We start from the raw sequence: 112,642 nt of genomic DNA, 5'->3' as shown, positions 1-112,642 counted from the left end.
GTCAGGGCTGCGCCAGATGCTCATAAAAAACAGCCCGGCCATAGGCCGGACTGCTGCTTGCACGTGGTTCTTTACGGAAGCATTTTCACATACTCGCCGTAAACGTAAGCTATGCTTCCTTTATAGGATACTTTCACCCAGCCATAGCTGCTGCCGAGCACATTCAGAATCGTACCTTTCGGTACGGCGGTAATAATTTTCGCGGTCGCGGAAGCCTTTGTCCGCACATTCAGGAAGTAGGACGTCACTTGCGCCTGCTTCTTAACGGCCGGCTGCGGTTTTGGTTTTGGTTCCGGTTTTGGTTCCGGTTTTGGTTCCGGTTTTGGTTCCGGTTTTGGTTCCGGTTTAGGCTGAGGTGCGGTCGGTTCACCGCTTCCGCCCGCTTTAACCGCCGCGTTCAGCTTGCGGTAAAATTCACCTTTTGTCTGAACACCGTCAAACAGGCTGCCGCTCACCTTGGCTTTTCCGGAGAGAGCCGCGATTTCTTCTGTAGTGACCGGGGCCAGAATGTTGACGGACTCCACGTTCGTGTACTTGCCGTCTTCCGTCTTCGGTACCTGCAGGATGCCCGAGTTGATCAGCTCCACCACATCGGCGCGCTCGGGAGAAGTCGTATCTACGCCGATAATTTTCCAGTTATCCTGGATTTTCGGCTCGTAAACCCCGTTCTTCACTTCTTTCAGGTAAGCGATCGCGCGGCTGCGGACCGTTCCGCCCATCTCACCGAATGCGGACGCGTCTTTCGATGACCAGAGCTGTTCGAACTTGCGGCCTTCCAGAGCGCCGCCTTTCGCTTTCAGCGCGTCCATCCGGTAAGCGTTCATGCCCAGCTTTAAGTTGTCTTCGGGCCGGATGGATGTGCCGTCCATTTTACGCAGGTTCGTAATGCGGCTGCCGTACGGCTTCGTCAAATCGATGTCATACTTGACCCCGCCGAAGAAATCGTTCGTGCTGTACTTGGACGCGCGGCGTTTTTTGTCGAAGCTAACGGTTACGTCGCCCGGACGGGTGGAATTGAAATATCCTACCGCCCATTCCATGTAATCTTTCACATCTTTGCCCGTTACTTTATAAACTGTAATTTCGCCGAGGGCGAACTGGTAGTTGTACGCGATATCTTTCTTCTTGATCGGTCCGATATCCAGACGCGCTTTGTCGTTGTCAATCTGGTGCGCGACTACGTCGGCCTTGCTGTAATGGAGCATCACTTCACTGAAAAAGTCCGATAAAGGCGTCTCCTGGATTTGTACGCTCGGAATGCCTTCAATCTCGTTCTTCGGAACGAGATTCATCCCTTTCAGCTGCGCCACTTCGATATTGGCATCCGCCCGCGCGAAGTCGTGAAAGGGCTTCAGCGTTTTCTCCAGCTCGGGATCGGAAACGGCTGTTACCCCGCTTGCGTCTTTAACAGGAAGAGCGGCCGCTTTCTTGTCCTTAAGGACCATTTTCCCGTCCTTCTCCGTAAAGGTCAGGTCGATCCGGGAAACATGAGTGCCGTACTTGTCCGGTTCGGCGATGAGCACCCCGTTGACGGTCTCCGATTTGACCAGCTTGTGCATATGTCCGGCAAAAATCGCGGCCAGTTCCGGGTTCGCATTGGCGACGTCCGCGACACCGGTTCCCGGCACGCCGTTCTCGTTCTCGATCCCCATGTGCATGAGGCCGATCATTACGTCGACTTTGCCTTCCAGCTCTTTTACGGCTTTCTTCGTCTCTTCCACCGGATTCTTGAACTGGATTCCGTCCAGATGGTCGGTTCCCTTCTCAAATTCGGCAGTCATAGGGGTGTCCATCCCGATAATGCCGATTTTCACGCCCGCTTTTTCGATAATGGTATACGCAGGGAGAAATCTGTCCCCGTTGTCTTTGTAAATATTGCCGCCGAGCATTTGCCCCTTGTACTGCGAAGTAATCTTTTTAAATACGTCCAGCCCGAAATTAAATTCGTGGTTGCCCATGACCCAGGCATCGTAATTCATTTCGTTCATGGCGACCATCATCGGAGACTTCGGCTGGTCGTTAAACAGCTCCGCGGAATTGTCCTGAATCATGTCCCCTGCATCCACAAGAACCGTATTCGGATTCTCCTGACGCACTTTTTTGATCATGGTAAAAAGCTGGGTCAGACTCCCGTTCGTGTTAGGCCCGTCCAGTGCATAATCCCACGGCATAAAACGTCCGTGAATGTCCGACGTTCCCAGGATGGAAATCTCGGTGTCGGGCTTAGCCTGTTCAACCGTTTGCGCCGCAGCCTGACCGCTTGTGAAAACGGTTCCGAATAACAGCATAGCGGATACAGCCAGACTTACTGCTTTCTTTGCCTTCATGATGTCTCTCCCCTTCTGTGGTGGTAAGTTGGCGGCCGCTTCCGATTTTACAACAGCCTCTGCTTCCCTTAAAAGGCTATGCCAAATTTTGCTGCCTTTTTGAAACATAGTTCCGATTTTACAACAGAAGCGTCGATTTGAATATGATTTTATTTACGAAACCTTTACAATTCTTTTCACCGTGTCCCAGGAACCTGAAATTTTCCGTCAAAAAAAACACAGAGCCCGTTAGCCCTGTGTTTTCCGTTGTGTAAATCGGCCCGGCTGTCAACTGCCGCCCGAAACCTTTATTTATGCCGGAACGCCCGCATGGCCATGCCGCTGACCGCACATACCGAACGTTTGAAACGTTATTGAAGCTCACTGCCAACCCGCATTTACAGGGCGTTCGTTTTTCCCCGGGAAAAAACATTTTCCAGCGCTAAAAATTGCTTGCCCGTGAAGAACAACCCAAGGGACATTCCGAGCAGCGCCAGCTCCAGCTCATAGCCTCCGGTGAATCCTAGGCTCAGCTTCGCCGTAAAGATCGCCACCAGCATGATAACGGCAAATGCCGCCGCAATCCAGCGCGTTCCAAGTCCGATCAGCATAAGGATGCCTCCCGCGAGCTCGATAACCGCCACCACGTACGCCATGAACCCGGGAAGCCCCAGACTGCCGAAAAAACCGGCAACGCCGCTCAGCCCGCCTTCAAACTTCTGATAACCGTGAACGAGAAAGATCAAGCCGAGAACAATCCGTAAAATAAACGCTCCATACTGCCATTTGTTCATTGAATTCATTTTTAATTTCCTCCTTGGTTTTACACTACAATGCGTAGTGTTTATAGTCGCAAGAACACTACGAATCGTAGTGTCTGTGCTTAAAAAAATTTTTCAGAACAATATCTGGACGAAAAGCCAAGTCAGCATGACCAGAACATAACCGGAGATCATGGTTGGCGTAAGCGGCGGCCGGAAAGAAATCGGGGATTCCGGATCGACAATTCTGCGGATTCTGTAATTGATCGAAGTATCCGCGAAGGATGCGTACGCGAACGGCATGGCAACCGTACCGCCTCTTCGGAGCAGTTTCAGCAGGGCGCTGCCGAGATCGCGGGAAGAGCCTTGGCGCGAAATCGCGTAATTGTCCGCAAGTATCTCCCGCGCGATTTTGTACTGGTGGTGGAACCATTTCAGTACGGGAAGATACCACAGCACCGAAGCCAATAACGAGAGGAAGAACATGCTGCGCGGATCTCCCGTCTGCTGATGGTGCAGTTCATGATGGATAACGGCCTCCGCCTCGCTCGCCTCCAGCATATTCAAGAGTCCGGTGGACAGGACGACCGCCGGCCTGCCGAATCCCATCGTCAGCGCGATCGGCTCGTCCGACACGACCACGACGATGTTACCCCGCGCTTCGGGATACATCCGGTTCAGCTCCGCAGACAGCTTCGTATGCCGGCATGCGTCCAGCTTGGCGAAGATTCTCCGCGACAAGACGAACTGCCGGAGGATTTGCCACAAACTGTACGCGAACGTGACGATCACAAAGGCATCCAGCAAATGAGCGATGGAGAGAATGCCTTTGGAACGCATCCATTCGGTGCAGACATCCAGCACGTTAAACCCGATTCTGAGGCCGAACAGGACATGCAGGGCATACATGGTCATCTGAAACAGGACAACGCCCGCAATCAGAACCGACGAACGGAAAATGAATCTGGACCGGGACTGCCACATGTTACTTGTCCTTCTGCAGATCCAGGATTTTCTGTTGCAGCTTCTCAATGAGCATGGGATCCACCTCTTCCAGGGCATCGAGCATATGGTTGACCACCAGAGACGATCCGAATTCCTCCATAAGCTCGTGGGTCAATTCTTTCGACTGGCATTCGAGAAACTCGTCTCTGGATTGGACCGGCCTGTAAAGCGACGTTCTTCGGTCCATTCTTTTCGACAAGATTCCTTTATCCAAAAGCCGGTTCATAACCGTCATAACGGTGTTGAAGTTCACTAGCTTCTCTCGTTCCAGCGCGTGCTGGACGTCCTTGATCGCCATCTCGGGCCCGTCCCACAAAATACTCATGATCTTGGCCTCCAGAGGGCCGAAAAACCGGTTAAGCCCGCTTTCGTTCGTTTTAAAATTATGAATTTTCACGAGACCGCCCCCTTCCACTACTCATTGTAGTGTTCGCGGCATAACGGTGTCAAGTGCACATCTATCCAGTCTTATATACAGGGCGCGAGGCAGTAGAAGCGCAGATATGCTATAGTAATAAAAAAGGTACCGTGAAAGGAGGCCGTCCCATGGAAATTATCCCCGAGCAGTGTAAAGTGGTCGTGGCTCTCGACATGATTGTCGGCAAATGGAAACCCTTAGTCATTCAACATTTAATCAGCAAAGATACGCTCCGGTTTAACGAGCTCAGAAGATTGATGCCCGATATTACCCAGCGTATGCTGACCCTGCATCTGCGCGAGCTTGAAGAGCAGGACATCGTCCGGCGGGTCGTTTATCCGCAGGTTCCCCCCAAGGTGGAATACTCCATTACGGCGTATGGCCGGACCCTGGAGCCGATCCTCCACTCCATGCACGTCTGGGGCGCGGCCCATGTCGAGCATATGAAGCACCGGAACGCCGAATCCGCCGCGAACGCGGAAGGCCAGGCGGCTTCGGCGCGGCCTTAACGCCCGGCCTGCGGACGCCTCGGCCCCGCAGGTAGGCGCGCGCCGCCCTGCGTGCAGTTCGCGCCTTGCGATGCGGCGTCTCATCAAGCGGCGGATACGACCCGCCGCGGACGCGGGCTGCCCCATTGCGCGAGCCGCAGAGCCCGCGCAGCAAAAAAACCTCCTTCCCTGACAGGGAAACGGAGGTTTTTTGCGCCGGCCGGGGAGTTCCCGGCGGGCAGCTCCGGCTCCAGGCCGGAGGATGTTTAGAAGCGTTTCGCCGCTTCTTTCGCTTTGGCGATCGCCGCTTCTTTGATGGCCGGAGCTTTATCCGGCATAGCCGCCACACCTTCCACGAAGATGCCTTCGAAAGAAGGTACGCCGTGGAACTGCATGATTTTGTTCAGGAAGCTGTGTCCGCTCTCGAAGCTCGCGGCAGGACCTTCGGAGTAGACGCCGCCGCTTGCTTGGATATGAATGGCTTTCTTGTCGGTCAGCAGTCCGACCGGGCCGTTTTCCGTGTATTTGAACGTTTTGCCGGCGATGCAGATAGCATCGATGTAGGCTTTAAGTACCGGAGGGAACGAGAAGTTCCACATCGGGGATACAAAAACATACTTGTCGGCTGCAATGTACTGCTCCACGATATCGTTCAGACGCTGAACTTTCGCCTGCTCGGAAGCGGAAAGCTGGTCAAACGAGGAACCGGAGCGCAGCTTGCCCCATCCGCTGAATACATCCGCGTCGATTTGCGGAATATCCGAGTTATAAAGATCGAGGGCGACGACTTCATCGGCCGGATTCGCTTCGCGATAAGCCTCGATAAATTCTTTACCTACCGCCATGCTGTAAGAAGTTTGGTGATCGTGCGGGTGAGCCGTAATGTATAGGACTGTTGCCATGATTGAATTCTTCCCTTCTCAACGAAAATATCTCGACTTACACGATTAATTATGTCTCATATTTTCCGTTCTGGGAAGTAGGCACATCCATGTGGGTTAGGATAAAAAAAGGTACTGTAAACGGCCAAGTAACAGAATAACCCCCGTTTCTGCAGGAGAAATGGGGGTTCCGACGCGGTCGCGCTGTTACGATTTAGCTACTTTGACCCGTTCATCGACCGGTTTGAATTCCTTGTCGCCCGCAGGCGCCGTCGGCTTGCCGAAAGGCATTTGGGCGATCAGCTTCCACGATTCCGGCAGGTTCCAGGTGCTTTTCACCTTCTCGTCGATCAAAGGGTTGTAATGCTGAAGCGTCGCACCCAGCCCTTCGCTCTCCAGCGCCGTCCAGATGACGTACTGCAGCATGCCGTTTGACTGCTGGGACCAGTTCGGGAAATGGTCTTGATAGCTCGGGAACTGCGCCTGCAGCGCCTCGATGACGGACATATCCTCAAAGAACACAACCGAGCCGTGGCCGCTGCGGAAACTGTTCAGCTTCTGCTCCGTGGCCGCAAACTGGTCTTCCTTGACGATCGTACGCAAAATATCTTTGACGATGTCCCACAGCTTATGATGCTGCTCACCCAGAAGCACGAGTACCCGTGCGCTTTGGGAGTTAAAGGAAGACGGCGTGTGTTTAACCGCTTCCCGCACGATTTCCACAATTTTGTCGTCCGAAACAGGAGATTCTCCGCTGATTCCATAAATGGAGCGTCTTTCCCGGACTGCTTGCAAAAATGGTTCCGATGCCATACGTAATCCCTCCGTTATTCGTAGAAGTGAACGGATAGTAATTTGCCGCTTTGTCCCCGTTCCTATGCAAAAGTTTAGCCATCGAAGGGGGTAAAAGGACACTCACTTCTTAATTACCCGCCGCGGAACGTCAGGAATCTGTCTGATCTTTCATCCAATAAAACGGTATCCGAGCCCAAACCATGCTTTCAAATTCTCGCTCCGCAGGAAGCCGATCCCAGCAACATATGGGGATTTCCGGCCCAGCACCAGCCCAGCTTCGGCTTGCCGCCGCCCTGTGCGAAAGGCTGAATGTGTCTTTTTCCCCCTTCCATAGAGAATAATGGCATTCCCGTTTGAACACATTATGGATATCGAATCCAAAGGTGTGTTTTGCATGAGTCTCTATCGCAAGCTTATCCGGGCGGCCCGGAGCTCAGGACCGGGTGAAAATCTCCCCGAACCGGAAAAAGCCCTCGGGGCTTCCGATTCCATTGCCATCAATATCGGTTACCTGAAGCATGCTCTCTGCTTTACGGAAGATTTAAAGCAGCAGCCCCTGCCTTTCGCCGGTACGGACGGGATGCTCGTTTACCTCGAATCCATGGTCGATCAGGATAAAATACAGCTTCATGTGGTCCAGCCTCTGCACGAAAATACCGGCCAAGAGCTGGATAACTTGTTTAACATTTTGGAAACGACCCGCGAAACTCCGCTGGATAACGCCGTCAAAGCCTTGATTCAGGGAAAATGCGTTTATTTTCTGGAGGGTCTTCAGGGGTTTTATATTTTGGCGACGGAAGCCGTTTACAAACGGACTGTGGAAGAACCCGAGAACGAAGGTGTCATCCGGGGCCCTCACTACGGTTTCATTGAAGTTCTGAACGTAAACTTGTTTCTGATCCGCAGGCTGATCTCAAGCCCTTATTTGACGGTCCGCTATTTTCTGGCCGGTACGCATACGCAAACCCGGATAGCCGTCGTTTATATGAAAAATATCGCCAATGCCGAGCTTGTTCAGGAAGTGGAGGAACGAATCCGGGCCATCTCCGCCGATGCCGTGCTGACTACAGGAATTGTTCAGGAGATTACGGAGGATCATCCGTTCTCCATGTTTCCGCAGCATTTGGCCACCGAGCGTCCGGACCGGACCGCTTCTAATTTATTGGAAGGACGCATCGCGATTCTTACGGAAGGAAGTCCGACCGTCCTTATCGCTCCCGTCACCTTCTTCGCCTTCTACCAGTCGCCGGACGATTATAACGGGCGCTGGATCGTCAGCTCTTTTGTCCGAATGATCCGGATGTTCAGCTTTCTGCTGGCGTTCACACTTCCCGCTCTTTACATCGGGACAGTTTCCTTTCATCCGGACATTTTACCGCTGGAGCTTGTCCATACGATCAAAAGCTCGCTGGAACGCGTCCCTTTTCCCGCTATCGTCGAAGCCATGCTGCTCGAACTCATCTTCGAGTTGCTCCGCGAAGCGGGTATCCGGCTGCCAAGCCGGGTCGGACAGACGATCGGCATCGTCGGCGGTTTGGTCATCGGGGATGCCATTGTACGGGCCGGACTCGTTTCCTATACGATGATTATCGTCGTTTCGCTGACGGCCATCGCCTCTTTTCTCGTCCCGTCCCATGAAATGAGCTCGGCCGTGCGGATTTTGCGCTTTCCGCTGATGATCGCGGCTTCTATTTTCGGATATGTGGGGATCGCTTTCGGTCTGATGCTCCTGACGATCCATCTGTGCAAGCTGGAATCTTTCGGCACGCCCTACTTCTCTCCTTTCGCACCGCTGAGAATAAAAGACATGAAGGACGTGTTTGTCCGTTTTCCTTCTTGGCTGCTCAACGCGCGTCCCCATGACGCCAACCCTAAAATCATAAAGCAAGAAGAGGCCACCTCAAGGAGCTGGAAACGGGATGAAGATTGAACCCAAAGACACCATTTCGCAAGGCCAGCTTTTTCTGCTCATTATTAAACTCCAGATCGGTGTCGGAATTCTTTCGCTGCCTTACCGGCTTCATCAGCTCGCCAAAGGGGGAGGCTGGATTTCGGTTCTGATCGCCGGCTTCTTCCTTCAGCTGATTCTGGTTATGATGTGGATGCTGATGAAGCGGTTCCCCTCCTACAGCGTGTTCGGGATCGCGTCGGCCGTAACGGGCCGGTATGCGGGCACTTTGATCGGAATTGCCTACGTCGCTTACTTTCTTCTGGTCGGCGGCGTTGTCATGATGGGCGCGTTCGATATCATCAACCGCTGGATTCTCCAGAACACTCCGCGCTGGGCGGTGCTGTTCCTGTTTTTGCTGACGGGCGTTTATTTGATCCGGGGCACGTTCCGTACGATTACCCGTATTTTTATTCTTTTCACGTTTCTCATCGGGCCTATGATGTTCCTGATCGGATACGGCGTGCACCGCGCTAATTTCCTGTACCTGCTTCCGCTTAACGAGGCGGGAATTTGGAATATCGTTCTCAGTTCGAAAGAAACGATTACCGCCATGTACGGCTTCGAGCTGATTCTCGTCATTTATCCGTTTGTCAAAGGAAACCATGCCGGCAAACTGAAAGCCGTTTCGGCCGGTACCTGGTTTGTCGTTTTGTTTTACGCCTTCACGGTGTTTACCTGCATGACCGTTTTCAGCCCCCTGCAGCTCAGCATGATTCCGGAGCCGGTCATGTATCTGCTCCGTTCGCTGCCCTTCGGGGCGTTGGACCGGGCAGATCTGCTGTTCCTCCCCATCTGGATGATTTCCATGGTCGCCTCCATGACGGGCTACTGCTATGCGGCCGCTTTCGGCATCGGCCATCTGCTGAAGCATAAGGATCATAAGAAAGCCGCGCCCTTCGCGGTGATTATTTCCTGTGTCATCGCCTATGTGCCGCAGACGAAGGAACAGTTCGAATTTTTTTCGTATATCGCCGACGCGTCGGCTTATTTTTTCCTGATCGGCTTCCCGCTTCTGCTCCTGCTGCTATCCTACGCCCTTAAGAAGAAAGGAGGTAATCCCGTATGAAACGGACCGGACGTATCGGGACCGTGCTGCTTCTGCTTGCCGTGCTGCCCGGCTGCTGGGACGAGGACAGCTTGAGAGATGCCCGCCTGGGATACGGGTCGGGGTATGATCTTACGCCCGACGGCAGGCTGATGCAGACGATCGAAGTCGTCGATGAGCCCCAACAGACCGAGCAGCAGGGTGCGGCGAAGAACGAAGTGGAGTCCGGAACCGGTTATTCCGTCCGGCAGACAAGCGATATTATCCGGACCAAGGTAACCGGCGATATCCGGTACTTTAAATACGGCTTTATGCTGCTTGGCCGAAATGTGGCGGAAAAGGATCTGTATCCGTACCTGGATGTTTTGTACCGCGATCCGCGCAATCCGACTTCCCGGGTTAAAGTCGCCGTCGTGGACGGGTCGGCGAACGAAATGCTCCGGTTGAAGAAGGTCGGCAGCATTCTCATCGGTGAATTTATTACGAGGAAAATCGAAAGCCTGGAGGAGATGAGCGTTTTTCCCGAATTGTCGCTGGAAACGATGCTCGCGATGCTGCTGGATCCCGGCCAGGATTTCGTGCTTCCCTACCTGAAGCAGGACGGGAAAAACGTCGCGGCCGCCGGGAACGTCCTGTTTCACGATCAGCGGATGACCGGCAGCCTGAACGTGGAAGAATCCATTCTGTATTCGCTTCTCATGGGCGCACATAAAAAAACCGCAAGATTTGTGCGGAAAATCAAAGAAGGAGACCGGAACAATCTGGAGAATTACATCACGTTCGATGCCGGGGGACAAAAAAGCAAGCGAAAATTGAAGGTCCAGGTCCGGGAGCGCGAAGTGGATGTTTATCTGGACCTGAACCTTCCGGTAAGAGTGATGGAGTTTGCCGAAGATCATCTGCATGAAAAGGATACGGTGAACCGGCTGAACAAGGACTTGTCCGATCTGCTGACCCGGGACGCCGAAGTCATCATTGGGAAGCTTCAGGAAAGCGGCTGCGATGCGTTCGGTATCGGGAGACAGCTCATTGCCCGCCATCCTAAATTATGGAAGTCCATGGACTGGGAGCAGGAGTATAAAAACGTCCGTTTCCACCCGAAGGTCAACGTGAAAATTGTGGGCTCGGGTGTTTTCAACTGACCTGTTCGCATTCCATATCCCGCGGAGGTTAGACGCCCGGATTCCAGGAGGCGCTGCCATCTTCGGGCATGCCCGGCAGGATCAAACCGCCGTCTACCCGTAGAGAGATGCCGGTCACGTACGACGCCTGCTTCGACGCCAGCCATACCGCAGCCCGGGCGATATCGTCCGGCAGACCTATCCGGCCCAGGGGGATCGTCTCGGCGAACATGTCCAGCTGAGGCTCCGGTTCCCGTACAAGTACGGCTCCGGGAGCCAGACAGTTGACGCGGATTCCGTAAGGCGCGAGATCAAGCGCGGCAGCTTCGGCGGCCCGTTTCAAGCCCGCTTTGAGTCCGCCGTAGGCGGCATCCTCCGGATAAGCCCGCTCGGCCCGCGAGGAGGTAATGTTCAGGATGCATCCCCGGATGCCGCGCTCAATCATGTGACGGGAGGCATCCCGCATCAGAAGCAGCGGAGCGCGGAAATTCAGCCCGTACAAGCTGTCCAGGTTTTCGGCGGGCAGCTCCTGTATGCGGCCGTACAGCCCGATGCCGGCGTTATTCACGAGAACGTCAAGGCGGCCGAGGAATTGCAGGGCCTCTCCTATGGTCGCTTCCGCAGTCTCAAGCTTCCTCAGGTCTCCAGCGATCACTACGCATGGGTCTCCCGACAAGCGTGAAATCTCCTCGGCCGCAGCAGCCGCAGCATCCCCATCCTCATAATGGGAAATCGCGACCCGGTAGCCTGCCGCAGCAAATTCAAGGGCAATGCCCCGTCCGATACCCGTGCTTGCTCCCGTTACGAGTACGGCGGGTTTTGGTCTGTTCTGTTTCTCGTGCATGCCATCCTCCTCAATTGTCAAGCGGCTTGCTTACAGGCCCGCTGTTCAGCGCCGCTTCCACGGCGCAGAGAATGAGCTCGTGATCTTCGATCATATGAGGCAGCTCCCCGGGTTCGACCCAGATGCGGGCCGTACACTCGTTCTCCCGGGTAAAGGCGTGGCAGGCGGCGATATCCATCCGGTAAAAAACCTGATAGCCGATGAGCAGATACTTCCCCGCCGGATCGAAATTCGGATTGTTCTCATGACTCACTTTGATCATCCCGACCGGACGGATCATTCCTTCTACACAGCCTTCCTCCAGGCATTCGCGGTGCAGGGCTTCCCCGGGTGTCTCGCCCGCCTCCACGTGCCCGCCCGGCAGGTTAAAACCGCGGGTTTTGACGCGGACGAGCACTATTTTGCCTTCATAAAAGCAGACACCGTGTACACTGGTGACATCACTTCCGGGAGGCGCTGCGGTAGTCATCCAGGTCAGTTTTACAAGATGGCCGCCCCAATCGGCCTCAATCGTCTTCGATTTCAACATATGATCGCCTCCGTTTGCTTTCGGCCTTCCGATTTTGTGGTCTTCTGCCGGCACCGGCGTCAAGTTCAGACAGGCTGCTTCTGATTTTGCGGCGGCACATAATCCAGCCATTTCTGCCAAGCCAGATCAAGCTGGCTCAGCACGATGCCGATATCGACGGGTTTCTTCATTCCGGTTCCCTCCGCTTCAAGGCTTTTCCTGAGGGAAGCGCCTTCATTTTAGGTCCTCTTTTAAATATAGCGGTTTCGGCCGAAAAAAAGAATCTGCCCGGGGTTAAACAAGTTCTCCTTCTATAAAAAAAGCTTTGTTCAGCCCAGCTCAAACAGCCCCAGTCTCTGAAAGAGAGAACTGAGGCAGCTTTTGCTTTGAAAAACCGGGGAGGCGGAAGACCGGATGAGTTTCCGCTCGATTGACGCTACCCTATTTAATTACGTGCCGCGTGCCGCTTTTCTTCTCGTAAAATAACTGCCGGTTGCGGTTGAACACACAGCGCAGGACGTGAATAGCGAACCAGGCATTAAAGAGGAACATGGCGAAAGTCGCGATGACCATCAGGATATCGGGAAGATTCTCGATCCCCGCCCGGATATACAGCTGATTCAATCCACCGACGAACAAATACAGCAGCCCGTAACGGACGAAAAGCTCGTACAGCGTTATTTTTTCGGATGTGCCTTTGAGACGGATGCGGACGATCCATTTGCCGAGCGTCTGGCCGTTCGTGAAATAAGGCAGCACGATAAAATACAGCACGACGCCCGCCGCATAAGGAATCGGAACATTCAGTACGGCCAGAATGGCAAGTACGGGGCTCATTACGAACCAGTCGAACAGGAACGCAAGCCCACGCCGGGTGTAAGTGACGCGTTTGACCGCCAGGTCCACTTTGTCATCGAGCGATTCGATCTTCGGCAGCAGGGAAGATAACCACTCCGCCGCGACATACCCGATCATCCCCCCCGCCGTATTCATCATAATGTCATCGACATCGAAGAGGCGGTACGGATAATCGTAGATGCCGTACAGGCCGGTTACCTGCGTGATCTCGAAAAACAAAGACAGCCCCATCGAGAACAACAAGCATTTGACCCAGTTTGTGCGGAAATAATACCGCAGGAAAATGCCGAACGGCACCGTAAGCAATACGTTAAAGAGCACTTGAAGGAACGCCCGTTCCTTCAGCAAATGCAGGTACGTGCGCGGTTGATCCGCCACCACGGCCGTTTCCCTTACGATGTCTTCCAGGAAGTGAAACGGAATCCACTGGGCATACGACTCCACCGCCGGGGGCGTATTATGGATGCTCGGAGGCAGCGGCAGAATAATCAGATACAGGGCATTCATCATATACAGAAGAAACAAGTACAGCAGCAATGCCCTGTAAAAGTGTACATACCCGTACTTGCGGTACTGGACGAGCAGAAAGGGGAGCGTGAACAGAACCGCCGCGATCGGAAACGTTAGAAATGCGTACGAAATCGGAAACAAATAGAAGCTGAACATAGAAACACCTGCTGTTAGTGATTTAGTAAAATCTGATTTTAGCACAAGCAACGCCGCTATGCACATCATGCCAAGAGCCGTCGATTCATATGCACCTAAAATTGCACGTTTATAACATTTCAGGAAAGCATCCCAAAAGGCCGGTCATCTTCCAAAACCCGAATGAAGAAATCTTTCATCTTTCTTCGGATACCAAATAAAATTCCTTATCGGATTGATACGAAAAACGTCGAATAAAGTCGAAATCGTCCAGAAAACCTTCGCCGGACAGAGCGGATATTCCTTTTAAAAACGACCCAAAAACGTCGAAAAAGCTTGTTTTTCGCCATTTTGTGTGATTTTTGTGACGTTTGAAGGAACTTTAAAATAACTGTTAACTTTATGTGTACCTTTGTCGATATAGGTCATACAACCTACAACGAAGAGGTGCGCGAACTTTGGAGAAATCTTCTATTATTGGTATCATTCTGGCTATTATAGCCGTAGGCGTCGGCATGGTTTTAAAAGGGGCCAGCCTGACTGCTCTGTTCAACCCTGCCGCTTTGCTTATTATTTTCGTCGGGACGGCGGCCACTCTTTTTATCGGATTTTCGGGCGAAGATCTTAAAAATTTCCCTAAACTGTTGAAAATCGTTTTCACTGAGCAAAAGCTTATGCCCAAAAAAGACCTCATTAATATGGTGGCGGACTGGACAGCTCTTACCCGCCGCGAAGGCCTGCTTTCTCTCGAAGAAAAAGTGAACGAAATTGACGATCCCTTCCTTAAAAGCGGAATGCGGATGATTATCGACGCCAATGATCAGGACTTCGTGCGCGAAGTGTTGATGGAAGATATTGCGGCTATGGAAGACCGGCACCGGAACGGCGCTCAAATCTTTACGCAGGCGGGAACGTACGCCCCTACTCTGGGGGTATTGGGAGCGGTTGTCGGCCTGATTGCGGCGCTGAGCAACCTGAACGAAATCGAGAAGCTCGGCCATCTCATCTCCGCGGCGTTCGTCGCGACTCTTCTCGGTATTTTCTCCGGTTACGTTCTGTGGCATCCCATTGCCAATAAACTGAAGCAGAAATCCAAAAAAGAAGTCACGCTGAAGCTGATGATGGTGGAAGGACTTTTGTCCATTCAGGCCGGCATTTCCTCTTCCGCGGTCAAACAGAAGCTGCTTGTTTTCGTACCAAGCTCCCAGCGTGAAGACGAGGACTCCTCGAAACAATCAGGTACGGACGATGAGTAAAAAGCACAGGAAGGAACATCATGAGGAGCATGTGGACGAGTCTTGGCTCATCCCCTACGCCGACCTTCTGACGCTGCTGCTGGCCTTGTTCATCATTTTGTTCGCTTCCAGTCAGGTGGACTCGAAAAAATACGACAGCATCATGAGAGCTTTGAACTCCGCTTTTACCGGGGGCACCGGGACTTTCGAGACTTCGGCCAAAATACCCTTGAACCGGGACACCAGTACCGCACTCAAGAAGCATGACAACCCGAACCCTTCGGAAAGCGAAGCGCTGCAAAAGCAGTACGAGGCCGAGCAGGCCGATCTGGAGCAGCTTAAGCAGAAGCTCGATCAATACATCACGGACAACAAGCTCGGCTCCGAGCTGGCAACGACCCTGACTGACGACCAGCTAATGATCACGATCCAGGACAAAGCTTTGTTCGCGTCCGGGTCTGCGGTGATTAAATCGGAATCGCGTCGTCTGGCCCAGGCGATGACCGATATGCTGAGCCAATATCCGAAATACCGGATCGAAGTGGCCGGACATGCGGACAATGTGCCGATCAATAACAAGGAGTTTGATTCGAACTGGGATCTAAGCTCCAGACGGGCCCTGAATTTCATGAAAATTTTGCTTGAAAATAACGCCATCGACCCGAGCCGCTTCCGCTCGATCGGATACGGCGAATATCGGCCGGTGGAACCAAACGATTCAGCCGATGGCAGGGCCAAAAACCGCCGCGTCGAGGTAAGCATCATGCGCGGCATCAAAGCGTCGGATGTGAAGAAAACCGCCGCGAATGAATAGTTCCATCCAATAAAGCAGGTTCCTGATTAATACGGGAACCTGCTTTATTTGCTGCCGGGGGCGGAGCGTGGAGGTTGGCCGTCTGCCGTGCAGGGCCGGATCACCCGTCCGGGATTGTAGTAAGCCGGAGACGAAGAGTACTCCTCCCGTTTTGGTCAGCTGATGCAAGCCGGATTGGATCTCTGCGCTGCTATTCTGCATTTTCCGACTTGTGGCTGTGCAGCTTGCTCCCCGCTTTTCGCTACACGCCGCCCGCTTCGTTTCTATGCATGAAAAGCGCTTGAAATCATTAGGGTCATAGAGCGGTTTCGATTAGGTTCATGCAGGACGGCTTAGGGCGGGGAAGTTATGTCCTCTTCCCTTCTTGCGGTGCCCAGTCCGTTATTCCGAATCGTGGCGATTCAGCCACCGTCACTTTGTAAGATTGCATGGCAGCCGGCACACCCTTGAACCTCAGCCGTCCATCGCTAATCAATGTCCACAGCCGGTATTCGATGAACTCCATCATAACGGCGCCGCCCCAGCTCTCCAGCGCTTCCATAATCACCCGGCTGGCCGGAACGAATTCATCTTCAACATCGCTTCCATCGCGCTGAAATTGTCCGACTAGTTCTAGGAGAGCATCGTCGTAACTGTCCTCCGCAGCCTGCACAATTTTCCCATCCGACCATATATGAAGCTTCGCATCGGAAGCCGACAGTTCTTCCCACTCCTTGATATAAGCTTGCCTTGCCTGCTCAGACAAAGGCTGCTTCCTCTCTTCATGCAGCCCTACGATTTCTTCAATCGCTTCCATAGAAAGAAAGCCGAATGCATGAGAATGCGGAGCCGGATCGAAACGGAAGGCTATCCCTTCATAAAGCTGCGAAATATGGCCGATATAGACGTTATTTGGAGCATCACGTAGGGCAGACAGCACAAGACGCATCCCGATCTGCTCATGGGCGTGATAGCCGGTCCAGATCGTAATGTCCTTACCGGCGGGTATGCCGCGCACAGTCTCCAGTATGGGTTCTAAACCGTGCCTGATCCCGGTAAACTGGGCGTACCCATACCCCTTGAAACGTTCGGACATCCATTGCAAGCGGAACTTACGCCCCTCTTCCGTCTCCAGCTCCCGGATCGGCCCTTCGGAAAAACAATCGCTGAATGCGAGGATCTCGCTTTCTTTCCTCCGTCCCAGATTGCTAAGCGCACACTTCAAAGCTCCCGCATTGGACAGTCCCATCACAATGTGAACATGGCCGGTTTTCCCTTCCGTTTCCGCCCGCTTTTGGGCCAAGTGTCCGTTCCATATCTCTAAAATCCGTTTATGAAGGGCATGTTCTTTCTCCAGCAGTTCGTCGTATTGTTGTGCTTGTTTCAGCATTTGCAGCAGCAGGCCCTTGGCTTCATTGGGATGCAGGGCGTAAATCTCGTCAAGTATATCCGGACGCTTCAATTTCGGTCCACCTCAATTTATCTGAATTATGTAAAATAATGGTATTCCACTTGTTTAGCATAGCATTCTTCCGGAAAATCGGCTATACTCCCCTGCACCTGCCCTGTGGTTCACTAACCTCCAAATCCTTCGCTCCCTACAAGGTGGAGTTCCGCTTTCGGTAAAAATGAAAAAAGACCGCCTATAAGGCAGTCTTTGTGACGCTTTGCAATTAAACGGTCGAAGCGTCGAGCTTCTCGTTGGCGCCGGACGCGGCGGCTTTACTTTCCGGGGTGCGACCCATAAACCACAGCGTGGACCAGATCAGAAGGAAGCCGACCAGTTGTCCGATTGTCAGGGCCTGATCGAATACGAGCCAGTTGATCAGGACACCTACGGCCGGGAAGGACAGTTCCGCGATCGTCGCGAGAAACGCCTTGGTCGAGGACAAACCTTTATAGTAGAGCAGCATGCTGATCAGCCCCGGAAAAAACGCCTGGAACAGCATGTTCACAATGATAAGCGTCCATTCACCCGTTCCTTTGTGAAGCTGCCAGGCATCCCCGCTCGCCATGAGAACGATAAACAGCAGCGGGATAGCCAGTAAAAAACGGAGCGAAGTTACGATCGGGAAATCGAGATTTTTTTGCAGCAAATATTTGCCCATGACCGTGGATCCGCCCCAGAGAATAGCGGCCAGAATCGATAGCAGACAGCTCATGGTGCCCAGATCTTTGAGGCCCAGCGACGGGGATTGAAATCCGAATGTCAGCAAATACGTGCCCGCAAGTGCAAAAAAGATGTATTTAAAAAATCGGGCGGGAAGAGCTTCTTTTAGCAGTACGCGTGCCAAAGTAATGGCGAATAAGGGCTGAAGCTTTTGTAAAAGCAGCACGGCATTCGCGCTTCCATGAGCAAACGCCGACGTGAACAAAATCGTGGCGATTGCCGATCCGCCCCACGAAATGAACAGCAGCGCGCCGATGACAGCCAGCGTCAGCTTTCCGGTCAGTTGTTCGCGGTACCGGATCAGGACCGGAAGCGCGTAGCAGGCGAGCAGCAGGTGTTCGATGAACACGATCTGCGCCGATGTTAGGCTTTTCAACAGCAGGATACGAAAAAGCGGATCGAGACCCCACAACGTGGCGCCCAGCGCGACATACCAGATGCCGTTGATCCCTTTACCCTTTGTTAAAGCGGACTTTCCGTTAAGACCTAAAGCATTTTCCAATTCAAAAACCCCCTGTGGAATGTTTTGAATTGAACCTTCCGAAAAGAGACGATGCCCCCGCTGGAAATTCAACGGGGGCATCGACAAACAGACTTCATTAAAATAAAAATTTTAATGAAGCTGCTTTTCACCTTCTCCCATCCGGACTTTACCGTCGGCCTTGGAGTCGCACCAAGTCAGTCCCGGCCGTAACAGCCGGGAGTCGCGGGCTTAGGGTACTTGCGTACCCATCACCGCCGGTTGGGACTTTCACCCTACCCCGAAGGTTCAATATTCAATTTCGTATGTCCTTTTGGTGACCTTTGATAGTCGTTTCGGTACTGAAACCCTTGATATTACTGGATTTTTTGGACTTTCCTGCATTAGCAAGTATCACTTGGAATCCTATGATTTCCTCAAGTTTCCTACCAAAATCCTACCAAAACCCTAAAATTCCTACCGAAATCCTACCAAAATCCTACCAAAATCGTACGCAAAAATGATTAACTGTAATTGGAATGTTAACACTATAAAACAAAAAAAGCAAGGGTTTTATGCCCTGCTTTCATTGTCTTCTAACCAATTGAAAACTGCATCTCTTGACGCTTTTATGATCCCTCTTTTTCCTACTCGTCTTACTGCAAAAGGCGGATTTTTTAAAAACTCATATCCGGCCCTTCTACCCAATCTCAATATTTTAATGATCTGTTCTCCATTTAAAACTAAGGGTAAATCTTCTTTATTGTTTACTGTTTTCATGTATACTCCTCCGCCATACTTCTTTTTTTACCGCTAATCCAAGCAACATCGCTAAAGCGTAAAAGGCTCTCCATCGTATTTCTCCGTATTTTGGATGGCTGATCGGTGGATCAAACCTATGGTTGTATACTGTTTGGTCGGTGATGTATTCACTTTCGTTACTCAGGTACCTTTCCTCTACAAGGAATCTTTCTAACCGTGGCAGACGCTTCACAGCCCGTTCAATGCGCTCACAGTATCTTCTCCTATGTTCCGGTTCGTCTACGTTATAAATCGCTATGTTCGCGGTCTGATCGCTTGTAACGTTTGTGGGGCCATGAAAGCGTTCTGTATAGCCAGCAGTAATTGATGCTTCCCTTTCTTCAAATGAAAGAAATTTATAAATCCTGTACTTTTCGAAAGCATCCTCAACCGCGGCCTTCGTAAGCTTCCTATCAAGCTCCGGCAGTTCGAAGCTAATTTGTTCCAATCTAACCGCCTCCGTTCAAGGCATCTTAAGTAACTATCGGAGCCCTTTTTGGGCTTTTTTTAGTACAAGCGTCACAAGTCAATCAACCCTCCTATATTGTACCTTCGAAAAGATAAAAATTAGGAGAGGAGTTGATAGTCTTGATGCACAAACTTGAAATAATCATCATTATTTTAGATCTGCTTGTGTCTATTCTAGGTCTTGTAGAGGTTATATCTCGATTTTTTGTTTAACTAATGGTTAATCATCAATGGGGAGGGGTTTCCTCCCCTAGTTGATGTTTAACCTGCTCATTTACCAATTTCAAGCGCGATACTTAGGGCTGAAATACTTCCGTCTTCTTCTTCCACCTTATCTATGCCAGAAATGAACACGTCCTCCGGTTGTACCCTCATGCCCGTTTTGGAAAAGATGTCAACGCAGAGAGCATATTTCACTTCTTCTAAACTCATAACGATCATCATATATAAACCCTCCCTTAGTTGATGTTTAGACTGCGTTTTTGCTTGCTTCACGCATCATATCGCCTACACAGCTGCATTCGTATCCGTCAGGATCATGCGGAAGTTTGTCCCAGAATTGTTTTGCTTCGTCCGTGCAATACCACCGCTGAAATTCCCCCTCATACACCCCTGTGAACTTCCAACATGCCGAGCCGATAGGTATTGATTCGCCAGTCACCTCGCATTTGTGCTGTTTTCGCGTTTTACTTATACGCTGCCAATCATTCCATGCAGTGTCCATTGTGTCCCTCCCATGTATTTCTGTTTTTGACCTGTCCGTTAGACTGCCGAGCAATCATTTACTGCTTTCCAACACCGCCACAATCACTACATACACCGTCATACCCGCCATATAGTGCCGACGAGAAACCTGATCCTCCGCAGGTTCTGCAGTCATCCTCGACAAATTCTAAAAATTCCTCTGGAGTCATCGCACGCACTCCTTTTCCCGCACAGTCATTACAGCGATATTGAGAGTGGATCGAGTATGGCACCTGTTTTCTTTCATTACAGTCAATGCAGACAATTTCAACGCATTTTGGAAGCAATTCCTCTTTCATGTCCTGTCCTCCCATGTATTTCTGTGTTAAAACTAACCGTGATAACCCGTAAACTTTCTGGCTGCTTCCAGGTCTTCTTCCGTAGGCGCATCGGCACTGTCCCAAAGCTCCGCCTCTAACATGGTAACGATAAATTCTTTCTGCATTTTAATAGGCATTTGTTTAAGCACGTTTTTGATTTCTGTAACCATTTCGGAGTAGTCACAAAATTGGAATATTCTAAGTAAAACTTCCGATATCTCTTCTTTTTTCACGTGGTATAAACCCTCCCATGTATTTCTGTGTTATTGAGTGACTTTGCCGAATCCGCTGACTAGAAACTTTGTCTCCGTTATTGGTTCGATTTTAGTTATCTTGGAAATGACAATGAACTTGTTTTGAAAAGTAACCACCAAGCCTACCTCCATCATTCTCGGGTATTCAATAACTACGCTAAACCCTTCTTTGTTAGCCACCAATCTACACCGTCCTTTATTTAGATGCCCTATAGGGGGATTAATCTGTGGTTCCTTTAGCCCAGCTTGCAAAGGACTTCAGCGATAAAATGTACACGCCGCCCTTGTTTGGTCCGGCTAGCTGCTCATATCTGATACCATCGGGTCTCATTAGTCTGCTAAATGGTTTATGCCAGCCGACACCAATATCCAACACCTTTCGCTCGCTATAGGACCGCGGCCCCGTTTTTCCGTTGTGGTAGGTCTTGCCGGGCATGATTTCATGTGGTGACATTGGCTTCCTCCACTTTCTCTAGATAATCAATCCGATAAACGCGCTTATGAACCAGGTTAATTTGGGATTATCCTTCGTATACCAGTCTACTTGTGCCCGAATCCCACTCTTCGCAATATTCCGTACAACTCCACGAACCAAATACTTATCCTTCTTGTGCTTTACAACGTCTCCCGGCTTCATCGTTTATCCCTCCAAAATTCTTATTAAGAAACGATCCAGTCTAGCCGATATAAATGGGATAATCATACAGATAAGGGGAAATGTTTTTGAATAGTACAAATATGATTGCTCTTTCGTCTCTTGTATTAATTGCTTTGGTAATAGTAGGTTTAGAAATTTCTTTTTACATTAATTTCAAGAAAAAATTATTAAGTTCGTTTAAACATCTAAATGTAGTTGATGTAATGTATGAAGAACATCGTCGAATTGAATCTTTATATAACTCATACAAGAAGATACCCAAGGCTAAATTTAAAATTGTTATGATGAGCATTAAGTCAGAGGAAAATTCAACCAACTATCTTAGTGTTATCATTGATCTTTTGGTAAAATTGATTTTTACGACAATCTTAGCAGCACTTAGTGCGTCAATAGCTGTATCTAGCACTAGCTTAAATGCCTTAAATGCTAATAAAGAGTACATCCAGAGCAATACAATCTCTTGGAGTAAAACTGTAGGAGAGATTTTAGAAGGATTGAAGTTAGGAATTGAAACTTATTTCTTTTTTTACTTGGTTGCCGCTTTAATTTTTATAGCAGCTTCAATTGATATCATTTTTACGTATAAGAAACAAAGACTACTAAAAATGCATCTAACAGTGATTGATCAAATTGAAAAAGAGTACAAATAGCTATCTTTAAGGCCCCGAAGGGCCGCATTTAAAAAGGAAGCTCTTCATCCGAAACCGTAGCTACTGGCTCAATTGCCTTGGCTACGGCGTTTTTGTGAGCTCTCAGCTTGCTATGCAGCGTGATTGCCGCTAAACCCAGACTCTTAGCGATATCGTCCATTTTCTCCCCGCGGTATTTGCGGCGTAGGACGGCATAGAAATTAATCTCATTGCCTTCTATCGCTGGAGCCTCGCCCAGAGCAATAAGCTTTTCTATCGGGTCAATATCGTCCGGCAGGATGGTAATTGTGGCTTCAATTGGGTCCGTTTCAGGCTGCTCTGCCTCTGATTCATCAGTCTCGACCGGCACATCATCTATGCTCAACTGCTCCGAATCAACCTCAGCCGTCCCGTCACTGTTGACCGTATATTCGATGCCTTCATGATCGTCTTCGTCTTCTGCGAAGTCGTCAATGTCAGTCTGAGCAGAATAAAGATCTACAAACCCGATACCTTGCTTTTTCAACTTGTAGAGAGTTAAAATCTGCTCATCCGATAAGTCGCCGCGCACAGTATGTTTGATAACTTGCTCATCCTTCTTGTTAGTATTGAGATCGGTAAAATTAATTTTCACAGTCGTTTTCATTAGGAATTCGCTCCTTCGGAATTTAAAATGGTATTAATAACATCGCGCCGATATTTCGGTAACAACTGCGATCCGGCTGGATTCTGCAAATGATAAGATATTTTTGCTAAAACAAAGGCATCGCGGACGTTATCGCTGCTATGTTGGAAACCCCATGATTTATAAATGGGAATAATTAAGTTATCTTTGCTGTCATTACCTTTACCGCTTGCGAACTTTTTTAGCTGGCCGGGAGAGACTTCAACATACTTCAGACCACGTCTGAATAATGCAGCTCGGATTAACCAACCTATTCCGTACTGTTGGCCTACAAACTTACCCTTAGATCCGTGGGAAAATCCCTCTATGCAAACCCGGTCATTCTGTCTTAGGTGCTCCATAACCTCATCTACAAGGAAAACCATACGTTTCGGGTCTTCCTTTCCAATGCCCGTTAACTCCTTGGTTCTCTGGACTTCTACTCCATCTGAACCTAGGGCAACAAAGCCGGTCATTGTGCTTGGGTCAATCCCCACGTAACGCATGGCCGCGCCTCCCCCAGATCGTTCTACTGAAAATACTTCTATATATAGGCCGTTTCTCATCAATGGATGTGCTTTTATAATTCGCCGACCGATAAAACTCCTCTGCTTCTCTTTGAAGCTTCTTCCGGCAGAGATCGCACACCGGAGCTTGAGCAAATCTCCGACCGCCCAATCTCAAGCAGTCAGGAACCGAACATTTCATAGCGCTTCTCTCCTATCACAGTATTGTTTAAGCCCCAAGGCTTTCGCTTGATAACTGACCATCTGAACTGTAGTACCAAGCCTTTCAGCAATTTCATCGGGGAACATTCGCGGATAAAGTCTGACCAAGTCCGTTACCATCAAAGGCGACCATCTTCGTCGCTGTAGCTCTCTTGCTGCTGCATATCGAGTTTGCAAGTCGTTGTCTGGATCTAGCGCAACGATAAGCAACTGTTCCTTCGTGGCCTCTTTAATGGCATTTTCAGTAACCATTTATTACCCTCCGACACTTTTAATAACATAAGGATTAAAAAAATATTCACTTGCTCAGACGGTAGCTCCTTGCCTCTTCGTACCAATCGTCGTACTTGGCAAGTAAAGGCGCTTTTTCATCCTCACTCATAAGAGGGTCTTCAAGCTCCTTCGCTTTGTTGACAAGCCATACACAGGTCTTTTCGTATTGATCGTTATTTTCGATTTTTTTTGCCACCTAGCACACCATCCCCGGATGCTCGCTCCAGTTCCTTGTATCGCTGATACCACCACTCAAACTTGTAGCGGAATCGGTTCTCCCCAACGTTTCGGCCCTTAGCAAAATAAGAGCGGACCACCTTACAGTTATCTTCTAAGTCGCCGCGCTTGTGCCAAAGGAACTCAACCACATCCGCATCTTGCTCGATGCTCCCTGATTCTTTAAGATCAGAAAGCTTCGGCTCTTCCCCGTTGTCGCTCTCCCGAGTCATCTGTGAAAGCATCACAAAACAGAAATTGTACTGTCGGGCCAGCGTCTTGGCGGTCGCTGTTACCTTGCCGATTGCCCGCGCGCGGTTCTCACTCTTACGATCAGGGATGTTGAGAATCTGGAGATAGTCCACAAACACCGCAGCTATTTTGCCGTATTTCTTTTTAAATCGCCGGACCGTTGCCCTTATCTCGTCAATCGTCACACCCGGTTTATCCTGAACAAAGATCGGGAGAGCGTCCAGTTTATCAAGCGCCGCATCTATCTTGCGGTGTTCCTCTTCGGTCAGTTCTTCCTTCTTCTGAGTCAGCCTGACATAATTGACGCCTGCGATGTTTGATACCCAGCGGTCCTTTAGCTCGTTCTCGCCCATTTCGAGAGAGAACACTAGGACCACACCGCCGTCAGGATTGTGCTTCGCGACTCCATACGCAAGCTGCAAAGCTTTAGCTGTCTTTCCCACACTAGGCCGACCAGCTAAGATATAAAGCCATCCGCGGTGAAGCTGCGCCCATTCGTCATACTGCTGGAACCCTGTCCGCAACCGTTCAGCTACGCTCGATAGGTGCTTCTTATATGCCTGCCGACTCTCTGACATACTCCGCATTTCCCCGGAATCTTTAGGACGGATATCAGCAACTAATTCCTCGACAGCAGAGAACATTTCTTCTTCTGTCTCGTAATCCCCACCGTCAGCTTCGTCACGGATCTGATCTGCTAAGCTTCGGATTCTTTTGCGGTTACCGTACTGCCGGACAATCTTGGCGTATGATTCAACGGCTGCCTTGGATGATGATGGACAACCGCTTGTGAGTTGGGATAAGTAACTGACCCCGCCCAAATCATCAAACTGCTTTTTACGATTTGCATCCCGCGTATAAATCTCCGTAACCGTCATGATGTCCACGGGTTTATCTAATCCATCCAAGTAGAGCATGACTTTCCATAGCAGCTCATGACTAGCCTGAAAGTCGCGAGGCTCTAAGAATCTAATCTCGTCAATACACTCGTTGTTCAGTAGAACAGCTCCGAGAACCGCCTGTTCGGCCATCATGTCGCTGTTAAGGGTTGTGAATGAATTTGTCTGGGTCATTGCCCTCCCTCACCCATTCTTCAAATGCTATTTGTTCCAGTGAAACGTCTGCCGTCCCAGCTTCCTCTGGCAAATAATCTTTCCAGCGCTCTTGTCGCAAAAATGTTGCCGGTAACTTGATATACTGCTTATCGCGCTTGGATCGTTTACAATCTTCGGCGTAATGCTTGGCTGCTGTAATCACATCATCAATTGATGTTGACTTAAGTGCGGTCCAAGCTTTTTCAGCATCTTTCTGCGCCGCTTTCTTAGGGTATAAGTTCCAAAACTCTTCGAATCGTATTAGTTTCTTTTCATTCTTATCATTCTTTTCATTCTTGTTAGTTGTTAGTTCTTTGTTAGTACTTTGTTGACTGTCTGTTAATGACTTTGTTGATTCATCTTCAATACCTTGATAAAAGCCCCAGTTTACAACGGTTATAAGCCGATTCCGCATTGTTGATTCATTTGTTAAAAATTCATGTTTTTCTAATTTCAACAAAGCAGTTCGAACACTCTGAATTGACACATCAGAAGCACAATTTTCCTGTAAATGATCTAAGGAAGTTATGAATTGTCCTGGCTTCACTGAGTAGATTTCTCCCCGGAATTCCCAGTGGTTTGACTCGTGATTCGCCAGAAGCAAAACGGTCCACATAACGTCCCGTTGCTTGCTGTTAAGCTGCTTATACATTGAACTGCGCAAAACTTTCCGGTGCAGTTTTATCCAACCTTGCAAGGGTCCTCACCTTCTTGAGAATGTTCACGGAATTCCTCCTTACACGACCAATCTACTAAAATGCGTGATTTTGTTTACTTTCTTTGTCTCCCGGCAATAGCGGCAACGTTCGCACCGTCCTTGACTGCGCCTTTCAACTTCTTTACGGACTTTATCTGTAATCCGTGTAAGATCGCCACGCTTTGGCTTAATCCGTCTATGCTTTGGTTTCGGAGCCGGATTCAGCCGGAACATCGCCTTCACCATCCTCTAACACGGTGTAATCCGTCACATCGACAATTTCGGACATGTCATCACTAACTTCTCTTTTGATAGTGCCGTCTTGAGCAATCATTTGTTGAAGTGCAGAACTCTTAGGAAGCTTCTTATCACTTAACGCAATCAATACTGTTTTTAGTGCCATGCTATCAAAATCATCTTTCCAAGGGCCGTATAGTTCTCCGCTCTTTTTATCTTTAGATTTTGTGAATTTATGTGCATGTTTTAAAATTTCTTTCTTTGACATCACCGTACAGACAAAGCCACCATCTCTGGTTACAGCATAAGCATAGTAGGCATAAGGCTCACCACGTTCACCATCAATAAGAGGGATATGCTTAAATGTCCCGTCTTTCCCTTTTTCGTAGACTATTTTGTCTCCTTCACAAATCATGTCGCAATCAATTTCAGAAACTATCCCCGATTGCCATACCAATTTCACCAATCCTCTGTAGCCAATTTGAAATTGAGCTTCATCCACCCAAACTTCCTTCCCATCAACAATTCTTTTATTTGATCTTGGAATAAGATGAGCTTCCTTTGTTGGGGTATTAGGCTCTAGTCCTAGCTGAGCAGACTGCATTAACGCGGCTATAATGCTCATAGCATCACATTTCATCAGCTTTGGGTTTGTCTTTACAATCGTTAAAGCTATGCGAACAAATCTTTCATGACCGATGTGTTCTGGTAAAGCACGCTTGAACCCGTTTTCCATCGACTTAATAAGATCAAAAACGGTCTTTGACTTTTCTGCAGGAGGGTTATTTACCTTAGTGGCAAGCTGCTTAGAAATATCACTTTGATCGACTTGTTTACTCATTCGCGCTACCTCCGATTACCTTGAATGTCCTGCCTCTCGCGGTAGTCTTCCAAGTAAAAGCGAGCTCACCTTGCCAATAAGCTTTTTCCGCGTCGCCCATCATAGCCTTAAGGCGGTTCTTTGCGGTTTCCTCTTGTTCTAAAACATTGGTTTTAATTCGTCGCGCTTCATATAGCTGCTGCATAATTGGGTAAGCTGATTCGTCTAGCTCGATAGTTGTGGGTTTCGATATAGGGTACATTTCGTTTAATCGTGAGGTATCTTGGTGAGAAAAATCTGGGGGAGTTTTCGTTAAAATCTTATTATTCCAGAAGTCATGCTCTATTGTGATGAGGTTTTCGATGAGGCTCTCGTCACGCTCCACTACACACCAGTGAAAATCCCATCCACCGATCAGGACGGCTAGGAACCATCTTTCCGCCCCCGTAACGGCCATATAGTGATTACATTGCAGGATATATTCAGTTGGAGCCTGTAAGCCTGACCAGTCGTCGCGGCTGTATTCTGAGGTGTTTTTACATTCAAGCCCAGCATTCAAACCAGGAATCCAACGGTCGATGTTTGCAAGCATGAAATCATGATTAGGATGTTGGAATATGCAGTTTTGCCGCCAGACCTTGTAACCAGTCTTTTCAGCGAACCAATCGGCAATAAGCGGTTCAAGCTTTCTCCCGGCCTCCATTTTTGCGTTATCTGCGATTGGGCCTATCTCGCCCGTTTTGTCCAAATAAACTTCCATCGGGGATCTATACCGGCTCATATTGCAAATAGGCGCTACGTCCGAACCGCCAATGCCTTTACGCCTCCAAGTTAGCCAGTCATCATGAGTCATATTAACTGTACTAACCAGGCGTTTAGCTAACACCACACCCACCATCCAATCAGGGCAACCCATCCGTAAATAGACAACACCCAAAGCATTCCGATAAATGGCCCGAATTCAGTTTCTTCGTTCATAGGTCACTGCTTCCCACAGTCACTAATTCAGCAATCCCTTTTGCTAAGCACCGATCAGAACACCATAGGGCCCCAGTTATTGTCCACGCCTTTTCGCCGTATCCAATAGTCTCATCGCACTCTTGGCAGTGATAAGGAGACTCAGGAGCGTCTTGCGGATCTCGACGGCCTACTCCAAAACGATCAAGGTTAGGCATTTAACTCAGCCTCCAATTCATATATTTCATTTCTTAGCCACTCTACTCCGGCTGGCAGAATGTCAGCATTTAGCAAGCGGTACAGTTCAATCAAACGCCTGTGGATTTCGAACGACTGATTTAATTGCCTCAGACTCGTCACTGTTATTTCTCCTTTCCGAATAGCAGCGGATCAATTCGAGAACGATGAGTAAGAAAAATTGTCGGTCGTCAGGATGAATGTGGCGAAGGTTACGAGATAAATCTATAAGGTCTAAGTTTTTATCCTCCGGCAGCATCCAGGCGATCACATATCCGAGCGAGTGCCGAATGTCTTCGATAATTTGTTGACTCATTTATTCACCTTCAATCGTAATAAATAGTTACGATAATGTTCATTTCATTCACCTCGAAGGCACAACAATATAAACCTAGCAGAAATACTACTAAATTACACTTGCGTAACCAATGGTTACGGTATATAATCAAATTGTTATCACACATAACGTACCATCGCAACTAATTACTTACATAACTTAATCAGTTTAAACATTGGATGATTTGGGAATACATCTTGAACGGGCTTTTTGAAGATTTCAGAAGCTTTTTGCATAATTTCCGGGCTAGTTCCCTTTCGACCACTTTCAATGTTTCTGACAGTGGTCTCGGTAACCCCAAGTTTTTCGGCAAGCTCTTTTTGAGTTAAGTCAAGCGAGGTTCGATACAAACGGAATGGATTTTCAAGATCGGTGTGCATTTTCAGCTTCACCTCCTCTCGCTGGGGTATGAGTGAATCATAGCACGTCACTTTTGGTTACGCAACCGTAATTTTCCATTACATCAAAATTTAGGAGTTGAGTCCTAGTGTACTCATTTGCAAAGCGTTTCGCCCAATTACGCGAAAAGCGGGGTTGGACACAAGATGAACTGGCCGAAAAGTTAGGTGTATCGCGGGTCAGTATTTCTAAATATGAAACAGATGGACCCAAAGGAGCTACGCCAAAATACGACACTCTTGTTAAAGCGGCAGACCTATTCAACGTAACTACTGATTACCTTTTAGGAAGAAGTGATTCACCGTATCGAGAAGAAAATTCAATCGAAGGTTTATCTGATGAAGAGCAGACAATGTACAAAAAGTTCATGTCTGAGACTGAAGAGTTATTCCGTGCGAAGGGTGTAACTGAAGAAAAGTTAAGACATGTCATGAGTTACATGAGATACACATTCCTGTCTGATCTAGAATATGAAAAAAAAGGAAGAAATTCTAAATAACGTGTGATATATTATTCTCATAAGCTATTTACATTGTGTTACAGATTTGTAATATTTATGAGGCTTGCTTTAGAGATGCTACTTTGTAAGCTATTTGGCTGACAGACTCCCCGGAAGAAAACCCTTAATCGGGATTCTTCTTAGGTGGTAGCCGCCTTTGACGAACAGAGGTATTGACTTGGATCAGCTCATACAGTCTTTCAGGTTCTACTTCTAGTGTATGTGCTACAGAAAATAATGTCGCCACATTCATTTTCTGTATACCTGCACACCATTTGTTAACCTGTTGTCGAGTTACCCCAAGTTTTTCGGCTAACTCCTGTTGAGTCCATCCCAGTTCTTTTAATAACTCCGGCAAAAGGCAGCGTCCGATGATATATTTCATCCGGAGCGCTCCATACAAAGTAATATTTTCCTCTCTATCGTAACAAAAATAATATAAGAATCAAAGCTTGGGGGAGTGTGTATTTATGTCAATCGAATCAGTTTTTGAGGAAATCTCAGTTAACTGTCCCTATAAAGCTGCACGTCATTTAGGGATAAGGATTAGCGGACCCGAGGATATGGGATGTGTGGCTGGAGCTTACATTGAGACCTTGCCGGGTATGTACCACATTATGCTTAATGCTAAGATGGATTTAGAAACGCAAGAGCGGGCTTGCTACGAGATGGTCATACGCCACATTTCCCACAAGGGAATGCCATTCGCTTTGAATGAAGAGGAACTAAGCACAGCAATTAAGATCAGACACCGCTCAATTTTCAAACTTTTTCGTCCAGTAGAAGATCAAGCATAATCTTCTTGACAAGAACAGCACATTTGGTATAATTTAACTAATCCGAAAGCATCGGTAAGAAAAGGCCATGGGAAAACATCCCTGGCCTTTTTTGATTTTCATTTTATTCACTTCAAGGAGAAAGAAGTCAAAATAAATTTTATTATAATATTTGTTCGGGATATAGTTTAAATTCATTTCTTTTCATAACCATTTGAAACACGTTAATTTGTTTTCCTCGAGCAATTTCTAAAATTTCTTCTCTATGCTTTGAATTTATTTTTGTTCCCAAATAAATTGCTTTAATGGGAGCAAATGAGGAATTAAAGCCGTCTTTTTCATAAGATCCATAAGGTATTATGATACGCCATTCTTTTTCATATGACCATTCCGTTGACTTATTCATTGCAGCATACTTAAATACATGACCATTAAACTTCTCTTGTTCTTGAAAAGAATATAGCAGGTATTTAGAGATATCAACAACTTGATTCGAATATATAACAGGTACTATAGAAAGTGGCCTTTCTAATACTGTTTGTCTAAAGTCATACTCTAAGCAGAACCCTTGATGATTGTGTGTATAATGACTCCACATTAAAATAGAATCGTTAATTTCACTAAAGCAACTTAAAAAGTTCCATTCTTGAGTGCTTTCTATGTAACTGGTTAAATAGTCACTTCCTTCTCTTTTCAATATTTCAACAACTATTTGAACAAATTTTTGGATTTCGTCAGGATTATTTGATAAATCATGATCAAAACTAAGCGCGAATTCCAGTACTTTCTCATACTCGAGATTATATAATTTTTTTAATTCTTCTTCTGGTAATTCTGGTTGATATGTTTTTAACATTATATCAATTGTCGATGCAACAATTCTCTTTTCTATAAGATTTGAGAAATCAAATGTCAATGAACAATCATAAGGATCATTTAAAGCACTTGATTTATTAAACCATATGGTATCATTTTTTAGATTTGTTATCGCGTAATCACTGTAAGCTCTATATTTATATAGTGATGAAGGAACATTTTTACTCAAAAGGGCACAAGCCTCGTCGTATTTCACTTCACGTCCATCTACGGGAAACAACTTTTCTACAAGCTCATCTATCCACATATTCTAACCCCCGTCTTAAATGTGAAATATGTAACGTTGAACTGAGTATAGAAAATAACATTCAAATATACAATAGGTATTAACAATACCTTTTTTCATGTGTTAGAATAGGGAGTGTAAGTAAAGTAAAGATAACTTTACTGCTGCTTTGCTAATGCCAAAGAAAGTACTGGTAAAAGAAAGTATCGGCAAAAGAAAAGAAACCAAAGATGCGTCACCATCAATGGTTCCTTCTTTACGGCTAGCTTCATTTTACGAAGATCAGGACTACTTCCTTTTGGGGGATTGGGTCCTTTTCTTTTTGCCCAGACGTATTTACCAGTGCAATAATCATAACTGCAAAAGTAATCATAAGCATTAAAGCGTCTTTAACCTCCACCGTTCTCACCTCCTCCCATTTGAGAAGGCTAACGGTTTCCGTGAGCCGTATGTCGATTATAACACGTTATTTCACAAATTTTGAATAGCTAACTTATTATGTACTAATTTTTATAATATCCCCCATCTTAATCCATTCCCAGTCATCCTCATAATCCAAACGTATTTGCTTAAGCTGTTGGTCGAGCTTTGTAATGATTCCAGTCTTTTCGACATTTTTGAACGGCTCGAACAAAACTAGCGTAATCTGCTGCTGCTCCGTATAGGAGTATGCCATAGATCGCGTAATGAGCTCCCATTCCTGCTCATCAAGCACTGGCTTGGTTCGCTTGTTAAGGTCTTTCAGTTGCCGCCGAATCGCCTCCTTGTGTTCCGGCAGCATCATTCTGCTGGACTCATACAAACCATTGCCTTCGAGTTTCTTTCCCATCCTGTTCCACCCTCTACTCCGTCCAAGGACTTATGTATGTTTTCGTTTCTTCTTGCTTTTCCCGTGGCCACGGTTCAATGATCTTTACCTCTGATAGCCTGTCACCAATGATATAGCCCTTTTCCCGAAGACCTGCTAAAGCCAGTTTAAGACTCTCTTGATTGCTCCCGGACTTCGTTTCCAACTCTGTCAGATCAGGCATTCTTCCGTGGTTATTTGCAAAATTGTAGAGGATGCGTAAAACCTTTCGTTCGATATCTGGTAACATTAATTTCCCTCCCTCAAATAAGAACATTTGTTCTTAATTATAATCCCTTTTGGGCAAGAGTAAACAAAAAAATCCCCGCCATTTTCAGGCAGGGACTCTTTATAAAAAATATTATTTGAATAGTTCTTCTGGAGCTTCTGCCCGGTGGCAGATCCATGAGCAGTTAGTGAGGACCAACTTTTTTGCTACAACAGTAAAAAATTTGTTTGCTGCGGATGCTACGGCTTGTTTCATGAGTACATTTCTCCTTTTAGCTAAAATTTATACCCATCAAGAACCTTTTGGAAGATTCCGAGAGTCGTGAGAGATTGAAGCAAAAAAACTTTTGCGAGAACATCCGAGTGAAAGAGGAAGTTTGACAAAACAATCCCGACCGCAATGATCTTAAGCACGGGATAGTACTTGGCCGGCAGTTTGCTTCTCTTCACGTTATTAGGGGCTGTGAATGCAAGTATAGTAGCCGCTAAGAGAACGAACCACCAATCCCATCCGATCGGAGTAAGAACAGCCAGAAGAACAAGCGCAGCCGATATAATATTGCATGCTGTAGCTGATTTAAGATGAAAGCCCCCACTAAAATACCGAAGAGCAGGAAATGCCATAGAAGCTATAAGGCCATCTATAAAATGGCCGGTTACGCTGCATATAAAGGTAACGATCAGAAAGAACACAAGGAAATTTAGAACGGCAGCTATCGCATATTTCAAAACCGCGACTGAAGAAGAATCTTTGGCGTTATTATGTATAGTCTCAGCAAAATGTATTGCTATTTTATCGACGACATCCATAGGCTATTCCTTCCCAAACCTGTCTTTGAGAACCTTAGCATTCTGACGATAGGCAATCAGTAAAATTATCACGATCACCGCAAATACAGAGATTAAGATAACACCTTGGAAGTCATAAAAAGGCTTAATGGTAAACTGGAGGATTAATATTCCGATAACCAACACAAGGGCCCAAATGAAATTGTTTTTGTTAATGGGTTGCTTACCGCTAAACCTTCTAACCACGAAGGAAAAGCCCGTTTTGGTTCTCACCAGACCGGTAGCTACGACAAGGAATAGAACTGATACAACAAGATGAATTCCAACAAAGTGAACTAAGTCGTTCCGCATCAAGTCTATTGTTGTGAGCTTTAACTTCATTGCTGCTGAGGACGCAAGTCCATCTGCAAGGGATGAGGTAATCAGACCAGTTGACGCTACGATGAATGAATAGAGCAATGGATATTTACGTAGTACCATTAAGCTCAGGATGAATACTAGTAAAATGATCAAGAAAAATATTGGTGTTTCGATAATGTCTTTGCAGTAATACAACGTTGATCCGACCACAAGGCCAATGATTGCGATTTGCTTGTCATTGTTTCGGACCGGGATCTTGAATATTGAGAAGGTAAGAATTACAAGCGTGGAGAAATAAATGACTGTGACTATTAATTCAACAAGAGTCCTCATTCTGAACTATCCTCGCTTCTTCGCGATTTTCTTTTTTCTTTGTAGGCTATAATATCGGATTGTAACCAGACAGGCCTGGTACCAATGTATGTTATGGGGTCTGGAAACCCTTTTGTTTTACGTGTATTTGGTACATTATATCGAGTAATCCCTAATATTTCAGCGACCTCCTTGGTGCCGCACAATGGCGGTATCTTAGGTCGTTTATTGCTCATCTACACCACCCATTCCATAAATTTCTATCTGACTGTAGTATAATACTTTGTATTAGATATATCTACTAGATTTTGTAATACATTGTATTAATTTCTCGCAAAGAAAGGAATTTGAATGCAACTCTTTCATTTCATTATTGCTGTCTATATTTGCGTAGTTATACCAGTGAGCGGATATTTCGAACAGCGTAGATTGAAGCTTGCAAATTCTGGAGCATCAAAAGAGCAGGCCTACTTTGTACTGCACGGAGTTTACTGGATAGCTGCTCTCCCTGCTGTTATAACAGATCCTTCTGTATTTTGGGTCCGGCACTCGCTAGAGTTAGGCTGGCTTTGGCACACTTTACTCGCCGTGGCACTTGCCTATTTGATCGTTGTCAATGTGGCTCCCCTTATTTTAATCAGGCATAATAACGAGCTTAAGGCAGAGGCACTTCGGAGTTATCAAAAGAGGCAACATACTTTCCCGACTACCAATCGGCAGCAACGCTTATTTGTATGGGTTTCGATCACGGTTGGAATAACCGAAGAGGTTTTGTATCGAGGATTTCTATACAACTACGGGATTGAGCTATGGGGGTTATCCGTACTTGCCAGCGCGGGTATCGTGGCTGTAATATTTGGTATCGTTCACTTTGCACAGGGGCCATCCGGCATAATATCATCATTTATATTTGGCGCGGTTATGACTTGGCTGTACTTTTTAACAGGCAGCCTGCTGCTTCCAATCATCTTGCACATACTCTACGATTTAAAGATCGTTGCTGTTCAGAGGGCATTAAAAGAGCCCATATCCACGAATGGGCCGGGCTCTGTCTGAATATAATAAAGTGTGGTAGTTCCTTAGTCGGTGCCCTTGTGGCCCGGCTTTTTCTTTGTCTCGGGGTACTGCAACGTTTCGATATCAAGGCAAATTTCGTGCTGCCAGTCGATGTCATTGGTCATGGACGCCAACAAGGAACAATTCTCCAGGTAGGCATTCTTGAAGCAAAGTCGGACGTTGACGCTTAAGCATTGGTTCATCTCCGCAAGCTCCGGCTCCGTGAGTGGCCGTTTTAAATTGACCTGCCACAGCTCCGCGAGGCGTTGATGCACAGGATGGATCATGCCCACAGCATCCACCATCCTTCCGCGGCCAAAATGCCCAGTATGATCACGAACCAATGCCCTAAGGTTTCTCCAGCACTTGGCCCCTTCATAAGCTCTCTTGACGCTCTGACGCTGCTTATACTGCCGCCGCTGTACTGGATGCGGTAAACTGTTTCTTTCTGCACTGAAACCATCTCCTTTGCTCTGATGGTTTAGTGTATGCATGGTATACCGTGATGATGCACCTTTTACCGTGCAATTATTTGATCCAGATATCTTCAACTGTCCATTTTAAATCCATTTGCCTTTCAATAGCCCAACGGTTAAGTGTATCTCTAATGTCATACGCCATTTCAAGGTTTGGCGAATATTCATTTTTTGCGAGACTTGATATCGTATTTCTGCTTACGCCAATAGCCTCGGCAAGATTGCCCATAGTTGGTGGTTTTGGACCGAGCCGCGCCAGTATGGATTTAATATGACAGATCACGTACAAGCACCTCCATGACCATTATATTCGTCAGACGGGCGTGTCGATTCCTTCGACGAATTATAGGAGGTTTTGCCGTTAAGAGGTATAGAATGTTAGTCCGTTTATAAAATTCAATAAGAACAAGATGACCGAAACGACCATTTCCTGTAAAATTTTTATCATTTTGTATCATTTAACTTGATAGTAGATACGCAGATGATATTCTTAATTTATAATGTCAGCTAATTGGCTGACGAAGTCACAAATTACATATAAAGGACTGATTCAATTGTTTTATGTACAACCTAAAGAACAAAGATTAACGGTACTGAACTTAATAGTAGTCTTGCTATCTTTCTCCGGTTTGTTCATCCTTTCGGAGAGCAGTTCATTAAAAAATGTGGGGCTTGTTTCTCTAGGTCTGGTACTCGTAGTTTTTTATCTTTCGATCCTTGGTTCACTTCAGATGAGCAATAACTTTTATAACGGCTTGCATCGGATCATTTTTTTATCTTTTGGGTTCGTCATACTCAGTATGGTCACAGGATACTTTAATGGCACCGGATTTTTTGGCCTTAAGCTTTTTAGTTTTGTATCGGTCATTAGCTTGTTTTGTTTGGCTTCTGCCGCTGAATGGAGCAGCCGGGGAATAGTTGTTATTGCTTGGATATCTATAATTCTCGGAGGGGTAACCTTCCTGCAGCTATCGGATGAAGGTTTTAAACACGGATTCGCAGGCTTTACCACAAATCCAAATGTACTCGGTGCATACTTTGCTTTTTTACTTTACTTCCCTCTCTCGAAGATTTTCTGCAAGGAAATCCCTGTGTTCTGGTCGATTTTCACCCTTCCCTTTCTCGTCATAATTTACTTCACCGATTCAAGGACGTTGATCTTGGCGTTGGCCGCGGCGATCTTTGTATACATTTTCTGGAGTGTAATTGCATCAAGCCAGCTTGGATACATCATGTTTTTCATTGGTATCATAGGACTTGTACTTGCAATCATTTTTATCTATCCCGAACTTAACAACTACTCTTTTATCGAAGGAGCGCGTGAAGCCTCAAAAACAGTTTCGGACAAAAACATCCTCTCTGGTCGGGAAAAGATTTGGCCGGCCCTTCTCAATATTATTTCTGAACGTCCATATTTTGGATACGGGACAGAAACGCCTCTGACTAGATTCGGTTTCAAGCTATCAGCGCATAATTTATTCTTACAGACGGCCTTACAAAGTGGTTGGGTCGGAGTCGGCTTTTTATTCACGATCCTCACAACGATTTGGGGAATCATGTGGCACGGCCGGAAAGATAAGCGCGTACGACTCGCTGCGGGGTTTATGGTGGCGATGATGATACATCAGTCGTTTGAGGTTTCACTGACGCAAAACAACATCGGAATAGGGATGATACAGTGGCTAATTATGGGGATTGGAGTAAGCATAAGTTTGAAGGTATGGAAACGTAAAATAAGCGAGAACTAAAAAAATCCCACCCGGCCAATAACGGCTCCAGGTGGGATTTTCGTTTCAGACGAATGTAAGTATAATGTCTTCAAGTTGGGCGTCAACAGAGCCTTTATTCACAACTCTGACTGCCGCGTATTTGTTCGGCAGTCCATAGGGAATGCTGTCCGGGGGAACTGTATGACTTCGGAAATAACCGGCTGCAAGGGCAGGCTGACCCGAAGCAAGCGCCCCAGCTCCTACTGAAAAGTTCGTTGTGCTAACCGGCAAGGCAATTACATATACGTCATAATTTTGCGTCATTCCTTTAATGGTGACTGAAAGCTTTTGTGCACCGCTGCCGAGTTGAATGGTCGCTGTTTGGTAGTAAGCTCCCGCCGCAATGGTCTCGGGAGCCGACAAATTTCCGGACTTAATCTGAACTTTGGTTCCCACATTCGTAACTGCCCGGCTTCCGTCTGCTTCAATTCCGTCTCCAAGGTTTGCTACAGAGCCATTAGATCGTACGATGCCGCCGCCGCTTGGTGCGTATTGATTAGGATCTGGCATGGTTATCTCCCTTCTATTCTGGCTGCTGCCCGGAAGCAATACGAAGTTCATTTGCCAACCAGTTCATGTAACCCTTGGCCTTTACGTCATTTGCTTTGTCTGCCTCATGCCAAGCCGGTTTAATCCATGTGTTGATGACTGTGTTCGCCACGCCTTTATCAAGCATGATCTCATCCTCCTTCACGTCTTTCCGGAACTCGTCCATGTTTATAACAGGGCACTTCTTCCACGAATAGCCCGGAAATTCCGAATGGCCTTTTACTTCTGTTGCACAGGGGATCTTATCTTGTAGCATCCTGACCAATTTGATTGCTGCTGCATATTGCTCGGGTGTTGGCTGCTGAGTCCGAAAATCTCCCACCAAACAAATACCCAGGGCATGGCGATTGCTGTCTCCTACATGATAGGAGATGACGTCCCAATCCCAGCACCAGTTAACCGTACCGTCTTTATCAATAACGTAGGTGTATGCGATCCCCGGCCAGTCATTTGTTCGAACGTGATAGTTTGCAAAAGCCGTAGCGCTCCCCGAAGTAGTAAGGGAATGATGGATGGCAATGGAGCGAATGTCGCTTAAGCTACGTTTTGCATATTTTTTACTTGAATGAACCGGCAACCTACCGCGCATATCGACCTGCCTCATGACTTGTCTACGCCCTTTTTAGCTTGCGTGACCAGTTCATATCCATGTACCGCTACAGAGCCACACAAGATACCCTGTAAGATACTTTGAGGACTCATCCCAAGTATAGCCACAGTGAAGATCACAGCAAAGGCTGTAACCGCATAGACAATGGACCAATTAGGCACCTTTGGCGTACCTTTTAAAATCGTTCCTAGTACCCAGCACGCCGCTAAGACAATCAGCAGCTTAGGGTTGATCAGATTAGCTACCATAGCCCAGTCCCATGTCATAAACATTCCCCCTCATTATTTAGGCAAATTAAAACCGCCACGGATGAGGTATCCCATAATTGCTAGGATAATCGCACCTATGACGGTCGTTGCTAACCATGTCGTTAATTTATCAATTTTATCAAGCCGGGTATGTGCATACCTGGCATTGTCCAACGCGGCCTTTGCTACTTCTTCCACCTCGTCGATTTTCCTCCATGCGGAGTCTTCGACTTCATCAATCTTCCGCGAGACATCCTTCAACCCATCTACCTTAGTAGACAGTTCACGCAGATCCAAACGGACATTTGTCATTGTGTCCTGGATATCTTTTAATCCCTCCATACTCGGCTCCCCTTCTCCAGACCGCTAATTTAAGTCTGTCATAACTTGAAACTGTACCGTGATGCTCATATCATTGGCGGTCTTGTTCCGCACATTCACAATGGTCCCGGCGTTGTCTCGGTATACACATAACTTGCCAATCATATTCACGTTGGATGTAATGGTATTTTCCGATCCGTACATCTTTATGACGCCTTGTGGTGTCACCAAGAAATGGATAAACTCGCCGGTAGATCCCACCACCGTACCATAGGCTGTTTTGGTGTTAACCGGGATTGGCAGGTGGATTTCAGATTCATTTTTTGCCAAGAAAGCAGATCCTTCAAGCGTGTAGATCATTTTGTTGCTGGCCGGTATCACCTTGGCGTTGTCATCCTTGTCAGCAAGTACTTTTATTGCACCACGGTATCGTCCATTCTGCGCGTTAAAATTCCGCTCGGGAATTGTTATCGTACTGTCTCCCGTAAGATTGACTGCCGCAGTTGGAAAGTCATTTTCAAGGTTCATTTTTTCATTGATGAAGACATTCCTGCTATTGGGGCCGACTATGACCCATCCATCTTTATTGGCGTATCCCTCCAGGCTATTTCGAGCAATAGTCAGACCGTCAACAAAGTCTAAATCAACAAGGCATTTCATAGGCGAGTTCTGGTAGTAACCCGAAGACTGAAAAGCGTTGCCGTTGCCGAGTACACTTTGCTTGGCCTTGATGTTGGTCAGCGTTAAGTTTCTAAGAGCCACTCCGGTTAAGGCGGGATCGTCTCGTACAATTTTCACGAGCGGATAAGCAAACTTGTTCGGATTCTGCAAATCCACATTGTCTATTGTTACATTGCGGATATCGGAGATAAAACCGTATTGGTTGCGGTTTAACGGGATACTGAACATATACGTCCGGAAGATCATTTCCAGCATGCCGCGGAGGATGTTCTTGCCGGTGACGTTGGTCATTCGGACGTTTCTGCACGTATTGGATAGCTGGATGATGGTATCCACCGGCCCGGCATCATCCAGCGTGCCGGTTACATCTAATCCATCAATGTTTATGTTCTGGACGTCATACAGCGTAATGGACGAGCTGCCCGATCCAGGTTTGCCGTACTCGATCCGCATGTTCTGGACAGAGAGTCCGTCCGCGATATTGTCGATCCCTTCCTCCGTGTTCTTTCGGCCGACAAACTTCCAGCCGCCGCCGTATTTAATGATAATATTGCTGCAAACTGCTCGTCGGCAACAGTTAAAATAGCCGGTTCGCTCAATCGCATATTCACCCAGAATATTTGTCATCGTGATGTCTTCCACTCGTTCGAACATATACAAGTCCGATCCATTTAGCTGGCTGTAATTGTTTTGCTGGCTAGGAGTGTTTTTATACCGGATGTCTTGAAAGCTCACGCCGGAAATATAATCACTCGGTCCTCCTGGCTTGCTGTTTACATATGCGGAAAGAAAAAAACCTGTCTGCACATTTTCAAGCTGGATGCCTGAAAAGGAGAGGTTTTTACATTTGTGTCCGTATAAATTGGTTATGCTTGCGAATGTCCTCGTACCCACCGCTTTTACATTTAGCATTGTAAGATCGGATGCAGCGAGCCGGATAAAGCCCATCCCTCTAACTGATCCGTCCGTTACGCCGTTGGTGTTTAAGTATTGCACGTTTTGAAAAACAACACCGGTGACCGCTGCGTCAGACGTAAACAGATACGACAAAGCAGAGTTCGTATTCGCGTAAACAAACGGTGTCTTGATCGTAATATCCTGCAATTTGAAGCCGCTCGAAATTTTGAATTTTACATCGTCCGCAAGCGTAATTCGTGACTTTTCCATCCCGGCGCCAATTAATTGGGCGATAGGGACCGGATTTACAGTCAACTTAGAAGCCGTAATCTGAAAATCACCTTCCGGAATAAAGACCGGTTTATTCGTGGCTGCGGCCCTAACCAAAGCAGCCGTGTGGTCCGTCTCGGCCGCCAGTTTGAACCAGTTGATATTAACGCCACGTTCGCCAAATTCGTTATCAATCTTGGCAAAGTCGGTGCTCATGGAGAAAATATTTACCCGGTCAGATCCCGCAAATTGGGTTAATTTCATGTTGGGCGTACTCATGACTCAACTCCTTCCTCGGCTATTTGTTTCCAAGTGAGTGGTGATATCTGATCCCATGTTAACCCCGAATCAGCCAACTCCCCCCAGGTGACACCCTCATACCGAATGGTCAGTTCCAAGTGAGCGCCGATAATAGATTCGATAAACTGTTCCATTTCACCGGTAATAACTTTAATGGATTTCATGTTCGGTCTATCATGTGTCAACCGGACCACCACTTCATAATTGCGGTTTTTACTTTCGACGGTTGAAGGGATGAACGAATTCGTGATCTGTTCGATCATAGGGCTTGTAACGATGCCGTATCCCGCAAGTCGCAGTTTAATGCGTTCCCTTCGCTGCTGGAGGGTCAAGGATGAATCGGCAGGCAACTTACAGATGCTTTCCCACCGATCTAAGCCCCACGTTGCCGTATCAGGGTAAAACTGATTCATGACATCAACGGAACGGGCGTAAAGCCGGGTGAATTCATTAGCTGTACTCCTGGTACGATCTTGGACAATTTTGCTTTCCTGGTAATCAGCGGCAAGGTAGGATAATAAATCAGTTGGGATATCTCGTTCAAAATGATAGGCGTCCACTCTGCTGCTACCCGCAAGTTTGGCCCGAACGATCTTGAACTTGTGGGCCTTTCCCACCTCCAAGGCGGTCCCGGTCATTCTTACAAAGGATTGAAGGAGAGTAATCACTTTGGGCTGCTGAGTGCGAACAGTAGCCTTACCACTTAAAGTACCGGTGAGCTTACCACGTATACGTGTCGCCTTTGTTGCAAATGCAGCTCCTGTCCCAGAAATGAAGCCATACCCTTTTTGAATGAGAATTGCCTTCGTCTGTACCTTAGAGCTGCCGATTGTACGCGCAACTCCACTATATATCACGGCAACTTTAGAGGACAGAACTCCCTCACCGGCCAGCACGCATTTTATGTTAATGTCGGGCAACGGAACACACCTCTTAAGCGAGTGTGACGGTAATGTCTCCCGCTGAAATTTTTAACTGATCGTTCGTTTGAATAGTTTTCGGCGCTTGCAAAGGACCGTGATACAAGAGGTTTCCGGCTGTTGCAGCATCGAAGATTCCAATGTGTGTCACTGTTCCCCAGTTGGCCGTAGCCACTTCAAAGAGGATGTCGTTACTGTTGCTCCCACCGCCATCTGTCGGGACACTAAAAGTAATCTCTTTGCGGGTGTAGGCCCCTCCTGTTACTTCCGTTCCTGTTGCCGCATCTGTTGGGTCAGAGGTAAATAAAGCCAAGAAAACTTTTGCCGGTGATGTGTATGCGACCCCTCTAAGCGTGGCATCAAACAACTTGTTTTCGAGATAATTCGATATAGCTGACATAATTGATTCCTCCTATGTTAAGGTTACACGCCCTAAGACCGCTACCGCGTCATCGGACACTTGTATGTTTGCCTGTCCTCCATTAATCCGCAGATTTTCCATGTCGATAACATCTTTGGCGTTTAAAATCGCCTCACTGATTTTAAAATAACGAACAACGGTGTCTTGGAAAGCAAGCTCTTTTAAGTAATCCGTAAATTTTGTCTGAATCTCCGCTCGAGTCTTTTCTAATTCGCCGCCATCTTTGATCGTCAGCTTTGCATCAATATCAATAGTAACTTCCGCAGCTCCCACAACCGTTACGACCGGATCAAAAGGCTTGACTTCATCAATGTGTGCCTGGACTTTTCGAACAAGTGCATCCGAAGGCGGCTTTTTATCCGATGCCAGAACAACAATTTTAATCGTGCCGTTTCCGTTCCATTTCGGGAAAACACGAGCATCGGAAATGCCTGGTATTTCCGTAGCGAGTAGATAGTAATAAGCGCGGTTGCCGACTGCAAATGGGTTTGACATTCGAACTGAATATCGTTTTAGCAAATCCTCATCGGATTCGCCTTCTTTCGGTATAACTCCCACACCTTTACTTAATTTTTCAAGGTTCTCCCTAACGGCTGTGTCTCCGAAAGCTTGATCTTTGACCCAATCCAGGTATGCATAGGCTTGCTGAAATTCAAGTGCATCGGCTGCGTACTGGTCAAAAATAAGGCCCCCTTCCAGTTTTGACGGAGCATCATTTTTGAAATTTTTAAGCAGTCGCTGTAAAACGGCTTCCTGAGACTCAGGCATCCACTCTCACCTCCCCGTAAATCGTCATCGCGTAGAAGTCAATTTTTAGTACGCTGTCTTCTTGGGAAACTTCAACATCCCGAACATCTTTGATGTAAGGATTCACAAGTAAGGCTTCTTTCACATACCGCTCGGCCTCACTCTTCTTTGCCCCGATAGATAGGCTGCTTGTCATCAATGTTTCAAGCTCATGACCGAAATTCCATGTATGTCCCAGATATCGGTAACGCGGCGTTCGGAGCGCCCGGTAAATCCATACTCGTATAGCGTCTAACCCGCTCAATAAGACAAAATCACCATCAGCGATAACCGGCTCGTTCATTTCAAAAGCCCATGCGTACTCACGAAATAAAGGCAGCTCAACTTCTGGGGTCGCTTCGAGTGCTTCTGACGGGATATCCAAGAAGGGAAACAAGGACATTACGGCTGCACCGCCTTACAAAGTACCATATAGGTTTGCCGGTCTTCGGATGGAAGAATTGCGACTGTATCCCCATCTTTCAGTGCATCAACGAGTGTCACCGTTTCGTATGTTCCAGGGCTACCCGACACACCTGTCCGGAGCAAGGATTCATTTACAAGCAGATTGTCCCGGTCCAGTTCCAGCCCGTTTACAGAGACAACAAAAGGCGTCACGGTCTTAACCGTCCCGAGCAAAATGGACGGCGGGTTAAACGCCTTACCCTGCTCCCGCATGATGTTTATGAGGGCAACAAAATCATTGCTTGCCATCGAATCACCTCAATCAAAAGTAAGCGTCGAAAAAGTCGTCTTTTCCTTCTTTTTCTTTTTGGGCTTCTTCGCTTTCTTTTCTGCCTCCAGGTCCGTATCTTGCAGATCCATGACAGCATCAAATTTAAGCTTAAGCTGCGTTTTGATTACACCATTTTCAAAGGTATGCGAATCGTTGTCGATGAAGAAAAGGCCGTACAAGCCGGTAAAGCTTTCCCGGACCGCGACGGCGTTCCCCGCAATCATATCCAGTTTGTCACGCCCGCCGATAAACTCCAGCGTGGCGTTACGATCTATCCCTTTCAGCATTTCCTCGGCCATTTCACGAGAGTCTTTGCCTTGCTCCACCCGGTAGATGTCCTGAAGCAGCCCGTAATTCTTGCGCCACTCATCCTGTTGAACGGAAGCAACAACCTTTCCCTTGGAGTCTTTAATCAGGACCTTATTGACGGCGTCCTCAATGCTCTCATCGTAGGAGGATTCAGTTAGTTCCTGCTCCAATGTCACCGCTGCTATGTCTGTTCCGATCTCGATCACGTTTAAAAGCCCCTTATCCATACGTGGCATATACTTAATGCCGTTTTGGCGAGAGGCTTCCGAATAAGCTGTCATGATCGTCTTATAGCCGCTGTCGTCGGAGATAAAGGACACCGGGATATTTGTTGGCGCAAGCCGTCCAACTGACACACCCAGCTCTGCACAAACAGACCGTGTCACGGCTTCCGGCGTCTGCTTTTTGATGTTACGGACAACCTTTGATTTAAGGATGTAAATGGCTCCATCGTATGCTGTAACCTCCAGTGCATTTCCGGTGTACGTCTTACTCTTGGTAAACGTGTAACCCCGGAAAATCTCTAAACCATCATCGGTTATCAGCATAATCATTTCGCCCATGTCGATGTATACTTTTGGCAAGAATTTATCATAAGGCGATACTGTGATTGTGATCTGGGCTTTTCGCGAACATTCTTCCCGGTCGCCACCCCAAACGATCCTTTGCACAAGCTCCGTTATATCCTTGCGTTCCCCGCTGCGGGAAATATGATAAACCCTCATGCTTCACCACCTACAAAGTCAAAACTTTGCCAATTTGCAGTTTACGCGGATCTTTGATGCCGTTTTTAGTTTGCAGAGCTTTAACCTTCGCCGGTGAACTGTCTCCATAAACACGTTTAGCAATCTGAGACAATGTGTCACCTTTTTTAATCGTGTAGGTCTTCGCTGTGCTTTTGGTCGGGCGTTTCTCACCAACGAGCGCTTTTAACTGCTGTTGTGGACTGCTTGTATCATCTTTAGGTGTGGGATCAACAGCCCTTACATCAATAAATCGGTACTCTTTTAAAGTCAGAGTAAAGTGAATGTCTTGTGGCCCATGCTTTACAACTGGTTCAAAACTTTCAATCGCCATCGCTTCGTTTACCTTTAGCGTCTCACCAACGATGATCAATCGGAGAGGTCTTCCGGAGTCCCGCCAACGCGCCAGCATATCCAGACATTGTGCCGGTGAAGGAAAATCGCTATATTGGCAAAGCCCGTCATCGGCTACCGGAAAGTATGTGGCAATCGTGATTTCCTTAAGCTTCCGCTTGCCGATTAGAAGGATCTCACCCAAATGGTGGATATTAACGACAGAGTTGTTCAATCCTGTTTTCATGCCAATTTCCGAGGGAGGAACAGGAAGCCGCAACACTTCCTCCCCGTTATTAAATTTCAACCAGAACTCAATCATACGCGGCCTCCTTTATGGGGTATTAAGTTGCGCTGCTTCAAGTTCCGCACGTAGCAGTGCGGCAATCCGGTACAAGTCCGATTCTTCTCGTACAATAGGATCACGGATGTTCACGATGATATCCCTGCCCCCGCCTCCTCTGCGGTCCTGTGCGGCCTCCTGTGCCGTTTGAACGCGTTCCCCTTGATGTAGGAGAGCCGGGTAGTTATCGCGCGGGATATAGCTTATTCCAGCAGCGTGTTTGGGATATAACCAGTCCGGAAGATTTTCTTGCATGATCTTATCGGACCAACGCATTACATCAGTAGTCTTTTGATAGAAAGAGGATTGTCTAAGAGCATCCATTCCTTTAGTCATAAAGCTCTGTCCGGCTACAGCAGCCCCAACTCCTAATTTCAGAGGAACGGGTCCAGGAGTGGCTACCCCTGCCACCGCACCGGATAAAAACGGATGATCTTTCACAACATCTTGCAAACCAGCCACAATACCAGAACCAATTGTGCGCCCGACAAACTTTGCCGCCTCAATTAAGGGTTCACTAATCATTTTGAGGCCAGATGCTAAAAGCTGTTTAATACTCTGAGCCATGTCGTCGATCTGCTTTTGACCGCCTTCTTTGTCTCGCCATTGAATAAAGGTCTTCATGAGGTCATCGACGATGAACTGGACTTTGCCCATAATGTTCGGAACTTGTTTAAACTTGGGGTTGTTCAGGAAATGCGTAGAGATGTAGTTTCCAGCCTTCTCGGTCCCATTTAAGACGGCCCGAAACATTCCAGCCATCATATTGCCGCCAGCTTCGAAAAGCTTGTCAGAGCCCCCCTTGGACATGTAATCCGACCATCTTTTAAGCTCAGGCTTAAGCACTTCAAGCGACTTTTTACCCATCGTGGTAATGCCACTCTGCATCGTGCCGGTAATCGTGGACCACATGCCTGTTGCCGATACCGAAAGCTTGTCGGCACCACCGGCGAACATATCCGTTACGGAAATGCCCTTGTCGTTTTTAAGGTTCGATATTTTTCCGTTAGCTGCCTTGATTTGGTCCTGGGAGATTTTAAAGCCAAACTCCTTCATCCGTTCCGTCTCACCGGCCACAAGGTCAGCAAGAGCCTCCATAGCATCTGAGAGTGTCTTTCCCGGTGTGAGCGACGCCATGTTCTCGGCAAGCATGAGCGACTTCATAGCGGCTACTGTGTCGCCTCCCGAGATACCAACAGCGCGAGTACCAGCAGAAATAACTTCCCCGGTTTCAAACGGCGTCTTATTTGCGTTGTCTTGCAGATCAGCGAGATACTTGGCCGCTTCCTTCTTCACCTTGTCTTGACTCATCTTCTTGTTGTTCACACCGATAAAGTGTTCCATTGAAATCATTTGCTGCTCTTGCATCGCCGCGCCTTTTAAAGACATGCCAACACCCGCACCAACAGCAGCTCCACCAACTATGGCAGCTCCGGCACCAATTTTGATCGCACTACCTGCGGTCCGAGCAATTCCACGTATCACAGGCGAAGCAAGATCCACTGCCTTCACAATAATTCGATACGGAACCCGCGTAATGGCGTGAATGCTTGAAACTACTTTCTTGATGCTAGCCAGCGCCATTTGCGTCCGGGCGGTGATATTAACGACTTGCCTGCGCAGCGGTTCTGCCCGCCTGATCATATCTCTGATTGCCCTGTTGAATGGGGATTGATTGACCCGGATGGTGTGTTGTCTTCTAGCTGCCGCTTCGAGGGCGCGCCGTGTGTTTTGCACGTCCCGGTTAAAACGTTGGGTTTCTCGGGCAGCATTACGCATAATGACACTGTAATTATCCCGTAAGCTCAACACCGCAGTTAATCTACTCAAATAACTCGCCCCTAAACAGAAAAGACCGGCATCACCTTCCCGGCTGCACCGATCTTTCTTCGTTCTTCCAGTTCATACTCGTAAAACGCCCTAACCAGAAATACTTCTCCAGGGGGCATGTTATGAATAACGCCCGGCCGGATTCCTTTCTTGCTCCAATAGTAGTAGAGCATTCCAAGGTATCCATCGGACGTTATTCGTTTTTTAGCTCCTGTACAGCTCCTTCACCGTATCCAGAAAGCACCGAAATGTTGTTGTACAAGGATTGAATCTCCCCCGGCAATAAGAAATTAGGCTTCTCGAGAAGTTCCTTCGGCGTTGCCGCATTATAATGTTTAAGTAGAGCATCATTCTTCAGATCTGGGTCTACAAGACCTTTAAGGACCGTAAAGGTCTGCGCTCGTGCGATATCAAAATCGTCATTGAGCATAGAATTTTCCTGCACATCCTGCTGTTCTTCCGGCGTCAAAGCTTGTACTGTAAAAACAACTTTCTCTCCGGCCAGCTCAGATAGCCGCTTAATTTCAAGCTTTTTCGTTGGACGCTTGATTTTCGACTTGTCGATAGAAAGCAGTAGATCAATTGAAGTTTTGGACATGATAACCCTCCTATTATTAGCCTACTAAATCTAAGTACTCGTAGTCAGTAAAAGTAAATGGAGCTTCAACTTCTCCTTTGACTGCGGCTTCCCAGTCCGCAAGAGTTAAGTCATTGAAACTTAAATCTTTAACTAACACACGCTCTGCACCAAAGGCGGCAGGATCGTTTAAAGAAGAAAGAGCCTGAAATGTGGGCAGAATTCCTTTTTTAATTTTTTCTGCGATTTTTTTAGCTATACGACTGTTGACTTTATAAAAACGAATTGAACCATTCCCCTTGTAACCCATAAATTTCGTAGGTGTTCCATACACCCCGACAATGGGTACTTCGTCCTTATTAAATTCCAACTTAGCTTGAAAACCTTTGATTTCAGCCATATATTCACCGTCAAACCACATTTCTCCGCTCGTACCATTCATAATACGGTTCGCATCTAATCTTTCCGTCATGATCGAACCTCCTTATAAGTAAATGTCCAATGAGATATCCTCCATTGCATCAAGAGGCCGAGCGCTAGATGTTAGAAACACCTTGTCTCCAGTATTGGCTTCTTTAATTTGCTGATCGTTCATCTTGGAAACTTCCTCTTCTCCCTTAATGGACTTAAGGTAAATTCGTTGTTTTTCAATATCAATTTCATTTCGGTTCGTCCCGGCTGCATCAAGTACACCGTCAATAGTGAGCTGCTCGTCGTAGGCATTCAAAGCTGAACACAATAAAAGCTTATTGATGTAGCTGTTCGACACCTTACCGACATACGAATCCTGTATTTCCCTTTTTTTGTCCTCGTACATTTTGTTCAGAACACGAACAATCTTGATTTTCTTCCAGTCCTCGCCGCGAGACTCAGAAACGGTAACAAAGGATGTGACACCCCGGCCAATCTTCACCTTTTCGCCATCGTGATAAAGGATCAGCTTGCCCGCGTCGATTAGTGCATCGGCCTCAGTCTTTTTCAACTTCGGCACGTCCGTAACCTCTGGCAACACGAGGAATGTAGGAGAAGCTGTTAGCGGCAATCCTGCAATTGCACCTGCGATGCGTGCCGTATACTGGGTTGCTGTATAGGTCTTCGCTCCGACCACAACATCATCCGTGTCAAAATTGATGATAGCAGGGTGGTCGGCGGTATTTTTCGGCAGCACGAAAAGTATCTTGCGGTCCTTCCCATCAAACATCCCCTTGGCCCAGGTTGAAACCGCCGCTACGTCTGCTGTCGCGATTCCCGGCACGGTCCCAATGTTCCACTTGATGGTTTCAAGGTAGGATAGACCGGCGTTATAGTCCGTTGCAGCGTTTGGCAGGACAACAGCTTTTACCATAGCCGGTGACCCCATCGGAGTACTCTCTAACGCACTCGAAATATACTCCTTGTTGGCTGCTGATAAGTTTGCCGGGATCGTGTCGCCTGGAACCAGTTTAATCTCAGTTAGAGCGGTAACTGCCGTATCTTTTAGCAGCAGGGCAACAATTCCGGATGCCCCCGGCTTAATGGCAGCAATGGCTTTCTTTTTGAAAGTAATCGTTATATTAGGCAATCCCATATGACCGGATCACTCCTTCTCCCTGATTTGAACGTCTTGCATCAGATCGTACTTCTCACGTTCTCTTCCATACTGGGCTTCTAGTGTGACAGAAATATAAACCTCCTGATCTCGCGGACCGCCGCTTACATCGGAGATATGATAAATCTCACCGTCTGGAGCCTTAAGCACTGGAGACTTCATCAATGCAGTCTTTACCTTGTCCGATATTCCGAGTTGGTCGAAGACGTCTGGATTTCCCGCGGCATCCTCTCGAGGGAAATAGACAATCTGCCAGGTTGATTTTGACTCGTACATGCTTAGATTTAGCGAGCGGTCTGAGCCGGAAACCATCTGCACGAAAAAGGACGGCTGTACAAAGCCGTCCGGAACATTGGAAACGTATATGGTGTTTACTTCCGGGCAAGAGGTATTAAGTAGCCTCCTGATAGCGTCAAGAGCGCTAAGAAACATCGAATCCGGCCTCCCTACCTACTTCTCGCAGAAAATCAGCGACCAAAGAAGGCAACGCCCGCTCCGTCCGATTCAGCGCCTTCTTGGCGTAGTGTTTTCCGGGCACGAACCCTTTTTTGATCTTTCTACCTTTTCGACCAGATCGTGTTTTTTTTCGTATAACTACTACATGACCGTTCTCAACCATGTTGGCGTAAAACACTTTGGTTCCCACTTCGATACTTTCCCGACCATCCAGAAAAAGAATCCACTCCTTTTGCCCCCTCCAGGAACGTTTGAGGTATGAGTCTTTGAGTCTTCCTGATTGCTCCGGGGTCTCCTCAGCGCAGTGCTTTAAGTGCAAGTTGGCGACTTTTAAACGCAATTCGTTATATTTGTTCCGGTTTCGAGAAGCGCGTTCAAGCTGTTGTATAAAGGCTTCAAGTCCCGGAATGTTAAAATCATTCAAGAACTCCCCTCCCATTCGACCTGTACCTCAATATGATCATTTCCGGGCTTATATGGTTGAGAAACACGATACTTCCCCGATCTGTGAACAAATGCAAGGTCTCCAGCCTGAACCTTTGCATATGGAGGCATATAAAGCATGTACACTTCGGTTACAACGGTGTCCGGCTGGCCCTGAACGGCTTGTATATTACGCCGGGACAAAAGGCATGGGTAAGAGCCGACGGGCTTCCAATCTTGCCCCCTCGGCGTACCGTATTCGTCTTTTATCTGAGTCAGCCTTTTAATAGTCACCCGCTGATCCATCAGATTTTGACACATTAGACCCACCGCCCAACATACGGATTAATCAGGGCTCGGATTGTGGACGGCATCTGGTTCGGGTCATCCGTTTGGTATGTCACTGATCGATCTCCAAATCTCTCGGAGACGATGCCTAGTTGCGATTTATACAGCATTGTTGCATACATGATGCATGCAAATTCCAAACTTGTCGGCAGCGTACTCGGGTTATCAGGCGTGGCCTCCGACGGAAGCACATAACCGCCTTCATACCGCACGATGATGTTGTCGGTTCCCTCTTCCCAGCCCCCGCGTAAGTAGAGCATATCGCTAGTGGCATGGACATAGTTAGTGACCGGCCCAGATGCAGAAGTCACGTCAAGAATGTCATGTACCGGTATGTTGCGAAGGGTTATTCGCTCACAACCCCCGCTGTGCCGCTCCGTGTAAATTTGTTTACGGAATGAGCGGCGACAGTATTTTTCAATTTGCTCGGATGACACGGCAAGAGAGATCAGCAAGCGCCCATCATCGAACGTGTCGTCCTCCGGAATACTGAGCTGCCCTTTGATCTTCGCCAATGTTGTAAGCATGGCGTATCACATCCAATCTACTTCATAAGTCCGGCAGCTTTCAGTTTGGCAATAAGGTCGTTAAGATCAGCAACAACCCCCGCCACATCTGTTGCTGTAGAATTGGCCTTGCTGTTTGCCGGACCAAATGCCTTGCCGTTTTGCTTGAAGGTGGCTCCAGAAAGAATCTCCAGTTCGCCGCCGATTACCCATCTGTCTCCATTACCTTCGGCGTAGTTCTTAGTTACATAAGGCATAAGGCACCTCCTTAAGCTTCTACTGGTACGTTTTCCAAGATGACAATTGCGTCTTCATTTGCTGGCTTGGCATCAAAACGTTGAATAACACGAGTAAGGGTCGTGTCATTGGTGAATGCGTCTCCGCCAACATTGGTTGTCATGGCTTCCAACACCTTTCGGTCAAAGAAGAAGTAACCCGATTCGAAGTTTCCGAAAGCGATCTTGGTCTTTTTCGCCGTTGTGCCCTCGCTCTTAATTTCGTCGAATACTTCTACCGGATTACCGAACAGAGTGTACACATCTTCCTTTGTCGGATCCGGGACGAGTACACTAACGCCGTTCGCATACTTGATTTCAGCCAGAGCTTCCGTCGCCGCTGTATTCATGATCCACTTAGCTCCCAGACGATATCTGCTATCTACAGAGTTTTTCAGCTTACGCAGCGTTTTAATGTCCAACGTTGTGCAGGATGTCTTCCGATATTTGTCGGTTACAAAAATACCCTCGCAGTCATCTTCACCGCCGGGACCATAGAAAACCTCGTCATTTTCTGTGTTCAGAGAAATTTCAGTGAACCATTCACGCAATTCATCCGCAATGTTTACTGCGCTGTCTGCAATAAGCTCGTTAGTGGCATCGAAAATTCCAGCATATTTATGGACCTTGAATTTCACATCTGCATAAGTAGGCGTAGCCATGCGGCCAATCGTCTTATTCTCGCCCACTTTAACCATTCGTGTATCGGTCCCGCGCCGTTTAGGGCGGCTACCGGAGAGCGTACCTACTGGTTTGACAGAGACCAGGTTACGGACAGAGTGTTTTGTCTTTTTCTGTTTGATGATATCGAAAGAAATATCTTCGGGAACGAGCTGCGCTCCTGCCGGTTTACTGCCCTCGTTCATCAAGCGAATTTCTTCTTCATTTTGTTTAAGCGCACGGCCTTCGTTCTCCGTATATTCAGCTTCTTTGCCATGCTTCAAATATTTTTCAAAGGCGCTCCGTTGTTCTTTTTTTGCATCATAAGCTCGTTCTTCATCGTTTAAGTTACCTGTAGACGGCGGGAATGGAAAAGGTTCGGACGATGGATTTAATGTCTCAAGAGTACGGAAAAATTCAAACTGCTCACTTAACTTCTTGGCTTCATCTAACATAGAGCGAGCCTCTTCCAACTTCCCTTCTTCGGCAAGCTTACGAGCCTCTTCTTTTTTTGCGTGCAATTGTTGGCGCAATTCTCTTTCCTTCGGGTCCATTCGGATTCCTCACTTTCGAATTTTGGGTATAAAAAAATCGTCCTCTTATATTCCCAAAAGGTCGATTTCAAGTAACAATTTTTCTTTTTCATGGCGGCGTTGCACTTTGGTTGTAATACCGAGTTCTTCCATGCTGCGGCTACTTACTTCGCTGTCTTGATATGCCGGAAAAGCAGTAGGCGAAATTTCAAACAGATTCACGTCAAGCAAAGTTCGCTCGTATACGTCGTCGTCTTTGATGTATTCCCAAGTGTCATTACGGACGTAAAAGCCGAAACTTACTCCGTCGGTGTCGCCCCGCTTAATGGACTCATAGGCATCCTTACCCCAGGAGTTATTCGGCATGTCCAGTTCGAACCTAAGACCGACGTCATCCTCTTGGAGTCGGAGCGTTGTATTTTTCGTCGATCCAAGCACGAAGTCAGTACGATGGTTCCAAAGAGCCTTGATTGTGTTTTTTTCTAGAGACCGGGCGAATGCCCCTTTGGCTACCCGTTCGTAAAATTCGCCCCAAATAAGCTGACTTCGTTGGTTGAATTTCACAACATAACCGGCTACCGTCATTCCGTTCCCGTCATCGCTACTTCGGACCTCAATCTGCTCCGGTATCAGGTACCGGGTCTCCTTTTTGTTCAGCGTTGTCACCTCCCTTCCCGCCTCCGGCTTTCGCCATCTGGTATTCTTCGAGTTTTTCTAAGGTAGTGTAATTCAAGCTTACAAAATGCTTGTCGCCCAGTTCACCGATGTTGTCCTTTTCTTCCATCTCGCGTACTTCATTGATGGTGTAAACGCCCATTTCGATCATCATCTTGTAAAATTCGGCCCGGCTCTTTGCATCACCGCGCAGTTCGGCAGCAAGATTGAACTTGACGTAATATTTACGTTGTTCGGCCACGGTGAACAGCTTGTAATTGATTTCCTGCTCCCAATTTGTCGTGATCGGCAGCAGTGTGTCTTTTACGTAACCTAAACTCTGGTGTTCAATATTGGAAAATGTCGCACGGTCGAGTTGGTTAAGCTTGTGAGGGGGGATCTTATAAATTTTTGCGACTTCCAAAATACCGAATTTTGATGTTTCGATAAATTGAGCATCCGCTAGTTTCATTCCGATTGGCTGATACTCCATGCCAGCGTCAAGGATAGCGATTCTGTGCGCGTTATTTAAGCCGCTGTTGGCTTTTTGCCACTCTTCCCTAGCTCGGTCCTTCGTGTCCGGCTGGGCCGCTCCTGGGAGCTTTAAAACACCCGATGAAGCCGTACCATTCGCGTAGAAAGAACCGAGAAACTTTTCAGACACTTGCTGGATTCCAAGCTGCTCCCGAATGACCGATATCGGAGTTATGCCTTTCAGCCCGTTCATTGAGAGCATCTTAAAGTGGAGTACGTCATACCAAGGGATTTTACGTTGCTCCCCATTTGGCAATTGCGTAACGTACCAGACTTCATGTGTGTTCTTATCGACGTGCACTTCTGTTAAAGCCGGGTTAAGCGGCCACAGAGCTTTCGGATAGCCAAAAGCGTCCCACTCGATGTTTGCATACCCATTTCCCCATGTTGCGCAATGTGTCATCATAAGCTCTTTGAACGTATAAGCGCTCATGTAAGGATTTGGCCGGACTCCAATCAAATAGGCTGCTATATGAGTGTCATCTTTCCCTACTCCACCGGGTCGTTTTTTGAACACTTGAATCGGCAATTTACCGATATCCCCGCCGAGTACATTCGCACAGGCATAGACATTGCTGTTATAGATCGCTTTTTCAGATGTTACCCGTTCACCGCTGAACGTTTTTGGCCCACCGAAGAAGTCAATTAACCACTGTTTCGGGTTCAGCAAATCAGATAATTCCTCGGTGCTTCTTTGTTCTAAAATGCGAGAGAAAAACAATCAATTCACCTCCTTCCCGAAGGTTCCCGCGGCCTGCGTGCGAGTTTAAGCCCAATCCCTACAAGTATGAGGCCAAGGACATACATTCCGGCCAGCGGATGCAGCAGATATGTGGCTCGGACGATGATAAAGAGTCCCATTAAAATAAAAAAATCCTCTGCCAGATTAGCGAGAATTCGGAGTAAAACTATGATTTTTTGCATAAAAAACCTCCTAAAAGGAGAATTTCGGGTTGTTAATGTGCTTGTTATAGTCGATGGATGTGTCGATCAGCATTGCGCGGGCATGAGCACATACAAGGGCTGCTGCTGGGTCGATACGTCTTGGTGATTTGGATTTGTCTAACATAATATTTCCCGCGGGATCTTTTCTGGTGACTGCATTCAGTATAGCTGAATCCAGTACCGGGTTATTATCATGATAAACCTTCCCTGAAAGAACACGACCGCGAATTTTCTTCGTTGGCTCCGAGAGTGACAACATACCTTGACGTATTTTTACCATCGTGTAACCGCGCAACTCCATGGCCTGTGCAAAGGGAGTAGCGTTCCAAGGATCATAACCAATCTCCTTAATAACCCAGCCTCGCCGGTCTTCCTCGTCCGCTATATATTGCTCGACGAATTTATTGTCAACTTCAGCCCCCGGTATAAGTGTAATCCATCCCTGTCGTACCCATAAATCGTATGGGACCTTATCTGTCTTCACTCTTTCCAGGTAAGTATCTTCAGGCATAAAGGAATGACTATAGAACGCATACGTTTCGTTCCCGAGAGGGACAACAAAGCTAACGCTGGTCAGGTCTGTTGTCATAGACAAATCCACGCCACCATAAACCGATAACCCACTCGTATCAGGCGCTTGCTTCCACTGACCGCAAGCTTTCCATTTTGCACTATTCATGTAAGAGTTGAAAGCAGCATTGACCCAGATGTTCATATTCTTCGTTAAGAAATTCGTCATCTTCTCCGGTTCTTTTAATGCCTTCGTCAGTTTGGAACGGATGTTGTTAAGACCTGCTTCGTATGTGCATACGATTGGGTTCGCTTTCTCCCAAACCTTTTCATCATGAATGTCATCAATCAAATTCCCTTCATGGTCACGGTCCAGCTCATTAACCATCGCGAAATAAGTGTCGTCTTCGAATGGATCGTCCGGATCAAGAAGACTAGATACAAGGTTGTACTCTGTCCGATAACATGGGCCGTTGAGGTTGAACCCTGCCGTTGTAATGATGACAATTAGCGGTTGCGTCCGGGCGATGGTTCCTGAGTCCAAAACGTCCAAAATCTCCGACGTGGCATGTGCGTGGTATTCATCTACGATCCCACATTGAGGGTTGAATCCGTCTCCAGACTTGCCGGCTTGTTTACTCAGCGCTTTGATAAAAGATTTGCTCTTAACATGATTTATGATGCTCTTGGAGCGCTGAACTTTGAATTTCCCCTTAAGCTCTGGGCATTTTTCGATCATAGCGTCGATTTCGTTCCAAATGATTTTCGCCTGTTCCGTTTCAGTCGCCCCGATATATACTTCGCTCATTTCCTCGCCCATTGCAGATGATTCGTATGAGCCGACACACCCCAAGCTTTGGGACTTTGCATTCTTTCGGGCAACCTGCCAATACATCATTTTGAACCGGCGTAAACCTGTGTCTTTGTGGACCCAACCGTATACATTCCCGAAGTTGAAATATTGGATTTCATGCGGCTCGATATTCTTCCCACGAAGAACACCTTTCGTATGCTTAAAGAGGTTCATCCATTTGAAGAACCGCATGGCCTTTTCCTCATCGAAAACGTAAGGAAACTTCTCGGTCCCTTCGCGTTCTATGTCGCGTAAGAACCTCATGCACGCCCATTTATGCTTTTGACAAGCCGTTACCTCGCCGTTAATTACATCATGGCTGTAGTCGATTAGAAACTGTTTAAGCACTAAACATCACCGAACGTTTTCTCAAAGTCTGATTGGGGCTTATCGTCTTTCTTCTTTGGTAACGTCAGCTTCGCACGTGCTGCTGGAGTGAAACCAAACTCACCGGCCAGCGCCTTCATTTGCTCGTGTAGCTGCTTCTTTTTTGCCAGAAGGGGATGAGGAACTTTGGTTGTCTCTGACGACTTATTCGTGTAATCGACCATTAAGCCGTCATCCTGGATTATCTCCGTGCAGTCGATATAGTTGGAATAAGCATCGCAATACACAGCCAGAGCATTGACGTCTACATTCGTCAGAATGTCCACTGACTTTAGTTCCTTGACGATCCGTTTAAACTCCTTCTTCGCCCTCTCGTCCAGCCAGGAAGGAGGTGTGATTCGGTTCGATGGTCCACGTATTCTTTGCTCAGCTTCCCGGCGTTCTTCAATTTCTTCCTTGGTCAAATGCTTGTTCCCTTGGATCAACAGCAAATCGACCGGATTGGCACGTCTTCCCATAATCCACCTCCCTTCCGAAAATTTTGAAAAAGGGAAAAAGTTTCGTACGCGACTACACACGCGGTCTACGCCACAAAAGGCCCAAAAAATCGACCCAGGGGGGCCATATTTTCATCACAAAAAGGCACAAACTGTTTAACCTTGCACCTGTTCACGTCTTTTCCATTGCTTTGCCTTTCGCTTTATACATTTCCTTCTTTCGTATCCACCCAGCATGTTAGAAAAGCAATCTCCTGCTCACTGAACCTGCCGATCAACCTATCTCTGGTTGTTCTTACTCCATCAGGTGAGGATGACCTACCTCTCGGATCCGATACGTAATGCCACTGGCTTCGCTTCAGTCTTCGCTCTTGTGCTATCCCCGCTGCTACGCTGTATGTTCGTGCGCTGATGATGTATGGATACAGTATGTCATTTCTTATTTTTTCAATTGGCCCTCTTACCACATCCCACAATGCTTGTTCAGCCTGCTCCATGTCTGCGTACTTCCCGCTAAAGACCATCAGTTCCGCAAGCTCTTTTATCCTTGCCTTAATCATTCTTGGTTCGCCTCCTTGTCCAAATAAAAAAGGCCATCCGTTTGGATGACTTGTATGTCCTGTATCTGCGGGTAGGGATTTGCACCCTACATGGTAAACTTCGTGGTATCTCGTTTGTGCCCGATATTGCTGGAGCTTCAGCACCCTATTACCGAGAGCCATTAGCTACACCACTACATCGCGTCTACCTATTCCGCCACCGCAGTATATAAAAAAGGCGTTAAATTGCCCACCACTTATCTATTTTTTATTACTAATCTAAATGTATTATTGTTTACGGAAGTATCCTGGGTTGCTACATACGTATTTAGTAATTTTTGAGCTTGAATTGTAGACGTTGGACTATCATAACCAGTTTCTCCAAGATACTTACGGAAATAGCTGTCGAGATTTTCAATTGAAACTTTATGAGTACTCAGCCCGACATAAGCTACTTGACCCAATGATGGCTTGAAGTGGTTAGTTTCCTCAATCCTTGAATTATAGGAATAAAATTCAGTTTCGTTCTTTTTATTGATTCCTCCAAAAGCGAACATGACAGTTATTCCCTCGTTTAAAGTTAAGCCTGCCGACCTCAAAGTAAGTTTTAAAATTTGCAGTATAGTTTCATACTCAATGCCCTCTTCAAGAGCTTCGCCGACTCTTTGGCTTATTAATTCGGAAAGTTCTTTTATTCCAGTGAAAGCAATGAAATGCCTATCTCCAATTTTTATGAATTTTTCGAAATCTTCTTGAATCACATTTCCGGTTTTTAGATTCTGAACTCGCCCATCACTCATTACAGTTATGAACTTGTCAGTAGCAACAATAGATACAAAACTCATCAACCAACCCCGCCTTATAGTTTTGAAACTATATTAACATAAGTTGGATACTAAAATGGAACAATGTTATAACCAAAGCCCCCATCCTCTCTCACCGTCTTAACGCTATGGCATGGTGCACATAGTGGTTGCCAATTACCCTGATCCCAAAACCGCCCCGTATCTCCTTTGTGCGGAATGATATGGTCAACGACAGTAGCCGGTTCAAGTCTACCCTTGTCCATGCAATGCTTGCATAGTGGATTCTGCTGGAGGAATTGTAACCTTGCTTGTCTCCACTTATGTCCGTATCCTCTCGCTGCTGCTGTTCCTCTTTGCAGATCCTGTAGCTTCTGTTTCTCTTTGGCGTGCTTCTGACAATATCGTTCTGTAGTGAGTTCTGGACAGTATGGAGAATTGCACGGTTTCCTCGCTTTTAATGGCATATCCTAACTCCCCTTCCAAGTATTCCCTTTAACGCATCATCTGACGAACAGAATGCCCTAAATTTGGCGTTTTCTATCTCTAAACGACCATTTACATGTTCAGCACATAGAACGCCTTAGAATCAATTTTAAAGGCATGACAAAAAGTCATGATCCGAGTGGTCATGACTATGTATGTTTTATTTAATTTAATTTCTTTTCTTTTGTGTAGTTAATGTATGCATTAAGGCCAGTTGAAGCGAGTTATTGTTGCAGAAACAATACAGAAACCTTTGTTGAAGTGTAGTTAATGTATGCAGAAACCCTAGTTAATGTTAGCAGAAACTAATACGATTTATGACTTCTCACTACTTCTATCACTAAAATTTGATTAACCAAAAAGAACATCTCAACATTTTCTGGTACAATATTCCTACAAAAAGTATAAGGGATGTGTTTACAGAAATGTCTGAAGAAAAAAACAATGTAATTACTGACTTGCTTGGAACAGTTAAAGTCCCTACAGAAATTGCAAAAAAAGTTCTTGAACCACCAGCAGAACAGATTGGGAAAGGACTTCACGATCTGTTTTATTTAATATTTGCCCCACTTGAAAAGGCAAAATATAAAATGGAGAAGTCAATAAAAGATTACAAAGATGAAATCGATAGTAAGACATCAAAAATTCCAAAAGAAGATTTAATTGAACCCCCATTAAACGTAGTTGGCCCTGCATTAGAAGCGTCTAAATATTATATTGAGGACAAAGAAATTCGTAATATGTTTGCCAATTTAATTGCTTCCTCTATGGATAGAAACGAAAACGATGAAGTTCATCCCGCATTTGTTGAGGTTATAAAACAGATGTCCCCACTCGATGCGGAAGTTTTGAGTTTTCTAGCAAAGAATCAGCATGCTGGAGTGGGTAATATTCGTACTGAAAATAGCGATGGTAAAGGGGGCAAAGCGTTATTGTACAATTTTTTTGCTTTCCCTAACATCAGTATATTTAATTACAATGCATATGCTGCTTCAGTAGATAATTTAATTCGCCTAGGCATAATAAAAATTACTATTGGAACAAAACGATATATAGACTCTGATGTCTATTTACCGTTAACAAGCTCAATGCTATACAAACAGTTAGAAGCTGAATGTCTTGCAGTGACTACAGGTACTCGCATAAGACTGGAAGAAGGTATATGGGACTTTACCAATTTTGGCACCTCATTTTATAAATGCTGTCTTTAATAAAAAAAGAGCCTGCCGGTGACCTAATGAATGGACATCGCAAGCTCTTTTTCTTTTCTTTATATTTCCTATGCTATAAATATAACACGTTCAAAGGCAATTGAATGAAAAGCCAATCGAGTAAATCAGAAAACATTTTGAACACAAAATTACATATTTTGAATGAAATATATTGAAATTGGATCACACATGGTTATACACTAAATTTAGGAGGGATTTTATGGAACGTAAGGCAGTGAATGTTTATAAAGATACAAGAGAACTATTGAACAAAGTGAAAGATGAGTTTCATTTCAAAAGCGATGACCAGGCTGTGAAATTCCTCTGCAAATTATTCCTTTCAGATGAGCGTCGTATTGATTTGTTAAAGATCTACATTGAAACTAAAGCGAAAGCTGGTGAATAGCTTGCCGATTTACGAGTATATGAAAGGTGGAAAAACACAGTATTACTATGCTTTTGAAGTTAAGGACAAGAATGGAGAACGAAAAACTATTAAACAACGTGGATTTACCGGAAAGAAAGAAGCACGTGCAGCGGAAACAGAAGCTAGAGTAAACTGGGAAAAGGGATCATTTGTTGACCCGAAGACTCTTACATATGGAGAATACATAACTGTTTGGCTTAAAAACAAACAAAATATATCTGACCAAACCCGAGAAACAAATGAAGGTCAGATAAAGAATCATATTGTTCCTGAACTTGGTAACATTTTGCTTCAGAAACTCACCGCTGATCACATAGAAAAACTGGTATCAGCGCTTCAAAATAAAGGGTTAGCTTCGGGTACAATTAAGAAAATTTTCAACTTAATAAACACTTCGTTAAAGGCCGCGGTAAAGAAAGAACTCATTGTTAAAAACCCCATTGATTTGATGGATTCTGGCGCTAAACCAATTGTTAAAAAAGGCAAAGTCGATTTTTGGACAAAAGAAGAGGTTAAAGAATTTCTTAACGGAGTTGAGCATCGTCATAGGATCATGTTCGTACTTGCAATCTATACTGGCATGAGACGTGGTGAAATCCTTGGACTGCGCTGGAGAGATATTGACTTAGAGAATGGTCAGATTAGGATCAGCCAAATATTAGCTTTTAAAGGTGAAATAAAGGATGGCACTAAAACAGAATCGGGCAACCGATCGATTTCTATCCCTCCGGTCGTAATAGCCGAATTACGAAAACATCGGACTCGAATTATCCAAGAAAAATGGGATGCGAAAGAGAGTTATTATGACCTTGATCTAGTTGTATGCCGCAAAAATGGACAGCCCGTAAGTTGGAGTAATTTCCATAAGTTCTGGATTAGGCAGCTCTCTAAAACTAACGTCCGTCCAATACGTTTTCATGATTTAAGACACACTTGTGCTTCTCTGCTCTTAAGTGCAGGTATACACCCTAAGATTGTACAGGAATTACTTGGACATTCATCCATTAAAATCACACTCGATATATATTCACATATGATGCCGAACATCCAAGCTGACGCTGTTAAAATACTTGAAAAAATGCTCAATTGAATTATTTAGTTCTTAACCGCATATAGTTATCTTTGATTTCCTACCAAAATCCCTACCAAAGCAAAAAACCTACCAACAAAAAAAGGCTGAAACCCTTGATAACACTGGGTTTCAGCCTTTAAGGTTTTATTTAGAAATCTTCCTACCCCGAAGGTTCAATATTCAATTTGCGTATGTCCTTTTGGTGAGTTGTGGTAGTCGTTTCGTTACTTGAAACCCGAAAACCTGCCAAAAATCCTACCAGCAACCCACCGTTAGGACACTTAACTGTAATTGAAATATTAACACTCTAAAATAAAAAAAGCAAGGGCTTTATGCCCCGCTTTCTTTGCTTTCTAACCAATTGAAAAGCGCATCTCTTGACGTTTTAATTGTTCCTCTTTTTCCCAATCGTCTTACTGGAAACGGTGGAGCCTTCAATAATTCGTAACCAGCCCTCCTACCAATGCCTAAAACCTGAATAATTTGTTCCGCTGTTAAAACTAGAGGCAGATCTGCTTTGTTGATATTAAATTTTGGATTTTTATTTTCCATATGTATTTCCTCTTTTATTACCGCTTGATCTAATCATTTTTTAGCATCTTGGCACAATATGTTAAATAAGTTATCGAACCATCCCATTATCATTTATCGCTTGATTTAACTGTTCACTTTCGTATCTTCTCATTATTATCTGCTGCAAATATCCACCTGCATTCTAATAATATACTTTTACTTCTTTATGAAACAACTTATGATTCATTCCTCGAATTGGTTCTCTATCTTAACCCATTTGCCATCAATTTTTTTACTCTTTTGCCTCATCTCTGTTAACGTGAACTTAATTAGGTTGCCAGCTTTTAAAACTTCCTCGCCACCAGTATAGAATTTTTTATCCATTTTTATAATTTTCTCAATACCTAACGACAGATCGTATACAGTCATTCTTGGAGCATACTTAGTATCTATATCAACTATGCAGTACCAACCATCTGCCCCCGGATACTTAAGGTCAGCGTATCCAATCATTTCTTTTTGATAAAGAATGGATTCGTGGATAAGATGTGTAAGTTGTGTACTTTTGTTACACTGCCTTCGATACATTTTTATAATCCTCTTTTTCCTCTACAGATAAAAGTAGTATTTCATCGCTAGAAACTACAACAAAAGCTCCACAGCTAATGAGACTGTGGAGCCGACTATAAACTTATCTTTCGTATCTAAAAGTAATTGAATCATTGTAGTCCCAGAGCCAGAATTCTGACCCTTGAGTAACTATTAACCTCGTAAACCATGTTGCGAAATCGTAATTAAGGTATACGGCATCGTTTAGATGGGACATTGCATCGATAAACAAAAGATAGGGACCATTTTTTTTCACATATGCCTCTGTATTTATACAGATGGCTCCGGCAGTATGCTCGGTCCAGGCTATCGGACACCATTTAGGTGGATATGAATATTCTGAGTGAATACGCTCGATTTCTTCGGTCGAAAGTAGTCTAACGCCTCCGCCGTAAGCCTTTGATGTAAAAAAAACACCACCATTGCAGTATTTTAAAAATGTTTGGTAATCATCTGGAAGCTGCCAACCGTTTTTATTAAAAAACCAGTTATAATCTTGGACTGGCAGATCAGGATTAAAAATACATGTCTTTAAAGAGACAGTATTATGAACCGTAAAAGATATGATTTCTCTATCCTTAAAAAAGCCCAACTGCTCATTAAGCGACTTTAGTGCTTCTTCCACTTGTTGAGAGGGATTCACTAATTTATCTCCTTAATAATTTGTCCACCAGTTATTCAAAACAGTATGACTAAGTATACCATTTTTAGGAGTAGTTCCGGGTTTCCAAAGAGGAATTAAAATTAGACACACTGTCTGATCCGTTATATTTTAACGGTTGCATATGGTGAACCTGTATATCGGACCATGTGAATCTTGTTGGCGCGCCATACGTATTATTATAATGCGTTATAAAATTATCTCTGTAGTCTCCACCAGTTCTTGGATTGCATTCAAAACAACACTATAAAAGCCGTACTTTTCGGTTGTGTTGGAGTCTTTAATTCCTCAAACTATTGATTTTATAATCCCTATTAACTAAGTCGGAATTATATGGTATTATTATCTTGAATCTTTTTAATCAGAAGGAGTGAGTAAAATAGCTACTACAACATTTAAGGCATCAGCACACTTGCAAGAAGGTGTGATTGTAAAAGTTAGTTCAAGAAATTTTGAGTTTACTATTGACGAACCTAAAAGTCTGGGAGGTACGGACACTGGGATGAATCCAGTTGAAGTGTTACTTGGTTCATTAGGTGCGTGTCAATCAATTGTAGCCAGAGTATATGCTAAAAAGTTTAATATAAATCTTGAAGACTTTCGAGTAGAAGTCGAAGGCGATTTGGATTTGGATGGATTCTTTAAGAAGGCAGATGTTCGTGCAGGATACTCTGATATTCGTTACACTTTTTATATCAAAACAGATGCGCCTAGAGAACGAGTTGAGGAATTCGTTAAGTTCGTAGAAGAAACTTGCCCCGTAGGAGATACAATTGCAAACTTGGTTAATCTCAAATTAAACGGTATTGTAATCGAAAATTAATCTTAAGATACATTTACTTAACACCCTGTTTGGGTGTTTTTGTTTCCTGTCCTCTCATCAGGTGAATCACACTACTATTGATTTTATGTACCTTTCCACCATTCCAAATTTCAACAGGATATTGTTCCAGTAAATCAAAGTTTTCATAATTCCCATCAATAAACAGAGTCGTAAAAGGCTTTTCTTTATCGAGCCACTTTAGCCAGTACTGGTCCTCTTTACTCCCATCCCATACTAAACCAAAGTCACCGGCAACGATTATGTATGTCTCCAGTTATATAAATCATGTGCTTCACACCTTATAACGATTGTTTATATTTTTGAAGCTTCTTTCTTCTGTCGGGATCGTCATGATGAATAAGCTCTTCTACCGTCCATTTGTTGGTTGGATTACTAATGCGGCCAGGTTTAATACAGCGATGCTCAATCACATCACTCAACTGATACCCTTGTCTGAGTTTAAACAGACCTAATTGTCTTCTACACTCAACTAATCCGCCTGTCCGCATCCCCTTTACTTCAAACTCAAAATCCCCATCTACCAGCCTATAGTTTCCCGGATCATTTTGCCCGGTTATTGTCGGTAGGCTCATAATTCACAACTCCCCATGAAAGAATTTTATCTACTTATCTAGGTCCACTTCCTAAGATGCTTTGATCGGCAATGTGTTTACTCTTCAAAGATTTCTAAACTTTCTTTTGAGTTTCAGCGTACATAATAATTCATCGGGGATCCAGATAATTCCTTTCTCTCTGGTGTTAATACTATAGTTCGCGCAGGAAATTTCACTTTTCTCTTGGTGTCTTCGGTCGTTGCTGCGCCAATGACAATAACACCAATCACCGCTAATGCTAACACACAAACAACTTCTGAAATTACGCCGGAATATTGCAACCCTTGTAGAGTTAAAAGCTATCAGTATCCTAGAAGTGAATACACCTCCTCTCTCCTAAATCACTTTTATAACAGAAAACTGTTAGCAGGGAAGAAAGTGCCTTGGCTATATTTCTTATAGATGCCAATAAACAGACAAGCGCCGTTAAAACGCTTAAGGCAGTCCGGCTCAATCACCTTTTTCTGACCGCTCACTGCAGGAGTCATATTTCTCCATATATCAACAATAAATGTGCGTCTAAATAAGACTAATTGATCATGACATAAATTACATATTATGGTAAATTATAAACATCAAATTAAAGGAGGAATTAATTTATGAATTTCAAAGCTTTAACTATCGGCTCACTAGTAGGAGTATCTTTAGTTTTTGGAAGTGTGGGGGCTTTCGCTGCGCCTGTAAATGCCAACGCCAACGCTGTATTACCTCACGCAGATCAAAATTTGATCCTGCGTGTAGGTGAAGTTTATAACACGAATGGATTGGCAACCATTCTTTATAACCCCCAGAATGCAGTCGTCGTAGAATATCAATCGTATATTAAGGGGTTGCAGCCGGGACAAGCTATCATCAGTGTATATAGAAATGGGCAAACAACTACTTACGACGTTTTCGTAAAGGCATTTTGAGCGGTGGGGAGGTATTTCCTCCCCTTAACGGTTTTTAAAAGGTTTTATTAGTGACAGATTATCCGGTTCGTATTGGATTGCTGTTCGCAGTCTTGAATCCTAAAATAAGCAAATCCTAAGAATTACACATAATTCATCCAGATTACACGCTCAGTCTTAGGGCATCCTCAAACTCATGGCGCGTTCTTTACCCCCATCTTTACTGCGTACTGGGCCCCCCGCCTCTCCAGGTTACGCGAGAACGACGCTTGGCGAAAAACCCGATGTGATGTACGCGATTATTCTGGGAAAAGGTGATTTCACTACCTATAAATCCGTGAAAGTCGAAGTCAGCGGTTGACCCCGCGCAGTTATTGCGAATAAATAAGCTAACCCCTTTATAATTAAGGGATTAGCTTTTTTGATTCTTCCGGCCCGATCATTAAAACATGAGGTGTTTCTATGAAAAAGATGACAGCTATAGCGGGAGTATTGATCATTTTAATAGCCGGTTATTTATACACTAACGGTTCTTACTCTTTTAAAATGTCTGAAGAAGGAATCCCGCTGCCGGTAAAAGCCGTTTTCAAAAATAAAATAACCCGATCCGAAGGGAGCATCTACCTGTACACATGGCCGGGTCTTCATCAGACGGACGGCCTGCCTGGCAGCTACAGAAGACACCTCGAAAAGCAGGGCTGGAAGTACGTAAGCGATCAGAGCGAAGGAGCCTCTTTCATCTTCGCAAAACCAGACGGTACCGTTTTAAACGTTTCGGTGTACGAGGAGGAATTCTCGATTTTTCAAAGCCGCTTATAAACGCCAATCGAAATAAAAGAAGCCCTTAACACTCCTGCCTCAGTCGCTCTCTCCCGTCCTGCTCCGCTCAGCCCCGCTGCCGCTTTCAATGTGTTCCCGGTGCATAAATCCCCAACCGCACATATCCGAGAGTACGGCGCTCAGCGTACGCCCGTGATCTGACATGGAATATTCCACTTTTGGCGGAATTTCCTGATAGATCTTGCGGATGATCAGTCCGTCGCGCTCGAGCTCGCGGAGATGATTGGTCAGCATCCCCTGGGTAACGGACGGAAGAAGTTTGCGGAGTTCTCCGAACCGTTTGGTGCCCTGATGAAGCAGAATAAACAAAATCAGCGGCTTCCACTTGCCACCGATCACTTCCAGCGTGGTCATAATTCCGTCGGTCGTCCCCGGCTGCCGTTCATTTAGCGGCATTCTATTTCCCTCCGATGTCTTTTTCATAATCTCTTCCTTTTTCTGCTACTTTACCAAATCAATCTGATGAATAAAAGTACTTTTCTTTTTCGGACTAAGTCTTATTTTTGGTACCAAGCGCCTCTGTTCAATGTACAATTTTACAGACTAAGTCCCGTTAAAAATCCTACTTCTCAAAAATAAGATTCTAAACAATAATGAGAAAGCAAACCTTTTTCACTGAATTTCCAATTTATTTTGAAAGGATGCTCGCTCATGAAAATAATGGTGATTACAGCTCATCCCGACTTGACGGCTTCCAGAGTTAACCGCGCTTTTGCCCTCAAAGCTTCTGCCGCTTCCGGCGTCTATGTACGCGACCTGTACCGGGAATATCCGGAGTGGTCGATTGACGTGGAGAAAGAGCAGCGTCTGCTCACTCAACATGACCGGATTGTTTTTCAGTTTCCTTTGTATTGGTACAGCTCGCCACCCCTGCTGAAAAAATGGTTTGACGATGTGTTTACTTACGGCTGGGCATTCGGAACGAACGGCGTCCACTTGGCGGGAAAAGAATTTATCATCGCCACGACAGTGGGCGGAACCGAAAATCAATACCGCTCGGGAGGTTCCAACTGGCATACGTTAAGCGAGTTTATGAAGCCGATTCAGAGCACGGTTCAGAAATGCAACGGCATTTTTCTCCCGATCTTTGCTGCCTATCATTTGTCGGATGCGCCTGAGGCGGAACTTGAGGTTGAAGCCGACCGATATGTGACGCACATCGTCAGCCCCCAAGCGGTTCTGACCGATTAACGTGACAAAAAGAAAGAGAACAAGTTTAGTGAACTTGTTCTCTTTCTTTTTGGCTGAATACGTTCAGCCGTGTTCGCGGCCGGTTCGGGCGGAACGGCTGCCTCGCGACTTCGCGCACGCGGCCCCGGCGCTGCAAATCTCATCGTATGAAAAGCATCTCCCCTTGCCCTTCAAGTATCCCGTCAACACTGCCGAACTTGTTGCTGCTTTACTGGTATAAAGTGACAAGTTCGGGGAAATCTACAGACAAGTTTGCGAGAAAGGAGTGAGGCATGTCCGTGAAGCTGTTCAAATATTTGTTCCACAAAAACAAAACAGCCGCTCCTGCGCCCGTTCAAACCGAATCCGAGCCTGTCACCATCAAGTCCTCCCTTGCCGAAAACGCACGGTATCTCGACCAGGCGCTTTTTCATACCGATGATCTGGTAAAGCTCTCGCTTACGTATCAAAATCAAGCGCTGCTGCTCTGTTATCTCGATCCGATGTGCGATGAGGTTAAAATCAGCCGCTTTATTCTCACCCCCCTTGCGGAGTCCGAGGAACCAAATCTGGCCGATGTGCTGACCGCTCCCAGGGTATACGCGCAAACTTCGCTGGATGAAGCCGCCGATACTTTGCTGCAGGGACAGGCCGTTCTTTTCAAGGAAGGCAGCACGGAGTGCTATTCGATTACGGTCAATGCGGAAGTCAAGCGGACAACGGAAGAGCCCCAGAACGAAAAAACGGTCCGCGGCCCTCATGAAGGCTTTGTGGAAAATATGACGGTTAATCTGCATCTGATCCGCAAACTGATCAAAAACCGCCATCTCGTTATCCGCCGTTATACGCTTGGAAAAGAAAGCCGCACCGAAGTCGCCGTCGCCTATCTGAGTCACGTCGCCAAGCCGGAGCTGATTCAGGAAATCGACCGGCGTCTTCGCACAATTGCGGGGGCCAATATCTTGTCGACCGATCTCATGGAAGAATATATCGAGGACAAGACGATCTCTCCTTTCCCCCAGCTTCTGACGACCGAACGCCCTGACAGGGCCGCCGCCAACCTGCTTGAAGGAAGAGCGGTCCTGCTGTCAAGCGGTTCTCCCAGCGCGTTCGTTATGCCAGTGACCTTCTTTACTTTCTACCAGTCTCCGGACGATTACTACAGCCGTACCCTTAGCGGTTCGTTCATCCGGTTCATCCGGCTGCTGAGCTTCGTCATTGCGATTACGCTGCCCGCTTTTTACATCGCGGTCATTACGTATCATTATGAGGTTATTCCCGCCGAGCTGCTGTTTCAAATTAAAGGCAGCGTGGAAATGGTGCCTTATCCCCCGCTTCTGGAAGCCATGTTCATGGAGCTGACGCTGGAGCTGCTGCGGGAGGCGGGAATTCGCCTGCCGGGTCCGATCGGACAGACGATCGGCATCGTCGGAGGTCTTGTGATCGGGGACGCGGTCGTACGGGTGGGGCTCGTGTCCTATCCGATGATTATCGTCGTCGCCCTTACCGCTATTTCCTCCTTCGTAGTCCCTTCACATGAAATGAGTGCTTCCGTGCGGCTGCTCCGGTTTGCCGTCATGATTCCGGCGGCTCTGCTCGGCTTTATCGGAATCGTGTTCAGCCTGATTTTCATTCTGATTCATCTGTGCAAGCTGGAATCGTTTGGCACGCCTTACCTGACACCGGCGGCCCCTTTCCGGCTGAAAGGCTGGAAAGATACTTTGTTCCGGTTCCCTATGTGGAAAATAGACAAACTTGTCTACACGGCTAAACCTAACGCGAAAAAGGATACCGGGGACTCAAGGGAGCTGCAGGAGAATGACACCCAATTCGAATAAAATCAGTCCGAAGCAGATGCTGTTCCTCATTCTCCAGACTCAGATCGGCGTCCAGGTGCTTTACCTGCCCTCCCGGGTGCAGGCGATCGCCAAAGGCGACGCATGGATGTCGGTCCTGCTCGCCGGACTAATCAGCCAACTGCTCATTCTGATCATGTGGGGCTTGAACAAACGTTTTCCGTCGGCTACCTTGTATGATTTTATGCCTCGTTTGACGGGCAAGGCCGTGGCCGCGTTCATCCAGGTGCTGTATATCGTTTATTTTACGGCCCAAAGCAGTCTCATTCTGATGTTCTTTTATGAGGTGATCCGCGATTGGGTTTTTCCCGAAACGCCGAAATGGCTTATTACCGGGCTCATGGTGTTCGTCTGCGTTTATTTGACGCAGGAAAATCTCAAGATCATGGCCCGTTTTTTTCTGCTGGTCAGCAGCCTGTTTCTCATCATGATCTTTATATCCGCGTATGCCTATACGCATTCCAATCTGCTCTATATTTTCCCGATCGGGCAGGCCGGGCTTTTTCCGGTCGTGCGGGCGGCGCATGAAGCGATGAATACACTGAGCGGCTATGAATGGATTCTTTTTTGCTACCCGTTCGTGGAAGGAACACCCCGGCAAAAACTGGCTGCGGTATCCGCCGCTAACGCTTTCTCCACCCTGCTGTATACGTTTCTCGTCTTTACGAGTCTCGTCGTATTCAGTCCTGCCGAGCTTCCCCTGCTGCCTCATCCGGTTCTGTATATGGTAAAGGCGCTGACGTTCGCCATCATTGAACGCCCCGATCTTTATTTTCTCTCCGCCTGGATCGTTGTTGTCGCCACTTCCATTATGGCTTATTTGTACTTGGCTTCGACCGGTATCGCCCAATTGTTCGGCAGAAGCAGCCACCGCAAGCCGGTACTGTATACGGCCATGTCGCTTATGGCGGCCGCGCTGCTGATCCGGGATCAGAACGTGATGAGGATTTTAGGGAAAATCGTCTCGCTGTCGAGCTACGCTTTCCTTGCGGCCATTCCTCTGCTTTTGCTTCTGATCTCGCTTGTTTTCCACATTCGCGAAGGCGGGAGGCGGGTGACTAAATGAACCGCATATACCTAACAGCGGCAAGCCTGCTGACCCTTCTCCTGCTAAGCGGATGCTGGGATCAGCAGCTTCTTAAAAACTCCCGTATCATACATATCGGGGCATTCGACAAGGGAGAAGACGGCAAGCTTAAATCTACCGTCGCATTTCCCGACGTATCCAGCGTAGAAGGGGGCCGTAACGAAACCAACGAAGTCCACACGGTCACAAGCAATACGACCCAGCACGCCCGTGCCATGCTTGATCGCGAAATATCGGGGGATTATTCCCCATCCAAGCTGCTTGTGCTGCTGCTCGGCGAAGAATGGGCCCGGGCCCAGAATATTATGCCGTACTTGGATGTCTATTACCGCGATCCGAAAAGCCCCCTGAACGCACGGCTCGCGGTTGTCAAAGGGAGGGCAGAAGACTTAATCAACCAGAAAATGGTCGGGACGAAGCTGATCGGACGCTTTCTGGATTATTTGCTCGAAAATATGGAAGACAGCACCAATGCCCCAAGGGTGAATTTCCAGTCGATCGGGCCTGTCAAACCCGGACAGGATTTTGCCCTTCCGTACGTTTCCCTTCAAAACAAAATACCTGTCGTTCAAGGTACGGCCCTGTTTCATCACAACAGAATGACGGCTTCTCTTTCTCCGGAGGAATCTCTTCTCTATCTGCTGCTCGGGGGACATAAAGGGGAAACGGCACGTCTCACCCTTCCCGTCGACATAGACCAGGAGCGGGATCTTCAAGTAAGAGCGGAACGTTTTATTACAGTCGATCTCCATAAGGCTTCGCGAAAAATGGACGTACAACCGACGGAGAGCGGCGGCGTCAGGGTTAAGATCCGGCTGAAGATCAACGCGGCGGTCATTGAATATCCTACGGACCGGCTGAACAAAAAAGAGACGATTCAGAAACTGAACACGGGTCTCTCCAAAATGCTGACTGAGCGGGCCAAGGCCATTACGTGTAAAATGCAGGAAGCGAATCATGACGGATTTGGCATCGCGCTGAGACTGATGGCATTTCATCCGGAAGCGTGGAAGAAGATGGACTGGGAGGAAGACTATAAGGAAGTGCAGTTCGAACCGGATGTCAGGGTGAAAATCGAACGGAAGGGGATTACGTTTTAGGGATTGGTAATGCACGAATAAGAACAAAAAAAACCAGGAAACTGGTCATACCCCTGCCAAGTAGACAGATGAAAAAAGCTAAGCTGCCAACGCGCATCGATATTCAACCGGTGCGCGTTGTTTTAATTTGGCTTGAAAGCGGTGGTAGTTGTAATCGTAAATGTATTCTTCCACTGTTTGCTGAATTTCCGCTCCTGAATTACACTGTTTGAGGTACAGCTTCTCTGTTTTGAGATGCGAAAAGAAGGATTCGATGCATGCGTTATCCAGGCAGGTTGCTTTGCGAGAGTGGCTGCCTTTAACGCCGAATGCCTCTAATCGTGTGTTGTACGCCTGAGACGTGTATTGGAAGCCCTGATCCGAATGGAGTACGGCTTCCGAGACGTCTCTTTTTCTTGTCCACTGCGTAACGGTATCTAGTACGAGTTGAACATCGTTACGAGCTGACAATTGCCAAGCGACAATCTCGTTGTTGAATAGATCTTGAATGACGGACAAGTAATGAAAGTTTGTTCCGTCGGAAATATAAGTAATATCGGTGACCATTTTTTGCTGGGGAGCTGTGGCATGGAATTGGCGATTTAAGCGATTCGGATACACAATAGAAGGCGTGTAATGAGACCTCTTTCGCTTCTTCCGAATGACGGACTGGATCGATAAATCCCTCATCATTCGCGCTACTTTCTTGTGATTCACATGGTAGCCTGCCTCCCACAAGGCGCTCGTCATACGAGGGTAGCCAAAGTGAGGGTGAGCAACATGAACGGCCATCATGTGTTCCTTGATTTCATAATCCCTATCTTGTCTCGAGCCGCGCTGGGGCCGTGTGGCTCGCCATTTGTAATAGCTAGCCCGTGGTATCCCTGCGATAGCTAAGAGGCAGGTAATGCCGTGCAGACGGCGTAGATCCTCCATTATTTCGTATTGATCTCGCTGGCTGGGGGCTTCTCCTTTATTAGATTTGGATACCGCTTTTTTAAGTAATCCACCTGCGCTTTCAGGTAGTCTCGTTCTTCTTCGACGCTACCGAAGGACGTACGGGGACGACCTTTCAGTGGGTTCATCACACTTTTGCGTTCATCGAACGACTCTCCGCTTTGCCACTTCTTCACCCAAACTTTCAGTTGTGAACAGTTCCGAATCCCTTCACGTTCAGCTACCACCTTGTAGCTGGATGAACCCTCCACATACGCTCTGACCGCCTTCAGCTTGAATTCTTCTGTGTACGTCTGGAATGTTTGTCCTTTTTTAGCCATGAAAAATATCCCCCCAAGTGTCACTCGAACCTCCATAATAACATGGAGGTTTTTTTGAGTGTCTACTTGAAGGGGATAATACCAAACTCACAATGAAGTTCCTGGTTTTTTTTGAACTTTATACCGCTCCAAGCGCAGCATCCGGCTCCGGCAGGCTACACAATCCCCGCAGCGGAAGCCTGCTGAAAATCAGCCAGGCTCACGCTCTTGCCGCCGTTCAGCCGCGACTCTTCCGCACCGAACGCCATCAAGTGGCTCTGCAGCGAAGCGGCGGCGGATGTCCGGTTTCCGGCAGGGACGCGGCCGTATTCCCGGACGTCCTTCAGGAAGGAGGCGACCATGCGCTCGTCTCCTCCTCCGTGTCCGTCACCGGCGATATTGCAGCGGACCTCGACCGCTTCTCCCGTAGCGAAACGGTGCAGGGTGTAAGAGCCTGTGTCCATATCGCCCAGGATCTCGCCGCGGGTCCCCATGATCTGGACCCGTCTGCCGCCGCCCTGGGTAAAACCGGACATCGTGAAGGCCGCGGTCGCTCCTCCGGCAAATTCCAGGTTCACGACCTGGTGATCCACGACATCGTTATCGCAGCGGTACACGCAGCGTCCGAACGGTCCTTCCTTCAGCGCCTTCACGATGCCTTCCTGGGACAGGTCGTGCGTCATATACCGCGCCCACGGATGATCCGGCGGCTGAATGTAGAGCTTGAGCGCGGAGAACGGGCATTCTTTTTCGACCTCGCAGCCTTCGATGCATCTGTCGGTCGATCCCGCGGGGGCGTTCTCCTTTTTGAAATGAAACAAGGAGCCGAATGAACTGACGCTCTTGCACTCCCCGCCCATGAGCCACGAAATAATGTCCAGATCGTGGCACGACTTGGCCAAAATCATAGGGCTGGTCTCTTCCGCACGGCGCCAATTCCCGCGCACGTAGCTGTGGGTCATATGGGCATAGCCCACATTTTCGGTCAGCTGGATGGACGCGATTTTTCCGAGTTCCCCGCTATCCAGCTGCTGTTTGATTCCCGCCCAGAACAGGGAGTACCTCAGAACGTGGCTGACGACGAGAAGCCGGTCATGGGCTTTGGCCGCCTCGACCAGTTGCACGCATTCTTCCAGCTTAGGCGACATCGGTTTTTCCAGCAGAACGTGGTAACCGAGCTCCAGCGCCTTCATAGCCGGCACGAAATGCATCCGGTCCAGCGTGCTGATAATCATGATGTCGGCGATTTTCTCCCGCTCGAATGCTTGCTCCCACGACGAATATACATAGTCGGGCTTGATTCCGTGTATCCGCGAGATTAGTTTCCGTCTTCCTTCATCCGGCTCCGCTACGGATACAATGTTGAGCTCGTGGGGATATTTCTCCGCGTACGGTCCGTAAATGTAACGTCCCCTGCTTCCGGCACCGAGCAGTACCGCTGTTAATGCTGCCACTTTATTTCCTCCTCTTGCTTCGGCTTATGTTCCGATTGTACAAGAGAGAGACTCCGGTCTAAAGAGATCGTTGGTTACTTTCATATACTTCTGTTGACCTGCGCACCTCTGTCTCCGTAAGCGTGAAATGCCGCTCGGCAAAAGACGCGGCGCGGTACTCTGTCGTTCAGCTATGCTTCCACCCGGGGCTTACCTATTCCCAGCCGATCAGCCGCTGTCGCCGCTCGCCCGCCGGCTCCGGTATTCCTGCGGAGTGGATTCGTTCTGCTTTTTGAAAAACCGGATAAAAGCCAGGGCCGAATTGTAGCCCAGCAAAGCGGCGATTTCCCCTACCCTCATCGGACTGCCGAGCAGCAGCTCTTTGGCCTTCAAATTCCGGTAATCGTTAATGTAATCGGACAATCCGATCCCCGTCATTTGTTTATAAAGCCGGGACAAGTACGAGGGATTGAGGCTGACGTGGTCGGCAATGGCATTCAGCGAGATATCTTTCGCGAGATTTGCTTCTATATATGTGTGAACCCGCTGGACAAGCTCGTCCGGAAAATGGGCAGCCTGCTCGCCGTTCCAATCAAAGATAAGCTCCGCCGTCTGCAGAAAATACGTTTTGAGAGCGGAAACGGACGTATCCGCTTCACAGTGGAACAAAGTCGACAAATCGTGGCTGCTGTTCAGGTATGCCCTCAGTTCTTCATTTTTGTTCACATATGCCAAAAAAACGGCGGAAAGCGAATGATACACTTCCTTTTTCCGCTCAAATGACCACTCTTCACTCTCCCACAGATCGCTGATTTCCTTGTACACGTTAAAAAATTCGCAGCGGTGGCCGTTCTCCAGGCATTTACCGAGAAGCTGCACCCGGGCGGTTATAAAAAACTCGCTCCGCTTATGCGCTTGGCCCGTTTCCCCGTGATTGTCCGCAGCGGGTTCCGTTAAAATAATTTCATTCCCGAGGCCCGCACCGAACAAAAAGTTATATTTCAGCTCATGAAATTTGTCGGAAACATCCTCCCACGGAACCGGATTTTTGCCTACCACAAAAGAAACCGGCAGCTTCAGCAAATTTTTGCAGGCCCGCTGGATTGTTTCAAGGGCATTTCCCACGAAATGCCGCGTTTTATCCCAACTAGGCCGGGCAACGTCCGTTTCAGGGCACGACGATCCCGCCGGCTGAATAAACCAGGCGATTTTCACCTGGTCGTAAACATACGTGTACACGCGTGCACCCGGCGATAAAATTTCCTCCGCGATATTTTGGACGGCATACACAAAAAGCGCCTTATCCGGCGGCGTCAGCATATCTCGCCACACATCCACTCTTCCCAAAAGCAGCAAAACCGGCTCTTCCCCCTGAAGCGGAATGCCGATTTCCCGGAAATGCCGGTCAAGCTGCTCCCCGGCCGGCCTTTTACCCTGAAGCAGACTGCTCATATACTCTTTTTGGAGAGAAGGGAGCGCCCGCTTCATGCTTTCCTCCGCGCGTTCAATCATCTCCTCACGCGCTTTTTCTTCATCGAGCTTGCCGATCGCCCGGGTTACGGTGGCGATGATTTTCTCGTCGCTTTCAATTTTCAGCAGGTAATCGAAGCCGCCATATTTGACCGCACTCTGGACATATTGAAAATCGTTATAGCCTGTCAGGAAGATCACTTTGCACGAAGGCCAGTTCGTTTTAATTTCCCGGAGCAGACCGATGCCCTCCAGACCCGGCATTTTAATATCCGAGATCACGAGATCGATCCGCTTGTTCCGGAGCAATTCCAGCGCCTCTTCACCGGAATACGCGGTATGAATTTCCAGGGAAAGCTGCGGGGTTTCTTCGAAAAGATCCTTCAGACCTTCCACGATAATCGGGATATCGTCTACAATCAGCAATCGGTACATCCTGTCTCCCCCTCTAGCTGTTTCCGATGTGAATGCCTGCTTTCAGGCCGCCCAGCTCCGATCTGTCCACCGTGATCCCATAACCGTGCCCGTAGCGGAGCTGAATTCTCCGGTGAACGTTTACGAGACCGGTCGTTTCTTCAAGCTCATGACCTCCGTCCGCAAGACGTCTGCGGAGTTTGCCGAGTTCTTCGTCCGTCAAGGTCGTTCCGTTATCTTCCACATAAATAGTAATTCCATTGGCGTCCCTCCTGCTCCAGATCCGGAGAATGCCGGCGCCGGGCGTGCTCCCGAGCGCATGTTTGTAAGCGTTCTCTATAATCGGTTGAAGGATCAGCCGGGGCACGCGCGTGTCAAACTCCTCTACTTCGAACACCGCTCCAATGCGGTCTCCGTAGCATACTTTTTGCATATCCACGTAGGTACGTGAATGGTTGATTTCAAGCGTTAGCGGAATCTCATCCTCGTCGTTACGGGTAATAAAATGAAAATAATCCCCGATGTATAAGCAGAACTGGTAAGCTTTCTCCTTGTGCTCCGATTTAATCAGACGGCACAGGACAAAAAAGCAGTTATACAAAAAGTGCGGATTAATCTGGGACTGCAGCCGTTTCAGCTCCGAACGCTGACTGCGGATTTGCTGCTCGTAATTTTGCTCGATCAGCTCTCGCAGCGAATGAATCGTCTGATTGAACGCATGGTACAGATATCCGAATTCGTCGTTGCCCCGGTCGACCGGTATAAGCTCCAGCCGGTTTTGCTGGACGCGTCTGAACGACTGCACCAGCTTGAACAGCGGCCGGTAAATGAGCCGGAACAGGAAGTACGAGAAGAACAAGACGACCGCGACCGCCAGAGCGCACGCCCACCTGAACCATACGCGGTAAGTCTGGATGGGTCCGAGCAGCGTTTTCTCGGGAATGCAGCTGACCGAATACGAGTTCCACAGGGCCGAGTAGTTGTAGACCGCCAAATACCGGTCTTTGCCTACGGTAATCGTCTCGTAGCCCTGTTTTTTTCCTTCCGCGCTTTTCTCCCCGATAAAAGCTTTCGCCGTGGTCAGCAGCTGCGGGTCATTCCCGCTCTGGAAATTCCACCCGCGATCCGTATTGATCAGCAGGGTTTCCCCGCCGAAGGAGCCGCTGATCTGTGCCAGCGACTGCCTGATTTTGGCCGTCGACAGCTCGACGCCGACGACATACAAGGGCTCCCGGGTCGAATTCGAGGGCACCTGCATGCTCAGGAACAGCCGGTCGTCCCAGAAGACAAAAGGCTCGTCGGCCCGTTTGTTCCGCAGTTGGAGTGCTTCATATTCCTCCAAATCCACGAAGGTATCGTACTTGACGCTTAGCAGTGTCCGCTGGATGAGCGGCACATAGGCTTTCACTTCCTGAATAAACGCACTCGAATCTTTGGTCAGATTCAGGCGTTTCTGAATGTCGAGAATTTTCCGGGACCGGTCGTAATCCGACAGCTCATTGCCCATCGCGGCGATTTCCTGAAGATCGCTGTCCGTTACGTAATTCGGCAGAAAACGGTTGATCCGGTCCGCTTCCTTGTCCAGCGAATCCAAGTAAAACCCGGTCGTGTTCAGGATGGACTGGGACCTTTCCTGGCGGATGCTCTCCGATCCCTTTTCGTTAATCAGCCAGGTGATGGCCATCATCGGCAGCAGGGCGGCCATAAATACCGCCATAATTTTTTTGAAAATGGAGGAGTCCTGCAGGCTGAGATTGAGTTTCATGAATACCGCTCCCCTTGCGCTCGAATGCCCGTCCCGTTATTCTTTGACACTCCCCATCACAATTCCTTTAATGAAGAAACGCTGAAGGAACGGATAGACCAGAAGAACGGGGAAAGCGGCGACGAAAATCTGGGCGGCTTTGCTGGTGCGGTCCGACAGTTTAACCAGCAGTTCGGCGTCCTGCGCTTTGATAAACCGGAAATCCATGTTAATGATAATGGTTTGCAGGAAGGTCTGCAGCGGATATTTATCGGGATGGTTCATGAGAATCATACCGTCAAACCAGCTGTTCCAGTGGCCGACCACCGTGAATAAGCCCGTCGTCGCCAGTGCGGGAAGAGAAAGCGGAGCATAAATCTTCCACAAGGTCGCAAAATGGCCGGCACCGTCGATCCGGGCCGATTCCTCAAGCTCCTTCGGCAGACTCCGGTAAAAGTTCAGCAGGAGGATCACATTAAATACGGGCAGCGCTCCCGGAAGAACCAGCGCCCAGACCGTATCGATCAGGCCGAGCGTTTTGATCGTCATGTACCACGGAATGAGACCGCCGCTGAACAAGATCGTAAACACGAAGACCCAGACGTAAAAAGTGCGCATGCGGAACACACGGGGGTCCTTCGACAACGGATACGCCGTGAGGATCGTCAGAAACATGCTGATCGCCGTTCCCAGTACGACCCTCTGAACCGATATCCAGAACGCCCGCAAGTATTCCGGCTTGCCGAACACGTTATCGTAGGCGGCCGTCGTAAAATCGACGGGCCACAGCAGAACTTTCCCAGCGGAGGCGGCCGCTCCCGAACTGAGCGAGATGGCCAGGATGTGAACAATGGGCATAAGGCACGCAAAAGAAATCAGGGCCAGGAACACGACGTTGCCGATCAGAAACAGTCTCCTGCCCATGGTCAAGTTGTGGCGCAAGGCAATCCCTCCTCAGAAGATCCGGTAATTGGCGAAGCGGTAAGCAAGCAGGTACGAAGTCGTAATCAGAAAGAAGGAAACGATCGACTTGAGAAGTCCGACCGCCGTAGCGAAACCGAACTGCGACTGCTGCACCCCCATACGGAAGACGAACGTGTCGATAATGTCCGCGCTTTCATAAACTTGAGGGCTGTACAGATTGAAAATCTGGTCGAACCCGGCATTTAGCACGTTGCCGATGTTCAGCGTAAGCATGAGCACGATAATCGGCATCATTCCCGGAAGCGTGATGTAGAGGGTCTGCTTCCACCGGCCCGCTCCATCCATTTCCGCAGCCTCATAGAGCGACGGATTGATGCCGGTAAGGGCAGCCAGATACACGATGGTACCGAAACCGAACTCCTTCCATACGTCCGATACGACCATCACATAAGGGAACCAGGCGTTATCCCCGAGAAAAAAAACGGGCTGCATCCCGAAGACGCCGAGAAGCTGGTTGACGATCCCCGAGGATGGCGAAAGCACGTCGATCAAAATGCCGCTCAGCAGCACCCAGGACATAAAATGCGGCAGATAGACGAGCGTCTGAAACGTCCGTTTGATCCACTGCCTGCTCAGTTCATTGAGAAGAATGGCGATCGTAATGGGCACGATTAGACCCGCCGCTATTTTCAGCGTCGCAATAAACAGGGTGTTGAAAAAAATTTGTCCGATATCCGGGTATTCCATCAGGAAACGGAAATTTTTCAATCCCACGAAAGGTGAACCGAACAGCCCTTTGGACGGAATGAATTTCTGAAAAGCCATCATAATTCCCGCCATCGGGATATAACTGAATATAATCACGATAATCAGACCCGGCACTACCATCAGATGAAGAGGCCACTCCCGCCTCCAAGTCCGAAACCTCGTATGCATACCCTCACCTGCCTTATTAGCTTCATGTAGATAGAAAAAGAGGGATCGCATCCTTTCCGATCCCCCTTGAAGGATTTTGACTGAATTCATCCGTACGGGAGGCAGCCGCCCTATTTGTTCTTGTTGTACCAGTCGTTGACTTCTTTCGTAATCTCGTTGCCGCCCATGCTTTTCCAATCCGCAACGAATTTGTCGAATTCATCGACCGACACCTGGTTCATGATGATTTTGACGAATACTTCATCCCGTTTTTTGTTCAAAATCGCTCCTTTTTCCACCATGGTCGGTGTCGGCGCTCCGTAAAACTTGTTCTGTTCGAACTGGTTGTTCTTCTTCATTTCCGGATACAGCGAGACGGCGCCATGGGGGCCCGAAATTAAGTACTCCCACCAGAGGCTCGTATCTCCGTTGACGTATTTCATGGCGCGTCCGTACCGGGTCTTCTGATCTTTCGTCTGAAGCTTGCTTTCGTCTTTGTTCGCGATCGCATCGGGAAGCACTTCCCCGTTATTGTTCGTCTGGTTATTGACGAAAATCGGGTTCAGCAGCCAGTAGTTGCTCGATTTTTCCACTTTGTCTTTGCCGAACTCGTACACCTTGCTCTCTTCGCTCTGACTGTTGTTTACAACGATCCAGTGGTTCAGCAGCTTGATCACCGCCTCCGGATGTTTCGCTTTCTTGGACACGACGTAGTACTTATCCACACCCAGGCCGATCTGGGACTTGGCGGGTTTTCCGTCCGAGGAAGGAAGCGGGAAAACGCCCCACTCCTGCACCACTTTGCCGTCCTTGACCGCTCCGCTCGCCAGTTGGGCCGGCATCCATTCCGCCCCGTAGACCATTCCGATGCTGTCGTTATACAGCATTTCGGAAGCTTTAGTCGCATCCTTGACCGCGAACTCCGGATCGATCAGGCCTTTCTTGTACAGATCCTGAAGACCTCGCAGCGCTTCTTTCATCTGCGGCTGAATGTCCCCGAACTGGAGTTTGCCGGTTCCGTCATCCAGCCACTGGTTCGTGTAGGCATGGTATCCGTTCATGAAGCCCGTGACGCCCAGGGCGCCGTCGAACAGATTCTTGTTAAAAGCCAAGCCGTAAGCTTTTCCCGTTCCTCCGGGGTCCTTCGATTTAAAAGCTTCCGCGATTTTGGCTACGTCCTCCGTCGTTTTCGGCTCGGGCAGGTTCAATTTCTTCAGCCAGTCCGTCCGCACCCACAAAAACTGGGAGTAATAAGGGTTGGACGTAGAAGGAATGGCCATCAGCTTGCCGTCGAACGTGGCCGACTTCATCTGGAGGCCTCCGTCCATGGTCATCATTTTCTTTGTGTTTTCGGTGGCGACCTTGTCGTATACGGACGTCAGATCCAGGATCATGTCCGCTTCGATAAGCTGCTGGAGCTGAGCCGCATCGACGGGGAAGAAGTCCGGAATCTCGTTGGAGGCGATGGACATTTTCAGCTTTTCCGCAAACTGGCTTCCGTCCGCCACCCATTTGTTCGTGATTTTGACCCCGGTTTCTTTCTCGTACGCCGCATAAACCGCATTGTTGTCGAAGGTTTCACCCGGATCGAATTTCAGATACGGGTCGCTTGCCCGCACCGTGGATACTTCCATGATTCCGCCCGTATCCGGCGTTTTCGCCTCTTCGGGCGCCGTGCCGCTGCATGCTGTAACCGTTAACATCGCGGCGATGACGGCGGCCGGCAGCAGCCCTTTATGTCTGTTTTTTCTGCTCAATGCAATCCCCTCCTGGGTGTTGTTCCTATGCGGGCCGCTATATCCGGCCTCTCGTTCCTTGCGTAGCTTAAGTATAAGAAACGGGGTGCCCCGCTTCCATATACTCCTATTTACATTCGTATACACCTCTTGACTGACCTTGGTTCAAAAAAGCGCCGGACACGGGCAATGCCGCATGAGCCTCGGATTTCCGCTTTATTGACGGCTTTGCTCCCCGCTCCTATCTTGTGTGAACTCACCCAGTTTTTGATATTGTAGAACGGGGTCGAATAACTTAGAATGATGAAGGAACTATGTGTTCGAAGGGAACTAGAAAATGTCTATAAAACGATTATCCGCCCTGTTTTTAGCAGTTATTCTGGCCATCTTGCTCATCAATGACAGCGTCTTTTATTATTCCACGAAAAAATCCCTAACGGCGAACATGGAAACGGAGCTGTTTTCTCTTTCCCAGCAGATCCAGTTAAGCATTGACCACGTGGAGTATTCGTCTCAAACCCGGGATAAACTCTTGTCCGATTCGTTAAGGCAAGTGGCCCTCGGCGTCAAAGCCGCGCTGCCTTCCCGTTACCGGGATATCGACAACAGCATGCTAGCGGAGCTCAGAGTCAAATATAACGTAAGCAATCTCACCTTGTTCGCCCAAATCGGGGATGAGATCGTCAGCGTCCGTTCCTCGGATCCCAAGGAAATTAACTTGAATGCGAAATATTGGGGCAATTACCGGACCGCGCTGGAACAACTGTTCAGACTGGAAACGGTTACCGTAGCCGAAGGCACCACGCTTCCGAGCTTCTGGGCGGGTAAAATATCGGGCTCTGCCTCCAATCCCGGTTCAAAAAGAAACAAATTCGGCTTCTACTACGACGGGACAACCGACTATATCATCAATCCGACGATGAACAGCTCTCTCATCGAGCAGTTCGATCAGAACGACGGCTCGGAGTTTATCGTTGCGGAGACGTTAAAGAACAACAAAAGCCTGCTCGAAATTACCGGGTTCAATCCCCGTACCTTCTCCAAGCCGGATGACGATCCCAGCTTTTATACCGTAACGAACGGGTCCAAAAACATCCGTTACTCCGAACGCAAAATTTTGTTCGGCCAGTATAACAGCAAGTCGCCGGAAGACGCCACCTTGATCGAGCAGGCCGTTAAACTCGACAAGCCGCTCTTCTTTCCTACGAAAATCAACGGCAAAAACGTGCTGAAAATTTTTTATCCGGTTAAGAGCGAACGTGTCCAGTTTCCTTACGTGATCGGCCTGGTCAACGACATGGAGTATATTCACAACTCCTTGAACAAACAACTGGTGAACTTTTTCCTCGTCATCGTTTCGGTTTCGATTGCCAGCCTGATCATGGTCTATTTTATTTATAAAGGGGTTAACCGGACGAAAGACGCCGTCGCCCAGACGATCCAAGAGAATTACACGGATGAAATGAACAGTCTGATGGTCGCGATCAAAGGACAGAATCACGATTTCACCAACCATCTTACGACCATCAGCTGCATGGTCCAGTTGAAAAAGTTCGACGAGACCAAGAAGTACATACACGAGCTCGTGGAAGAAACAAGACTCGTCAACAGCATCGTCGATGTCGGGCATCCGGCCCTCGCTTCCCTGATCAGTTCCAAGATTACGCAGTCGCAATTGAGAAAAATCCACTTCACTTACGAGCTGGATTTGGCGGACGATCTCACGAGCATTTCCGGACTGAAATCCGTCGATCTCGTGAAAATTTTAGGCAATTTGATCGACAACGCTTTCGACGAAGTGAGCGGAATGAACGTGGAGCAAAGAAACGTGCATCTGCTCGGCTATACGGAAGAGAACCGGCTTATCTTCAAGCTGTCTAACCATATCAGCAAGAGCTTGTCCGAGAAAGATCTGCAGGCCATGTTCACAAGCGGTTACTCCACGAAAAAAGACGGCGTCCACAAGGGACTCGGTCTGGCCATCGTAAACCAGCTTGTTCAGCGGTACAAAGGTACTGTCTCCGCTGAAATTTCCGGAGCGAACACAATCCAATTCACCGTGATTCTGCCGATTTATTCTTGAACCGGGAGGGCAGGGACGAAAGATACGGATCGGGCGGGGGCCCTGTCCCGTGTCCCGTATCACAAGTTCAGCCGTTCCGCCAAAAAGAAACTCGGCCTGCTTCCTGCAGGCCGAGTTTTTTCGCTTACCGGTTCAATTCGTGAAGGGCGGCTTCGTACTTGCGCATTCTTTCGCGGTCTTTGGAGGTCGGTTCCTTGATGCGGGTCATGTCCATGTTGTCGTGCACATCAGCCAGCTTGACCTCCCGGGCAAGGGGGTTGTTCTTCGCCCTCCGGACGAAATCCAGGTAGTCCTCGCCCGGCTCCCGGCTCAAAGCGGCCACCGCTTCAACGATGTCCGGCGCGAATCCTTCGCGCCGTAAATCCTCGGCGGTTATCTCCGAATCCTCCAGAACGTCATGGAGGACCGCCACGATACGCGCATCGGTTGTCTTGACGCTCTGCATAACCCGGAGCGGGTGCAGAATGTACGGCTCACCGGCCTTATCGGTTTGTCCGGAATGGGCCCGGGCGGCTACGATAATCGCTTTTTCCAGGGTACTCATTTCTTGCCTCCTCCCTGATTCTGCGCCGTGATCCAAATTATACCACGCCCCTCCCTTAATCACATGGTACCTACTTACAATCGGAAGCCGGTCCTCTGCAATCCCGTTTGTAATGCCTCATGGGGTGGCGCCTGTTTCACGCGTTTTACCTCTTCCTTATCCTTCCTGTATACTGTGAATGAACCTTTTATTCATACCGCTACAGGAGGAACCGGAATGATCAAGCATCACATCGAAAGACTGGAGCAACTGCTTCCCTTCAAAGTGGGAGAAGACCGTCAAGAAGAGTACGAAACCTACCTCAAGCTTGAAGGCGCAGGAGAAGAGCAGTTTGCTGTTCTGGAAAGGAAATACGGCATGACCCTGCCCGACGATTTCAAGGAATTTTACCGGCACAAAAACGGCAGCGGCTACCATTTCCATATTTTGTACCCTTCTTACGATGACGGGTCCGTTTCCCCTTTCTATCTGCTTTCTCTGGAGGAAATCGATGAACTGAAAGCTTATTTCTGCAGCGAGGACACCCTGCTCAGCGAGCATTTCGAGGAAGACGAAATCGCTCGGCTCGATAAACGGATCCGGCCTTACTACAGCAACCGAAAATGGCTTCCCATTGCGCAGCTCGCCGGAGGCAGCCTGTATCTGATGCTGGATTTCGACCCTTCCGAACAGGGCAGGGCGGGACAAGTGATCGCATTTGTGCATGACCCGGATTTCATTTACTATGCGGCGGCCAGCTTTGCGGAGCTGTTGGATATTTCCAACAAGAACCTCGAAGACTGGGAAGAAATCGATTATTAAAACGCGAGACCGGGCCGTTCGGCTCTGCAGTCGGCAAAAAAATAAAAACGGAGTGCGGAGCCTGAGCTCAAGCACTCCGTTTCGTTTGCTTCAGAGGGAGGCTTGTCCCCCGCCTACGCTGGCTTTGATCATTTGAATGAACCGCTCCGCCGGGGGCGACAGAACCTCATCTGTACGCGTACATACCGCGATGATATTTTTTAACTGGATGTCCTTCACATATACCCGCGCCAATTCCCCGCGCTTCACATGATCCCGGACGACAAGCGAGGAAATAAAGTTCGTCCCGTACCCGGCCTTCACCGCGCTGATCGTTTCATTCAAGCCGTTAAACTGCAGGGCGATCTGGGGCGGACTCACGTTATGCACCCTGCATAAGGAAAAAAGCCACTCCCGTGTCGAGCTTCCCTCTTCCCTCATGATGAAAGGCTCTTTCACCATTTCGGCCAGTGTGATGTGCTTATTCGCATATTTATGATGGGCGGGCACTACGAACCACAGCTCGTCCTCGAACAGCTCCTCCCAATGGATGCCCGGCTGCCTTTCGCCCGCTCCGCCGTAAACGGCAATTTCCGCTTCGTAATTGAGCAGGCTGTCGAAAGCGCCCCGGGAATTCGTCGTGGTGATGAAGAAATCCACTTCCTCATGGTCCCGTTTGAATTTGGCAACCCAGGCAGGAAGCAGGAAATTGGCCGGCAGATAGGTCGATACGAGGCGGATCGCACCGTTTCTTCCCGATGTATAGCCGTCGATAAAGGCTTCCATTTCTTCTTCCAGGGCAAACAGCTTTCTTGCATATTCCAGCAGCTTCCGTCCGGCATCGGTTAAGGAGATTCCTCTTCCGCGGGCAGTAAAAAGCCGCACTCCGATTTCCTTCTCGAACCGTTTGATCTGGGAAGTAACGGCAGGCTGGGAAATCCGAAGCACCCCGGCCGCTCCCGTTATACTCCCCGTTTTGGCCGTTTCGTAAAAAATCCGCAGAGCGTGAAGATTCATGTCGCACGCACCTTTTCTTAACTAAAACTTATGATTTAATAATAATTATATATTTTATTTATGGATCAATCCAGCTTACAGTAGAGATAGATTCCAATCCGAAAGGAGTTTTACCCCTATGACACTTTCAAACGAATCTCCCGAAGTCCGTAACGAGCCGGCCCGGTCGGACCTGCCCGGCAAATGGTCGCATGTGGATGCTTGCCTGAACGATTGGCTTGTCCCCGCCGATCCCGTTATGACGGCAGTTCTCGCGAACAACGCCAGAGCCGACCTTCCGCCCATTGACGTGGCGCCCAACCAAGGGAAGCTGCTGCACCTGCTTGCCCGGATCAACGGGGCCCGCTCCATCCTGGAAATCGGCACGCTTGGCGGATACAGCACGATCTGGCTGGCGCGCGCGCTTCCGGGAGACGGCAAGATCGTCACGCTGGAGTACGATGCCCATCATGCGGAGACGGCCCGCCAAAATCTGGACCAGGCGGGCGTGAGCCATCTCGTGGATGTGCGGGTCGGCGAAGCGCTCGATTCGCTGGAGCAGCTTTCGGCGGAAGGGGCCGGGCCGTTCGATCTCATCTTCATCGACGCGGATAAACCGAACAACCCCGAATACTTCAAGTGGGCGCTGAAGCTTGCCCGCCCGGGCAGTCTCATCATCGGGGACAACGTCATCCGCGACGGGGAAGTCGCCAATCGGCACAGCACAGACCCGCGCGTTCAAGGTGTCCGCACCTTCCTTGAGCTGATCGCCGCCGAGCCGCGGGTTACCGCGACCGCTCTGCAAACCGTCGGCAGCAAAGGCTACGACGGTTTTGTCCTGGCGCTGGTCACCGCCTGATTCAAAGCGGAGGTTGTTCCGCTGCTGTACAGGAATGACTCCCGTGAAACACCCGGGTCCGCCCAGCCGATCAGGAAAGTCCGGCCAAGGCGGGCCCTTTCATTGTCCGCGGCGATTGCTAGGCGCGCCCGTAATATTTTTGGTAGCGCAGCATCTTCCTGTAAATGCTTTTATCCTTCAATGTTTTGAAGCCGTAAATTTTGGGCCGGGGATTCGCTTCCAGAATCCAAGGGTGCAGGTTAGGGTCCAATCCGACGTCCAGTCCCACTTCTTTAATCCGTGGAAATGTTTTATTAAGATGGCGGGCTGCCCTGAGGCCCAAACTCCGTAAGGAAGCCTTGTACCGTTCGATGTCCGCCACATGCTCTTTAAGAAGAACCTCAACAGGTTTGGAAGAGCCGCCCCTGCATAAGTTCGTAACGATTTTGCGGGGATGGCCAATGCGGCCGATGATACCGGTCGGTTCCCAGACCCCTTTAGGATTTTTCTGGATCATGATTCTCAAATCGAAGAGCCGCCCCTTGTGGCGGAGAAGATGAATCCCCTGCTGAATAACGTACGGGGATTTTTTAGTACGTCTCCGGAGGGCCGTTGCCATGCTGTCAAAGTCCCGAAATTTCTTCACAAAGGTATGAAGCTGAAAGCGGTACCCGTCCTCTTTGCGCTCCACCCGGATAACGCCGCTGCCTCCCGTACCGCTGTTCGGCTTCACATACACCATTTTATACGTATCCAGCATCGCTTTTAATGTCCCTTTCCTGTAAAGCCGGGTTTCCGGAACGTTCCGGCCGATTTCTCCGTGTTTCAGCAAAGAATCGGATACGTTCTGTTTGGTCGCATAGCCTCCCAAGTTCATCCATCCTTTCTTGATTTGTGACATTTAGTCTATGGATATGCCAAGATCTCGCCCTTGCTTGTGCGCTTGCCCACCCGGGCTTTTCCGGTTCAGCCGGAGTTCCTTTAGTAAAGCTTTCTTTCTCCATGGCCGCACACGAACAATCGCCTGATTAGCGGCTGTAAAAAAAGTGTAATCCAAGATAGATCGAAGTCCGGTTAAAAGATCATTCGCGCAAATCCGTCCCCTTACGGGGGATACCTGCGTTGAAGGACCCTTACATTGCCCTGCAAAAATGAGGTATACTGATCTGGCAATACTTAGCCTGAGGAGACTGTTGGCATGAAACCCTTTGAAGATAAACGGTTGTTTGAAATAGCTTACGAGAACGCGCCATTCGCTATGGGCGTTTATTCGCTGGCGGAAGACCGCTGGTTACGGGTCAATCCCTCCTTTTGCCGCATGCTCGGGTATACGGAAGACGAGCTGGCGAAACTCACCGACAGGCGGATCACTTATCCGGAAGATATCGTGCTATCTCCTGCCTCTATCCCTTCCCTTTCCTTCATCGAGAAAAGATATATTCACAAAAACGGCGGGATCGTCTGGGCTGCCGTCGGCCTCTCCCCGCTTTCTGCTGACTCCGGAGAACCTGCCGTTCTTCTGGTTCAGGCCGTTGACTTGACGACACAAAAAATGCGGGAAGAACAGCTTCTAGACAGCGAACGCAAACACCGCCTCATAACGGAAGCTTCGCTGGACTGGATCTCCAGGCACGCGCCGGACGAGCTCGCGACCATGACCTACTCGTCTCCCATCTGCAAAACCATTTTCGGCTACGAGCCCGAAGAAATGGTCGGTCAGGGAGCGATTCCGCTCGTTCATCCCGCTGACCTGGACAGGGTCAACTTATTTCTGGAACAGAACCGCCATACGGAGGGTGACAAAGTGACGTTCCGGTTTCGCTGCAAGAACGGCGATTATGTCTGGCTGGAATCAACCACCCGCTACACGTACGATAAAGACGGGAATGTGAATGAGATCATCTCCATCTCCCGTGATATTACCGAACGCAAAAAAGCGGACCAGCGGCTTCAGGAAAGCGAGCAGCGCTACAAATCGTTGTTCGATCACAACCCCGCCGCGGTGTATTCCATGAACCTGGACGGAGATTATTTGACCGCGAACAAGAATTTGCAGAAAATTACCGGGTTCACGCTGGAAGAACTGATCGGGATGTATTGGGGACCGATCGTCGCTCCTAAAGACCTGCCCAAAACACTCCACCACTTCGAGCTCGCAAAGCAGGGCGTTCCGCAAAGCTATGACTTGACCATCATCCATAAAGACGGGCATCCCGTCGAAATCAATTCGACGAATATACCGATCATCGTCGATAACGAAGTCGTCGGCGTATACGGCATCACGATCGATATTACGGAACGGCAAAGATATCTCGCCCAGATCGAGAAGCTTAGCAGCGAATATACGCTGATTCTCAATTCGGTAACGGAAGGCATTTTCGGCGTGGACTCGTCCGGCAACGCGATGTTTATTAATCCGGCCGGGGCCGAAATGCTCGGGTTTGTCCCCGAGGAGCTCATTGGCAAGCCCTATCTCGGGATGCTGCAAAACACGTTCGGTACCGCGGCCCAGCAGTCCGAGGACGAGGAGGTCATTTACCGTGCCATCCGGGAGGGGCACTCCTATCGTAACAAGGAAGCCGTATTCTGGCGCAAAGACGGCTCCAGTTTCCTTGCCGACTATCACGTGACGCCGCTTATCGATGACGGGGAGCTGCGGGGTGCCGTCGTCGTCTTCAAAGATATTACGGGCGAGAAAGAAATCATACGGGCCAAGGAATACGCGGAAAAAGCCGATCAGGCCAAATCCGAGTTTCTGGCTATCATGAGCCATGAAATCCGCACGCCGATGAACGGGATTATCGGGATGGCCGATCTGCTGGCGGAAACGGAGCTGTCCGAGGAACAGCGCAGCTATGCCGATATCATTTTGCAGAGCAGCTATGCCCTGCTGCGGATTTTGAACGAGATCCTCGATTTCAGCAAAATCGAAGCCGGTAAAATGACGGTTAACCACGAGCCGTTCGATGTCCGCTCCGTTTTGGATCATGTCGTGGAGCTGTTTCATCCGAAAGCCGTGGAGCGCGGCATCCGTTTAACGTGCGAACTGGACCGCAGCATTCCTTCGACACTCATCGGTGACGAGGGCATTTTGCGGCAGATTATCGTCAATCTGGTCGGGAATGCGATCAAGTTTACGGAGAAGGACGGACAAGTCTCCCTTTCTGCCAAGCTCGATAAGATGCCCGAACACAACGATGCCGTGCTGCATTTTTTCGTCCGGGATACGGGCATCGGAATTCCTGCCGACAAGCAGAACCAACTGTTCCAGTCCTTCTCGCAGCTGCACCCGACCATTAACCGCAAGTACGGCGGTACGGGGCTCGGACTTGCCATCTGTAAGAAGCTGGTAGAGCTCCTGGGCGGAGCGATCGGCGTCGATAGCCAGGTTAACGTGGGCTCCACGTTCCATTTCGTGCTGCCCTTCGAGCTGTCCGGCGAAGCTCCCGCCCCGGATTCCGTTCCGGAAAACGCGCAGCGCAGCACACCGGCGCCGTCTCTTGTGAGCGGCAAAGAAAGCGGCGCCCAACCTCCGCCCAAGTTCGGTCCGATGAAGCTGCTGGTTACGGACGATAACCCCGTAAACCGTCTGCTGCTCATTACCCTGCTCAAAAAACTCGGATATGAAGCGGACTATGCGGAGAACGGCGCGGAAGCGCTGAAGGCGGTCCGGTCCGAAACCTACGATATGGTCTTTATGGACCTTCAGATGCCGGAATTGGATGGCTTCGAAACGACCGCGGCCATCCGCCGGTTGAAAGGAGACGCCTCTCGTCCGGCGATTGTGGCGGTGACCGCTTTTGCCCAGAAGGAAGATATGGAGATGTGCCTGGCTTCCGGAATGAACGATTTTATAAGCAAGCCGGTGTTTGCTCCGGAAGTTGAGCGCGTCCTGAAGAAATGGTCGTCGCATGAACTTCTTGAGCCGCACCGCGGGCAGGACTAAATCTGCCGGAGAAATCATGAGCATCTTCGCCTATGCGGAGGTGTTTTTTTGTTGGAACCGTGTAGACTTGGCTTGAATAGACATCTCACACATGTACCAAACGGCCCTGTTGACAAGTGAACATAAAGCGCATATACTGTGAATGTAAACAATTAAGTTAACTTAACAATTAAGGTGATGACATGGACGAACGCTTATACCAGACCGTAAAGGAGATTAACGAGGCCGAATACACGGCCAACCTGCTCCTCTTACAAGAGTACAACGAGCTCCTGCAAGCAGATCTGACCTCCAAGCAAGCGGTCGTTCTGGAACACATTCACAAGCACAAGCGTTTGACGGTCAAAGAACTGGCGGATCTGATGCTGATCACTTCCAGCGCGGTTAGTCAGCTCATCGGCAAACTCGACAAGGAAGGCTACCTCAAGCGAGAAATTAATCCGAATAACCGCCGGGAAATTCTCGTTGAACTCGATCAAGCCGGATTGGATTATTTCGAACGCCAGCAAAAGGTCGAGAAGAGCATTGCGGAACGCTTTTATTCCAAACTGGACCCCGAGGAATTAAACGCGCTGCGCAAAATTACGTTCAAGCTTCAAAAAATTATCGAAGCTGAACTAGGATGACGGACGTCTTACGTCCCTCTTCTGCCCAATACGTTAGGCATCTTAACTATTACGTTAGCTTAATTCTTTTATAAAAAATAGGAGTATTGGAGGGATTTCCATGCAAAACAAACAGAAACAGCTTCAAGAACTTTTTACGGCCATGTCGGCGAAAGGAATTTTCAACGGGGCTTTTTTGGCGGCGGAAAAAGGAGAAATTGTCTTTGAAGGCGCGTATGGCCTCGCGGATAGAGAGACCGGACGCTCCCTTACCGTTCATTCCGTCTTCGAACTTGCTTCCGTTTCCAAAACTTTTACGGCCATGGGCATTCTTATTCTCGCCGAGCAGGGAAAACTTTCACTTACCGATCACGTGGATCGGTGGATTCCCGACTTCTCGTATAAGGGTATAACGGTGAAGGACCTTCTCCGGCATACTTCCGGCCTGCCTGATTATACGCCGCTTTTCATAAAAGACTGGGACCGCACCAAAATCGCCACGAATTGGGATGTCCTGGAGTATTTCAATGTCCACCAGCCTCCGCTGCAGTTTCAACCCGGGGAGAATTGGGAATATACCAATACGGGGTATGTATTATTGGCCCTTTTGATCGAAAAGATATCGGGTCTATCCTTTGCCGACTATATGAGCGAAAAGTTGTTCAAGCCTCTGGGCATGCATTCGACCCGCATTCATAACCGGCGTCTTTCCGGAAACGTACCGCCGGATTTCGCTTTCGGATACGTGTATTCCTTCGAAACGCACAGCTATCACCTGCCGGACGAACAGTCTGCGACCGATTTTGTCGTATACCTGGACGGAATTCAGGGGGACGGAACCGTAAATTCCACCCTGCACGATCTTTTGCTCTGGGATCAGGCTCTGTATACGGAGAAACTGGTCAGCAAAAAGATGCTCGACGAAGCTTTCACTTCCGGAAAACTGCCCGACAACGAGCCTTATTCGTACGGGTATGGCTGGATCATCGAACAGAGGGAGCATTTCGGGAAAGTCGTTTCCCACAGCGGCGGCTGGCCCGGCTACAGCACGAATCTGGCCCGTTACACGGATCACGGAAGAACGGCGATTTATCTCGCCAACACGGATCGCCAGCTGGACATTCAGCAGCGGATTATCAGTGAGGCGGAGAACATCCTGTTCGGGCTCCCCCATTCCGTTCCCGATGTCCCCGCGGAGCTGAAACCCGTTAAGATCGACAAAACCGTGTATCCGCTGTACCGGGGAGTTTACAAGATGGATATTGGACTCGATCTCAGCGTGACGACCTGCCCCGAGCAAGATCAGCTATTCATTCAGTTAAGCGGGCAGCCTCAATACGAGATTTTACCGCTGTCCGAAACGCGTTTCTTTGTCCGGGAACTTCAGGTCGAACTCGAGTTTGCGGCAAAAAAACCGGGCAAACCCGCCGATGAGCTTACCCTGTATCAGTACGGCGAGCAGCGGGGCGTACGCGCCAAGTAACGTCGAGTAAGCGCCGGATAAATGCCGAAAAGGATTCCCCTGCACATTTGTCGTGCGGGGGAATCCTTTTTAAAACGGATCCCGTCATCCCTATGCTCATTATATCCCCATCCTGCCGACGAACCCCGTCATCTTTAGACAGACACAAGCGTTCCGTGCGGCGGGATCACATGCGGAACCGGTTTCAGCGGAATGCTGACCTGCATCTTGAATCCGTTCGGGTCCGACTCGCACTGGATTTCGCCTTGAAGGCTCCGGACCCTCTGCTGCATTCCGTAAATCCCCATACTTCCGAACCCATTCTCCTTCTGCTTCCTGTTTGCTGTGCCCACACCGTTATCACGATAGGACAGAAGCAGATTCTGTTTGCCGCCCGTCAATGTCACATGGACCTCCTCGGCCTTGGAATGCTTCATCGCATTGGACATGAGCTCCTGTGTGATCCGATACACCGCAATTCGCTGTTCATCGTTCAAATAATCTCTGAATTGCTCCGCTTCAAAATAGATCGTAAAATCCGCATGAAGCTGGATGTGATCGAACAAGGCCTCCAAAGCCTGGACAAGACCCCACTCTTTAAGAAAAGGGGGCCTGAGTTCGTTACAGGTCAGGCGGATCTGGTACATCACATCGAGAAGACCGTCTCCGATTTGAGCCAAGCCTTCTTTAAGTTCGTCCGGGCCGAGGCCCGAAGTCCGCAGCTGCTCCAGCTTCCGGTACCAAATAATTTGCTCCTGCAGGGCCGCATCGTGCAAATCCTGGGACAGCCGCTTCCGTTCGTGCTCGGACAAGCTGAAGAACAGACGAAGCAGCCAGGGAGGGGGTTCCTGCTCCTCCATCGTCCGCTTCAGCTCAGCCGATAAATCTTCAATAACCGTTAGATTTTCATACACGACATTTACGTAACGGATCAGGGTTTTAAGCCAAATTCTGTTGGCGGGAAAGCGCGTACTATCCGTCAGCTCGCCGAAAATAAGCCAGAACGTTCTGCCCTTAAACTCCCCGATTTTCAGAAAAGATCCTTCTTCATATTCGAAAACTTCGCCGATCGAGAGCTGCTGGCTCTGATGCTGCCTGATTTTGTTCAAAATAGCCCGGGGCACTTCACCCGTTCCCGCTTTAACCGAGCAGGACGTATAGCCGGTATGGGTTTCGATCAGGGAGACACAGTCGATTTGAAAGATCAGCTTCACCTCAGCCAGCAGCCGCGCCTCCAGCTCCGAGATTTTCATAATGCCGAACAGATCATGAGAAAAACTGTCGAGACTCGCCTGAAGCGCGGAATATCTTTCATCGCTGCGACGCAGCTGCTCCCTGCTATGACGGAGCTCCGCATTGATCATATTCAGTTCGGCCGCATAATATCGGGCTCTATCGTAAAAGCCACCCAAAAAATAGGCGATGATACTGCAAAAAACAGCTCCCGCCGCCTGCATTTCCCATGTCTCCCCGACTACCAAGTAGTCGTAAAGAAAAAACACAATTCCCACAATAGTAGTAACTCCGGCACCCGCAAGACGCCCAGTCCTTTTCATCCGCAACGTTCAACTCTCCTTCAAACTTCTTGGTGCATGTCCATCTTCGTCAATATATCATCCCGGGAATGAACCGATCACGCAAATTTGTTGCGTGCACACGCAAAAATTTCCGATCCTGTAGAATCCGAATTGTTTCCAATGCTATGATTCTAGTTAACCCGAGCCCCTGACACAGGAGAAACGATAAAAATGGAAATTCCAATTGAAATGGGTCAAGAAGAGCTTCCCTTTTATCGGACCCTATTTACAACCTTGATCGAAAATGCGCCGGTCGGCATTTTTATGATGGAAAACGGCGCCTTAACATACGCGAACGATTCTTACGCCAAGCTCGTCGGCTATGCCGCGGAAGAAATACGCCGGTTGAAGTCCGGTTTTCTTGAGCTTGTTCACCCGGAGGACCGTCTTCTCATCGCACATCTATTTTCCGAAACGGACGACAGCCGCAAGGGTTCACCGGTCCGTATCCGTAAGCTGCACAATACCGGACAATGGATTTATACCGAAATCTATCCCACCACAGTACTTGTGAACGGAAAAAAAGTTCAATACGGCACCGTGATCGATATCACGGAGCAAGTGCAGGCACAGCGTCTTCTTCTCGAAAGCCGCGAGCAGATGAAATCGTTGTTTGCAGACAGTCCGGACGCCATCTTCTCCTTAGACGAGCATGGGATATTTACAAACACGAATCCCCGATGTGAATCCTTGACGGGGTATACGAAGGACGAGCTGACGCATATGTCGTTCGTCACCCTCATTGATCCCGACGACCTGCAATCCGCTCTGGACCATTTCGATAACGCGAAACGCGGTATTTCCGGCAGCGCGGACCTTCGCGTCATCCGGAAAGACGGAGAAAAAGTTTCCGTCAGTGTGTCCCACTTTCCTGTAAAGTTGAACGAATTCCTTAACGGCACTTACGGAATCGCCAGGGATACGACCGCTCAAGCTGCGGCAGCCCGGCAAATGGAAGAATTCGTCTATGTCGATCCGGTTACCGGCCTGCCCAACCGCAAGCTGTTCGAAGACCGGCTGGAGCAAACAATCCGTTTCTCTAGAGACGGACGCCTTCCTTTTGCCGTTTTTTCCATCAATTTGAACCGGTTCAAAATCATTAACGATTCCTACGGTCACCAGTTGGGAGACGATCTGCTGGCTCTAGTCACTTGCCGTATCCGGCGGAATCTGCGGCCTACGGATACACTAAGCCGTTTTGCGGGAGACGAATTCACCCTGATTCTGCCGGAAACGGTGCAGGAAGAGGCTTTACGTCTCGTCCGCTCCATACTCGACGGAATGCGGGAGCCTTTTGTGCTGCACGGACATTCCGTACCCTTAACGGCCAGCATAGGGATCGCTTTCAGCAGAGGAAACGGGGAAAGCGCTCAAGACTTGATTAGGCATGCGAATATGGCCATGGACCACTCCAAGAAGCTTCGTACGGACACCTATACCGTGTACACGGAAGAAATAGATCTCCGGACCTCCTACAAACTGCAGATTCAGCGGAATCTGGAAACGGCTGTGGCTAAAAACGAGCTGGAGCTCTTTTACCAGCCTATCTTTGCGTTACAAACCGGCAAGCTGACCGCGATGGAAGCTCTGATCCGCTGGAATCACCCGCGGCTCGGATACATTCCGCCCGCTGATTTTATTCCGGTGGCCGAGGAATGCGGCCTTATTTTACCCGTCGGCATCTGGGTTCTGCAAACGGCCTGCAGGCAGGCCAAAAAATGGCAGGCTTCGGGAGCCGCTCCGTTCAAAGTGGCGGTTAACGTTTCGACCAAACAACTGCAACTGCCTTTTTTTGCCGAACATGTTCTCTCGATTATGAAAGAGGCCGAGCTGGAACCCGCTTGGCTCGAACTTGAAATTACGGAAAGCGTCCTACTGGACGATGTTCATGCGATTAAGGAAAGTTTGCTGAAACTTAAAGAGGCGGGGATTTGCATTTCTATCGACGATTTCGGGACAGGATACACGTCCCTGAACTATTTGCGCGAATATCCTTTCGATAAAGTAAAAATAGACCGGGCGTTCATCGAAGACATTAACCGAGACCTGAACGGGAAGCGGATCGCGTCCGCCATCATCTCGCTGGCGCACAGTCTCCATATGGACGTGGTTGCCGAAGGCATCGAAAACGAGCTCCAGTACAAGTACCTGCTCGGCGAAAACTGTAATGAAGGCCAGGGCTATTATTTTAGCCGCCCCCTTCCCGCAGATTCTCTGGCCGGCCTGCTGAACCGCCCATGAAAACAAAACGCCTGCGCAAAGGGCTGACGCTGCGCCTGATTTTGAGCCTTCTCGTTCTTGCTACCGCTTTCCTGACGGCCGCCGTAAGCGGATATGCCGCCTATCAAGCCAATTTGAAATCCCTGTCCACCAGCTATCTGGAAAACAATTCCCATTATGCGCAGAAGCTTTCAGCAAACACGGGCAACCTTCTCAATCTGATGCAGACGAGTATGAGTTCGATTACACAGCTGGCCGGAAAGCCTTCGTTTACGGAAAAGGATCTCGACATGTGGTTCACGTTTAACCGGCAGTACTTTAATTCGGTGTTTATCGCGGATGAAGAGCGGGATATAACAATCGCTCTGCCCGCCGACGCCGGTTCCGTTGTGGGTACCCGCCTGCTGTCCGAAGCGTCCACACGTGCGGTTGAGTTCAAAAAGCCGCTTATTTCCGAACCGTATGTCGGCACCACCGGACGCCTGATCGTGCTCGTCTCCTCGCCTATTTTTAAAGGGGACGGCTCTTATAGCGGATTTGTAGGCGGCACGATCTATCTGGAGGAAGAAAACGCCCTGAGCAAGCTGCTTAAAGAGCATTTTTACGGGAACGGCTCCTACGTCTATGTCGTCGATAAAGAGTCCCGGCTTATTTTTCATCCCAACAAAGAACGGATTTATCAGATTATCTCCAGCAATGAAGTAATTCAAAAAGCGCTGGCAGGCAAAAACGGCTCTCAAAAAATCGTGAATTCGGAAGGAAACGAATTTTTCGCGGGATATGCGTTTGAGCCGATAAGCGGGTGGGGAATTATTTCCCAGACACCTACCCGTGTGCTTGAGGAACCGCTTGAGCAGATGATTTCGCACCTGCTTATGCAGGCGCTTCCCCTGCTCGGCGTTGTGCTGACCGTCGCCTGGTGGCTGGCGAGCTGGATCACGAGACCCCTTTATACGCTAGCCCGTTATTCGGAAGAATCAGCCGTTCACGCAAACTTGACGATTCCGGCTTCCCCCAGCATTCATTCCGGGCTGTACGAGGTCAGGCAGCTGTACCAGAGCATCAATTCCAATCTCAACCGGTTGAAAGCGGAATCGCTTACCGACGGATTGACGGGCCTAGCCAACCGCAAAGCTTTCGATCTCCTCATCGCCGAGTGGGCGGAGCGGAAAGTTCCTTTCACCCTTATTTTGATGGACGTCGATCATTTCAAAAAAATCAACGACCTTCACGGGCACCTCATCGGGGATGAAGTGCTGAAATATTTGGCTTCGACGCTTCATGCTTTTTCTAGACAAGAAGATTTATGCTTTCGCTACGGCGGAGAAGAATTCGGGATTTTGCTGAAAGGCTGCGATCTCGGCCGAGCCACCCGCATTGCGGAGCGTTTGCGTGAAAAAGTGGAAAAAAGCAAAAGTCCGATCGCTCAGCCTCTGACGGTTTCGATTGGCGTCTCCTTCTCCTACAGCCGGGATACGGACGTCAAAACCATCATCGAAATGGCGGATAACGCGCTCTACCAATCCAAATCCGATGGAAGAAACCGGATTACGATTTATTCGTGACTGGCGCATAGGAAAAAAACGGCGGGAAAGCTTGGAGCTGCAGCATGCAGCTTCTCGCTTTCCCGCCGTTTTTTGTTCGCTCGGCCTGCCGTCTGTTCTCCCTTAGGACGTCAGCCCAGCTCCAGCCAGGCCGCCATTTCCGCGTCGAGCCGCATCTGCAGCTCTTCACGCTCGCGCCACCGCGCTTCCAGCAGCGCAGTGTCACCGCAGCCGCCGAGCTGCTGCAGCTCGGCGTCCGCTGAGGCCAGCTGTGCTTCCAGCGCAGCGATCTGCGCCTCCAGCTGCAGCCGCTTCCGCTCGGCTGCTCGCACGTCGGCCGCTGCGGCTTTCGCTGCGGCCTTCGCCTCCGCCGCGGAGAGCGGCTGCTCGCCCGCGCGCTCTGCGGCGTTGCCTGCGCCGGTCGCGCCCGCCGGTGGCTGCTCGCCCGCACGCTCTGCGGCGTTGGCTGCGCCGGTCGCGCCCGCCGGCTGTCGTCCGCTTCCCCGGACGACAGCCGTCTGCTCCAGCTCGCGCTTTTTCGCCCGGTATTCGTCAAACTGACCGATATAGCTCGTTATTTGACCGTCATGAAGCTCCCAGACTCGCTGCGCAAGACGGTTAATGAAATACCGGTCGTGGGATATGGCAAGCACGGTTCCCGGGTATTCCTCCAGCGCCTCTTCAAGAGCTTCCCGGGAAGCGATGTCCAAATGGTTGGTCGGCTCATCGAGCAGCAGCAGATTCGGTTTCCGCCGGACAAGCAACGCGAGCCGGAGACGGGACCACTCCCCTCCCGACAGCATGCTCACCGGTTTAAACACATCCGTCCCATAAAAGAGATACTTCGCAAGAATGCCCCTTGCTTCGCCTTCTTCAACCCCGGCTTCTAGCCTGAAATAGTCGAGGACCGTCTTTTGAGGGTCTCTCGCTTCCTCCTGCTGTGCCATATAGCCGATCTCCACTCGCGAGCCAAGCTCCAGCTCCCCGCAATCCGGAAGTTCCCGGCCAAGCAGCAGCTTAAACAAAGTTGTTTTCCCCGTTCCATTATCTCCCACCAGAACAATCTTCTCTCCGTATTGAAGGCTTCCTTCCGCTCCCGCCAGAATCCGGCGCTCTCCATACGATTTATGCACGCCGGAGAATTCCGCTACCCGTTTCCCTGAGCGGTCTTGGAGGTTCAAAGCAAAATCGGCGCTTTTCTGCTCCAGAACCGGCCGCCTCATAACCTGCATCCGCTCCAGTGCTTTACGCATTGAAGCCGCCCTTTTGAAAAATTTTTCATTGTCCCCGATCCGCCCCCATTCTTCCAATTTCCGGATCGTCTCTTTTATTTTTTTGATGACTTTCTGCTGTTCCTGATACTGCGTGAACTGCTGCAGCAGCCGTTCTTCTTTTTCATTCATATATCCGCTGTAGTTCGTGTGATAAGTAAAAGCCTCCCCGTCTTCCAGCTCAATCATTTTGGAAGCGGTACGGTCAAGAAAATAACGGTCATGCGAAACGAGGATACAGGCCCCAGGGTAACCTTGCAAAAACTGCTCCAGCCACTCGATTCCCCTTAAATCCAGATGATTCGTCGGTTCGTCAAGCAGCAGCAGATCGGGTCGCATAATTAATTGGGAAGCGAGCGCGATCCGTGTTTTTTCCCCGCCGGATAAGGTTGAGAACTGACGGGCATATGTCTTTTTCGAGATCTGAAGCCCGATTGCAACAGAGTCTATAGCGGCATCCATTTCATAGCCGCCGCCCCGTTCGAAACGTTCCTGGACCGATGCATACGCGTTCAGCAGTCCCTGCATGCGAACCGAATCAGCCGAAGCACCCGGCTCTGCCATCTCGTGCTCCAGCGCCGTCATTTCCTGCTGAAAGGCCGTCAAATGACGGCAGCCGTATGCCAGCACTTCGTATACCGCAAGTCCTTCGAACTCCGCCGGTATTTGCGGCAAATAACCGATCGTCAACTCTTTTTTGAGCGTCAGCATCCCCTCGTCTATACCCTGATGGCGGGAGATGAGCTGAAGCAGCGTCGATTTGCCGCTGCCGTTTCGGCCGATCAGACCGATTTTTTCTCCAGCATGCACCTCGAATGTGACTCCATCCAGCACGAGGTTAGCCGCGTGGTATTTCTTTATCTGTTGACCGTTAACAAGTATCATAATAGATCCTCCTAGGAATGAAGACCCTTTTCCATACGACAAAAAAGAGCCGCGGCAGTAAGCCCGCGACCCTTCTTCGGATGTGAAACTATCCGTATCGGTTAAGGTAGGCGTCTTCTCGCGATTGGTTGTACCGTATTCGTGAAAATGGACAGACTTCTCCCGTTAACCGGAAAAGCATGAACAATGCCAGCCGTAGCAATCGGCAGCTGGCTAATACGGTCGTTAACCTTCTCGAAATTCACCTACCTCACCTCCTCATCATCAAAGTTACGTTTTACTTTAGCATGAAAATTGTAATTTTTGCAAGTTTCGTTCACTACTTTTGCAGGTTCCACTCTCCAAAACAGGCTCTTGCGCACTTTTGGCCCTTGGATGCTTTGACCTTGAACAGCTTCCGGATGCTGTCAATCCAGATAGCTTGCGATCCCTTTTTCCATGAGAAAGTCCATTTCGGCGTCCAAAATATTGTCCACTGTCAGTTCATCCAGCTTGATATCGGGCCGGCTCAATACATAATCCGCAATATCGTCGCTGTCGATATCGACCTCGCCTTTGGCATTTTTGTGGGCTTTGTTGATAAAATCCTGCTCGTATTTCAGCACCGATTTTATTTTTTGCGGGTCCGCTTTTGTTTTCCCCGCTATGTAAGTTACGAGCTCCTGCTCGTTGACCTGCTCTGTCATCAGTCGCCATCTCCTCGCCATTCGGTATCCAACTGCCATTGTACCACATTGGAGGAGAAAAAATTAAATCAAAGAAGCTCCCGCCCGGAACGGGAGCGGATAAAACCTTTCCGTATAAGCCTACGCGGACATTCGCAGACTGCTTGGTAAGTGAGGCACGACGCCTGTGCGGGATCTGCCGCTGCGCAGAATGTGATTCTGGGCGAGGCCGAAGGCAACTGCCGGCTCGACTTCATCACGCTGAGCAAGCTCGACAAGGAGAGCGATATCTCCCATTTCATAAGCGGCTGCCATCATGCGCAGGTAAGCTTTCATTCCGCTCTCAGCCGGATCGGCATACGCGCCGCTCTCGATGTCTCTTCTCACGGCTTCCAGGGACTGCCGGGCCCGGTGCAGGGCCGCTTTAACCGCTCCTTCCGTAGTTCCGAGCCTAACCGCGGTCTCAAGACCGGAAAATCCTAGCACATCCCGGAGCAGGAAAACGGTTCTTTGCAGCGGCGGCAGATGCTTAAACAAAGCAAGGAAGGCTTCTTCGATTTCCAAAAGCCTCTCGTCCCGCGTTACTGTCTGTGCCTGTTCCCTTTCTATAATCCGTGCCAGAACCTGCTTTCGCCGCGATTGGTCGATCCACGTATTTTTTGCGATGCGAAGCAGCATCGCCTCTGCGTTGGCATGCGCCTTTCCTTTTGAAGACATCGCCCTCAACCAGGTCTCCTGCGCCAGATCCTCCGCATCCCACGCGGACTTTGTCATGGACAGGCAGTACCGTTTTAACGTCTGCTGAAGCTGGTTGAGCCGGGTGCTGTCCTTTTCTTTTCCTTTTAACAGAAAATCCGCTGCCGACATCCGAATTCGCCCCCTTTTTTCCTGCAGCCGTTCAAATGCATCCGGCTCCCGGCCTTTAATGATCCTTATTGTATCCTGAGCGTCATTTTCCGGTTGTATGAATCCTTCTGCAAAACGGCATCAAGTTCTTCTTATTTTGATTTTCTTAACGGCAAAGCCGTTGTAATCAGTAAACGAACGATCATCCGAAAAGGATACGCCGTTTTACCGATTCTTAAAATATTTTTAGGATTTAAAATTGTGCCGCCCTTCGTATCTTTTGGAGGGCCGCATTCGTTTACAAGAGGAAATGACATATCGAAACACATTGGAGGTTTTTTGACGATGAGCAATTACGTCCCTTACGTCGTGGAGCAAACGAGTCGCGGTGAGAGATCCTATGATATTTATTCCCGGCTGCTGAAAGACCGGATCGTATTTCTGGGAGCGGCGATCGATGATCAGGTAGCAAACAGCATTATCGCCCAGCTTTTGTTTCTTGAAGCCGAAGACCCGCAAAAGGAAATCAGTTTATACATCAATAGTCCTGGTGGCTCAACATCGGCCGGATTTGCCATTTACGATGCGATGCAGCTCGTGAAGCCGCCTGTGCATACGATTTGTACGGGTTTTGCCGCTTCGTTTGCCGCTATTCTACTGCTGGCCGGAGAAAAAGGCAAGCGCTTCGCGCTGCCGAACAGCGAGATCATGATTCATCAGCCTCATGGAGGCGTTCAGGGCCAGGCAAGCGACATCGCCATCAGCGCTAAGCGGATACTCGGCATACGGGAAAGACTGAACCGGATCACCTCGGAGCGCACCGGACAGCCCATCGATAAAGTCGACCGGGACATGGATCGTGACTATTTTATGTCGGCCGAAGAAGCAAAAGAGTATGGGATTATCGATCAGGTTGTGACCACCATATCCTAAAATAAAAGATTAGCCTCGAGGTCGTCAAATTTCCTAGACGCCTAGATGCAAGCACAGGTTTTTATCTTCCTGTAAAACCTGTGCTCCCTTTTTCCATATCCCGATTACCCGATCGGTAATTCAGCGGATACTATTTTTACGTACACTCCGCTTTCGGACTTCCTCTTTGCTTCCTCTCCCCACCTTTTAATGTTTCCGGATAATTCGGATGCTTTCCTTAGTTTATTCCCGAACATCACATCGGGGTCAATCAACCGCATTTTATTCGTCCGATGAAAATCGTAATCAGTCTCGTTTTCGTTTACCTGGACGCCGCGATGAAGGTGTTTCAGAAGCCGCTGAATATCCGGATCATCCGATGCACGAAGCAAGTCCAGGACCTCCCCGTCCGTCAGGAGCAAGTTGCCGAGCGTAATTATTTTTTTAGCCAAAGCTGCTTTTACCGTCTCCGCCAAAAAATAATAGCCGTAAGCATTTAAAGGATGCATAAAGAAATCGATCACTTCAAGATAGTAGGTTCTAACGAACCATTCGGCGGATTCCATACAGGTGAGTATCATTTTCCCATCAAATGAAGTTAATTTTTTCAAGAATAGTCTAATCTCTTCCAGAGTAATTTTTCCGTGGTGATATTGATCCCGCAGCGTATAATCGACTCGGTCTGCGCATAACGCGGGAGCGGATTGTTCGAGCAGTGTCCATTTGGAGTCATCCAGCAGCAGGCTCCTGTACGCATACCCGTATTTCTCCATAATCTCAGGGATTTCGGATTCCGCGATGATCTGACCGTATATTTTCTCGTGATAGTCTTCCTCTTTGCAGTCCAGCACATAATCGATCACATGTGAAAATGCCGTATGGGACACATCGTGAAGCAGCCCCGCAACCTGTTCTTCCAGAGAACCTCCGAGCCGCCGGATTAAGAGCATGACTCCTAACGAATGCTCGTACCTTGTAACATCCCACTTTTCGTTCACAAGGTAGCTCGCCCCTCCTTGATAAATACCTTTTAAACGCTGTACGGGTCTGCTGAGAATAAGCTCTTCAAGCAGTCCGTCCACAACAAATTCTCCATAAATAGGATCCGATATACGCAACTCGCACCTCCGCTAAACTCACTAGCAAATAGACAAATTGAGCCTACCATAAGTCAGGTGCTTTGTTAAGAGACCGACTTAGGTCTTCTTAGGCCTTTTTCACCGGGCACAAAAAAGCGACCTCTCGCTTCAAGAGCAAGAGATCGTTTTCCAATTTAAAACCGGCATAAGCCGTGCAGCTTCGGTTTACAGAAATTCTTTAGCGACCGCGCCCTTACCGGTAAGGTTATCTTCCGTTTTTTCTTTGTCGGCGGTTTCTGATGGAATCTGGAATGTCCTCACCGCTTTTAACGCCAGCAGTAAAACTCCGCATGCGACAATGACCAGGGCGCTGATGAACAAAACGCTGTCCAGTTCGAAACGCAAGGCGAGAATGCCTCCGATAAACGCTCCCAGCGGTAAAGCCGCGTTGGACAGCGTATGCAGGAAGGCCATCACGCGGCCCATCAACTGAGAAGGAGTGATAATCTGGATCAGCGAAGTCTGGAGCACGTTAATAATACCTGTAAACACGCCCATCAGAAGGATCGCGGAAAGCTTCATCCACAGCGCGGGAACGATCGCGAACAGATACAGTGAAGCCCCCATAAGCAGCCAGGATACGGCGATCATCAGCCCATTTTTTTTGAGCACGTTAATCAGCGCGGACCCTACGAATATGCCGACGAAAAAGGCGATATACAGGAGGCTGTAATATATCGGCGATCCGTAAGAGACCGACATGGACGGGACGGTAATGATGAGAATAGACATCGAAAAGTTAGTCAGTGCAAAAAACGGCAGCATGATTCTAAGAAACGGGCTGCTCGCGACAAACCGGTAACCTTCCACAAGCTCGCTCGTATACTCTCTGATCTTCAGCGGACCCTTCGGCGCGCCTCCTGCGGCTTTCTTCGGCTCCATCTGCTTCTTAAGCTGCACATAGATGAGTCCGGACAGGAAGAGCATTCCACTGGCCAGATAAAACGTGTTTTTCATGCCCAGCAGTAAAATAATAGAGGCTCCGACCAAGTATCCCGCCACATTAATGAGCTGGTCTGTAGACGAGATCATGGCATTGGCTTTGACGATTCTGTCCGGTGATTGGATCAATTGCGGAAGCATTTTATTGTTGGCCGGATAGAACAGCATTGAGAAACAGGATGCAATAAACACGAGGACTAGTATCGCAAGCAAATTGGCGCCCCCGTCAGTAATTAGAAACGGTACCGCCAGAATCAGCACGGCCTGAACGAATAAGGAAATGCTGGCTAGCAGCGACGGAGAATACCGGTCAACCAGCGGCCCCAGCAGAAAGCTGAAAATGGAAGCCGCCGAAATAGCGGTAAACGTAAAGCTCGTAAACGAAACGGAAGCCGTCGATTTCTGGACGAAGTACAGCAGAACGATCGAATAGATGCTATCCGCGATGTTGGCGGAGGTTCTGGATAAATAAAAGCGGACAAACAAACTGTTTTTAAACATGGACATCTCATTTCAACTCCTTACTGCTTGATGGTCTGGAAGGTTGGAATCGCGGGCTCGAATATGCGGCGGATCGTTTCTTCGTCTTCCTCATAAGGCAGCAGGAGAGAAATGTGCAGAAGGTTGCCTGTATGTTGTACGGTGAAATAAATGACAGGCCGAACTTCCGTCGAATAAATGTCCGGATCGTCCAGTTCTTGGAGAAGTTCCCCGTCCTGGCGGGTTTCGCCGAGATAATTCACGACGATCGGAAGTTTGTGAAGACTGTTCTGTAAATAATAGCCGGACAGCGGATAATCTTCTGACGTTTGCCGGTTATAGATCAGGTTAAAAAAGTTCAGATTATGCGTCGAAGCCTTTTGGAGAAGATTTTGTACAGACACTTTCTCTTCTTCATCGGAAGTTCCGCTAAGCAGGAACGGAATTTGATCGATGCATTCGCCGATCGTATCGTAATAATGGCACCCCGCATAATTCCTTCCATAATTCGTAAGCCAGACCGGCACTGCTTCCAAGCCGAAATATCGTGAGAAAAACCGTTCCGCAAGATTAAGAGCCGTCTGCCACATGCGCTCGGAGTGTTCTGTTCCGGCAGCCTGTCCTCCGAGGTCTATCTCGTGCCGCCACTTTGTGGCTTTGGAGCGATTTTTCCCCTGCAAGGCTTCTCCGATCAACAATGTTTGCTTGTAAAACGATTCCAGTCGGAAATGTTCGTTAATCTCGGAATCGCCGATTTCAACTGGACCCTGCAGGACTTGGCGAACATAGCTGCGGTATGAGTGCTCAGTCTTGTTTTGATCGGGGTCTGAGACCTGTTCATCATCCGCGTTGTAAAACGCAAGCACGTCTGTTCTCAGAATTTCACTGCTCATGCCGTCAAAGATGATGTGCGAGCACGGAAGCAGCAGGTAATGCTCCCGCAAGTTGAGCGAAACCAGGGCAAACCGGTATAGGGCGCTGACTCCCAGCTCATAAGGGCGGAAATAAAGCTCCTTCAACAGCCCTGACATGATTCGCTGCTGCACGGAAGGCGTGTATGCCGATAGATCAATAACTGGAAGAACAAATCCCGGTGCCTTTTCTTTCAGTACCCACTCCCACTGTTCTCCAGTCTGGACGAGCTGGCTTCTCAGCAGATCATGCTTGCCGATCACCCGCTGCAAGGCTGCATTTAACCTTTCGGTATCGAGCATTTCGTCGAAAGAAAGGAGCGTGCCCGATGCTTCGGGGTAAGCCAGGTGATACTCTTGGATCGGCGCCAACGAGTACCGCTCGGCAGCCGTCATCTGCGCCAGGGCGGTTCCCCAAGCTTCATTAGCGGATAAGACTTCTTTCAGAACTTGTATCAGCTTATCCTGCTGGTCCGCTTCCGTGAGAGTAAGCGCTCCAGATGACAGCTCTTTTCCTGCCTGTCCCTTCTCGGCAACGGCCCCCTTATCCCCGTCTTCAGAAGCAACCTGCGGTACGATGAAATGAGGATGAAGGTCCGCATGGAAGTTGCGGCGGATAAGTTCCGTAATATCCGGCAGCCGCTTCTCGTGATCTGGGTTGAGGTGTAGAAACACCACCTTTTTGTCCTCGCGCATATCTGCCCTTAACCTGAATCCGGAACCGAACGTGAGGCTCAGCAGCCGATCCGCCTCCTCGAAAGTCTTCACACCGACATTTCCCCTAGATTGAACAGAGCGTCTGTCAGGGGACTCTGAGCCCACTTTTCCAGCCTCCTTAAGGGCGGGGAGAAGTTCCGACAGGCCACGAATGGTCTGCACCTGGAACAGCTGGTGCATCCCTAATTCCAGCCCCAGCTCCTGCGCTTTGGATATAAGCTGAATAGCTTTGAGAGAGTGGCCGCCGAGTTCGAAGAAATTATCGTCGAGACCGACCCTGTCCACACTGAGCACGCTTTCCCATACACCTGCCAGAATTTTTTCGTTGGTGCTTCTCGGCGGGGCATACGGCGATGAGGAGAGGCCATCCTGCTCCGGTTCCGGAAGTGCGCGGCGGTCGATCTTGCCGTTTTTCGTGAGCGGCAGAGCCGCCAGAAAAACGTAACGGGCAGGGATCATGTAATCGGGAATGCGTCCACTCAAGTACGCCTTCACCTCGGCCGGCGTGAGGTATTCGCTTGTTCCGATATACGCGCAAAGGAACTTCTGACCCTCACCGGTTTCTTTAACGGCGACATATGCCTCGTGGACCGATTCGTGCCCAAGCAGCCGGGTCTCGATTTCTCCCGGTTCGATCCGGTAGCCCCGGATTTTGACCTGCTGGTCCATCCGCCCCAAATATTCGATGCTGCCGTCCGGCAGCCACCGTCCCAAATCGCCGGTCCGGTACATTTTTTCACCGGGACGGAACGGGTTCGGCACGAATTTTTCCCGGCTCAGATCTTCACGGTTCAAATAGCCCCTGGCAAGGCCGTCACCGCCGACGCAGATTTCTCCCTGAAGACCGACAGGCAGCAGCCTACCCGAAGTATCCACCACATAAGCGGTAGAATTCGCGATCGGCCGGCCGATCGGAATATTTGCATATTCCCGATCGATAGGGAAGCAGCAGGAGAACGTCGTATTTTCGGTCGGGCCGTAGCCGTTGATAACCGTAAGCTGAGGACAAGCGCTTCTTACGGAAGCGATCATGGTCGGCGACAGCACATCCCCGCCTACAAGCAGGTAACGAAGCGGAGCAAACAAGGCCGGATTGGTTAACGCTAGCTGGTTGAAAAGCGGCGATGTCAGCCACATCGTGGTAATTCCGTACGTTTGCAATGCTTCTTCCAGCTTGCCGGCGTGAAGGAAAACAGCTTCTGGCACAATGCACAGCTGTAGTCCGTTAAGCAAAGCGCCCCAGATTTCAAACGTGCAGGCATCGAACACAAGCGCGCCGGTAAGCAGAATGCGGTCCGACGGTCCGAACGTGACAAAATTGGTGTTTTTGACAAGACGGACAACGCTTCGATGCTCGATCATTACCCCTTTAGGGCGCCCGGTGGAACCGGATGTGTACATGACATAAGCGAGAGATTCCGCGTCCCCTGTGCCCGGTAAATTGCTTTCGCTGCCGGTATACACGGAAAGGTCCGTCAAGCCCAACACGGTCCCTTTGAAGCCGTCCAGCATACTCTGTGCCGAATCCGGGTCTCCCGCAAGCATTACAGTTGCCGAGCTATCCTCCAGCATGTACGCGATACGGTCTTCCGGGTACGAAGGATCGATGGGCAGGAAAGCTCCTCCCGCTTTGAGTATGGCAAGGATTCCAATGATCATTTCGGGTGACCGTTCGGCCATAATCCCGACTAACGTATCCCGGCCTACACCACTTTCCCGCAGCCTCCAGGCAAGCCGATTGGCTTTCCGATTAAGCTCGGCGTAGGTGATCTCCCTATCTTCAAAAAGAACAGCCGCTTCGTCGGGCCTCAGCACTACCTGTTCTTCAAACAATTCATGTACGGCTGCGTCCCTCGGATACTCTGTCTTCGTTGCGTTGAATTGTTTCAGAATCAGGTCCCGTTCGCGAACGGTTAATAAATCGATATCCGACAGTTTCATGTCCGGGCTTATGGAAATTTGTTTCAATAGTTGCACATAATGATCGGCAAATTTGCGGATAGTGTCTTCTTTGTACAGCTTTGTCGCATATTCAATGCTGAAAGAAAGAAGCGGACCTTCCGAGCTTTCCGAGCTTTCCGTTTCCTGGGCGGTAAGAGTCAGATCGAACTTGGAAATTCCGCTGTGATGCTCAACCGGCGCAAAATCGACGCCATCCGCTCCCAGCTCGCGGGATTCCGTATTTTGCAGAACAAAAACGGTATCGAACAGCGGGTTGCGGCTCACATCCCGTCGGAGTTGAAGCTTCAAAATCAGATCTTCGAGCGGTACCAGCTGGTTTTCAAACGCCTGCAGGGCGTTCTGCTTCACTTCATCGAGAAAAGCCGCGAACGTTTTTGAACCTGACGGATAATTACGCAGAGGAAGGGTGTTTACGAACATTCCCAGAACGTCCTCCAAATCCGCATGGGGCCTTCCCGCTACCGGAGTCCCGACAATCAGATCATCTTGTCCGGAGTAATGGGCAAGCAGCGCGTTATAAGCGGCAAACAGGATCATAAAAATCGTCGCGCCCTGCCGGGACGCAGTCTGCTGCAGCTGCCGTGTCAGCTCGTGGTCCGTCTCAAAACCATAGACGGCCCCTTTAAAGCTCTGTAGTTGGGGACGCGCGTAATCCGCCGGCAAGTTCAACACGGGAATCTCGCCACTGAACGTGTCCAGCCAAAACTTTTCCTGGCGGGCAACGGTACCGTCCGCCGATAGCTGATCCTGCCACATCGTGTAATCTTTGTACTGGACAGAAAGCTCTCCAAGTTCCTCTCCCCTATAGAGACGGGTAAACTCATCCGTCATCCGTTCAAGAGAAGTGCCGTCGGTAATAAGATGATGCATATCGATCAGCAGCAGATGACGCTCTACTCCCGTCTTTACGAGACTCGCACGCATAAGAGGGGCTGTTCCCAAGTCGAACGGACGGATAAAGTTGTCTGCAATCGTCTGCACATACGCTTCTCTTTGTTCGTCCTTCCAATCCACGGACAATTCAGCAAGCTCCGCAACCTCAACTTGAAAAGAGATCTGTGCCGGATCGTGAATGACCTGCACATATTCCTCCTGAATACGGGTGAAGGAAGTCCGCAGCGCTTCGTGCCTTGCGATCAGTTTACGGAAGGTCTCGTTAACCTTCTCCGGATTAAGTCCCCCTTCCACTTCGAGAATCAGAGGAACGTTATACGCCGTTGCCGCTCCCGAGATTTCCTGTACAACCAGCAGTCTGCGCTGGGCCGGAGATACCGGATACCACGGTTTTTCGAGGGCCTTCGGAATCGGTGCATACGCTGCCTCCGTTCTTGCGCTTCCGGCGATTGCAGCCGCCTGTGCTTGCAGTGTCTGAGCCTCGAATACTTTTCGGAGAGGGAGCTCAACACCGAATTCCTTCGAGATTCTGGTAAGAAGAAGCGCCGCTTTCAGAGAATGCCCGCCCCGTTCGAAAAAATTATCATGGAGACTTACACGCTCCGCGCCAAGCACTTCCTGCCACAGCGAAGCCAGACGAACTTCTGTCTCCGTTCCCGGTGCCGTATACTCATCGGAAGCTCCATTGGACGGATCGGGCGCTTGGAGCGCTTTTCTGTCGATCTTGCCGTTAGGCGTCAACGGAAATTCCTTCAATGGGACAAAATGAGCCGGCACCATGTAAGACGGCAAACCCGACGCCATATGCTCGCGAAGCTCTAAGGCAGCCGGAGGTTCCCCTTCGGAGGTGTAATACGCGCACAGTGTTTTTTCCGACGAGATTTCGTGAACGAGAACAATCGTCTCCCGAACCCGGTCGTGCTGCAGTAGACGCGTTTCGATCTCACCGAGCTCGATCCGGTAGCCCCGGATTTTGACCTGGTGATCGATACGGCCCAAATATTCCAGATTACCGTCAGGCAGCCATCTGGCGAGATCGCCCGTGCGGTACATTTTCCGGCCGGGTGCAAAAGGATTCGGAACGAATTTTTCACCGGTGAGAGCTTCGCGATGCAAATAGCCGCGCGACAAAGCTTCCCCGCCGATGCAAAGCTCCCCGGCCGTTCCCCGAGGTACGAGCTGCAGGTCGGCGTTTACAAGATATACCTGCGTATTGTGAAGCGGCTTTCCGATCGGAATCATCCGGTGATTTTGCACGGAAGTTCCCCGCTTCGCTTCCCATACAGTCGCGCAAATCGTTGCTTCCGTCGGACCGTAAGCATTAAAGTAATCCACGTGCGGACTCCATCTGCGGACAAGTTCCGGTGAAGACTCGGAACCGCCTGTAATCAATATCCTCAGCGACGGCAAACGTTCGGGATCCAGATAAACGGCGAAAGTGGGCGGAAGCATGGCAAGCGTTATTCCGTTATCCCGGACAAACGCTTCAAAGGAATCCAATTGAACCAGCTTTTCTTTCGGGGCCAGGTACAGTCCCCCGCCCATAAAGAGCGCCATATACATTTCCCAAACGGAAGCGTCGAACGAAAAACTGGCAAACTGCACAATCCGGTCCTCGGTTCCCAATCCCAGCGTATGCTCGTAGAAAAGCTTCATGTTTGCCATACCTCTGTGCTCGATCATGACGCCTTTAGGCTTGCCCGTAGTTCCGGACGTGTAAATCACATAAGCAATATGATCCGATGTGACAGGTACGCGCGGGTTGCTTTCAATCCCTGTATACCACTGTTCATCCTCCATAAAAACCGTGTGTCCGGTAAATTCCGTGCCGCCCAAAAGATGTCGGTGCGTAAGCAAAATCCGTGTTCCGCTATCCTCGAGCATGTATGAAATTCTCTCCTGCGGATACTCGGGATCTACCGGGAGATAGGCGCCTCCCGCTTTCAAAATTGCGAGAATTCCGATCACCATTTCGGGAGAGCGTTCGGGCATAATGGCTACAACGGTATCCGGACCGACTCCTAATTCCTGCAACGAGGCCGCCAGCCGGTTGGAACGTGCATTCAGCTCGCTGTAGGTATACCGACGGTCTTCAAACGAAACGGCGATACGGCCGGGATGTTTTTCCGCCTGCTCTTCGAATAAGCCGTGAATTGTTGCGGTTCGGGCGTACGGTGCGCCCGTCTCGTTCAGTTCCTCTAGAAGCAGCAGCCTTTCCTCTGCGGACAGCATGCCGATTTGCGAGAGCTTTAAACTTCGGTTCTCTGCAATTTCCCGGAGAATCTGCAAATAATGGCCGGTTAACCGCTCGACAGTCTGTTTTGCATATAGTTTGGTCGCATACTCGAACGTAAAAGTCAGCTCTTCGCCCTCCTCCGCCAAAAGCGAAAGATCGAATTTGGAAACGCCCGACTGCGCTTCATAAGGCTCCAGGAACAATCCGTCCATCTCCATCGACTGGGAGCCTTTATTCTGCAAGGAAAAAACCGTATCAAAAAGCGGATTGCGGCTGACATCCCTGCGTAGGCCGAGCTTTTCAAGCAGGCTTTCCAGCGGATACTCCTCGTGGTCAAATGCTCCCAGAG

The 112,642-nt window shown here is 48.6% G+C and carries 122 protein-coding genes, 2 pseudogenes and 1 riboswitch (1 of these 125 running past the window's edge); of the genes and pseudogenes, 30 read left to right on the top strand and 94 right to left on the bottom strand.

The window, feature by feature from the left end:
• Positions 1–71: 71 nt before the first annotated feature.
• The 4 genes from AC58P5_RS18465 to AC58P5_RS18450 all read right to left on the bottom strand — a co-directional run bounded on the left by AC58P5_RS18465 (position 72) and on the right by AC58P5_RS18450 (position 4,469).
• The gene (locus AC58P5_RS18465; RefSeq protein WP_497389021.1) at positions 72–2,327 is read right to left on the bottom strand and encodes a 5'-nucleotidase C-terminal domain-containing protein; all 2,256 of its coding nucleotides are present in this window, start codon (positions 2,325–2,327) and stop codon (positions 72–74) included.
• 377 nt (positions 2,328–2,704) lie between these two features.
• Positions 2,705–3,109, bottom strand: a complete 405-nt coding sequence (locus tag AC58P5_RS18460; protein WP_497389019.1) for a DoxX family protein — start codon at positions 3,107–3,109, stop codon at positions 2,705–2,707.
• 93 nt (positions 3,110–3,202) lie between these two features.
• Positions 3,203–4,051: a M56 family metallopeptidase gene (locus tag AC58P5_RS18455; RefSeq protein ID WP_497389017.1), complete on the bottom strand. Its 849-nt coding sequence runs from the start codon at positions 4,049–4,051 to the stop codon at positions 3,203–3,205.
• A gap of 1 nt (position 4,052) precedes the next feature.
• A complete protein-coding gene (locus AC58P5_RS18450; protein ID WP_497389015.1) occupies positions 4,053–4,469 on the bottom strand; it encodes a BlaI/MecI/CopY family transcriptional regulator in 417 nt (138 codons plus the stop codon).
• A gap of 149 nt (positions 4,470–4,618) precedes the next feature.
• On the opposite strand from AC58P5_RS18450, the gene AC58P5_RS18445 reads away from it, so the two are divergent.
• Complete coding sequence (locus AC58P5_RS18445) at positions 4,619–4,999, top strand: winged helix-turn-helix transcriptional regulator (RefSeq protein ID WP_497389013.1); 381 nt, start codon at positions 4,619–4,621, stop codon at positions 4,997–4,999.
• A 245-nt stretch (positions 5,000–5,244) separates the two neighbouring features.
• Here the strand turns inward: AC58P5_RS18445 and AC58P5_RS18440 are convergent, their stop codons facing one another.
• The 3 genes and pseudogenes from AC58P5_RS18440 to AC58P5_RS18430 all read right to left on the bottom strand — a co-directional run.
• Positions 5,245–5,880, bottom strand: a complete 636-nt coding sequence (locus AC58P5_RS18440) for an FMN-dependent NADH-azoreductase (protein ID WP_497389011.1) — start codon at positions 5,878–5,880, stop codon at positions 5,245–5,247.
• 186 nt (positions 5,881–6,066) lie between these two features.
• On the bottom strand, positions 6,067–6,672 hold the full coding sequence (locus tag AC58P5_RS18435; protein ID WP_497389009.1) for a nitroreductase family protein: 606 nt from the start codon (positions 6,670–6,672) through the stop codon (positions 6,067–6,069).
• A gap of 188 nt (positions 6,673–6,860) precedes the next feature.
• A pseudogene (locus AC58P5_RS18430) lies at positions 6,861–6,941 on the bottom strand (DUF5701 family protein); the annotation flags it as partial.
• A 107-nt stretch (positions 6,942–7,048) separates the two neighbouring features.
• Here AC58P5_RS18430 and AC58P5_RS18425 point away from each other — a divergent pair.
• Genes AC58P5_RS18425 through AC58P5_RS18415 form a run of 3 tightly spaced genes read left to right on the top strand, consistent with a single transcriptional unit; the run spans position 7,049 to position 10,792 of the window.
• Positions 7,049–8,584, top strand: coding sequence for a spore germination protein (locus AC58P5_RS18425; protein WP_497389007.1), 1,536 nt, complete (start codon positions 7,049–7,051; stop codon positions 8,582–8,584).
• The gene (locus AC58P5_RS18420; RefSeq protein WP_497389005.1) at positions 8,574–9,671 is read left to right on the top strand and encodes a GerAB/ArcD/ProY family transporter; all 1,098 of its coding nucleotides are present in this window, start codon (positions 8,574–8,576) and stop codon (positions 9,669–9,671) included. The genes AC58P5_RS18425 and AC58P5_RS18420 overlap by 11 nt, the downstream gene beginning before the upstream one ends.
• On the top strand, positions 9,668–10,792 hold the full coding sequence (locus AC58P5_RS18415) for a Ger(x)C family spore germination protein (RefSeq protein ID WP_497389003.1): 1,125 nt from the start codon (positions 9,668–9,670) through the stop codon (positions 10,790–10,792). Before AC58P5_RS18420 ends, AC58P5_RS18415 begins: the two co-directional genes overlap by 4 nt.
• Before the next feature lie 28 nt (positions 10,793–10,820).
• Here AC58P5_RS18415 and AC58P5_RS18410 read toward each other — a convergent pair whose 3' ends face one another.
• The 3 genes from AC58P5_RS18410 to AC58P5_RS18400 all read right to left on the bottom strand — a co-directional run bounded on the left by AC58P5_RS18410 (position 10,821) and on the right by AC58P5_RS18400 (position 13,647).
• Entirely contained in the window at positions 10,821–11,615 is a 795-nt protein-coding gene (locus AC58P5_RS18410; protein WP_497389001.1) for an SDR family NAD(P)-dependent oxidoreductase, read from the bottom strand.
• Between the two features lie 10 nt (positions 11,616–11,625).
• Positions 11,626–12,144 (bottom strand): NUDIX domain-containing protein, encoded by a 519-nt coding sequence (locus tag AC58P5_RS18405; protein ID WP_497388999.1) that lies wholly within the window; start codon positions 12,142–12,144, stop codon positions 11,626–11,628.
• Between the two features lie 420 nt (positions 12,145–12,564).
• Positions 12,565–13,647: a VanZ family protein gene (locus AC58P5_RS18400; RefSeq protein ID WP_497388997.1), complete on the bottom strand. Its 1,083-nt coding sequence runs from the start codon at positions 13,645–13,647 to the stop codon at positions 12,565–12,567.
• A 437-nt stretch (positions 13,648–14,084) separates the two neighbouring features.
• Between AC58P5_RS18400 and motA the strand changes: the two genes are divergently transcribed.
• Entirely contained in the window at positions 14,085–14,882 is a 798-nt protein-coding gene (gene motA / locus AC58P5_RS18395) for a flagellar motor stator protein MotA (protein WP_497388995.1), read from the top strand.
• Positions 14,875–15,675, top strand: a complete 801-nt coding sequence (gene motB, locus AC58P5_RS18390; protein WP_497388993.1) for a flagellar motor protein MotB — start codon at positions 14,875–14,877, stop codon at positions 15,673–15,675. Before motA ends, motB begins: the two co-directional genes overlap by 8 nt.
• Positions 15,676–16,021: 346 nt before the next feature.
• Here motB and AC58P5_RS18385 read toward each other — a convergent pair whose 3' ends face one another.
• From AC58P5_RS18385 to AC58P5_RS18345, 9 genes are all read right to left on the bottom strand, one after another.
• Positions 16,022–17,116 (bottom strand): DUF1835 domain-containing protein, encoded by a 1,095-nt coding sequence (locus AC58P5_RS18385; protein WP_497388991.1) that lies wholly within the window; start codon positions 17,114–17,116, stop codon positions 16,022–16,024.
• A gap of 211 nt (positions 17,117–17,327) precedes the next feature.
• Positions 17,328–18,326 (bottom strand): DMT family transporter, encoded by a 999-nt coding sequence (locus AC58P5_RS18380; RefSeq protein ID WP_497388989.1) that lies wholly within the window; start codon positions 18,324–18,326, stop codon positions 17,328–17,330.
• Positions 18,327–18,451: 125 nt separating this feature from the next.
• A riboswitch (FMN riboswitch) is annotated at positions 18,452–18,597 on the bottom strand.
• Positions 18,598–18,857: 260 nt separating this feature from the next.
• A complete protein-coding gene (locus AC58P5_RS18375; RefSeq protein ID WP_497388987.1) occupies positions 18,858–19,064 on the bottom strand; it encodes a helix-turn-helix domain-containing protein in 207 nt (68 codons plus the stop codon).
• On the bottom strand, positions 19,045–19,533 hold the full coding sequence (locus tag AC58P5_RS18370; protein ID WP_497388985.1) for an ArpU family phage packaging/lysis transcriptional regulator: 489 nt from the start codon (positions 19,531–19,533) through the stop codon (positions 19,045–19,047). Before AC58P5_RS18370 ends, AC58P5_RS18375 begins: the two co-directional genes overlap by 20 nt.
• A gap of 290 nt (positions 19,534–19,823) precedes the next feature.
• Positions 19,824–19,997, bottom strand: coding sequence for a hypothetical protein (locus tag AC58P5_RS18365; RefSeq protein WP_497388983.1), 174 nt, complete (start codon positions 19,995–19,997; stop codon positions 19,824–19,826).
• 338 nt (positions 19,998–20,335) lie between these two features.
• Positions 20,336–20,596, bottom strand: a complete 261-nt coding sequence (locus AC58P5_RS18360) for a hypothetical protein (RefSeq protein ID WP_497388981.1) — start codon at positions 20,594–20,596, stop codon at positions 20,336–20,338.
• Between the two features lie 32 nt (positions 20,597–20,628).
• Entirely contained in the window at positions 20,629–20,850 is a 222-nt protein-coding gene (locus tag AC58P5_RS18355) for a hypothetical protein (RefSeq protein WP_497388979.1), read from the bottom strand.
• 241 nt (positions 20,851–21,091) lie between these two features.
• The gene (locus AC58P5_RS18350) at positions 21,092–21,325 is read right to left on the bottom strand and encodes a hypothetical protein (protein WP_497384807.1); all 234 of its coding nucleotides are present in this window, start codon (positions 21,323–21,325) and stop codon (positions 21,092–21,094) included.
• An 18-nt stretch (positions 21,326–21,343) separates the two neighbouring features.
• Positions 21,344–21,508 (bottom strand): hypothetical protein, encoded by a 165-nt coding sequence (locus tag AC58P5_RS18345; RefSeq protein ID WP_497388977.1) that lies wholly within the window; start codon positions 21,506–21,508, stop codon positions 21,344–21,346.
• Positions 21,509–21,594: 86 nt separating this feature from the next.
• Here AC58P5_RS18345 and AC58P5_RS18340 point away from each other — a divergent pair, with 86 nt between their 5' ends.
• Positions 21,595–22,179 carry a hypothetical protein gene (locus AC58P5_RS18340; protein ID WP_497388975.1) on the top strand — a complete coding sequence of 195 codons (585 nt, stop codon included), beginning with the start codon at positions 21,595–21,597 and terminating at the stop codon, positions 22,177–22,179.
• A gap of 28 nt (positions 22,180–22,207) precedes the next feature.
• Here the strand turns inward: AC58P5_RS18340 and AC58P5_RS18335 are convergent, their stop codons facing one another.
• The 10 genes from AC58P5_RS18335 to AC58P5_RS18290 form a co-directional block, all read right to left on the bottom strand.
• Positions 22,208–22,804 (bottom strand): hypothetical protein, encoded by a 597-nt coding sequence (locus tag AC58P5_RS18335; protein WP_497388973.1) that lies wholly within the window; start codon positions 22,802–22,804, stop codon positions 22,208–22,210.
• The gene (locus AC58P5_RS18330) at positions 22,804–23,328 is read right to left on the bottom strand and encodes a RuvC family protein (protein ID WP_497388971.1); all 525 of its coding nucleotides are present in this window, start codon (positions 23,326–23,328) and stop codon (positions 22,804–22,806) included. Before AC58P5_RS18330 ends, AC58P5_RS18335 begins: the two co-directional genes overlap by 1 nt.
• A 198-nt stretch (positions 23,329–23,526) precedes the next feature.
• A complete protein-coding gene (locus AC58P5_RS18325) occupies positions 23,527–23,802 on the bottom strand; it encodes a hypothetical protein (protein WP_497388969.1) in 276 nt (91 codons plus the stop codon).
• 46 nt (positions 23,803–23,848) lie between these two features.
• On the bottom strand, positions 23,849–24,019 hold the full coding sequence (locus AC58P5_RS18320; protein ID WP_497388967.1) for a hypothetical protein: 171 nt from the start codon (positions 24,017–24,019) through the stop codon (positions 23,849–23,851).
• Positions 23,997–25,364: a replicative DNA helicase gene (locus AC58P5_RS18315; protein ID WP_497388965.1), complete on the bottom strand. Its 1,368-nt coding sequence runs from the start codon at positions 25,362–25,364 to the stop codon at positions 23,997–23,999. The genes AC58P5_RS18320 and AC58P5_RS18315 overlap by 23 nt, the downstream gene beginning before the upstream one ends.
• The gene (locus AC58P5_RS18310) at positions 25,333–25,932 is read right to left on the bottom strand and encodes an LvrA C-terminal domain-related protein (RefSeq protein WP_497388963.1); all 600 of its coding nucleotides are present in this window, start codon (positions 25,930–25,932) and stop codon (positions 25,333–25,335) included. Before AC58P5_RS18310 ends, AC58P5_RS18315 begins: the two co-directional genes overlap by 32 nt.
• A gap of 346 nt (positions 25,933–26,278) precedes the next feature.
• Positions 26,279–27,160 (bottom strand): recombinase RecT, encoded by an 882-nt coding sequence (locus AC58P5_RS18305; protein ID WP_497388961.1) that lies wholly within the window; start codon positions 27,158–27,160, stop codon positions 26,279–26,281.
• Positions 27,153–28,037: a YqaJ viral recombinase family nuclease gene (locus tag AC58P5_RS18300; RefSeq protein WP_497388959.1), complete on the bottom strand. Its 885-nt coding sequence runs from the start codon at positions 28,035–28,037 to the stop codon at positions 27,153–27,155. Before AC58P5_RS18300 ends, AC58P5_RS18305 begins: the two co-directional genes overlap by 8 nt.
• Positions 28,038–28,400: 363 nt before the next feature.
• On the bottom strand, positions 28,401–28,649 hold the full coding sequence (locus AC58P5_RS18295) for a hypothetical protein (protein ID WP_497388957.1): 249 nt from the start codon (positions 28,647–28,649) through the stop codon (positions 28,401–28,403).
• Positions 28,650–28,816: 167 nt separating this feature from the next.
• A complete protein-coding gene (locus tag AC58P5_RS18290) occupies positions 28,817–29,050 on the bottom strand; it encodes a helix-turn-helix transcriptional regulator (RefSeq protein ID WP_497388955.1) in 234 nt (77 codons plus the stop codon).
• A gap of 107 nt (positions 29,051–29,157) precedes the next feature.
• Here AC58P5_RS18290 and AC58P5_RS18285 point away from each other — a divergent pair, with 107 nt between their 5' ends.
• Positions 29,158–29,568, top strand: a complete 411-nt coding sequence (locus tag AC58P5_RS18285) for a helix-turn-helix domain-containing protein (RefSeq protein WP_497388953.1) — start codon at positions 29,158–29,160, stop codon at positions 29,566–29,568.
• Between the two features lie 124 nt (positions 29,569–29,692).
• Here AC58P5_RS18285 and AC58P5_RS18280 read toward each other — a convergent pair whose 3' ends face one another.
• Positions 29,693–29,953 (bottom strand): helix-turn-helix transcriptional regulator, encoded by a 261-nt coding sequence (locus AC58P5_RS18280; RefSeq protein WP_497388951.1) that lies wholly within the window; start codon positions 29,951–29,953, stop codon positions 29,693–29,695.
• 85 nt (positions 29,954–30,038) lie between these two features.
• Between AC58P5_RS18280 and AC58P5_RS18275 the strand changes: the two genes are divergently transcribed.
• A complete protein-coding gene (locus tag AC58P5_RS18275) occupies positions 30,039–30,365 on the top strand; it encodes a hypothetical protein (protein ID WP_497388949.1) in 327 nt (108 codons plus the stop codon).
• Positions 30,366–30,507: 142 nt separating this feature from the next.
• On the opposite strand, the gene AC58P5_RS18270 is transcribed toward AC58P5_RS18275, so the two are convergent.
• From AC58P5_RS18270 to AC58P5_RS18240, 7 genes are all read right to left on the bottom strand, one after another.
• Positions 30,508–31,467 carry a DUF2971 domain-containing protein gene (locus AC58P5_RS18270; RefSeq protein WP_497388947.1) on the bottom strand — a complete coding sequence of 320 codons (960 nt, stop codon included), beginning with the start codon at positions 31,465–31,467 and terminating at the stop codon, positions 30,508–30,510.
• 247 nt (positions 31,468–31,714) lie between these two features.
• Complete coding sequence (locus AC58P5_RS18265; protein ID WP_497388945.1) at positions 31,715–31,846, bottom strand: putative holin-like toxin; 132 nt, start codon at positions 31,844–31,846, stop codon at positions 31,715–31,717.
• A 96-nt stretch (positions 31,847–31,942) separates the two neighbouring features.
• A complete protein-coding gene (locus AC58P5_RS18260) occupies positions 31,943–32,275 on the bottom strand; it encodes a YolD-like family protein (RefSeq protein WP_497388943.1) in 333 nt (110 codons plus the stop codon).
• 13 nt (positions 32,276–32,288) lie between these two features.
• Entirely contained in the window at positions 32,289–32,543 is a 255-nt protein-coding gene (locus AC58P5_RS18255; protein ID WP_497388941.1) for a hypothetical protein, read from the bottom strand.
• Positions 32,544–32,654: 111 nt separating this feature from the next.
• Entirely contained in the window at positions 32,655–32,777 is a 123-nt protein-coding gene (locus AC58P5_RS18250) for a cyclic lactone autoinducer peptide (RefSeq protein WP_497388939.1), read from the bottom strand.
• Between the two features lie 20 nt (positions 32,778–32,797).
• Positions 32,798–33,331 carry an accessory gene regulator B family protein gene (locus AC58P5_RS18245; protein ID WP_497388937.1) on the bottom strand — a complete coding sequence of 178 codons (534 nt, stop codon included), beginning with the start codon at positions 33,329–33,331 and terminating at the stop codon, positions 32,798–32,800.
• Positions 33,332–33,334: 3 nt separating this feature from the next.
• Complete coding sequence (locus tag AC58P5_RS18240) at positions 33,335–34,003, bottom strand: hypothetical protein (protein WP_497388935.1); 669 nt, start codon at positions 34,001–34,003, stop codon at positions 33,335–33,337.
• A 330-nt stretch (positions 34,004–34,333) separates the two neighbouring features.
• Between AC58P5_RS18240 and AC58P5_RS18235 the strand changes: the two genes are divergently transcribed.
• Positions 34,334–35,038, top strand: a complete 705-nt coding sequence (locus AC58P5_RS18235; RefSeq protein WP_497388933.1) for a CPBP family intramembrane glutamic endopeptidase — start codon at positions 34,334–34,336, stop codon at positions 35,036–35,038.
• 23 nt (positions 35,039–35,061) lie between these two features.
• Here the strand turns inward: AC58P5_RS18235 and AC58P5_RS18230 are convergent, their stop codons facing one another.
• From AC58P5_RS18230 to AC58P5_RS18220, 3 genes are all read right to left on the bottom strand, one after another.
• The gene (locus AC58P5_RS18230; protein ID WP_497389121.1) at positions 35,062–35,325 is read right to left on the bottom strand and encodes a DUF7667 family protein; all 264 of its coding nucleotides are present in this window, start codon (positions 35,323–35,325) and stop codon (positions 35,062–35,064) included.
• Positions 35,322–35,492 (bottom strand): hypothetical protein, encoded by a 171-nt coding sequence (locus AC58P5_RS18225; protein WP_497388931.1) that lies wholly within the window; start codon positions 35,490–35,492, stop codon positions 35,322–35,324. Before AC58P5_RS18225 ends, AC58P5_RS18230 begins: the two co-directional genes overlap by 4 nt.
• A gap of 74 nt (positions 35,493–35,566) precedes the next feature.
• Positions 35,567–35,797, bottom strand: coding sequence for a helix-turn-helix transcriptional regulator (locus tag AC58P5_RS18220; protein WP_497388929.1), 231 nt, complete (start codon positions 35,795–35,797; stop codon positions 35,567–35,569).
• 271 nt (positions 35,798–36,068) lie between these two features.
• Here AC58P5_RS18220 and AC58P5_RS18215 point away from each other — a divergent pair, with 271 nt between their 5' ends.
• Positions 36,069–37,262, top strand: coding sequence for an O-antigen ligase family protein (locus tag AC58P5_RS18215; protein ID WP_497388927.1), 1,194 nt, complete (start codon positions 36,069–36,071; stop codon positions 37,260–37,262).
• A gap of 45 nt (positions 37,263–37,307) precedes the next feature.
• Here the strand turns inward: AC58P5_RS18215 and AC58P5_RS18210 are convergent, their stop codons facing one another.
• From AC58P5_RS18210 to AC58P5_RS18065, 30 genes are all read right to left on the bottom strand, one after another.
• Positions 37,308–37,793, bottom strand: coding sequence for a hypothetical protein (locus AC58P5_RS18210; protein ID WP_497388925.1), 486 nt, complete (start codon positions 37,791–37,793; stop codon positions 37,308–37,310).
• A 13-nt stretch (positions 37,794–37,806) separates the two neighbouring features.
• Positions 37,807–38,436: a peptidoglycan recognition protein family protein gene (locus tag AC58P5_RS18205; protein WP_497388923.1), complete on the bottom strand. Its 630-nt coding sequence runs from the start codon at positions 38,434–38,436 to the stop codon at positions 37,807–37,809.
• Positions 38,433–38,708: a phage holin family protein gene (locus tag AC58P5_RS18200; protein WP_497388921.1), complete on the bottom strand. Its 276-nt coding sequence runs from the start codon at positions 38,706–38,708 to the stop codon at positions 38,433–38,435. Before AC58P5_RS18200 ends, AC58P5_RS18205 begins: the two co-directional genes overlap by 4 nt.
• 15 nt (positions 38,709–38,723) lie before the next feature.
• On the bottom strand, positions 38,724–39,032 hold the full coding sequence (locus AC58P5_RS18195) for a hemolysin XhlA family protein (RefSeq protein ID WP_497388919.1): 309 nt from the start codon (positions 39,030–39,032) through the stop codon (positions 38,724–38,726).
• A 24-nt stretch (positions 39,033–39,056) separates the two neighbouring features.
• Positions 39,057–41,138 (bottom strand): hypothetical protein, encoded by a 2,082-nt coding sequence (locus AC58P5_RS18190; RefSeq protein ID WP_497388917.1) that lies wholly within the window; start codon positions 41,136–41,138, stop codon positions 39,057–39,059.
• Complete coding sequence (locus AC58P5_RS18185; RefSeq protein ID WP_497388915.1) at positions 41,135–42,079, bottom strand: putative phage tail protein; 945 nt, start codon at positions 42,077–42,079, stop codon at positions 41,135–41,137. The genes AC58P5_RS18190 and AC58P5_RS18185 overlap by 4 nt, the downstream gene beginning before the upstream one ends.
• 13 nt (positions 42,080–42,092) lie before the next feature.
• Positions 42,093–42,479, bottom strand: a complete 387-nt coding sequence (locus tag AC58P5_RS18180; protein ID WP_497388913.1) for a phage tail fiber protein — start codon at positions 42,477–42,479, stop codon at positions 42,093–42,095.
• Between the two features lie 12 nt (positions 42,480–42,491).
• Positions 42,492–43,268, bottom strand: a complete 777-nt coding sequence (locus AC58P5_RS18175) for a baseplate J/gp47 family protein (RefSeq protein WP_497388911.1) — start codon at positions 43,266–43,268, stop codon at positions 42,492–42,494.
• Positions 43,261–43,689 (bottom strand): DUF2634 domain-containing protein, encoded by a 429-nt coding sequence (locus AC58P5_RS18170; RefSeq protein ID WP_497388909.1) that lies wholly within the window; start codon positions 43,687–43,689, stop codon positions 43,261–43,263. Before AC58P5_RS18170 ends, AC58P5_RS18175 begins: the two co-directional genes overlap by 8 nt.
• The gene (locus AC58P5_RS18165) at positions 43,689–44,000 is read right to left on the bottom strand and encodes a DUF2577 domain-containing protein (protein ID WP_497388907.1); all 312 of its coding nucleotides are present in this window, start codon (positions 43,998–44,000) and stop codon (positions 43,689–43,691) included. Before AC58P5_RS18165 ends, AC58P5_RS18170 begins: the two co-directional genes overlap by 1 nt.
• Before the next feature lie 9 nt (positions 44,001–44,009).
• Positions 44,010–45,056: an XkdQ/YqbQ family protein gene (locus AC58P5_RS18160; RefSeq protein WP_497388905.1), complete on the bottom strand. Its 1,047-nt coding sequence runs from the start codon at positions 45,054–45,056 to the stop codon at positions 44,010–44,012.
• Between the two features lie 10 nt (positions 45,057–45,066).
• The gene (locus tag AC58P5_RS18155) at positions 45,067–45,729 is read right to left on the bottom strand and encodes a LysM peptidoglycan-binding domain-containing protein (protein WP_497388903.1); all 663 of its coding nucleotides are present in this window, start codon (positions 45,727–45,729) and stop codon (positions 45,067–45,069) included.
• 12 nt (positions 45,730–45,741) lie between these two features.
• Positions 45,742–47,580, bottom strand: coding sequence for a hypothetical protein (locus AC58P5_RS18150; protein ID WP_497388901.1), 1,839 nt, complete (start codon positions 47,578–47,580; stop codon positions 45,742–45,744).
• Between the two features lie 193 nt (positions 47,581–47,773).
• Entirely contained in the window at positions 47,774–48,178 is a 405-nt protein-coding gene (locus AC58P5_RS18145) for a phage tail assembly chaperone (protein ID WP_497388899.1), read from the bottom strand.
• A 16-nt stretch (positions 48,179–48,194) separates the two neighbouring features.
• Positions 48,195–48,629: a phage tail tube protein gene (locus AC58P5_RS18140; protein WP_497388897.1), complete on the bottom strand. Its 435-nt coding sequence runs from the start codon at positions 48,627–48,629 to the stop codon at positions 48,195–48,197.
• Between the two features lie 12 nt (positions 48,630–48,641).
• Entirely contained in the window at positions 48,642–49,724 is a 1,083-nt protein-coding gene (locus AC58P5_RS18135) for a phage tail sheath subtilisin-like domain-containing protein (RefSeq protein WP_497388895.1), read from the bottom strand.
• Between the two features lie 9 nt (positions 49,725–49,733).
• Positions 49,734–50,177, bottom strand: a complete 444-nt coding sequence (locus AC58P5_RS18130) for a phage tail terminator family protein (protein ID WP_497388893.1) — start codon at positions 50,175–50,177, stop codon at positions 49,734–49,736.
• Positions 50,167–50,625 carry a hypothetical protein gene (locus AC58P5_RS18125; protein ID WP_497388891.1) on the bottom strand — a complete coding sequence of 153 codons (459 nt, stop codon included), beginning with the start codon at positions 50,623–50,625 and terminating at the stop codon, positions 50,167–50,169. Before AC58P5_RS18125 ends, AC58P5_RS18130 begins: the two co-directional genes overlap by 11 nt.
• On the bottom strand, positions 50,622–50,930 hold the full coding sequence (locus tag AC58P5_RS18120) for a hypothetical protein (RefSeq protein WP_497389119.1): 309 nt from the start codon (positions 50,928–50,930) through the stop codon (positions 50,622–50,624). Before AC58P5_RS18120 ends, AC58P5_RS18125 begins: the two co-directional genes overlap by 4 nt.
• Before the next feature lie 14 nt (positions 50,931–50,944).
• A complete protein-coding gene (locus tag AC58P5_RS18115) occupies positions 50,945–51,499 on the bottom strand; it encodes a head-tail connector protein (protein ID WP_497388889.1) in 555 nt (184 codons plus the stop codon).
• Positions 51,500–51,516: 17 nt separating this feature from the next.
• Positions 51,517–51,735, bottom strand: a complete 219-nt coding sequence (locus AC58P5_RS18110; RefSeq protein ID WP_497388887.1) for a head fiber protein — start codon at positions 51,733–51,735, stop codon at positions 51,517–51,519.
• Between the two features lie 11 nt (positions 51,736–51,746).
• Entirely contained in the window at positions 51,747–52,967 is a 1,221-nt protein-coding gene (locus AC58P5_RS18105) for a phage major capsid protein (protein ID WP_497388885.1), read from the bottom strand.
• A 45-nt stretch (positions 52,968–53,012) separates the two neighbouring features.
• Positions 53,013–53,612: an HK97 family phage prohead protease gene (locus tag AC58P5_RS18100; protein WP_497388883.1), complete on the bottom strand. Its 600-nt coding sequence runs from the start codon at positions 53,610–53,612 to the stop codon at positions 53,013–53,015.
• On the bottom strand, positions 53,560–54,855 hold the full coding sequence (locus AC58P5_RS18095; protein WP_497388881.1) for a phage portal protein: 1,296 nt from the start codon (positions 54,853–54,855) through the stop codon (positions 53,560–53,562). The genes AC58P5_RS18100 and AC58P5_RS18095 overlap by 53 nt, the downstream gene beginning before the upstream one ends.
• Positions 54,856–54,860: 5 nt before the next feature.
• A complete protein-coding gene (locus tag AC58P5_RS18090; RefSeq protein ID WP_497388879.1) occupies positions 54,861–55,058 on the bottom strand; it encodes a hypothetical protein in 198 nt (65 codons plus the stop codon).
• A gap of 10 nt (positions 55,059–55,068) precedes the next feature.
• Positions 55,069–56,790: a terminase large subunit gene (locus AC58P5_RS18085; protein ID WP_497388877.1), complete on the bottom strand. Its 1,722-nt coding sequence runs from the start codon at positions 56,788–56,790 to the stop codon at positions 55,069–55,071.
• On the bottom strand, positions 56,790–57,287 hold the full coding sequence (locus AC58P5_RS18080) for a phage terminase small subunit P27 family (protein WP_497388875.1): 498 nt from the start codon (positions 57,285–57,287) through the stop codon (positions 56,790–56,792). Before AC58P5_RS18080 ends, AC58P5_RS18085 begins: the two co-directional genes overlap by 1 nt.
• 182 nt (positions 57,288–57,469) lie before the next feature.
• Positions 57,470–57,826 (bottom strand): hypothetical protein, encoded by a 357-nt coding sequence (locus tag AC58P5_RS18075; protein WP_497388873.1) that lies wholly within the window; start codon positions 57,824–57,826, stop codon positions 57,470–57,472.
• 236 nt (positions 57,827–58,062) lie between these two features.
• Positions 58,063–58,650 (bottom strand): hypothetical protein, encoded by a 588-nt coding sequence (locus tag AC58P5_RS18070; protein ID WP_497388871.1) that lies wholly within the window; start codon positions 58,648–58,650, stop codon positions 58,063–58,065.
• Between the two features lie 50 nt (positions 58,651–58,700).
• Positions 58,701–59,075: an HNH endonuclease gene (locus tag AC58P5_RS18065; RefSeq protein ID WP_497388869.1), complete on the bottom strand. Its 375-nt coding sequence runs from the start codon at positions 59,073–59,075 to the stop codon at positions 58,701–58,703.
• A 444-nt stretch (positions 59,076–59,519) separates the two neighbouring features.
• Here AC58P5_RS18065 and AC58P5_RS18060 point away from each other — a divergent pair, with 444 nt between their 5' ends.
• The 3 genes from AC58P5_RS18060 (at position 59,520) to AC58P5_RS18050 (ending at position 61,822) form a co-directional block, all read left to right on the top strand.
• A complete protein-coding gene (locus AC58P5_RS18060) occupies positions 59,520–60,305 on the top strand; it encodes a DUF4393 domain-containing protein (RefSeq protein ID WP_497388867.1) in 786 nt (261 codons plus the stop codon).
• Between the two features lie 220 nt (positions 60,306–60,525).
• Positions 60,526–60,711, top strand: a complete 186-nt coding sequence (locus AC58P5_RS18055) for a hypothetical protein (protein WP_497388866.1) — start codon at positions 60,526–60,528, stop codon at positions 60,709–60,711.
• A gap of 1 nt (position 60,712) precedes the next feature.
• Positions 60,713–61,822 (top strand): site-specific integrase, encoded by a 1,110-nt coding sequence (locus AC58P5_RS18050; RefSeq protein WP_497388864.1) that lies wholly within the window; start codon positions 60,713–60,715, stop codon positions 61,820–61,822.
• Between the two features lie 312 nt (positions 61,823–62,134).
• Here AC58P5_RS18050 and AC58P5_RS18045 read toward each other — a convergent pair whose 3' ends face one another.
• The 3 genes from AC58P5_RS18045 to AC58P5_RS18035 all read right to left on the bottom strand — a co-directional run bounded on the left by AC58P5_RS18045 (position 62,135) and on the right by AC58P5_RS18035 (position 63,569).
• The gene (locus AC58P5_RS18045) at positions 62,135–62,356 is read right to left on the bottom strand and encodes a hypothetical protein (protein WP_497388862.1); all 222 of its coding nucleotides are present in this window, start codon (positions 62,354–62,356) and stop codon (positions 62,135–62,137) included.
• Between the two features lie 204 nt (positions 62,357–62,560).
• On the bottom strand, positions 62,561–62,905 hold the full coding sequence (locus AC58P5_RS18040; RefSeq protein ID WP_497388860.1) for a hypothetical protein: 345 nt from the start codon (positions 62,903–62,905) through the stop codon (positions 62,561–62,563).
• A 103-nt stretch (positions 62,906–63,008) separates the two neighbouring features.
• The gene (locus AC58P5_RS18035) at positions 63,009–63,569 is read right to left on the bottom strand and encodes an SMI1/KNR4 family protein (RefSeq protein WP_497388858.1); all 561 of its coding nucleotides are present in this window, start codon (positions 63,567–63,569) and stop codon (positions 63,009–63,011) included.
• A 397-nt stretch (positions 63,570–63,966) separates the two neighbouring features.
• Here AC58P5_RS18035 and AC58P5_RS18030 point away from each other — a divergent pair, with 397 nt between their 5' ends.
• A complete protein-coding gene (locus AC58P5_RS18030; protein WP_497389117.1) occupies positions 63,967–64,410 on the top strand; it encodes an OsmC family protein in 444 nt (147 codons plus the stop codon).
• Between the two features lie 299 nt (positions 64,411–64,709).
• Here AC58P5_RS18030 and AC58P5_RS18025 read toward each other — a convergent pair whose 3' ends face one another.
• Positions 64,710–65,003 (bottom strand): hypothetical protein, encoded by a 294-nt coding sequence (locus AC58P5_RS18025; protein WP_497388856.1) that lies wholly within the window; start codon positions 65,001–65,003, stop codon positions 64,710–64,712.
• 620 nt (positions 65,004–65,623) lie between these two features.
• Between AC58P5_RS18025 and AC58P5_RS18020 the strand changes: the two genes are divergently transcribed.
• Positions 65,624–65,935, top strand: coding sequence for a hypothetical protein (locus AC58P5_RS18020; protein ID WP_497388854.1), 312 nt, complete (start codon positions 65,624–65,626; stop codon positions 65,933–65,935).
• Between the two features lie 441 nt (positions 65,936–66,376).
• Positions 66,377–66,733 (top strand): hypothetical protein, encoded by a 357-nt coding sequence (locus AC58P5_RS18015; RefSeq protein ID WP_497388853.1) that lies wholly within the window; start codon positions 66,377–66,379, stop codon positions 66,731–66,733.
• 39 nt (positions 66,734–66,772) lie between these two features.
• On the opposite strand, the gene AC58P5_RS18010 is transcribed toward AC58P5_RS18015, so the two are convergent.
• Positions 66,773–67,150 (bottom strand): winged helix-turn-helix transcriptional regulator, encoded by a 378-nt coding sequence (locus tag AC58P5_RS18010; protein WP_497388851.1) that lies wholly within the window; start codon positions 67,148–67,150, stop codon positions 66,773–66,775.
• Positions 67,151–67,405: 255 nt separating this feature from the next.
• On the opposite strand from AC58P5_RS18010, the gene AC58P5_RS18005 reads away from it, so the two are divergent.
• From AC58P5_RS18005 to AC58P5_RS17990, 4 genes are all read left to right on the top strand, one after another.
• A complete protein-coding gene (locus AC58P5_RS18005; RefSeq protein WP_497388849.1) occupies positions 67,406–67,945 on the top strand; it encodes an NAD(P)H-dependent oxidoreductase in 540 nt (179 codons plus the stop codon).
• A 272-nt stretch (positions 67,946–68,217) separates the two neighbouring features.
• Positions 68,218–69,762: a spore germination protein gene (locus tag AC58P5_RS18000; protein ID WP_497388847.1), complete on the top strand. Its 1,545-nt coding sequence runs from the start codon at positions 68,218–68,220 to the stop codon at positions 69,760–69,762.
• Complete coding sequence (locus tag AC58P5_RS17995; protein ID WP_497388845.1) at positions 69,743–70,846, top strand: GerAB/ArcD/ProY family transporter; 1,104 nt, start codon at positions 69,743–69,745, stop codon at positions 70,844–70,846. Before AC58P5_RS18000 ends, AC58P5_RS17995 begins: the two co-directional genes overlap by 20 nt.
• Positions 70,843–71,967 carry a Ger(x)C family spore germination protein gene (locus AC58P5_RS17990; protein WP_497388843.1) on the top strand — a complete coding sequence of 375 codons (1,125 nt, stop codon included), beginning with the start codon at positions 70,843–70,845 and terminating at the stop codon, positions 71,965–71,967. Before AC58P5_RS17995 ends, AC58P5_RS17990 begins: the two co-directional genes overlap by 4 nt.
• 78 nt (positions 71,968–72,045) lie before the next feature.
• On the opposite strand, the pseudogene AC58P5_RS17985 reads toward AC58P5_RS17990, so the two are convergent.
• From AC58P5_RS17985 to AC58P5_RS17950, 8 genes and pseudogenes are all read right to left on the bottom strand, one after another.
• Positions 72,046–72,891 (bottom strand): annotated as a pseudogene (locus AC58P5_RS17985) (IS3 family transposase); the annotation flags it as partial.
• Positions 72,882–73,223 carry a transposase gene (locus AC58P5_RS17980; RefSeq protein ID WP_497388841.1) on the bottom strand — a complete coding sequence of 114 codons (342 nt, stop codon included), beginning with the start codon at positions 73,221–73,223 and terminating at the stop codon, positions 72,882–72,884. The gene AC58P5_RS17980 and the pseudogene AC58P5_RS17985, both read right to left, overlap by 10 nt.
• A 155-nt stretch (positions 73,224–73,378) precedes the next feature.
• On the bottom strand, positions 73,379–74,656 hold the full coding sequence (locus AC58P5_RS17975; protein ID WP_497388839.1) for a Gfo/Idh/MocA family protein: 1,278 nt from the start codon (positions 74,654–74,656) through the stop codon (positions 73,379–73,381).
• 207 nt (positions 74,657–74,863) lie between these two features.
• The gene (locus AC58P5_RS17970; RefSeq protein WP_497388837.1) at positions 74,864–76,540 is read right to left on the bottom strand and encodes a response regulator transcription factor; all 1,677 of its coding nucleotides are present in this window, start codon (positions 76,538–76,540) and stop codon (positions 74,864–74,866) included.
• A 13-nt stretch (positions 76,541–76,553) separates the two neighbouring features.
• On the bottom strand, positions 76,554–78,284 hold the full coding sequence (locus AC58P5_RS17965) for a histidine kinase (RefSeq protein WP_497388835.1): 1,731 nt from the start codon (positions 78,282–78,284) through the stop codon (positions 76,554–76,556).
• Positions 78,285–78,320: 36 nt separating this feature from the next.
• Positions 78,321–79,187, bottom strand: coding sequence for a carbohydrate ABC transporter permease (locus AC58P5_RS17960; RefSeq protein WP_497389115.1), 867 nt, complete (start codon positions 79,185–79,187; stop codon positions 78,321–78,323).
• Between the two features lie 30 nt (positions 79,188–79,217).
• Positions 79,218–80,123: an ABC transporter permease gene (locus AC58P5_RS17955; RefSeq protein ID WP_497388833.1), complete on the bottom strand. Its 906-nt coding sequence runs from the start codon at positions 80,121–80,123 to the stop codon at positions 79,218–79,220.
• Between the two features lie 110 nt (positions 80,124–80,233).
• The gene (locus AC58P5_RS17950) at positions 80,234–81,859 is read right to left on the bottom strand and encodes an extracellular solute-binding protein (RefSeq protein ID WP_497388831.1); all 1,626 of its coding nucleotides are present in this window, start codon (positions 81,857–81,859) and stop codon (positions 80,234–80,236) included.
• A 316-nt stretch (positions 81,860–82,175) separates the two neighbouring features.
• Here AC58P5_RS17950 and AC58P5_RS17945 point away from each other — a divergent pair, with 316 nt between their 5' ends.
• A complete protein-coding gene (locus AC58P5_RS17945) occupies positions 82,176–83,921 on the top strand; it encodes a sensor histidine kinase (protein WP_497388829.1) in 1,746 nt (581 codons plus the stop codon).
• 124 nt (positions 83,922–84,045) lie between these two features.
• Here AC58P5_RS17945 and AC58P5_RS17940 read toward each other — a convergent pair whose 3' ends face one another.
• Positions 84,046–84,465 carry an HD domain-containing protein gene (locus AC58P5_RS17940; RefSeq protein ID WP_497388827.1) on the bottom strand — a complete coding sequence of 140 codons (420 nt, stop codon included), beginning with the start codon at positions 84,463–84,465 and terminating at the stop codon, positions 84,046–84,048.
• 216 nt (positions 84,466–84,681) lie between these two features.
• On the opposite strand from AC58P5_RS17940, the gene AC58P5_RS17935 reads away from it, so the two are divergent.
• Positions 84,682–85,266 (top strand): SMI1/KNR4 family protein, encoded by a 585-nt coding sequence (locus tag AC58P5_RS17935; protein ID WP_497388825.1) that lies wholly within the window; start codon positions 84,682–84,684, stop codon positions 85,264–85,266.
• A gap of 90 nt (positions 85,267–85,356) precedes the next feature.
• On the opposite strand, the gene AC58P5_RS17930 is transcribed toward AC58P5_RS17935, so the two are convergent.
• Entirely contained in the window at positions 85,357–86,262 is a 906-nt protein-coding gene (locus tag AC58P5_RS17930) for a LysR substrate-binding domain-containing protein (RefSeq protein ID WP_497388823.1), read from the bottom strand.
• Positions 86,263–86,380: 118 nt separating this feature from the next.
• Here AC58P5_RS17930 and AC58P5_RS17925 point away from each other — a divergent pair, with 118 nt between their 5' ends.
• Positions 86,381–87,100, top strand: coding sequence for an O-methyltransferase (locus AC58P5_RS17925; RefSeq protein WP_497388821.1), 720 nt, complete (start codon positions 86,381–86,383; stop codon positions 87,098–87,100).
• Between the two features lie 118 nt (positions 87,101–87,218).
• On the opposite strand, the gene AC58P5_RS17920 is transcribed toward AC58P5_RS17925, so the two are convergent.
• Positions 87,219–87,956, bottom strand: a complete 738-nt coding sequence (locus AC58P5_RS17920) for a YheC/YheD family protein (RefSeq protein WP_497388819.1) — start codon at positions 87,954–87,956, stop codon at positions 87,219–87,221.
• Positions 87,957–88,277: 321 nt separating this feature from the next.
• Between AC58P5_RS17920 and AC58P5_RS17915 the strand changes: the two genes are divergently transcribed.
• The 3 genes from AC58P5_RS17915 to AC58P5_RS17905 all read left to right on the top strand — a co-directional run bounded on the left by AC58P5_RS17915 (position 88,278) and on the right by AC58P5_RS17905 (position 93,113).
• Positions 88,278–91,025 carry a PAS domain S-box protein gene (locus AC58P5_RS17915; protein ID WP_497388817.1) on the top strand — a complete coding sequence of 916 codons (2,748 nt, stop codon included), beginning with the start codon at positions 88,278–88,280 and terminating at the stop codon, positions 91,023–91,025.
• Between the two features lie 182 nt (positions 91,026–91,207).
• Positions 91,208–91,651, top strand: a complete 444-nt coding sequence (locus AC58P5_RS17910) for a MarR family winged helix-turn-helix transcriptional regulator (protein ID WP_497388815.1) — start codon at positions 91,208–91,210, stop codon at positions 91,649–91,651.
• Between the two features lie 100 nt (positions 91,652–91,751).
• Positions 91,752–93,113, top strand: coding sequence for a serine hydrolase domain-containing protein (locus AC58P5_RS17905; protein WP_497388813.1), 1,362 nt, complete (start codon positions 91,752–91,754; stop codon positions 93,111–93,113).
• A 134-nt stretch (positions 93,114–93,247) separates the two neighbouring features.
• Here AC58P5_RS17905 and AC58P5_RS17900 read toward each other — a convergent pair whose 3' ends face one another.
• Positions 93,248–94,648 (bottom strand): sensor histidine kinase, encoded by a 1,401-nt coding sequence (locus AC58P5_RS17900; protein ID WP_497389113.1) that lies wholly within the window; start codon positions 94,646–94,648, stop codon positions 93,248–93,250.
• A gap of 192 nt (positions 94,649–94,840) precedes the next feature.
• Here AC58P5_RS17900 and AC58P5_RS17895 point away from each other — a divergent pair, with 192 nt between their 5' ends.
• Positions 94,841–96,910: a sensor domain-containing protein gene (locus AC58P5_RS17895; RefSeq protein WP_497388811.1), complete on the top strand. Its 2,070-nt coding sequence runs from the start codon at positions 94,841–94,843 to the stop codon at positions 96,908–96,910.
• Positions 96,907–98,454, top strand: a complete 1,548-nt coding sequence (locus AC58P5_RS17890) for a sensor domain-containing diguanylate cyclase (RefSeq protein WP_497388809.1) — start codon at positions 96,907–96,909, stop codon at positions 98,452–98,454. Before AC58P5_RS17895 ends, AC58P5_RS17890 begins: the two co-directional genes overlap by 4 nt.
• A 110-nt stretch (positions 98,455–98,564) precedes the next feature.
• Here the strand turns inward: AC58P5_RS17890 and abc-f are convergent, their stop codons facing one another.
• From abc-f to AC58P5_RS17870, 4 genes are all read right to left on the bottom strand, one after another.
• The gene (abc-f, locus tag AC58P5_RS17885) at positions 98,565–100,589 is read right to left on the bottom strand and encodes a ribosomal protection-like ABC-F family protein (RefSeq protein ID WP_497388807.1); all 2,025 of its coding nucleotides are present in this window, start codon (positions 100,587–100,589) and stop codon (positions 98,565–98,567) included.
• A 101-nt stretch (positions 100,590–100,690) separates the two neighbouring features.
• A complete protein-coding gene (locus AC58P5_RS17880; protein ID WP_497388805.1) occupies positions 100,691–100,834 on the bottom strand; it encodes an RAxF-45 family protein in 144 nt (47 codons plus the stop codon).
• Positions 100,835–100,996: 162 nt separating this feature from the next.
• Entirely contained in the window at positions 100,997–101,275 is a 279-nt protein-coding gene (locus tag AC58P5_RS17875) for a hypothetical protein (RefSeq protein WP_497388803.1), read from the bottom strand.
• Positions 101,276–101,395: 120 nt separating this feature from the next.
• Positions 101,396–102,121: an RNA polymerase sigma factor gene (locus AC58P5_RS17870; RefSeq protein ID WP_497388801.1), complete on the bottom strand. Its 726-nt coding sequence runs from the start codon at positions 102,119–102,121 to the stop codon at positions 101,396–101,398.
• Positions 102,122–102,445: 324 nt separating this feature from the next.
• Here AC58P5_RS17870 and clpP point away from each other — a divergent pair, with 324 nt between their 5' ends.
• On the top strand, positions 102,446–103,033 hold the full coding sequence (gene clpP, locus AC58P5_RS17865) for an ATP-dependent Clp endopeptidase proteolytic subunit ClpP (RefSeq protein WP_042227806.1): 588 nt from the start codon (positions 102,446–102,448) through the stop codon (positions 103,031–103,033).
• A gap of 104 nt (positions 103,034–103,137) precedes the next feature.
• Here clpP and AC58P5_RS17860 read toward each other — a convergent pair whose 3' ends face one another.
• From AC58P5_RS17860 to AC58P5_RS17850, 3 genes are all read right to left on the bottom strand, one after another.
• Entirely contained in the window at positions 103,138–104,130 is a 993-nt protein-coding gene (locus AC58P5_RS17860) for an HD domain-containing protein (protein WP_497388799.1), read from the bottom strand.
• A gap of 186 nt (positions 104,131–104,316) precedes the next feature.
• Positions 104,317–105,600 (bottom strand): MFS transporter, encoded by a 1,284-nt coding sequence (locus tag AC58P5_RS17855; protein WP_497388797.1) that lies wholly within the window; start codon positions 105,598–105,600, stop codon positions 104,317–104,319.
• A 14-nt stretch (positions 105,601–105,614) separates the two neighbouring features.
• A protein-coding gene (locus AC58P5_RS17850) for an amino acid adenylation domain-containing protein (protein WP_497388795.1) crosses the window boundary here: on the bottom strand, positions 105,615–112,642 show its 3' portion. It continues 1,084 nt past the right edge of the window; only the last 7,028 of its 8,112 coding nucleotides appear in the window; its start codon lies beyond the right edge, outside the window; its stop codon occupies positions 105,615–105,617.

The sequence above is a fragment of the Paenibacillus sp. JT31N7 genome (genome assembly GCF_059692095.1).
Note: the sequence above shows the minus strand (reverse complement) of the source record. Positions and strands in the feature narration are given on the sequence as shown.

What these genes read in the sequence shown, in the direction of transcription:
- AC58P5_RS18360 (WP_497388981.1), bottom strand. Translation starts at nt 20,596, where the DNA reads ATGAAAGAGGAATTGCTTCCAAAATGCGTTGAAATTGTCTGCATTGAC.
- clpP (WP_042227806.1), top strand. Translation starts at nt 102,446, where the DNA reads ATGAGCAATTACGTCCCTTACGTCGTGGAGCAAACGAGTCGCGGTGAG.
- AC58P5_RS17980 (WP_497388841.1), bottom strand. Translation starts at nt 73,223, where the DNA reads ATGGCTAAAAAAGGACAAACATTCCAGACGTACACAGAAGAATTCAAG.
- AC58P5_RS18190 (WP_497388917.1), bottom strand. Translation starts at nt 41,138, where the DNA reads ATGAGTACGCCCAACATGAAATTAACCCAATTTGCGGGATCTGACCGG.
- AC58P5_RS18270 (WP_497388947.1), bottom strand. Translation starts at nt 31,467, where the DNA reads ATGTGGATAGATGAGCTTGTAGAAAAGTTGTTTCCCGTAGATGGACGT.
- AC58P5_RS17920 (WP_497388819.1), bottom strand. Translation starts at nt 87,956, where the DNA reads ATGAACTTGGGAGGCTATGCGACCAAACAGAACGTATCCGATTCTTTG.
- AC58P5_RS18065 (WP_497388869.1), bottom strand. Translation starts at nt 59,075, where the DNA reads ATGCCATTAAAAGCGAGGAAACCGTGCAATTCTCCATACTGTCCAGAA.
- AC58P5_RS18405 (WP_497388999.1), bottom strand. Translation starts at nt 12,144, where the DNA reads ATGTTGAAATCGAAGACGATTGAGGCCGATTGGGGCGGCCATCTTGTA.
- AC58P5_RS18365 (WP_497388983.1), bottom strand. Translation starts at nt 19,997, where the DNA reads ATGATGATCGTTATGAGTTTAGAAGAAGTGAAATATGCTCTCTGCGTT.
- AC58P5_RS17870 (WP_497388801.1), bottom strand. Translation starts at nt 102,121, where the DNA reads ATGTCGGCAGCGGATTTTCTGTTAAAAGGAAAAGAAAAGGACAGCACC.
- AC58P5_RS17995 (WP_497388845.1), top strand. Translation starts at nt 69,743, where the DNA reads ATGACACCCAATTCGAATAAAATCAGTCCGAAGCAGATGCTGTTCCTC.
- AC58P5_RS18250 (WP_497388939.1), bottom strand. Translation starts at nt 32,777, where the DNA reads ATGAAACAAGCCGTAGCATCCGCAGCAAACAAATTTTTTACTGTTGTA.
- AC58P5_RS18415 (WP_497389003.1), top strand. Translation starts at nt 9,668, where the DNA reads ATGAAACGGACCGGACGTATCGGGACCGTGCTGCTTCTGCTTGCCGTG.
- AC58P5_RS17875 (WP_497388803.1), bottom strand. Translation starts at nt 101,275, where the DNA reads ATGACAGAGCAGGTCAACGAGCAGGAGCTCGTAACTTACATAGCGGGG.
- AC58P5_RS18180 (WP_497388913.1), bottom strand. Translation starts at nt 42,479, where the DNA reads ATGTCAGCTATATCGAATTATCTCGAAAACAAGTTGTTTGATGCCACG.
- AC58P5_RS18345 (WP_497388977.1), bottom strand. Translation starts at nt 21,508, where the DNA reads ATGAAGCCGGGAGACGTTGTAAAGCACAAGAAGGATAAGTATTTGGTT.
- AC58P5_RS18445 (WP_497389013.1), top strand. Translation starts at nt 4,619, where the DNA reads ATGGAAATTATCCCCGAGCAGTGTAAAGTGGTCGTGGCTCTCGACATG.
- AC58P5_RS18160 (WP_497388905.1), bottom strand. Translation starts at nt 45,056, where the DNA reads ATGAGGGTTTATCATATTTCCCGCAGCGGGGAACGCAAGGATATAACG.
- AC58P5_RS18240 (WP_497388935.1), bottom strand. Translation starts at nt 34,003, where the DNA reads ATGAGGACTCTTGTTGAATTAATAGTCACAGTCATTTATTTCTCCACG.
- AC58P5_RS18165 (WP_497388907.1), bottom strand. Translation starts at nt 44,000, where the DNA reads ATGGCAAGCAATGATTTTGTTGCCCTCATAAACATCATGCGGGAGCAG.
- AC58P5_RS18210 (WP_497388925.1), bottom strand. Translation starts at nt 37,793, where the DNA reads ATGCCAGATCCTAATCAATACGCACCAAGCGGCGGCGGCATCGTACGA.
- AC58P5_RS18330 (WP_497388971.1), bottom strand. Translation starts at nt 23,328, where the DNA reads ATGCGTTACGTGGGGATTGACCCAAGCACAATGACCGGCTTTGTTGCC.
- AC58P5_RS18295 (WP_497388957.1), bottom strand. Translation starts at nt 28,649, where the DNA reads ATGAGTCAACAAATTATCGAAGACATTCGGCACTCGCTCGGATATGTG.
- AC58P5_RS17955 (WP_497388833.1), bottom strand. Translation starts at nt 80,123, where the DNA reads ATGCATACGAGGTTTCGGACTTGGAGGCGGGAGTGGCCTCTTCATCTG.
- AC58P5_RS18305 (WP_497388961.1), bottom strand. Translation starts at nt 27,160, where the DNA reads ATGAGTAAACAAGTCGATCAAAGTGATATTTCTAAGCAGCTTGCCACT.
- AC58P5_RS17965 (WP_497388835.1), bottom strand. Translation starts at nt 78,284, where the DNA reads ATGAAACTCAATCTCAGCCTGCAGGACTCCTCCATTTTCAAAAAAATT.
- AC58P5_RS18275 (WP_497388949.1), top strand. Translation starts at nt 30,039, where the DNA reads ATGTCAATCGAATCAGTTTTTGAGGAAATCTCAGTTAACTGTCCCTAT.
- AC58P5_RS18170 (WP_497388909.1), bottom strand. Translation starts at nt 43,689, where the DNA reads ATGTCCTTGTTTCCCTTCTTGGATATCCCGTCAGAAGCACTCGAAGCG.
- AC58P5_RS18010 (WP_497388851.1), bottom strand. Translation starts at nt 67,150, where the DNA reads ATGCCGCTAAATGAACGGCAGCCGGGGACGACCGACGGAATTATGACC.
- AC58P5_RS18410 (WP_497389001.1), bottom strand. Translation starts at nt 11,615, where the DNA reads ATGCACGAGAAACAGAACAGACCAAAACCCGCCGTACTCGTAACGGGA.
- AC58P5_RS18255 (WP_497388941.1), bottom strand. Translation starts at nt 32,543, where the DNA reads ATGTTACCAGATATCGAACGAAAGGTTTTACGCATCCTCTACAATTTT.
- motB (WP_497388993.1), top strand. Translation starts at nt 14,875, where the DNA reads ATGAGTAAAAAGCACAGGAAGGAACATCATGAGGAGCATGTGGACGAG.
- AC58P5_RS17895 (WP_497388811.1), top strand. Translation starts at nt 94,841, where the DNA reads ATGGAAATTCCAATTGAAATGGGTCAAGAAGAGCTTCCCTTTTATCGG.
- AC58P5_RS18110 (WP_497388887.1), bottom strand. Translation starts at nt 51,735, where the DNA reads ATGCCTTATGTAACTAAGAACTACGCCGAAGGTAATGGAGACAGATGG.
- AC58P5_RS18020 (WP_497388854.1), top strand. Translation starts at nt 65,624, where the DNA reads ATGAATTTCAAAGCTTTAACTATCGGCTCACTAGTAGGAGTATCTTTA.
- AC58P5_RS18300 (WP_497388959.1), bottom strand. Translation starts at nt 28,037, where the DNA reads ATGGTGGGTGTGGTGTTAGCTAAACGCCTGGTTAGTACAGTTAATATG.
- AC58P5_RS18005 (WP_497388849.1), top strand. Translation starts at nt 67,406, where the DNA reads ATGAAAATAATGGTGATTACAGCTCATCCCGACTTGACGGCTTCCAGA.
- AC58P5_RS18245 (WP_497388937.1), bottom strand. Translation starts at nt 33,331, where the DNA reads ATGGATGTCGTCGATAAAATAGCAATACATTTTGCTGAGACTATACAT.
- AC58P5_RS18080 (WP_497388875.1), bottom strand. Translation starts at nt 57,287, where the DNA reads ATGGGAAGACGTGCCAATCCGGTCGATTTGCTGTTGATCCAAGGGAAC.
- AC58P5_RS17910 (WP_497388815.1), top strand. Translation starts at nt 91,208, where the DNA reads ATGGACGAACGCTTATACCAGACCGTAAAGGAGATTAACGAGGCCGAA.
- AC58P5_RS18000 (WP_497388847.1), top strand. Translation starts at nt 68,218, where the DNA reads ATGTCCGTGAAGCTGTTCAAATATTTGTTCCACAAAAACAAAACAGCC.
- AC58P5_RS18130 (WP_497388893.1), bottom strand. Translation starts at nt 50,177, where the DNA reads ATGTTTCTTAGCGCTCTTGACGCTATCAGGAGGCTACTTAATACCTCT.
- AC58P5_RS18400 (WP_497388997.1), bottom strand. Translation starts at nt 13,647, where the DNA reads ATGTTCAGCTTCTATTTGTTTCCGATTTCGTACGCATTTCTAACGTTT.
- AC58P5_RS18440 (WP_497389011.1), bottom strand. Translation starts at nt 5,880, where the DNA reads ATGGCAACAGTCCTATACATTACGGCTCACCCGCACGATCACCAAACT.
- AC58P5_RS17900 (WP_497389113.1), bottom strand. Translation starts at nt 94,648, where the DNA reads ATGAAAAGGACTGGGCGTCTTGCGGGTGCCGGAGTTACTACTATTGTG.
- AC58P5_RS18015 (WP_497388853.1), top strand. Translation starts at nt 66,377, where the DNA reads ATGAAAAAGATGACAGCTATAGCGGGAGTATTGATCATTTTAATAGCC.
- AC58P5_RS18205 (WP_497388923.1), bottom strand. Translation starts at nt 38,436, where the DNA reads ATGAGGCAGGTCGATATGCGCGGTAGGTTGCCGGTTCATTCAAGTAAA.
- AC58P5_RS18140 (WP_497388897.1), bottom strand. Translation starts at nt 48,629, where the DNA reads ATGACGGAAAGATTAGATGCGAACCGTATTATGAATGGTACGAGCGGA.
- AC58P5_RS18025 (WP_497388856.1), bottom strand. Translation starts at nt 65,003, where the DNA reads ATGAGCCTACCGACAATAACCGGGCAAAATGATCCGGGAAACTATAGG.
- AC58P5_RS17945 (WP_497388829.1), top strand. Translation starts at nt 82,176, where the DNA reads ATGTCTATAAAACGATTATCCGCCCTGTTTTTAGCAGTTATTCTGGCC.
- AC58P5_RS18055 (WP_497388866.1), top strand. Translation starts at nt 60,526, where the DNA reads ATGGAACGTAAGGCAGTGAATGTTTATAAAGATACAAGAGAACTATTG.
- AC58P5_RS17970 (WP_497388837.1), bottom strand. Translation starts at nt 76,540, where the DNA reads ATGTACCGATTGCTGATTGTAGACGATATCCCGATTATCGTGGAAGGT.
- AC58P5_RS18420 (WP_497389005.1), top strand. Translation starts at nt 8,574, where the DNA reads ATGAAGATTGAACCCAAAGACACCATTTCGCAAGGCCAGCTTTTTCTG.
- AC58P5_RS18465 (WP_497389021.1), bottom strand. Translation starts at nt 2,327, where the DNA reads ATGAAGGCAAAGAAAGCAGTAAGTCTGGCTGTATCCGCTATGCTGTTA.
- AC58P5_RS18335 (WP_497388973.1), bottom strand. Translation starts at nt 22,804, where the DNA reads ATGAAAACGACTGTGAAAATTAATTTTACCGATCTCAATACTAACAAG.
- AC58P5_RS18090 (WP_497388879.1), bottom strand. Translation starts at nt 55,058, where the DNA reads ATGCAAAAAATCATAGTTTTACTCCGAATTCTCGCTAATCTGGCAGAG.
- AC58P5_RS18290 (WP_497388955.1), bottom strand. Translation starts at nt 29,050, where the DNA reads ATGCACACCGATCTTGAAAATCCATTCCGTTTGTATCGAACCTCGCTT.
- AC58P5_RS18325 (WP_497388969.1), bottom strand. Translation starts at nt 23,802, where the DNA reads ATGGTTACTGAAAATGCCATTAAAGAGGCCACGAAGGAACAGTTGCTT.
- AC58P5_RS18155 (WP_497388903.1), bottom strand. Translation starts at nt 45,729, where the DNA reads ATGATTGAGTTCTGGTTGAAATTTAATAACGGGGAGGAAGTGTTGCGG.
- AC58P5_RS18195 (WP_497388919.1), bottom strand. Translation starts at nt 39,032, where the DNA reads ATGGAGGGATTAAAAGATATCCAGGACACAATGACAAATGTCCGTTTG.
- AC58P5_RS18200 (WP_497388921.1), bottom strand. Translation starts at nt 38,708, where the DNA reads ATGACATGGGACTGGGCTATGGTAGCTAATCTGATCAACCCTAAGCTG.
- AC58P5_RS17925 (WP_497388821.1), top strand. Translation starts at nt 86,381, where the DNA reads ATGACACTTTCAAACGAATCTCCCGAAGTCCGTAACGAGCCGGCCCGG.
- AC58P5_RS18115 (WP_497388889.1), bottom strand. Translation starts at nt 51,499, where the DNA reads ATGCTTACAACATTGGCGAAGATCAAAGGGCAGCTCAGTATTCCGGAG.
- AC58P5_RS17915 (WP_497388817.1), top strand. Translation starts at nt 88,278, where the DNA reads ATGAAACCCTTTGAAGATAAACGGTTGTTTGAAATAGCTTACGAGAAC.
- AC58P5_RS18045 (WP_497388862.1), bottom strand. Translation starts at nt 62,356, where the DNA reads ATGGAAAATAAAAATCCAAAATTTAATATCAACAAAGCAGATCTGCCT.
- AC58P5_RS18315 (WP_497388965.1), bottom strand. Translation starts at nt 25,364, where the DNA reads ATGACCCAGACAAATTCATTCACAACCCTTAACAGCGACATGATGGCC.
- AC58P5_RS18460 (WP_497389019.1), bottom strand. Translation starts at nt 3,109, where the DNA reads ATGAATTCAATGAACAAATGGCAGTATGGAGCGTTTATTTTACGGATT.
- AC58P5_RS18230 (WP_497389121.1), bottom strand. Translation starts at nt 35,325, where the DNA reads ATGATCCATCCTGTGCATCAACGCCTCGCGGAGCTGTGGCAGGTCAAT.
- AC58P5_RS18375 (WP_497388987.1), bottom strand. Translation starts at nt 19,064, where the DNA reads ATGAAAACAGTAAACAATAAAGAAGATTTACCCTTAGTTTTAAATGGA.
- AC58P5_RS17935 (WP_497388825.1), top strand. Translation starts at nt 84,682, where the DNA reads ATGATCAAGCATCACATCGAAAGACTGGAGCAACTGCTTCCCTTCAAA.
- AC58P5_RS18145 (WP_497388899.1), bottom strand. Translation starts at nt 48,178, where the DNA reads ATGTCCAAAACTTCAATTGATCTACTGCTTTCTATCGACAAGTCGAAA.
- AC58P5_RS18280 (WP_497388951.1), bottom strand. Translation starts at nt 29,953, where the DNA reads ATGAAATATATCATCGGACGCTGCCTTTTGCCGGAGTTATTAAAAGAA.
- AC58P5_RS18435 (WP_497389009.1), bottom strand. Translation starts at nt 6,672, where the DNA reads ATGGCATCGGAACCATTTTTGCAAGCAGTCCGGGAAAGACGCTCCATT.
- abc-f (WP_497388807.1), bottom strand. Translation starts at nt 100,589, where the DNA reads ATGATACTTGTTAACGGTCAACAGATAAAGAAATACCACGCGGCTAAC.
- AC58P5_RS18425 (WP_497389007.1), top strand. Translation starts at nt 7,049, where the DNA reads ATGAGTCTCTATCGCAAGCTTATCCGGGCGGCCCGGAGCTCAGGACCG.
- AC58P5_RS18070 (WP_497388871.1), bottom strand. Translation starts at nt 58,650, where the DNA reads ATGAGTTTTGTATCTATTGTTGCTACTGACAAGTTCATAACTGTAATG.
- AC58P5_RS18135 (WP_497388895.1), bottom strand. Translation starts at nt 49,724, where the DNA reads ATGGGATTGCCTAATATAACGATTACTTTCAAAAAGAAAGCCATTGCT.
- AC58P5_RS18455 (WP_497389017.1), bottom strand. Translation starts at nt 4,051, where the DNA reads ATGTGGCAGTCCCGGTCCAGATTCATTTTCCGTTCGTCGGTTCTGATT.
- AC58P5_RS17940 (WP_497388827.1), bottom strand. Translation starts at nt 84,465, where the DNA reads ATGAGTACCCTGGAAAAAGCGATTATCGTAGCCGCCCGGGCCCATTCC.
- AC58P5_RS18040 (WP_497388860.1), bottom strand. Translation starts at nt 62,905, where the DNA reads ATGTATCGAAGGCAGTGTAACAAAAGTACACAACTTACACATCTTATC.
- AC58P5_RS17960 (WP_497389115.1), bottom strand. Translation starts at nt 79,187, where the DNA reads ATGGGCAGGAGACTGTTTCTGATCGGCAACGTCGTGTTCCTGGCCCTG.
- AC58P5_RS17905 (WP_497388813.1), top strand. Translation starts at nt 91,752, where the DNA reads ATGCAAAACAAACAGAAACAGCTTCAAGAACTTTTTACGGCCATGTCG.
- AC58P5_RS18120 (WP_497389119.1), bottom strand. Translation starts at nt 50,930, where the DNA reads ATGGATCAGCGGGTGACTATTAAAAGGCTGACTCAGATAAAAGACGAA.
- AC58P5_RS18350 (WP_497384807.1), bottom strand. Translation starts at nt 21,325, where the DNA reads ATGTCACCACATGAAATCATGCCCGGCAAGACCTACCACAACGGAAAA.
- AC58P5_RS17990 (WP_497388843.1), top strand. Translation starts at nt 70,843, where the DNA reads ATGAACCGCATATACCTAACAGCGGCAAGCCTGCTGACCCTTCTCCTG.
- AC58P5_RS18260 (WP_497388943.1), bottom strand. Translation starts at nt 32,275, where the DNA reads ATGGGAAAGAAACTCGAAGGCAATGGTTTGTATGAGTCCAGCAGAATG.
- AC58P5_RS17890 (WP_497388809.1), top strand. Translation starts at nt 96,907, where the DNA reads ATGAAAACAAAACGCCTGCGCAAAGGGCTGACGCTGCGCCTGATTTTG.
- AC58P5_RS18105 (WP_497388885.1), bottom strand. Translation starts at nt 52,967, where the DNA reads ATGGACCCGAAGGAAAGAGAATTGCGCCAACAATTGCACGCAAAAAAA.
- AC58P5_RS18060 (WP_497388867.1), top strand. Translation starts at nt 59,520, where the DNA reads ATGTCTGAAGAAAAAAACAATGTAATTACTGACTTGCTTGGAACAGTT.
- AC58P5_RS17930 (WP_497388823.1), bottom strand. Translation starts at nt 86,262, where the DNA reads ATGAATCTTCACGCTCTGCGGATTTTTTACGAAACGGCCAAAACGGGG.
- AC58P5_RS18235 (WP_497388933.1), top strand. Translation starts at nt 34,334, where the DNA reads ATGCAACTCTTTCATTTCATTATTGCTGTCTATATTTGCGTAGTTATA.
- AC58P5_RS17855 (WP_497388797.1), bottom strand. Translation starts at nt 105,600, where the DNA reads ATGTCCATGTTTAAAAACAGTTTGTTTGTCCGCTTTTATTTATCCAGA.
- AC58P5_RS18175 (WP_497388911.1), bottom strand. Translation starts at nt 43,268, where the DNA reads ATGCCTGAGTCTCAGGAAGCCGTTTTACAGCGACTGCTTAAAAATTTC.
- AC58P5_RS18075 (WP_497388873.1), bottom strand. Translation starts at nt 57,826, where the DNA reads ATGATTAAGGCAAGGATAAAAGAGCTTGCGGAACTGATGGTCTTTAGC.